At 63.5% G+C, this 110,530-nt stretch carries 110 protein-coding genes and 2 tRNA genes; 57 read left to right on the top strand and 55 right to left on the bottom strand.

Annotation, left to right across the window (positions count from 1 at the left end):
• Positions 1-42: 42 nt before the first annotated feature.
• Positions 43-942 carry a LysR substrate-binding domain-containing protein gene (locus C7440_RS04280; RefSeq protein WP_116517562.1) on the top strand — a complete coding sequence of 300 codons (900 nt, stop codon included), beginning with the start codon at positions 43-45 and terminating at the stop codon, positions 940-942.
• A 136-nt stretch (positions 943-1,078) separates the two neighbouring features.
• Here the strand turns inward: C7440_RS04280 and purU are convergent, their stop codons facing one another.
• From purU to C7440_RS04305, 5 genes are all read right to left on the bottom strand, one after another.
• Entirely contained in the window at positions 1,079-1,927 is an 849-nt protein-coding gene (gene purU / locus C7440_RS04285; protein ID WP_017525194.1) for a formyltetrahydrofolate deformylase, read from the bottom strand.
• A 21-nt stretch (positions 1,928-1,948) separates the two neighbouring features.
• Positions 1,949-3,064: an NAD(P)/FAD-dependent oxidoreductase gene (locus C7440_RS04290; protein WP_116517563.1), complete on the bottom strand. Its 1,116-nt coding sequence runs from the start codon at positions 3,062-3,064 to the stop codon at positions 1,949-1,951.
• 21 nt (positions 3,065-3,085) lie between these two features.
• A complete protein-coding gene (locus C7440_RS04295) occupies positions 3,086-3,610 on the bottom strand; it encodes a flavin reductase family protein (protein ID WP_017525499.1) in 525 nt (174 codons plus the stop codon).
• A 21-nt stretch (positions 3,611-3,631) separates the two neighbouring features.
• Positions 3,632-4,264 carry a pyridoxamine 5'-phosphate oxidase gene (gene pdxH, locus C7440_RS04300; RefSeq protein WP_017525500.1) on the bottom strand — a complete coding sequence of 211 codons (633 nt, stop codon included), beginning with the start codon at positions 4,262-4,264 and terminating at the stop codon, positions 3,632-3,634.
• A gap of 94 nt (positions 4,265-4,358) precedes the next feature.
• Complete coding sequence (locus C7440_RS04305) at positions 4,359-5,009, bottom strand: gamma-glutamylcyclotransferase (protein ID WP_017525501.1); 651 nt, start codon at positions 5,007-5,009, stop codon at positions 4,359-4,361.
• 393 nt (positions 5,010-5,402) lie between these two features.
• On the opposite strand from C7440_RS04305, the gene C7440_RS04310 reads away from it, so the two are divergent.
• Positions 5,403-6,215, top strand: coding sequence for a tRNA threonylcarbamoyladenosine dehydratase (locus C7440_RS04310; protein WP_116517970.1), 813 nt, complete (start codon positions 5,403-5,405; stop codon positions 6,213-6,215).
• A gap of 879 nt (positions 6,216-7,094) precedes the next feature.
• Here C7440_RS04310 and uvrA read toward each other — a convergent pair.
• On the bottom strand, positions 7,095-12,923 hold the full coding sequence (gene uvrA / locus C7440_RS04315) for an excinuclease ABC subunit UvrA (RefSeq protein WP_017525511.1): 5,829 nt from the start codon (positions 12,921-12,923) through the stop codon (positions 7,095-7,097).
• A gap of 133 nt (positions 12,924-13,056) precedes the next feature.
• Between uvrA and C7440_RS20170 the strand changes: the two genes are divergently transcribed.
• Positions 13,057-13,185, top strand: coding sequence for a hypothetical protein (locus C7440_RS20170; RefSeq protein WP_017525512.1), 129 nt, complete (start codon positions 13,057-13,059; stop codon positions 13,183-13,185).
• Positions 13,186-13,388: 203 nt separating this feature from the next.
• On the top strand, positions 13,389-14,360 hold the full coding sequence (locus C7440_RS04320) for a glycosyltransferase family 2 protein (RefSeq protein WP_116517564.1): 972 nt from the start codon (positions 13,389-13,391) through the stop codon (positions 14,358-14,360).
• Positions 14,361-14,402: 42 nt separating this feature from the next.
• Here C7440_RS04320 and C7440_RS04325 read toward each other — a convergent pair whose 3' ends face one another.
• Complete coding sequence (locus C7440_RS04325) at positions 14,403-14,894, bottom strand: hypothetical protein (protein WP_165832441.1); 492 nt, start codon at positions 14,892-14,894, stop codon at positions 14,403-14,405.
• A gap of 270 nt (positions 14,895-15,164) precedes the next feature.
• Here C7440_RS04325 and ettA point away from each other — a divergent pair, with 270 nt between their 5' ends.
• Together ettA and C7440_RS04335 are read left to right on the top strand one after the other, a co-directional pair.
• A complete protein-coding gene (gene ettA, locus C7440_RS04330) occupies positions 15,165-16,838 on the top strand; it encodes an energy-dependent translational throttle protein EttA (RefSeq protein ID WP_116517566.1) in 1,674 nt (557 codons plus the stop codon).
• Between the two features lie 296 nt (positions 16,839-17,134).
• Positions 17,135-17,362, top strand: a complete 228-nt coding sequence (locus C7440_RS04335) for a glycine zipper 2TM domain-containing protein (protein WP_116517567.1) — start codon at positions 17,135-17,137, stop codon at positions 17,360-17,362.
• 202 nt (positions 17,363-17,564) lie between these two features.
• Here the strand turns inward: C7440_RS04335 and minE are convergent, their stop codons facing one another.
• From minE to C7440_RS04355, 4 genes are all read right to left on the bottom strand, one after another.
• Positions 17,565-17,837: a cell division topological specificity factor MinE gene (gene minE / locus C7440_RS04340; RefSeq protein WP_017525841.1), complete on the bottom strand. Its 273-nt coding sequence runs from the start codon at positions 17,835-17,837 to the stop codon at positions 17,565-17,567.
• A 1-nt stretch (position 17,838) separates the two neighbouring features.
• Positions 17,839-18,654: a septum site-determining protein MinD gene (minD, locus tag C7440_RS04345; RefSeq protein WP_017525840.1), complete on the bottom strand. Its 816-nt coding sequence runs from the start codon at positions 18,652-18,654 to the stop codon at positions 17,839-17,841.
• 105 nt (positions 18,655-18,759) lie between these two features.
• Entirely contained in the window at positions 18,760-19,557 is a 798-nt protein-coding gene (gene minC, locus C7440_RS04350) for a septum site-determining protein MinC (protein WP_116517568.1), read from the bottom strand.
• Positions 19,558-19,675: 118 nt separating this feature from the next.
• Positions 19,676-21,430, bottom strand: coding sequence for a glutamine--tRNA ligase/YqeY domain fusion protein (locus C7440_RS04355; RefSeq protein ID WP_116517569.1), 1,755 nt, complete (start codon positions 21,428-21,430; stop codon positions 19,676-19,678).
• A 111-nt stretch (positions 21,431-21,541) separates the two neighbouring features.
• Here C7440_RS04355 and C7440_RS04360 point away from each other — a divergent pair, with 111 nt between their 5' ends.
• Both C7440_RS04360 and C7440_RS04365 read left to right on the top strand, forming a co-directional pair.
• A complete protein-coding gene (locus tag C7440_RS04360; RefSeq protein ID WP_116517570.1) occupies positions 21,542-22,879 on the top strand; it encodes a cytochrome ubiquinol oxidase subunit I in 1,338 nt (445 codons plus the stop codon).
• Entirely contained in the window at positions 22,879-23,937 is a 1,059-nt protein-coding gene (locus C7440_RS04365) for a cytochrome d ubiquinol oxidase subunit II (protein ID WP_165832477.1), read from the top strand. The genes C7440_RS04360 and C7440_RS04365 overlap by 1 nt, the downstream gene beginning before the upstream one ends.
• A gap of 8 nt (positions 23,938-23,945) precedes the next feature.
• Here the strand turns inward: C7440_RS04365 and C7440_RS04370 are convergent, their stop codons facing one another.
• Complete coding sequence (locus C7440_RS04370) at positions 23,946-25,406, bottom strand: sensor histidine kinase (protein WP_116517572.1); 1,461 nt, start codon at positions 25,404-25,406, stop codon at positions 23,946-23,948.
• A gap of 6 nt (positions 25,407-25,412) precedes the next feature.
• Positions 25,413-26,114: a response regulator gene (locus tag C7440_RS04375; protein WP_116517573.1), complete on the bottom strand. Its 702-nt coding sequence runs from the start codon at positions 26,112-26,114 to the stop codon at positions 25,413-25,415.
• Positions 26,115-26,306: 192 nt separating this feature from the next.
• Here C7440_RS04375 and C7440_RS04380 point away from each other — a divergent pair, with 192 nt between their 5' ends.
• The 9 genes from C7440_RS04380 to C7440_RS04420 all read left to right on the top strand — a co-directional run bounded on the left by C7440_RS04380 (position 26,307) and on the right by C7440_RS04420 (position 37,388).
• The gene (locus tag C7440_RS04380) at positions 26,307-28,088 is read left to right on the top strand and encodes a ClcB-like voltage-gated chloride channel protein (RefSeq protein ID WP_165832442.1); all 1,782 of its coding nucleotides are present in this window, start codon (positions 26,307-26,309) and stop codon (positions 28,086-28,088) included.
• Between the two features lie 108 nt (positions 28,089-28,196).
• Entirely contained in the window at positions 28,197-29,342 is a 1,146-nt protein-coding gene (locus C7440_RS04385; protein WP_133244256.1) for a fimbria/pilus outer membrane usher protein, read from the top strand.
• A 116-nt stretch (positions 29,343-29,458) separates the two neighbouring features.
• The gene (recQ, locus tag C7440_RS04390) at positions 29,459-31,300 is read left to right on the top strand and encodes a DNA helicase RecQ (RefSeq protein ID WP_116517576.1); all 1,842 of its coding nucleotides are present in this window, start codon (positions 29,459-29,461) and stop codon (positions 31,298-31,300) included.
• Positions 31,301-31,397: 97 nt separating this feature from the next.
• Entirely contained in the window at positions 31,398-32,324 is a 927-nt protein-coding gene (locus tag C7440_RS04395; protein ID WP_165832443.1) for a LysR family transcriptional regulator, read from the top strand.
• A gap of 107 nt (positions 32,325-32,431) precedes the next feature.
• Positions 32,432-34,033, top strand: a complete 1,602-nt coding sequence (locus C7440_RS04400) for a phytoene desaturase family protein (protein ID WP_165832444.1) — start codon at positions 32,432-32,434, stop codon at positions 34,031-34,033.
• A gap of 2 nt (positions 34,034-34,035) precedes the next feature.
• Positions 34,036-34,806: an SDR family NAD(P)-dependent oxidoreductase gene (locus C7440_RS04405; protein ID WP_165832445.1), complete on the top strand. Its 771-nt coding sequence runs from the start codon at positions 34,036-34,038 to the stop codon at positions 34,804-34,806.
• A 7-nt stretch (positions 34,807-34,813) separates the two neighbouring features.
• Positions 34,814-35,797 carry a substrate-binding domain-containing protein gene (locus tag C7440_RS04410; protein ID WP_116517580.1) on the top strand — a complete coding sequence of 328 codons (984 nt, stop codon included), beginning with the start codon at positions 34,814-34,816 and terminating at the stop codon, positions 35,795-35,797.
• 10 nt (positions 35,798-35,807) lie between these two features.
• A complete protein-coding gene (locus tag C7440_RS04415) occupies positions 35,808-36,104 on the top strand; it encodes an aldehyde dehydrogenase family protein (RefSeq protein WP_116517581.1) in 297 nt (98 codons plus the stop codon).
• Between the two features lie 108 nt (positions 36,105-36,212).
• Positions 36,213-37,388 (top strand): ABC transporter substrate-binding protein, encoded by a 1,176-nt coding sequence (locus tag C7440_RS04420; protein ID WP_116517582.1) that lies wholly within the window; start codon positions 36,213-36,215, stop codon positions 37,386-37,388.
• Positions 37,389-37,441: 53 nt separating this feature from the next.
• On the opposite strand, the gene ruvB is transcribed toward C7440_RS04420, so the two are convergent.
• The 7 genes from ruvB to C7440_RS04455 all read right to left on the bottom strand — a co-directional run bounded on the left by ruvB (position 37,442) and on the right by C7440_RS04455 (position 43,865).
• Positions 37,442-38,509 (bottom strand): Holliday junction branch migration DNA helicase RuvB, encoded by a 1,068-nt coding sequence (gene ruvB, locus C7440_RS04425; protein ID WP_116517583.1) that lies wholly within the window; start codon positions 38,507-38,509, stop codon positions 37,442-37,444.
• A 73-nt stretch (positions 38,510-38,582) separates the two neighbouring features.
• Positions 38,583-39,155: a Holliday junction branch migration protein RuvA gene (gene ruvA / locus C7440_RS04430; RefSeq protein ID WP_116517584.1), complete on the bottom strand. Its 573-nt coding sequence runs from the start codon at positions 39,153-39,155 to the stop codon at positions 38,583-38,585.
• 52 nt (positions 39,156-39,207) lie between these two features.
• Positions 39,208-39,753, bottom strand: coding sequence for a crossover junction endodeoxyribonuclease RuvC (gene ruvC / locus C7440_RS04435; RefSeq protein ID WP_116517585.1), 546 nt, complete (start codon positions 39,751-39,753; stop codon positions 39,208-39,210).
• Positions 39,753-41,345 (bottom strand): bifunctional phosphoribosylaminoimidazolecarboxamide formyltransferase/IMP cyclohydrolase, encoded by a 1,593-nt coding sequence (gene purH / locus C7440_RS04440; RefSeq protein ID WP_116517586.1) that lies wholly within the window; start codon positions 41,343-41,345, stop codon positions 39,753-39,755. The genes ruvC and purH overlap by 1 nt, the downstream gene beginning before the upstream one ends.
• A gap of 28 nt (positions 41,346-41,373) precedes the next feature.
• Positions 41,374-41,613: a helix-turn-helix domain-containing protein gene (locus tag C7440_RS04445; RefSeq protein WP_017525826.1), complete on the bottom strand. Its 240-nt coding sequence runs from the start codon at positions 41,611-41,613 to the stop codon at positions 41,374-41,376.
• Positions 41,614-41,643: 30 nt separating this feature from the next.
• A complete protein-coding gene (gene dusB / locus C7440_RS04450) occupies positions 41,644-42,660 on the bottom strand; it encodes a tRNA dihydrouridine synthase DusB (RefSeq protein WP_116517587.1) in 1,017 nt (338 codons plus the stop codon).
• Between the two features lie 35 nt (positions 42,661-42,695).
• Complete coding sequence (locus tag C7440_RS04455) at positions 42,696-43,865, bottom strand: FAD-dependent monooxygenase (RefSeq protein ID WP_116517588.1); 1,170 nt, start codon at positions 43,863-43,865, stop codon at positions 42,696-42,698.
• An 80-nt stretch (positions 43,866-43,945) separates the two neighbouring features.
• On the opposite strand from C7440_RS04455, the gene C7440_RS04460 reads away from it, so the two are divergent.
• The 4 genes from C7440_RS04460 to C7440_RS04475 all read left to right on the top strand — a co-directional run bounded on the left by C7440_RS04460 (position 43,946) and on the right by C7440_RS04475 (position 47,669).
• Positions 43,946-44,410, top strand: a complete 465-nt coding sequence (locus C7440_RS04460; protein WP_116517589.1) for an NINE protein — start codon at positions 43,946-43,948, stop codon at positions 44,408-44,410.
• 464 nt (positions 44,411-44,874) lie between these two features.
• A complete protein-coding gene (locus C7440_RS04465; RefSeq protein ID WP_017525822.1) occupies positions 44,875-45,210 on the top strand; it encodes a hypothetical protein in 336 nt (111 codons plus the stop codon).
• A gap of 93 nt (positions 45,211-45,303) precedes the next feature.
• The gene (locus C7440_RS04470; RefSeq protein WP_116517590.1) at positions 45,304-46,167 is read left to right on the top strand and encodes a cytochrome c oxidase assembly protein; all 864 of its coding nucleotides are present in this window, start codon (positions 45,304-45,306) and stop codon (positions 46,165-46,167) included.
• On the top strand, positions 46,164-47,669 hold the full coding sequence (locus C7440_RS04475; RefSeq protein ID WP_116517591.1) for a M48 family metalloprotease: 1,506 nt from the start codon (positions 46,164-46,166) through the stop codon (positions 47,667-47,669). The genes C7440_RS04470 and C7440_RS04475 overlap by 4 nt, the downstream gene beginning before the upstream one ends.
• A 63-nt stretch (positions 47,670-47,732) precedes the next feature.
• Here C7440_RS04475 and C7440_RS04480 read toward each other — a convergent pair whose 3' ends face one another.
• The 3 genes from C7440_RS04480 to C7440_RS04490 form a co-directional block, all read right to left on the bottom strand.
• Entirely contained in the window at positions 47,733-48,824 is a 1,092-nt protein-coding gene (locus C7440_RS04480) for a YheT family hydrolase (RefSeq protein ID WP_017525819.1), read from the bottom strand.
• A gap of 32 nt (positions 48,825-48,856) precedes the next feature.
• Positions 48,857-49,054, bottom strand: coding sequence for a zinc-finger domain-containing protein (locus C7440_RS04485; protein ID WP_017525818.1), 198 nt, complete (start codon positions 49,052-49,054; stop codon positions 48,857-48,859).
• A 61-nt stretch (positions 49,055-49,115) separates the two neighbouring features.
• Positions 49,116-50,036 (bottom strand): branched-chain amino acid transaminase, encoded by a 921-nt coding sequence (locus tag C7440_RS04490; RefSeq protein ID WP_116517592.1) that lies wholly within the window; start codon positions 50,034-50,036, stop codon positions 49,116-49,118.
• A gap of 124 nt (positions 50,037-50,160) precedes the next feature.
• On the opposite strand from C7440_RS04490, the gene C7440_RS04495 reads away from it, so the two are divergent.
• The 3 genes from C7440_RS04495 to C7440_RS04505 all read left to right on the top strand — a co-directional run bounded on the left by C7440_RS04495 (position 50,161) and on the right by C7440_RS04505 (position 52,726).
• Positions 50,161-50,898 carry an AzlC family ABC transporter permease gene (locus C7440_RS04495; RefSeq protein ID WP_116517593.1) on the top strand — a complete coding sequence of 246 codons (738 nt, stop codon included), beginning with the start codon at positions 50,161-50,163 and terminating at the stop codon, positions 50,896-50,898.
• The gene (locus C7440_RS04500) at positions 50,895-51,224 is read left to right on the top strand and encodes an AzlD domain-containing protein (RefSeq protein ID WP_116517594.1); all 330 of its coding nucleotides are present in this window, start codon (positions 50,895-50,897) and stop codon (positions 51,222-51,224) included. The genes C7440_RS04495 and C7440_RS04500 overlap by 4 nt, the downstream gene beginning before the upstream one ends.
• Positions 51,225-51,373: 149 nt before the next feature.
• Complete coding sequence (locus C7440_RS04505; protein ID WP_116517595.1) at positions 51,374-52,726, top strand: DEAD/DEAH box helicase; 1,353 nt, start codon at positions 51,374-51,376, stop codon at positions 52,724-52,726.
• 23 nt (positions 52,727-52,749) lie between these two features.
• On the opposite strand, the gene C7440_RS04510 is transcribed toward C7440_RS04505, so the two are convergent.
• Genes C7440_RS04510 through C7440_RS04520 form a run of 3 tightly spaced genes read right to left on the bottom strand, consistent with a single transcriptional unit; the run spans position 52,750 to position 55,162 of the window.
• The gene (locus C7440_RS04510; protein ID WP_116517596.1) at positions 52,750-53,796 is read right to left on the bottom strand and encodes an aromatic ring-hydroxylating oxygenase subunit alpha; all 1,047 of its coding nucleotides are present in this window, start codon (positions 53,794-53,796) and stop codon (positions 52,750-52,752) included.
• A 44-nt stretch (positions 53,797-53,840) separates the two neighbouring features.
• The gene (locus tag C7440_RS04515) at positions 53,841-54,824 is read right to left on the bottom strand and encodes an ABC transporter substrate-binding protein (RefSeq protein ID WP_116517597.1); all 984 of its coding nucleotides are present in this window, start codon (positions 54,822-54,824) and stop codon (positions 53,841-53,843) included.
• Positions 54,825-54,862: 38 nt separating this feature from the next.
• Positions 54,863-55,162 (bottom strand): recombinase-like helix-turn-helix domain-containing protein, encoded by a 300-nt coding sequence (locus tag C7440_RS04520; protein WP_116517598.1) that lies wholly within the window; start codon positions 55,160-55,162, stop codon positions 54,863-54,865.
• A gap of 144 nt (positions 55,163-55,306) precedes the next feature.
• Here C7440_RS04520 and C7440_RS04525 point away from each other — a divergent pair, with 144 nt between their 5' ends.
• Complete coding sequence (locus C7440_RS04525) at positions 55,307-56,080, top strand: TetR/AcrR family transcriptional regulator (protein ID WP_116517599.1); 774 nt, start codon at positions 55,307-55,309, stop codon at positions 56,078-56,080.
• Here C7440_RS04525 and C7440_RS04530 read toward each other — a convergent pair.
• Positions 56,038-56,424: a thioredoxin family protein gene (locus C7440_RS04530; RefSeq protein ID WP_116517600.1), complete on the bottom strand. Its 387-nt coding sequence runs from the start codon at positions 56,422-56,424 to the stop codon at positions 56,038-56,040. The genes C7440_RS04525 and C7440_RS04530 overlap by 43 nt on opposite strands.
• A gap of 63 nt (positions 56,425-56,487) precedes the next feature.
• On the opposite strand from C7440_RS04530, the gene C7440_RS04535 reads away from it, so the two are divergent.
• From C7440_RS04535 to C7440_RS04550, 4 genes are all read left to right on the top strand, one after another.
• Positions 56,488-57,306, top strand: a complete 819-nt coding sequence (locus tag C7440_RS04535; protein WP_116517601.1) for an EI24 domain-containing protein — start codon at positions 56,488-56,490, stop codon at positions 57,304-57,306.
• A complete protein-coding gene (locus C7440_RS04540; protein WP_243410821.1) occupies positions 57,303-58,112 on the top strand; it encodes a competence/damage-inducible protein A in 810 nt (269 codons plus the stop codon). The genes C7440_RS04535 and C7440_RS04540 overlap by 4 nt, the downstream gene beginning before the upstream one ends.
• 93 nt (positions 58,113-58,205) lie before the next feature.
• Positions 58,206-59,036 (top strand): IclR family transcriptional regulator, encoded by an 831-nt coding sequence (locus C7440_RS04545; RefSeq protein WP_116517603.1) that lies wholly within the window; start codon positions 58,206-58,208, stop codon positions 59,034-59,036.
• Positions 59,037-59,179: 143 nt separating this feature from the next.
• Positions 59,180-59,758, top strand: coding sequence for a phasin family protein (locus C7440_RS04550; protein ID WP_116517604.1), 579 nt, complete (start codon positions 59,180-59,182; stop codon positions 59,756-59,758).
• A gap of 244 nt (positions 59,759-60,002) precedes the next feature.
• On the opposite strand, the gene C7440_RS04555 is transcribed toward C7440_RS04550, so the two are convergent.
• The 5 genes from C7440_RS04555 to C7440_RS04575 all read right to left on the bottom strand — a co-directional run bounded on the left by C7440_RS04555 (position 60,003) and on the right by C7440_RS04575 (position 63,972).
• Positions 60,003-61,067 (bottom strand): quinone-dependent dihydroorotate dehydrogenase, encoded by a 1,065-nt coding sequence (locus tag C7440_RS04555; protein WP_116517605.1) that lies wholly within the window; start codon positions 61,065-61,067, stop codon positions 60,003-60,005.
• Positions 61,068-61,071: 4 nt separating this feature from the next.
• Positions 61,072-61,791 carry an arginyltransferase gene (locus C7440_RS04560; RefSeq protein WP_116517606.1) on the bottom strand — a complete coding sequence of 240 codons (720 nt, stop codon included), beginning with the start codon at positions 61,789-61,791 and terminating at the stop codon, positions 61,072-61,074.
• 31 nt (positions 61,792-61,822) lie between these two features.
• Positions 61,823-62,575, bottom strand: coding sequence for a leucyl/phenylalanyl-tRNA--protein transferase (aat, locus tag C7440_RS04565; RefSeq protein ID WP_116517607.1), 753 nt, complete (start codon positions 62,573-62,575; stop codon positions 61,823-61,825).
• A 23-nt stretch (positions 62,576-62,598) separates the two neighbouring features.
• Complete coding sequence (locus tag C7440_RS04570) at positions 62,599-63,186, bottom strand: NUDIX hydrolase (RefSeq protein ID WP_017525801.1); 588 nt, start codon at positions 63,184-63,186, stop codon at positions 62,599-62,601.
• 135 nt (positions 63,187-63,321) lie between these two features.
• On the bottom strand, positions 63,322-63,972 hold the full coding sequence (locus C7440_RS04575) for a DUF2946 family protein (protein ID WP_116517608.1): 651 nt from the start codon (positions 63,970-63,972) through the stop codon (positions 63,322-63,324).
• Positions 63,973-64,143: 171 nt separating this feature from the next.
• Here C7440_RS04575 and C7440_RS19785 point away from each other — a divergent pair, with 171 nt between their 5' ends.
• Positions 64,144-64,287: a hypothetical protein gene (locus C7440_RS19785; RefSeq protein ID WP_017525799.1), complete on the top strand. Its 144-nt coding sequence runs from the start codon at positions 64,144-64,146 to the stop codon at positions 64,285-64,287.
• A gap of 134 nt (positions 64,288-64,421) precedes the next feature.
• Here the strand turns inward: C7440_RS19785 and C7440_RS04580 are convergent, their stop codons facing one another.
• The gene (locus tag C7440_RS04580) at positions 64,422-64,631 is read right to left on the bottom strand and encodes a hypothetical protein (RefSeq protein WP_116517609.1); all 210 of its coding nucleotides are present in this window, start codon (positions 64,629-64,631) and stop codon (positions 64,422-64,424) included.
• A 14-nt stretch (positions 64,632-64,645) separates the two neighbouring features.
• Positions 64,646-65,254, bottom strand: a complete 609-nt coding sequence (locus C7440_RS04585; RefSeq protein ID WP_116517610.1) for a PRC-barrel domain-containing protein — start codon at positions 65,252-65,254, stop codon at positions 64,646-64,648.
• Positions 65,255-65,592: 338 nt separating this feature from the next.
• Here C7440_RS04585 and C7440_RS04590 point away from each other — a divergent pair, with 338 nt between their 5' ends.
• The 3 genes from C7440_RS04590 to C7440_RS04600 are packed head-to-tail and all read left to right on the top strand — an operon-like array spanning position 65,593 to position 67,092.
• Positions 65,593-65,739: a lmo0937 family membrane protein gene (locus C7440_RS04590; protein ID WP_017525796.1), complete on the top strand. Its 147-nt coding sequence runs from the start codon at positions 65,593-65,595 to the stop codon at positions 65,737-65,739.
• A gap of 58 nt (positions 65,740-65,797) precedes the next feature.
• Positions 65,798-66,688: a metallophosphoesterase gene (locus C7440_RS04595; protein ID WP_116517611.1), complete on the top strand. Its 891-nt coding sequence runs from the start codon at positions 65,798-65,800 to the stop codon at positions 66,686-66,688.
• Positions 66,689-66,720: 32 nt separating this feature from the next.
• On the top strand, positions 66,721-67,092 hold the full coding sequence (locus tag C7440_RS04600) for a YgiW/YdeI family stress tolerance OB fold protein (RefSeq protein ID WP_017525794.1): 372 nt from the start codon (positions 66,721-66,723) through the stop codon (positions 67,090-67,092).
• Positions 67,093-67,094: 2 nt separating this feature from the next.
• Here C7440_RS04600 and C7440_RS04605 read toward each other — a convergent pair.
• A tRNA-Cys gene (locus C7440_RS04605) sits at positions 67,095-67,168 on the bottom strand.
• A gap of 158 nt (positions 67,169-67,326) precedes the next feature.
• On the opposite strand from C7440_RS04605, the gene C7440_RS04610 reads away from it, so the two are divergent.
• Positions 67,327-67,818 carry an NADAR family protein gene (locus C7440_RS04610; RefSeq protein WP_116517612.1) on the top strand — a complete coding sequence of 164 codons (492 nt, stop codon included), beginning with the start codon at positions 67,327-67,329 and terminating at the stop codon, positions 67,816-67,818.
• Here the strand turns inward: C7440_RS04610 and thiC are convergent.
• The gene (gene thiC, locus C7440_RS04615; RefSeq protein ID WP_116517613.1) at positions 67,792-69,699 is read right to left on the bottom strand and encodes a phosphomethylpyrimidine synthase ThiC; all 1,908 of its coding nucleotides are present in this window, start codon (positions 69,697-69,699) and stop codon (positions 67,792-67,794) included. The two genes, C7440_RS04610 and thiC, sit on opposite strands and share 27 nt — an antisense overlap.
• 314 nt (positions 69,700-70,013) lie before the next feature.
• Here thiC and nhaA point away from each other — a divergent pair, with 314 nt between their 5' ends.
• The 7 genes from nhaA (at position 70,014) to C7440_RS19705 (ending at position 77,646) form a co-directional block, all read left to right on the top strand.
• Positions 70,014-71,858, top strand: a complete 1,845-nt coding sequence (nhaA, locus tag C7440_RS04620; RefSeq protein ID WP_243410822.1) for a Na+/H+ antiporter NhaA — start codon at positions 70,014-70,016, stop codon at positions 71,856-71,858.
• 85 nt (positions 71,859-71,943) lie between these two features.
• A complete protein-coding gene (locus C7440_RS04625) occupies positions 71,944-72,441 on the top strand; it encodes a DinB family protein (RefSeq protein WP_017525790.1) in 498 nt (165 codons plus the stop codon).
• A gap of 155 nt (positions 72,442-72,596) precedes the next feature.
• Positions 72,597-74,453, top strand: a complete 1,857-nt coding sequence (locus C7440_RS04630; protein ID WP_116517615.1) for an ABC transporter ATP-binding protein — start codon at positions 72,597-72,599, stop codon at positions 74,451-74,453.
• A 129-nt stretch (positions 74,454-74,582) separates the two neighbouring features.
• The gene (locus C7440_RS04635) at positions 74,583-74,999 is read left to right on the top strand and encodes a YybH family protein (RefSeq protein WP_116517616.1); all 417 of its coding nucleotides are present in this window, start codon (positions 74,583-74,585) and stop codon (positions 74,997-74,999) included.
• Positions 75,000-75,037: 38 nt separating this feature from the next.
• A complete protein-coding gene (locus tag C7440_RS04640; protein WP_116517617.1) occupies positions 75,038-75,586 on the top strand; it encodes a YdeI/OmpD-associated family protein in 549 nt (182 codons plus the stop codon).
• A 69-nt stretch (positions 75,587-75,655) separates the two neighbouring features.
• Positions 75,656-76,546 carry a DMT family transporter gene (locus C7440_RS04645; protein WP_116517618.1) on the top strand — a complete coding sequence of 297 codons (891 nt, stop codon included), beginning with the start codon at positions 75,656-75,658 and terminating at the stop codon, positions 76,544-76,546.
• Positions 76,547-76,926: 380 nt separating this feature from the next.
• Complete coding sequence (locus C7440_RS19705; protein WP_133244257.1) at positions 76,927-77,646, top strand: hypothetical protein; 720 nt, start codon at positions 76,927-76,929, stop codon at positions 77,644-77,646.
• A gap of 76 nt (positions 77,647-77,722) precedes the next feature.
• Here the strand turns inward: C7440_RS19705 and C7440_RS04660 are convergent, their stop codons facing one another.
• Positions 77,723-78,151, bottom strand: coding sequence for a putative toxin-antitoxin system toxin component, PIN family (locus C7440_RS04660; protein WP_116517620.1), 429 nt, complete (start codon positions 78,149-78,151; stop codon positions 77,723-77,725).
• Positions 78,141-78,392 (bottom strand): type II toxin-antitoxin system Phd/YefM family antitoxin, encoded by a 252-nt coding sequence (locus C7440_RS04665; protein ID WP_116517971.1) that lies wholly within the window; start codon positions 78,390-78,392, stop codon positions 78,141-78,143. The genes C7440_RS04660 and C7440_RS04665 overlap by 11 nt, the downstream gene beginning before the upstream one ends.
• Between C7440_RS04665 and C7440_RS20285 the strand changes: the two genes are divergently transcribed.
• The gene (locus tag C7440_RS20285) at positions 78,383-78,739 is read left to right on the top strand and encodes a Wadjet anti-phage system protein JetD domain-containing protein (protein ID WP_116517972.1); all 357 of its coding nucleotides are present in this window, start codon (positions 78,383-78,385) and stop codon (positions 78,737-78,739) included. The genes C7440_RS04665 and C7440_RS20285 overlap by 10 nt on opposite strands.
• A 277-nt stretch (positions 78,740-79,016) precedes the next feature.
• Here C7440_RS20285 and C7440_RS04680 read toward each other — a convergent pair.
• A tRNA-Gly gene (locus C7440_RS04680) sits at positions 79,017-79,092 on the bottom strand.
• A 133-nt stretch (positions 79,093-79,225) separates the two neighbouring features.
• Between C7440_RS04680 and murB the strand changes: the two genes are divergently transcribed.
• Positions 79,226-80,320 carry a UDP-N-acetylmuramate dehydrogenase gene (gene murB, locus C7440_RS04685; protein WP_371743451.1) on the top strand — a complete coding sequence of 365 codons (1,095 nt, stop codon included), beginning with the start codon at positions 79,226-79,228 and terminating at the stop codon, positions 80,318-80,320.
• A 41-nt stretch (positions 80,321-80,361) separates the two neighbouring features.
• Here the strand turns inward: murB and dapB are convergent, their stop codons facing one another.
• Together dapB and C7440_RS04695 are read right to left on the bottom strand one after the other, a co-directional pair.
• On the bottom strand, positions 80,362-81,153 hold the full coding sequence (gene dapB / locus C7440_RS04690; RefSeq protein ID WP_116517621.1) for a 4-hydroxy-tetrahydrodipicolinate reductase: 792 nt from the start codon (positions 81,151-81,153) through the stop codon (positions 80,362-80,364).
• Between the two features lie 9 nt (positions 81,154-81,162).
• Positions 81,163-81,705, bottom strand: coding sequence for an outer membrane protein assembly factor BamE (locus C7440_RS04695; protein ID WP_243410823.1), 543 nt, complete (start codon positions 81,703-81,705; stop codon positions 81,163-81,165).
• A gap of 176 nt (positions 81,706-81,881) precedes the next feature.
• On the opposite strand from C7440_RS04695, the gene fur reads away from it, so the two are divergent.
• Entirely contained in the window at positions 81,882-82,310 is a 429-nt protein-coding gene (gene fur / locus C7440_RS04700; protein ID WP_017525914.1) for a ferric iron uptake transcriptional regulator, read from the top strand.
• Positions 82,311-82,482: 172 nt separating this feature from the next.
• On the opposite strand, the gene recN is transcribed toward fur, so the two are convergent.
• Positions 82,483-84,126, bottom strand: a complete 1,644-nt coding sequence (recN, locus tag C7440_RS04705) for a DNA repair protein RecN (RefSeq protein ID WP_116517623.1) — start codon at positions 84,124-84,126, stop codon at positions 82,483-82,485.
• Positions 84,127-84,129: 3 nt separating this feature from the next.
• Positions 84,130-85,029 carry an NAD kinase gene (locus C7440_RS04710; protein ID WP_017525916.1) on the bottom strand — a complete coding sequence of 300 codons (900 nt, stop codon included), beginning with the start codon at positions 85,027-85,029 and terminating at the stop codon, positions 84,130-84,132.
• 187 nt (positions 85,030-85,216) lie between these two features.
• Between C7440_RS04710 and hrcA the strand changes: the two genes are divergently transcribed.
• From hrcA to dnaJ, 5 genes are all read left to right on the top strand, one after another.
• Complete coding sequence (gene hrcA / locus C7440_RS04715; RefSeq protein WP_017525917.1) at positions 85,217-86,227, top strand: heat-inducible transcriptional repressor HrcA; 1,011 nt, start codon at positions 85,217-85,219, stop codon at positions 86,225-86,227.
• Positions 86,228-86,352: 125 nt separating this feature from the next.
• The gene (hemH, locus tag C7440_RS04720; RefSeq protein WP_026068232.1) at positions 86,353-87,423 is read left to right on the top strand and encodes a ferrochelatase; all 1,071 of its coding nucleotides are present in this window, start codon (positions 86,353-86,355) and stop codon (positions 87,421-87,423) included.
• Positions 87,424-87,510: 87 nt separating this feature from the next.
• Positions 87,511-88,080: a nucleotide exchange factor GrpE gene (gene grpE, locus C7440_RS04725; RefSeq protein WP_017525919.1), complete on the top strand. Its 570-nt coding sequence runs from the start codon at positions 87,511-87,513 to the stop codon at positions 88,078-88,080.
• 117 nt (positions 88,081-88,197) lie between these two features.
• Entirely contained in the window at positions 88,198-90,123 is a 1,926-nt protein-coding gene (gene dnaK / locus C7440_RS04730; protein ID WP_017525920.1) for a molecular chaperone DnaK, read from the top strand.
• A gap of 144 nt (positions 90,124-90,267) precedes the next feature.
• The gene (gene dnaJ, locus C7440_RS04735; protein ID WP_017525921.1) at positions 90,268-91,380 is read left to right on the top strand and encodes a molecular chaperone DnaJ; all 1,113 of its coding nucleotides are present in this window, start codon (positions 90,268-90,270) and stop codon (positions 91,378-91,380) included.
• A gap of 95 nt (positions 91,381-91,475) precedes the next feature.
• Here the strand turns inward: dnaJ and C7440_RS04740 are convergent, their stop codons facing one another.
• From C7440_RS04740 to C7440_RS04770, 7 genes are all read right to left on the bottom strand, one after another.
• Complete coding sequence (locus tag C7440_RS04740; protein WP_116517624.1) at positions 91,476-92,498, bottom strand: FecCD family ABC transporter permease; 1,023 nt, start codon at positions 92,496-92,498, stop codon at positions 91,476-91,478.
• Positions 92,495-93,346 (bottom strand): ABC transporter substrate-binding protein, encoded by an 852-nt coding sequence (locus C7440_RS04745; protein ID WP_133244258.1) that lies wholly within the window; start codon positions 93,344-93,346, stop codon positions 92,495-92,497. The genes C7440_RS04740 and C7440_RS04745 overlap by 4 nt, the downstream gene beginning before the upstream one ends.
• Before the next feature lie 181 nt (positions 93,347-93,527).
• The gene (locus tag C7440_RS04750; protein WP_116517626.1) at positions 93,528-94,067 is read right to left on the bottom strand and encodes a DUF2478 domain-containing protein; all 540 of its coding nucleotides are present in this window, start codon (positions 94,065-94,067) and stop codon (positions 93,528-93,530) included.
• A 49-nt stretch (positions 94,068-94,116) separates the two neighbouring features.
• Positions 94,117-96,135: a TonB-dependent receptor plug domain-containing protein gene (locus C7440_RS04755; protein WP_116517627.1), complete on the bottom strand. Its 2,019-nt coding sequence runs from the start codon at positions 96,133-96,135 to the stop codon at positions 94,117-94,119.
• A 373-nt stretch (positions 96,136-96,508) separates the two neighbouring features.
• On the bottom strand, positions 96,509-99,286 hold the full coding sequence (locus C7440_RS04760) for a M16 family metallopeptidase (RefSeq protein WP_116517628.1): 2,778 nt from the start codon (positions 99,284-99,286) through the stop codon (positions 96,509-96,511).
• Between the two features lie 99 nt (positions 99,287-99,385).
• On the bottom strand, positions 99,386-100,558 hold the full coding sequence (locus C7440_RS04765; RefSeq protein ID WP_017525927.1) for a vWA domain-containing protein: 1,173 nt from the start codon (positions 100,556-100,558) through the stop codon (positions 99,386-99,388).
• A gap of 47 nt (positions 100,559-100,605) precedes the next feature.
• A complete protein-coding gene (locus tag C7440_RS04770) occupies positions 100,606-101,466 on the bottom strand; it encodes an AAA family ATPase (protein ID WP_116517629.1) in 861 nt (286 codons plus the stop codon).
• Between the two features lie 154 nt (positions 101,467-101,620).
• Here C7440_RS04770 and C7440_RS04775 point away from each other — a divergent pair, with 154 nt between their 5' ends.
• Together C7440_RS04775 and C7440_RS04780 are read left to right on the top strand one after the other, a co-directional pair.
• Positions 101,621-101,971 carry a c-type cytochrome gene (locus tag C7440_RS04775; RefSeq protein WP_017525929.1) on the top strand — a complete coding sequence of 117 codons (351 nt, stop codon included), beginning with the start codon at positions 101,621-101,623 and terminating at the stop codon, positions 101,969-101,971.
• A gap of 13 nt (positions 101,972-101,984) precedes the next feature.
• Positions 101,985-102,347: a c-type cytochrome gene (locus tag C7440_RS04780; protein WP_116517630.1), complete on the top strand. Its 363-nt coding sequence runs from the start codon at positions 101,985-101,987 to the stop codon at positions 102,345-102,347.
• 266 nt (positions 102,348-102,613) lie between these two features.
• On the opposite strand, the gene C7440_RS04785 is transcribed toward C7440_RS04780, so the two are convergent.
• Positions 102,614-103,042: a DUF1841 family protein gene (locus tag C7440_RS04785; protein ID WP_026068235.1), complete on the bottom strand. Its 429-nt coding sequence runs from the start codon at positions 103,040-103,042 to the stop codon at positions 102,614-102,616.
• A 348-nt stretch (positions 103,043-103,390) separates the two neighbouring features.
• Here C7440_RS04785 and icd point away from each other — a divergent pair, with 348 nt between their 5' ends.
• The 5 genes from icd to C7440_RS04810 all read left to right on the top strand — a co-directional run bounded on the left by icd (position 103,391) and on the right by C7440_RS04810 (position 107,018).
• Entirely contained in the window at positions 103,391-104,647 is a 1,257-nt protein-coding gene (gene icd / locus C7440_RS04790; RefSeq protein ID WP_017525932.1) for an NADP-dependent isocitrate dehydrogenase, read from the top strand.
• A gap of 136 nt (positions 104,648-104,783) precedes the next feature.
• A complete protein-coding gene (locus tag C7440_RS04795) occupies positions 104,784-105,080 on the top strand; it encodes a type II toxin-antitoxin system RelE/ParE family toxin (RefSeq protein ID WP_116517631.1) in 297 nt (98 codons plus the stop codon).
• A gap of 5 nt (positions 105,081-105,085) precedes the next feature.
• Positions 105,086-105,391 (top strand): addiction module antidote protein, encoded by a 306-nt coding sequence (locus tag C7440_RS04800; protein WP_017525934.1) that lies wholly within the window; start codon positions 105,086-105,088, stop codon positions 105,389-105,391.
• A 182-nt stretch (positions 105,392-105,573) separates the two neighbouring features.
• Positions 105,574-106,173, top strand: coding sequence for a PadR family transcriptional regulator (locus C7440_RS04805; RefSeq protein WP_116517632.1), 600 nt, complete (start codon positions 105,574-105,576; stop codon positions 106,171-106,173).
• Positions 106,174-106,208: 35 nt separating this feature from the next.
• Positions 106,209-107,018 (top strand): siderophore-interacting protein, encoded by an 810-nt coding sequence (locus C7440_RS04810; protein WP_116517633.1) that lies wholly within the window; start codon positions 106,209-106,211, stop codon positions 107,016-107,018.
• Between the two features lie 43 nt (positions 107,019-107,061).
• Here C7440_RS04810 and C7440_RS04815 read toward each other — a convergent pair whose 3' ends face one another.
• From C7440_RS04815 to C7440_RS04825, 3 genes are all read right to left on the bottom strand, one after another.
• Positions 107,062-107,406: an SMR family transporter gene (locus C7440_RS04815; protein WP_116517634.1), complete on the bottom strand. Its 345-nt coding sequence runs from the start codon at positions 107,404-107,406 to the stop codon at positions 107,062-107,064.
• A 123-nt stretch (positions 107,407-107,529) separates the two neighbouring features.
• The gene (locus tag C7440_RS04820) at positions 107,530-107,841 is read right to left on the bottom strand and encodes a DUF1488 family protein (RefSeq protein ID WP_017525938.1); all 312 of its coding nucleotides are present in this window, start codon (positions 107,839-107,841) and stop codon (positions 107,530-107,532) included.
• A gap of 84 nt (positions 107,842-107,925) precedes the next feature.
• A complete protein-coding gene (locus C7440_RS04825) occupies positions 107,926-108,528 on the bottom strand; it encodes a DUF502 domain-containing protein (RefSeq protein ID WP_017525939.1) in 603 nt (200 codons plus the stop codon).
• Between the two features lie 374 nt (positions 108,529-108,902).
• Between C7440_RS04825 and C7440_RS04830 the strand changes: the two genes are divergently transcribed.
• Positions 108,903-109,199, top strand: coding sequence for an acylphosphatase (locus C7440_RS04830; protein ID WP_116517635.1), 297 nt, complete (start codon positions 108,903-108,905; stop codon positions 109,197-109,199).
• Positions 109,200-109,311: 112 nt separating this feature from the next.
• On the opposite strand, the gene C7440_RS04835 is transcribed toward C7440_RS04830, so the two are convergent.
• Positions 109,312-110,283 carry an alpha/beta hydrolase gene (locus C7440_RS04835; protein WP_116517636.1) on the bottom strand — a complete coding sequence of 324 codons (972 nt, stop codon included), beginning with the start codon at positions 110,281-110,283 and terminating at the stop codon, positions 109,312-109,314.
• Between the last annotated feature and the right edge of the window lie 247 nt (positions 110,284-110,530).

Genomic DNA, 110,530 nt, shown 5'->3' on the forward strand with positions numbered 1-110,530 from the left:
AACTGCGGGGATTGCCTGACCTGGCACGCGGAGCACTGGAAAATGAGGCATGGAATCCCCAATCTTGGCGCCTTGCAGGCATTCGAGGCTACGGCCCGGCTGGGCTCGTTCTCGCGCGCGGCCGAAGAGCTTTCCCTGACGCACAGCGCGGTCTTCAGGCAGGTGGCCAGCCTTGAAGAGCGCCTTGGCGTGCAATTGTTCACCCGGGTGCGGCGGCGCATCGCCCTGACCGATGCGGGCGCCGAGTACGCGGCGCGCGTGCGGCATCATCTCGATCAGCTCGAGAAAGACACCTTCGGCCTGATCTCGCGCGCCGGCCTGGGGCGCAGCCTGCACATAGCGGTGCTGCCCACCCTGGCCACCACCTGGCTGGTGCCGCGCCTGCCCGGCTTCCGGCGCGGCCACGAAGACGTGTCGGTCAGCCTTTCGGTGCGCACCCGGCCCTTTCAATTCAACGACCATCCCTTCGATGCCGCGGTGTACCACGCCTTGCAGATTTGGCCGGGCACCATAGGCTTCAAGCTGTTCGACGAAAAGGAACTGGTGCCGGTATGCACGCCGGCCGTGCGGCAGGCCATTGCCGACCACCCCGAGGGCATGGGGGGCGTCTCGCATCTGCACATGATGTCGCGTCCGGATGTGTGGCGCCAATGGTACCGCGAGCAGGGGCGCGATTGCCCGCCTTCGGTGGGGACGGGGCCCCGCTATGAACTGTTCACCATGCTGCTGGCTGCCGCCCAGGCGGGCATGGGCGTGGCGCTGGTGCCGGGCTTCCTGGCCAGGCAGGCGCTGGCCGCCGGCGAGCTGACGACCGCCGGCGAGGGCGTGCTGCCGGTGGCCGAGGCTTACTATTTCAGCTACCCCGCGCAGGACCATCCTTCCGAGGCGCTGCAGGCTTTCGAGGCCTGGCTGCGCGCCGAGGCGAGCGGGACGGAGCAGTAGTCCGGACGCTGAAAACACCAACTAAGTATTTGAAACGCCGGTAGATTGGGCCAGAGCTCGAGCTCGGGATCAACGGATTAAAAGTCCGCTGCTCAATCGAATTCTACGCTGAGGCCGATGCGGGATGGCTGGCCGCCTATTTGAAGACGACGGTGCGGCTGCCGTTGAGCAGGATGCGGTGCTCGACGTGGTTGCGTACGGCGCGGGCCAGCACAAGGGATTCCACGTCGCTGCCCACCTGGGTAAGCTGATGGGCGCTCATCGAGTGGTCCACGCGCTCGATGTCCTGTTCGATGATGGGGCCTTCGTCCAGGTCGGACGTTACGTAGTGGGCCGTGGCGCCGATAATCTTGACCCCGCGGGCGTGAGCCTGGTGATAGGGCCGGGCGCCCTTGAAGCTGGGCAGGAAGCTGTGGTGGATGTTGATGGCCCGGCCCGACAGCGCGGCGCACATTTCGGCCGAAAGAATCTGCATGTAGCGCGCCAGCACCACTAGGTCGACCTGGTTATGCTCGACCAGGTCGAGTATCTGCTGCTCTTGCTGGGGCCGGGTCTGGGGCGTAACGGGCAGGTGGTGGAAGGGAATTCCATACGAAGCCGCCATGCCCGAATAGTCGTTGTGATTCGAGGCGATGGCGGCGATCTCGACCGGCAGCTGGCCGCTGTGCGTGCGGAACAGCAGGTCGTTCAGGCAGTGTCCCTGGCGGCTTACCAGAATGAGCAGTCTGGCCTTGCGGTTGGCGTCATGGATGCGGGCGTCCATGCTGAAGCGCTCGGCCACGGGGGCAAAGCTTTCTTGCAGCGATTCGACGTTGGCGGGCAGGGGCAGCTTGAAGTGGACGCGAAGAAAAAAGCGTTCTTCCTCGATGTCGCCGAACTGCTGGGCGTCGACGATGTTGCCATGCAGGCTCAGCAGCCAGCCGGTAACGCTATGCACGATGCCGATGCGGTCGGGACAGGAAAGGGTAAGAATGAAGTCGTTCATGGTTCAGCAGGGTATGGGGCGTCAGGCGCCCGAAGCAAGGGCCTGCCTTGCGGCCCGGGCGATGGCCAGGCTGGCGGTCAGACCAGGGGATTCTATACCGAAGAGGTTGACGAGGCGGGCGACACCGTGCGTGGCTGGGCCGGCAATGATGAAGTCGGCGGCCGGCTGGCCGGCACAGGTGATTTTCGGGCGTATGCCAGTGTAGCCCGGCTGCAGGGCCTTGTCAGGCAGGCGGGGCCAATATTGGCGTATGGCTTGCTCGAAAAGCGGCGCGCGGCCCGGGTCGAACGAGTGGTCGGACCGCTCCACCCATTGCACATCCGGTCCGAAGCGCGCCTGGCCGCCAAGGTCGAGCGTCAGGTGCACGCCCAGGCCCGCGGCATCGGGCAGCGGGTAGATCAGGCGCGAGAAGGGCGCCCGGCCGGCAAGCGTGAAATAGCTGCCCTTGCAATAGTAGGCCCGGGGAATCGCCCCAGCCGGCTGGCCGGCCAGCCGGCGCGCCACATCGGGGGCCGACAGGCCGGTGGCGTTGACGACGCTGCGCGAAGTGATGCGGGCGGGGTCCTTGCCGCCGAACTGCAGCACGAAATGGCCCGCGTCGGAAACATGACCTTCGATGAAGGGCGTGTTGAAAACGAACTGTGCGCCGTGATTCGACGCGTCGGCCTGAAGCGCCTGCATCAGGCCGTGGCTGTCCACGATGCCGGTCGAGGGCGACGCCAGCACCGCCACGCAGCGCAACTCGGGTTCCTGCGCCCGGGCTTGCTCTTGCGTCAGCCAGTGCAAGTCGTGCACGCCGTTGCATTGTCCCTGTCGTTCAATGGCCCGTAGGGCGGGAAGCTGTTCCCCTTGGGTGGCGACTATCCATTTGCCGATGCGACGATGGGCGACGCCGCGCTCGGCGCAATAGTCGTACAGCAGGTTCTTGCCCTGCACGCACAGGCGCGCCTTCAGACTGCCTTCGGGATAGTAGAGGCCGGCGTGGATCACTTCCGAATTGCGCGAGCTGATGCCGGTGCCCGGCATGGCCTCGGCCTCGGCAAGCAAGATGTCCAGCCCGTTCATGGCCAGTTCGCGCGCGCAGGCCAGGCCGATCACGCCGGCGCCCAGCACCACGCAGTCGACGTCCGCGGTCATGATCTGGGTGAGCGTTCCAGCTCAGTCGCCGGACAGCGGTTCATGCGAGGGAGTCAGGTCGAAGTCGCCGGCGTGGTACACCAGCGGCTGGTGAAAGGAGCGCTCGCAGCGCTCGACCTGCCCGATGAAGATAATATGGTCACCGGCTTCATGCCGGCACAGGTTGTAGCACTCGAACCAGGCGGCGCAGTCGGGGTCGCTCAGCATCACTGCGCCGTTGGGCGAACGGCCCACCTCTATGCCTTCGAAGCGCTGTTCTTGCGAGCCGGTGGCGAACCGCCTGGCCAGGTGCAGCTGCTGGGCCGACAGCACGTGTATCACATAGCGCTCGGCTTTCTCGAAATGCGGCAGCGACGCGGCTTTTTTCGACAGCGTCCACGACACCAGCGGCGGCTCGAGCGAGACGGAATTGAACGAGCTGATGGTCAGCCCTATGGGCTGCGGCCCGTCGTGGCTTTGCGTGGTGATCAGGGTGACGCCCGTGGCGAAGCGGCCTAGGGCTGATCGAAAAAAAGCGGCGTCGAAGTCGGGTGCGTTGGCGGTCATGTAAACGATTCGGCGATGGGGTCAGGGAGCCAGGCGCGACACCTGCCAGTGGCCTTGCCCGTCGCGTTCGTAGACGAGCCTGTCGTGCAGGCGCGAGGGCCGGCCCTGCCAGAACTCGACGCGCTCGGGAAGCAGGCGATAGCCGCCCCAATGCGGAGGCCGGGCGGGCTGTTCGCCCAGCGTCTCGGTCAGCTGGCGCGTGCGTGCCTCGAGCTCTTCGCGGGTGATGGGCTGGCTTTGCGGCGAGACCCAGGCGCCGATGCGCGAGCCCAGCGGCCGGCTTTCGTAGTAGCGGTCGGATTCTTGCGGGTCGACCTTCTCGACGCGGCCCTCGATGCGGACCTGGCGCTCGAGCACGGGCCAGAAGAAGAGCAGACTGGCATAGGGCTGTGCGGCCAGCTCGCCGCCCTTGCGCGATTGATAGTTGGTAAAGAAGACCAGGCCTCTTTCATCGATGCCCTTGAGCAGCACGATGCGGGCCGAGGGCCGGCCCTGGGCATCGGCGGTGGCCAACGTCATGGCATTGGGTTCGACCGCGCCGGCCTTGACGGCCTCGTCGAACCAGTTGGAAAACTGCTGCAGCGGGGAGGCTGCCAGCGAAGACTCCAGCAGCACGCTTTTTTCGTATACCTGGCGCAAATCGGCAATGGACATGGATGGCTTGCAGGGCAAATGGCTTGGGCGATGAAACAACCATTCTAACGCTTGCGGCGGGTTTCAACCTGCCAGGCCCGCTCGGCTTGCCCTGCTAGTGCTGCGGGCCGGAGAGTGTCTTGAGTTCACGCACGATGATTTTCAGCTTGTGGTCGTGGATGCCGGCCGTTTCGAGGGCCTGGGCGGTTTCCAGAACGTATTCCGAGCACGGGCCGTAAGAGCCGTGGGCATCGCGCACGATGGCAATGAGCTGTTCGCGCGTAAGGTCGCGGACATAGGCGTCCTTGCTGCGATCCATGACGAAGGCCAGCGCCTGGATCCTGCCGGCGTCGGTGGCGCAGGCCAGCCATTTGGGCAGGTAGGCGCCGCTGGGCATTTCGCGTTTCCAAAGCTCGTTGAAGATGGCGGGCACGTCGGCGGCCGCGATGCGGTACACCATGCCGCGGCAGGAGCCACCGGCATCCAGGCCGAAGACGAGGCCCGGCCGCTCGGGGGTGCCCCGGTTGACGCGCGACCACAGGCATAGGGACCGATGGTAGCCGCGCAGCAGGGCATGCCGGCGCTCGACGAAGTCGAATTCGGGGCGCCATATCAGCGAGCCGTAGCCGTACACCCACAGGTCGTCGCGTTGATTCCAGTGCGCCAGCGCCGTGTCCAGCGAGGCTTGGCGCTGTTCTTCGGTCAGCAGGCGGAAGCTGGCGCCGGATGCGGCAAACAGGGACTCGAGGGAATCGGAAGCGGTCACGGCGAAAACAGGGTCCTGTGGCGGATGGGTAGTGGCCGCGCGGCAAAGAGAGGCTTTGCGGCATGGTCTAATATCCGTTGATTCAACGGGGCATGCTGATTTGGCAGCCCGTGCTGGTTCAACGAGGCAAGCTGGCTCGGCATAGGCTGATTCAATGCCATGCCGCAATTTTATACTTTCGGCGCGGCGCTTTCTTCCTCGCCGGCGCTTGTAACGGCTTTGGATGTGGCCGGCTAGGTGCGGCCGGCTAGGTGTGGCCGGCCAGCGAGGTGCGGCTCGCTAGGTGCGGCCGACGAGGCGCGGTGGCAAGAACTCACACATTGATATATGGATACACCTGAAGACAATGGGGCAGCCGTATCCTTGGCTGAAGGCTGGGCGGATACGGACGAGATGGTCGACGTTGAACGCCGCTTCGGCGGCCTGGAACGCCTGTACGGCCCTGAAACGCTGAAGCGGCTGGTGGGCGCCCATGTGGCGGTTGCCGGCATAGGCGGGGTGGGGTCGTGGTGTGCCGAGGCGCTGGCGCGCTCGGGCGTGGGCCAGCTTACGCTCATCGACATGGACCATGTGGCCGAGTCGAACGTGAACCGGCAACTGCATGCGCTCAGCGAGACGCTGGGGCAATCGAAGGTCAATGCGATGGCGGCGCGCGTGCGGGGCATCAACCCGCACTGCCGGCTGCATCTTGTCGACGACTTCGTGACGCCGGAGAATGTGGCGGAGGTGCTGGCGGGGGATGTCGATGTTCTGGTGGACTGCACGGACCAGGCGACTGCCAAGATTGCGATGATGCTGGAGGCCCGGCGGCGCAAGCTGGCGATTGTCGTCTGCGGCGGTGCGGGTGGCAAGACGAATGTGCTGGCGCTGCGCGCGGGCGATCTTTCGGCGGCGCTGAACGATGCGCTGCTGGCGAAGCTGCGCAATACGTTGCGGCGGCATCATGGCTATCCGAAGGGTTCTGATGCCAACGGCAAGGCGCTGAAGCGGGTTCCCCGCATGGGGGTGCGGGCGCTATGGTTCGACCAGCCGGCGATCCTGCCGGAGCAGTGGCTCGATCCTCAGCCTCGGGAGCTGGGCGGGGTGGGGCTGCAGGGGCTTTCCTGCGCGGGCTATGGTTCGGCGGTGGCGGTGACGGCGTCGATGGGGATGGCGGCGGCGGCTGATGCGATTCACTGGATAGGGAAGGGGAAGTTTGCTGCTTGAGTTGGCTTTCTTTGGATCAAGCCTTTCTTTGAGCCAAGCGGCGGTCTTTGGGTCTTTAAGCCGGCGCGCTGCGGGGTAAGTATTTTGGGCGCCGGAGAGCTTCGGCCCGGCTTTGCCGGGCTGCCCTCCCGTCACCTTGTTTTTGGGGCGCTCGCGAACTCGCGGGCGGCGGACCAGTGGTCCGCCAAGCTTGCCCGCTCAAACATGCGCTCGCTTGCCTCCCCAAAAACAAGGCGCCGCTCGGCTTGCTCAACGTCGCCCAAAATACTTACCCCGCATCACGCCTCATAGAGTCTTGGTTTGGGGCACCCTGGGTTTGTTGGCTTGATGCACCGTATTTTTTCTGCGGTAGGTGGGCGGCATCCTGCTTGCGCGACAGATAGGTGGCATTTCTACGAATACTGGGTGTTCTGCCACAGGCATGCGGCATTACGACCGGGCAGTATTTTTAGCAGCCAAGCCATCACATTCCCCCGGACTCAAGGTTTTCCCCAGCCCGAGCCTCGCAAGAGGGGCGTTTATCTACCCCAATGCAGTTCCTGTGATGTGGGGTGTGGCTGGGCCGGGCGTTGGCGGTCGAGCCAGGCGCCGCAGAACGGAGGGCGAAGGCCCGGAGGATGCGGACAGGCGGGCCCGAAGGGCCGACCGGCTCCGACCGGAACAGACATACCCCGCAGCGCAGGAACGGGTTTAGAACAAACATCGCTACAACCAAGAGACAGCGCAGGAACGGATCAAGAACAAACGCCCCCGCAACCAAGAGACAGTGCAGAAAGGTGCAAGAGCAAACACCGTCGCAGCCCATATGCAACGCAGGAGCGGGGCGAAGAACAAGTGCTCTTGCCGCCACGTACAGCAACCGCCGCAAGAGCAAGAAATTTAGCCGTCAGACACGGCCTCGCTACCGGCTTGCATGAACTCGGCCAGTACCTCTCCTGTATGCGAACGGTCCTTCAGTTCCATCACCTCTTCCGGCGTACCCGCAGCTACCAGGCGGCCACCGCCGGTGCCCCCTTCGGGGCCCATGTCCACGATCCAGTCCGCCTCGGCGATCACGTCCAGATTGTGCTCGATCACCACCACCGTATTGCCTGCCTCGACCAGCCGGTGCAGCACGTGCGTCAACTTTTCCACGTCCGCCATCGACAAGCCCACCGTAGGCTCGTCCAGCACATACAAAGTATGCGGCACTCGGGAGGCGCGGCCTGTGGTTAGCACGCCGTCGGTCAGCCTTGCCTTTGTCAACTCGGTCACCAGCTTGATGCGTTGGGCCTCGCCGCCCGAAAGCGTGGGAGAAGGTTGGCCCAGCGTGAGATAGCCCAGGCCTACGTCCTGCATCAGCCGCAAGGGCCGCAAGATGCGGGAGTGCGCCGCAAAGTATTCGACCGCATCATCCACCTCGAGCTTGAGCACCTCGCCCGCGTTCTTGTCCGCCCACGTTACGCTCAGCGTGTCGCGGTTGAAGCGCTCGCCGTTGCAGGCGTCGCAGGGTACCTTGACGTCGGGCAGGAAGCTCATTTCTATGGTGCGCATGCCCTGGCCTTCGCAGATGGGGCAGCGGCCGTCGCCGGTATTGAAGGAGAAGCGCGCTGCATTCCAGCCGCGCACACGCGCATCACGGGTTTCGGCGAAGAGCTTGCGCACGTCGTCCCAGAAGCCGACGTAGGTGGCGGGGCAGGAGCGGGGCGTCTTGCCTATGGGGGTCTGGTCGACCTCGAGCACCCGGTCTATCTGTTCCCAGCCGTCGATGCCGATGCAGCCCTGCCACGCAGGCGCTGCACGCGCCGAGACGGCGCGGGCCAGGTTGTCGAGCAGCACTTCGCGGGCCAGGGTGGATTTGCCCGAGCCCGAGACGCCGGTGACGACGCTGAGGCGGCCGACCGGAATCTGCACGTCGACGTTGTGCAGATTGTGCAGGTGGGCGCCGCACACCGTCAGCATGGGCGTTTCGCCGTCGACGGCGCGGCGCGGCTGCAGCGGGTGCGACAGCGGGTGGCGCAGGTACTTGCCGGTAAGCGAGTCGCTTGAATCCATGATGTCGTCCACCGTTCCCTGCGCCACTACGCGGCCGCCGCGTATGCCTGCGCCGGGGCCGATGTCGATGACGTGCGAGGCGCGGCGTATGGTGTCTTCATCGTGTTCGACCACGACCAGGGTGTTGCCGTTCTGCTCCAATTGGGCCAGCGCGTTGAGCAAGATGCGGTTGTCGCGCGGATGCAGGCCGATGGTGGGCTCGTCCAGCACATAGCAGACGCCCTGCAGGTTCGAGCCCAGCTGGGCGGCCAGGCGGATGCGCTGGGCCTCGCCGCCCGACAAGGTGGGGGCGGCGCGATCCAGCGCCAGATAGCCCAGGCCGACCTCTTGCATGAAGTCGAGCCGGCCGCGTATTTCGGTAAGGATGTCGCGGGCGATTTCTTCTTCGCGGCCGCGCGCCACCAGGGCCCTGAAGAAAGTGTGCGCCTCGGACACCGACAGCGCTGCAAGCTGGGCGATGGAGCGGTCGCGCCACAGGAAGGCACGGGCCACCCGGTTCAGGCGCTCGCCGTCGCAGCTGGGGCAGGTGGCGGCGGGGCCGTCGTACCCCGCGTTCCAGCTGGATTCCTCGCCCGTCTGTTCCGCATCGAAGCCCTTGAGCTGCAGGCCGGTGCCGAAGCAGCCGGGGCACCAGCCGTGCTTGGAGTTGTACGAGAACAGCCGCGGGTCGGGTTCGGGGAAGCTGGTTCCGCAGCATGGGCAGGCGCGCTTGACCGAAAAGCTCAGGGCCTGGGCGGGGCTTGCAATGCCCGAGGCGCGCCGGGCGTCGAGCGGCGCGCCGTTGTCGGGGGTAAGGGCGGGCAGCACGCCCAGCGTACCGTGGCCGTGCTCGAGCGCTTGCCGTAGGGCCTGGCGCAGTGTCAGCTCGTCGCGCGGGTCGACCACCAGATCGGCCACCGGCAGCTCGATGGTGTGTTCTTTGTAGCGATCCAGGCGCGGCCAGGGCGAAACGGGAATGAACTCGCCGTCGACGCGCAGGTGTGTATGGCCTTTGGAGGCCGCCCATTTCGCCAGGTCGGTGTAATAGCCCTTGCGCGCCGTGACCAGGGGCGCCAGGATGCCGATGTGCTGGCCCCTATAGTCGCGCAGCAGCTGGGCGGCGATCTGTTCGGCCGTCTGCGGCTGTACCGGCACATTGCAGTCCGGGCACATCTGCGTGCCCAGCTTCACGTAGAGCAGGCGCAGGAAATGATGAATCTCGGTCATGGTGGCGACCGTGGATTTACGCCCCCCGCGGCTGGTGCGCTGTTCGATCGCGACGGTGGGCGGAATGCCGTAGATGGCGTCCACGTCGGGCTTGCCCGCCGGCTGGACGATGGCGCGCGCATAGGCGTTGAGCGACTCCAGATAGCGCCGCTGGCCTTCGTTGAACAGAATGTCGAAGGCCAGGGTCGACTTGCCCGAGCCCGAGACCCCGGTGATGACGGTGAAGGTGTCGCGCGGTATGGAAACGTCTATGCCCTTCAGGTTGTGCTCGCGCGCGTTGACGATGTCGATGGCCGGCGCCTTGCCACGACCCCGGCGCAGCACGGACTGCAGGGGCGTGCCGGCGTCGTTCGAATAGACGGGGCCGGGCTCGGCCACGAGGGCCGCGGGGGCGGCATCGAATGCCGCATCGGCTGCTTCCACGCGGCTTGCCGCGCTTGGCGCGCCGATGGCGGCGGCATGCGTGCCCGGCAGGCTGCTTCCCGGCGACAGCACATCTTCGGCATAGTCGCGCAGGGCCCTGCCCGTGTGCGAGGCGGGGTTGTCCATCAATTGGGCGGGCGTTCCCACGCCCACGATTTGGCCGCCCTGGTCTCCGCCCTCGGGGCCCAGGTCGATCAGCCAGTCGGCCGCCCGGATCACGTCCAGGTTGTGCTCGATAACCAGCAGCGAATGGCCCGCGGCCAGCAGCTTGCGGAAGGCGCGCATCAGGCGCGCGATGTCGTCAAAGTGCAGGCCGGTGGTGGGCTCGTCGAACAGGAACAGACTGCCTTTCTTGGCCACCTTTGCGGTCGAGATGCCGCCGCGGGCGGCCGCGGCCAGGTGCCCGGCCAGCTTGAGGCGCTGCGCCTCGCCGCCCGAAAGGGTGGGCACGGGCTGGCCCAGACGCAGGTACTCCAGCCCTACGTCCGCCAGCGGCGCCAGGCCGTATTGCACGTCGCGCAGGCCGCTGAAGAATTCCAGCGCCTCGCTGACCGTCATTTCAAGCACCTGGTCGATGGAGGCGCTGCGCCCCAGGTGCTCGACGCGCACCTCGAGCACTTCGGGCCGGAAGCGCTTGCCGTCGCAGTCGGGGCAGCGCAGGTAGACGTCGGAAAGGAATTGCATCTCGACGTGCTCGAAGCCCGTGCCGCCGCAGGTGGGACAGCGGCCGTCGCCGCTGTTGAAGCTGAAGGTGCCAGGCGTGTAGCCGCGCTCTTTGGCGAGCGGCGCCTGCGAGAACAGCTTGCGTATGGGGTCGAAGGCGCCGACAAAGCTGGCGGGGTTCGAGCGGGCGGTCTTGCCGATGGGGGTCTGGTCCACCATGACCACGTCGGCGATCTGTTCCGCGCCCAGCAGATGGCGGTGCGCGCCCGGCGCCTCGACAGGCTTGCCCTGCAGCTTGAGCAGGGCGGGGTAGAGCACGTCTTGAACCAGCGTGGACTTGCCCGAGCCCGAGACGCCGGTCAGGCAGACTAGCCGGCCCAGGGGGATGGACACCGAGATGTCCTGCAGATTGTTGGCGGTGACGCCCTCGAGCAGCAGGCGCGGCGTGTTGTCGGCCACCGGCATGGGCCGGGGAGCGTCCACAGAGCGCCGCCCGGAAAGATAGTCGCCGGTCAGGGTATGGCTGGTGCGCAGGCCTTCGGGCGTGCCGTCGTACACGATCTGGCCGCCGCGTTCGCCCGGGCCGGGCCCGACGTCCATGACGCGATCGGCCGCCACCATGACTTGCGGATCGTGCTCGACCACGACCAGGGTATTGCCATTGCTGCGCAGCCGGTGCATGACTTCGACGATGCGGTGGATATCGCGCGGATGCAGGCCGATCGAGGGCTCGTCCAGCACGAACAGCGTGTTGACCAGCGAGGTGCCCAGGGCGGTGGTCAGGTTGATGCGCTGCACTTCGCCGCCCGACAGCGTGCGGCTTTGCCGGTCGAGCGACAGATAGCCCAGGCCCACGTCGCACAGGAACTTCAGGCGGGAACGCACTTCGTCCATCAGCAGGCCGATGGCCGCGTCCATTTTCTCGCCGAAGCTCAGCGTGTCGAAGAAGCGGCGCACCCTTTCTATGGGAAGCCGCATCAGGTCGTGTACGCCCAGGCCGGGCAGCTGGTTCAGCTGTTCGGGCGTCCATTGGGCATGAACGGGCATGAAGCGCGGATAGCGCTCATCCAGTTCGACCGGCGCATCGCCCAGCCGCCAAAGTGTGGCGTCGGGCTTCAGCCTGGAACCGCCGCAGGCCGGGCAGGGCGTGTAGCTGCGGTATTTCGAAAGCAGCACACGCACGTGCATCTTATAGGCGCGCGATTCCAGCCAATCGAAGAACCGCTGGGCGCCATACCACTGCGTTTTCCAGGCGCGCGGGCCGCCCTTCCAGTCGGCGGCGCCGCCTATGACCCATTGCCGTTCGTCTTCGGTCAGTTCATGCCAGGGCACGTCCAGCCGCACCCCGGCGGCGGGAGCATATTGCTCCATCTCGGCCTGGCACTCTTTGTAGCTGTTGGTCTGCCAGGGCTTGATGGCGCCCCCGCGCAGCGTTTTCTTCTCGTCGGGCACCACCAGGCCGTAGTCGATGCCCATCACCCGGCCGAAGCCGCGGCAGGCTTCGCATGCCCCCAGCGGCGAATTGAAGGAGAATGTGCTGGGCAAGGCCTGGGCATACTCGATGTCGCAGCGCGCGCAGTGCAGCCGGCTGCTGAAGCGCCAGACGGTTTCCTCTTCGCCTTCGGCCTGCGATGCATGAATGGCGACGTGCCCGCCGCCTTGCTTCAGCGCCGCGTCCAGCGCTTCCATGATGCGTTCGGTCTCGGCCTTGCCGAAGCGGAAGCGGTCCTGTATTACGTGCAGCACGCGCAGGCTCTCGGGCTGGGCGCTTTTGGCCGCCGCCTTGCCGCGCTTGGCGCGGGCGGGGGCCGCAAGCGGAGCGCGCACGCTTTCTTCGTGGTGGATGCGGGTGTAACCCTGCTGGTTCAGATAGCCCACCACCTCGTCTTCGGTGAAGTTGGCGGGTATGGTGACCGGAAAGGTGATGGCCAGGCGGGGATCGGCTTTGCGGGTAAGGTCGGCCAGCCGGGCGTGGATGGACTGCGCGCTGTCGCGCTCGACCCGGCCGCCGCAGCACTGGCAGTACAGCCGGCCCATGCGTGCATACAGCAGCTTCAGATGGTCGTTCAGCTCGGTCATGGTGCCGACGGTGCTGCGCGAATTGCGCACCGGGTTGACCTGGTCGATGGCGATGGCGGGCAAGATGCCTTCGATGCGCTCGACCTGCGGCTTGTCCATGCGGTCGAGAAACTGGCGCGCATAGGGCGAGAAGGTTTCTACGTAGCGCCGCTGGCCTTCGGCGTACAGGGTGTCGAAGGCCAGCGAGCTTTTGCCCGAGCCCGAGACCCCTGTAAGAACAGTGAGTTCGCCTGTATTGATGGAAACATCGAGGTTCTTGAGGTTGTTCTGGCGTGCGCCGAATATGCGGATCTGTGAGCTCATGACAATATGGTAAGCCTTCTGCCCGCGCGCTGCTGTCGGGGCAACGCGCTTGCGGTGTGCGGAGCGTTTTGAGGAAAGCCTGGATTCACGGTAGAATGGGGGGTTTTCAGTCTTTATTTTACGTGGAGCCATCATGGCAGAAATCAAGCGGAACCGCCGCAACACGCTCGAGCGCCGGTGCCTTGGCAAGGCTTTCAAGCGCCTTTTCGTGAATTCGCCCAAGGGCGTCTTCAAGATGCTGGAAAAGGTCAAGCGCGCCTAAACAACAATAGACCCAGCAATAAGCCCAGCAGGCCTTTTGCCGACCAGCGTGGCTGCCTTCGGGCGGCCTCGCCTGTGTCTTCATGTTGCAAAGGCAAAAAACCATGAGTTTTTCACTCATGGTTTTTTTTTGGCCTATGATGGAGTCGAGTGCCTGAAACTGAGCGGGCACGAACGCATGAACGACAAATAACGAAAACAACTATGTCTTATCGGCGCCATCTTTTCACCGTCCTGACCCCTACCTACAACCGTGCCCACACGCTGGCGCGCGTATACGAGTCGCTGGCCGAGCAGACCTTCCAGGATTTCGAGTGGCTGGTGGTCGACGATGGCTCCACCGACAATACCCGCGAGCTCGTCCTGGGCTGGCAGCAGCAGGCCAGTTTTCCCATTCGCTACGAATGGCAGCACAACGCCCATAAAAAAACCGCTTTCAACCGCGGCGTGCGTGAAGCGCGCGGCGAACTCATCGTGGCGCTCGACAGCGACGACCGCCTCGACATGAATGCGCTTTATGTCATGGCCCAGGCATGGAGCGCCATGGACCCTTCCGAACGGTCGGCCTTCGTGGCCATAACGGGGCTGTGCGCGCGCCCCGACGGTCACATCGTGGGCGACATGTTCCCTGCCGACGTCTTTGACACCACGGCCATCGACATGTCGTTCAAGCACCATGTCAAGGGCGAAAAATTCGGCTGTATGCGCACCGACGTGCTGCGGCGCTTTCCCTTTCCCGAAGATGTTCCCGGCTTTGTGCCGGAAAGCCTGGTCTGGCGCGCCATGGCGCGTGCCGGCTACCTGACCCGCTTCGTCAACCAGGTGTTTCGCGTTTATTACGAAAGCGGCGGCGCCAGCGGCGACACGCTCACGCGTCACAGCCGTGAAACAGGCGGGGCGCCCCATGCCCAGGGGCTCTGGCTGCTGGCACGCGACACCGTGGTCGAATGCCTGCCGTGGTTCCGTTACCGGCCGCAAGAATTCTTCGCCGCCGCCGCCCGCTACACGCGTTTTGCATTGCACATGAGGCGCAATGGCCAGGCAGCGCCGCGCGGCCGCAAGCTGAATGGCTTGCGCAGCAAGCTGCTGGTGGCGTTGATGTGGCCCGTGGGGGCGGTCCTTTTCCTGCGAGACATCCGCGCGTCGCGCCCCCGTCCGTTGGGTGCGCACGGCTAAGGCTCAGGGCCGGTGCGGCTGCCCGTTTAGTGTTGACAGGCCCTAATGCAAAGTCGCTGACGGAGGGGCCCCGTTTTCGTCGTCCGGGCCGTCGTCCGGCTCATCGTCGTCGGGGGGCGGCGGTTCGCTGCCCAGGGCGAACGGAAGCAGGCTGCCCAGGTCGTCGCTCCAGGCCACTTCGTCGCCTTCTTCGTCGACCTTGATGAAGCGCACGCCTTCGAGATCAGACAGTTGCACCGCCCACAGGTATTCGCATTCGTAGACTTCGCCCTCGGCGATCTGCAGGCCGCCCTGATGCCCGACGATGCGCGCGCCGGTGCCGCCAACCTGCACGGTGACCAGGTCGCTGGCATCTTCGCCGGATTCGAGGGGAACCGCAAAAAGGGCCCATTCGAACCCGGTCTCGGCCGCGTCGACGATTTCGGCCAGCACGGGCTTGCCCATGTAGGCGGTAAGGGCGTCGGCCGTGCGGCCAAGCATATCGATCTCTTCGGCGGTGAATACGAGCGGCGTGTCTTGATCGGATGTCGGCATGGCGAATATAAAAAGCCCGAAGGGCTGGGCGGGGCAAAGGGGAATGGCGGCGTCGCACGCGGACGCACGAACCATCGCGGACGCACGAACCATTTTAGTCCATGCCGGCCCGGCGCGGTGGTGTACCACCCGCGGCATCGACAGAGCGGCTACGTGCCGGGACCGGTTTGCACGGCCCCACCTCGGCGGCCCCACCTGGGCGGCCCCACTTATTTTCCGCGCTCGGCCTACAATCGGATTTTTCCAAGCATCTCCACTGAAACGGAAGTCATGGCCCAATACGTCTACACAATGAATCGGGTCGGCAAGATCGTGCCCCCCAAGCGGCAGATCCTGCGCGACATCTCCTTGTCCTTTTTTCCCGGCGCCAAGATCGGCGTGCTGGGCCTGAACGGCGCCGGCAAGTCGACCCTGCTGCGCATCATGGCCGGCGTCGACCGCGAGATCGAGGGCGAGGCCATCCCCATGCCCGGGCTCAAGATCGGCTACCTGCAGCAAGAACCCGTGCTCAACCCCGAGCACACCGTGCGCGAATCGGTCGAAGAAGGCCTGGGCGAGCTTTTCTCGGCCCGCAAGCGGCTGGATGAAGTCTATGCCGCCTACGCCGAGCCGGATGCCGATTTCGATGCCCTGGCCGCCGAACAGGCCGAACTCGAAGCCGTCATCGCGGCGGCCGCCTCGAGCGGCTCCGACGACATCGAGCATCAGATGGAAATCGCCGCCGATGCGCTGCGCCTGTCTCCCTGGGACGCCGTGGTCGGCAAGCTTTCCGGCGGCGAGAAGCGCCGGGTGGCGCTATGTCGCCTGCTGCTGTCCAAGCCCGACATGCTGCTGCTTGACGAGCCCACCAACCACCTGGACGCGGAAAGCGTCGAGTGGCTGGAGCTTTTCCTGCGCAAGTTCCCCGGTACGGTCGTTGCTGTTACCCACGATCGCTATTTCCTCGACAACGCCGCCGACTGGATACTGGAGCTGGATCGCGGCCACGGCATCCCCTGGAAGGGCAACTACAGCTCCTGGCTCGAGCAGAAGGACGAGCGCCTCAAGCAGGAAGAGGCGGCCGAGTCCGCGCGCCAGCGCACCATCAAGAAAGAGCTCGAGTGGGTCAGGCAGAACCCCAAGGGCCGGCAGGCCAAGGCCAAGGCCAGGCTGGCCCGTTTCGAAGAGCTGTCCTCGCACGACTACCAGAAGCGCAACGAAACCCAAGAGATCTTCATCCCCGTGGCCGAGCGCCTGGGCAACGAGGTGATCGAGTTCGAGGGCGTGTCCAAGGGCTTTGGCGATCGGCTGCTGATCGACGATCTCAGCTTCAAGGTGCCGGCGGGTGCTATCGTGGGCATCATCGGGGCCAACGGCGCCGGGAAATCCACGCTATTCCGCATGATCGCGGGCAAGGACCAGCCCGATTCCGGCCAGGTAAAAATAGGCCAGACAGTACAGCTGGCCTATGTGGACCAGTCGCGTGAAGCCCTGCCCGATGAAAAAACCGTATTCGAGGCCCTGTCCGACGGCGCCGACCTCATCACCATCGGCAAGTTCGAGATGTCCTCGCGCGCCTACCTGGGGCGCTTCAACTTCAAGGGAAGCGACCAGAACAAGCGGGTGGGCAATCTTTCGGGCGGTGAGCGCGGCCGCTTCCACCTGGCCAAGACCCTGATCTCGGGCGGCAACGTGCTGCTGCTCGACGAACCGTCCAACGATCTCGACGTCGAAACCTTGCGCGCGCTTGAAGACGCCCTGCTCGAGTTCGCCGGCACTGTCCTCGTCATCAGCCACGACCGGTGGTTCCTCGATCGCATCGCCACCCACATCATGGCTTTCGAAGGCGATTCCCAGGTGGTGTTCTTCGATGGCAACTACCAGGAATACGAGGCCGACAAGCGGCAGCGCCTGGGTGAAGAAGCCGCCAAGCCGCGCCGGCTGCGCTACAAGCCGCTGAAATAAAAGTAATCAAGGGGGTCTGTTGGTTTTTTCGGCCACTTTGTTACATTCATTCAGCAAGTTGTAAAAATAGCCCCGCCGTCATTGGCGGGGCTATTTTTTACCGATGCGGCCTATTTTCGATCTCCAGGCCAAGAGCGGGCCTGGCCGCGGTGTTGGGCCGATTACTTGCTTATAGAATCGTGGGGTGCCACAAGCGGCCTCTGATACAGCTTTTTCTCACGTTAACAATTGCCCTTTTCAGGGCCAGGCAAACCGGTTATCGTGAATTCAATACTGTCAAAAGTCGGGAGTACACAATGAAAACGCAACGTCTTGCCAAGTGCTTTGCCATCGCCATGCTTGCCGCCGCCACGGCGGGCTGTTCTTCTTGGGACAACATGAGCGGCCGTCAAAAAAGCGCGGTTACGGGCGCTGGCTTGGGTGGAGTGGCCGGCGCGGTCATTTCAAGCGGCGGTGTGCTGGGTACGGTCGGCGGCGCAGCCATCGGCGGCGTCATTGGCGACCAGGTCGGCAAGAACCGCTGATCGCGTCGCGGGTCTTTCCCGGTGGCTCGCACCGAGCCGCCGGGCTCATGCATGGCCTGCGTGCCGGTCCTTACGGGCCGCCACGCAGGCCTGATTGTTTTTATGTCCCATGGGGCGGCAAGGCTCTTCGAGACCGCTGGTGCCGCCGCCACAATAAAAAGCCAGCCGTCATGGCTGGCCTTGCCCTGCAGCCGGATGAGGCTTAAGGTGCGGTGGCTTCGGCGCCGGGCTGCGGCATCTCGATCTTGACTTCGAGCACCTCGAGCGACTCTTGCCGGTCGAGATTGACCTTGATGTCTTCGGGATTGATCTTGACGTAGCGCGAAATGACCTCGACCAGCTCTTTTTGCAGCTGCGGCAGGTAGTCGGGGCCTGAGCCGGTGCCGCGCTCATTGATCAGGATGAGCTGCAGGCGGTCTTTGGCGACGCTGGCGGAAGTCTTTTTTTGTCCGAGTAGAAATGACAGGAACGACATATCACTTGCCTCCGAAAAGGCGCTTGAACAGGCCGGGTTTTTCGTAATCGACGAAGCGCAGGGCTTTTTCTTCGCCAAGGTAGCGCGCGACCACGTCTTGGTAAGCTGCGGCGACGTCGCTGTCTCGGATGTGGATGGCGGGAACGCCCTGGTTGGACGCCTGCAGCACCGATTCGGATTCGGGAATGACGCCGATGAGCTTGATGCGCAGGATGTCTTCGATATCTTGCAGAGATAGCATCTCGCCGTCGGCCACGCGCTTGGGATGGTAGCGGGTAAGCAAGAGGTATTCCTTGATGGGCTCTTCGCTGTTGACCGCGCGGTGAGATTTGGCCGCCAGTATGCCCAGAATGCGGTCAGAGTCGCGTACCGACGAGACTTCCGGGTTGGTGACGACGATGGCGTCGTCGGCAAAGTACGAGGCCATGAGGGCGCCGGTCTCGATGCCGGCCGGCGAGTCGCACACAATGTACTCGAAGCCCATTTCCTTGAGGTCGTTGAGGGTTTTCTCGACGCCTTCCTTGGTCAGGGCCTCTTTGTCGCGCGTTTGCGAGGCGGGCAGAATATAGAGGTTCTCGAGTTGTTTGTCGCGGATCAGGGCCTGGTTCAGCGTGGCTTCACCCTGGATGACGTTGACGAAATCGTAAACGACCCGGCGCTCGCAACCCATGATCAGGTCGAGGTTACGCAGGCCCACGTCGAAATCGATGACGACGGTCTTGTGGCCACGCATGGCCAGACCGGATGAAAAACTGGCGCTGGTGGTGGTTTTGCCCACGCCGCCTTTGCCGGAAGTCACCACAACGATGCGTGTCATGACGATTGAGTTCCTCTAGATATAAATCACGTAATCGTAAAGCAAAACTTTGCTCGATTGCCGCGACTTGACGTTAATTGAATAAAGGCTTGGCAACAAATGTTGTCATTGCGTTTTTGTGTTCAACGCCGTGATCTGCAATGTTTCGCCGTCGAGCTGCACGATGGCGGCCTGGTTGTGCAGCTCGGTTTCGAGCTTGGTTTCAATGACCCGGTACACGCCGGCGATGGCGACCAGCTCGGGGTCGAGCTGGGTGGCGAAGATGCGGGCGCTGGTGTCGCCGCGCGCACCGGCCATGGCCTTGCCGCGCAAGGGGCCGTAGACATGGATATTGCCGTCGGCGATAACCTCGGCGCCCTGGCTTACGACGCCGATGACGATCAGGTCGGTGTCGCGCGCATAAATGCGCTGGCCCGACCGCAGCTGGCGGTTGATCACCATGGCTGCGGGGGCCACTGCCGGCGTGGCGGGCTCTGGGGCGGCGGGTGCGCCGGGCTCGGCCTGCGGCGCCGCGGCTGCGGGCGCCACCACGGGCACTTCCGCTTCGGGGGCGGGCTTGCTGGCAGGGCGCGCGGGCGGGCTGGACAGGTCGACCTCGGTCAGCCCGCAGGCGCGGGCCGCCTCGAGCAGCGCACCTTGCGCGACGACCCCGATGGGATACAGCCGGTGCTCGCGCAGCGATTGCAGCAACACAGGCCAGTCGACCGGGGTTTCGAGGCCAGACGCGTCGATGACGACCGGCTCGTTCTCGAAGAAAGAGCCCGCGTCATGCATGCGCTGGTCGAGCGCGGCCTGTAGCTGGCTTGCGTCGCTGCTGTGCAGCACGACCCGTACGGCATAGAGCGCCGCGCTTTTGAAATCGAGCGCGGCGGCCCCCTTGTGTTTGGTGGTGGATTTACTCACTGCCCTTGCTTACCCAAAGAAACCATGCCCGACAAAATACCAGAAGTCGGGCCTAAAACCGAGTGTTTTTGTGAACGGGGGCTGCTTGCGCGTGCCCGCGGCCATTGTGTTGGCCCCTTCATATCCACGCGTCGCGCAGCGTGGTGCTGCGGTTGAGCACCGGGCGCTCGGCCGTGGAATCGAAACGGTCGGCCACGAAATAGCCCAGCCTTTCGAACTGCCAGAAGTGTTCGGGGTGCGCCTGGGTGCCGGGCTCGAGCCAGGCCTGGACGGTCTGGAAAGAGTGGGGGTTGAGGGCGTCGAGGTAGTTCTTGTCGCCGCTGTCGGGGTGCGGGTCGGCGAACAGGCGGTCGTACAGCCTGACCTCGGCGGCGACGGCGTGTGCCGCGCTGACCCAGGTGATGTTGCCCTTGACCTTGACCGAGTCGGCGCCCGGCGTGCCGCTTTTGGTTTCGGGCAGGTATTCGGCGTGCACTTCCACCACGCGCCCGGAGTCGTCCTTGACGCAGCCGGTGCAGCGCACGATGTAGCCGTACTTGAGCCGCACTGTATTGCCTGGAAAAAGCCTGAAGTATTTCTTGGGCGGTTCTTCGCGGAAATCGTCGCGCTCGATCCAGAGCTCGCGCGAGAAGGGGAATTCGCGCATGCCGAGTTCGGGTTCGTGCGGGTTGCGCGGCGCGTGGCACAGCTCGCTTTGGCCCTCGGGGTAGTTGGTGATGACCAGCTTGAGCGGGTCGAGCACGGCCACGCGTCGTTCGGCACGCGGGTCGAGGTCGTCGCGCAGGGCCTGCTCGAGCAGGCTGTAGCCGATGCGCGAATCGGCCTTGGAAACGCCCAGGCGCTCACAGAACAGGCGGATGGATTCGGGCGTATAGCCGCGCCGGCGCAGGCCGGCCAATGTGGGCATGCGGGGGTCGTCCCAGCCGGCCACATGGCCGCCGCGCACCAGTTCGAGCAGCTTGCGCTTGCTGGTGACGACGTAGCTGAGGTTCAGGCGGGCGAATTCGATCTGCTGCGGCAGCGGACGCCGCAGGCGGCCCAGGCCGGCCAGTTTTTCAAGTATCCACTCGTAGAAGGGGCGCTGGTCTTCGAATTCGAGGGTGCAGAAGCTGTGCGTGATGCCCTCGAGCGCGTCTTCGACGGGGTGGGCCCAGGTGTACATGGGGTAGATGCACCATTCGCTGCCCGTGCGATGGTGCGGCACATGGCGTATGCGATACAGCACGGGATCGCGCATGTTCATATTGGGCGAGGCCATGTCGATTTTGGCGCGCAGCGCCATGCTGCCGTCGGGGTGCTTGCCGGCGCGCATGGCTTCGAGCAGGGCCAGCGATTCGGCCGCCGGGCGGTTGCGCCAGGGCGAATCGCTGCCTTTTTCGGTAAGCGTACCCCGGGTTTCACGCATCTGCTCTGGCGATTGCTCGTCGACATAGGCGTCGCCCGATTCGATCAGGGCGCGCGCAAATTCGTACATGAAGCCGAAATAGTCGCTGGCGTAATACAGGTTTTCTTCGCCTTGGTGCTTCCAGTCGAAGCCCAGCCACTTGACCGCCTCGATGATGGCCTTGACGTATTCGTCTTCTTCCTTTTCGGGGTTGGTGTCGTCGAACCGCAGGTGACAGGCGCCCTGGTAGTCGCGGGCCAGGCCGAAGTTCAGGCAGATGCTTTTGGCGTGGCCTATGTGCAGGTAGCCGTTGGGTTCGGGCGGGAACCGCGTGCGGATGCGCGCCCTGTCGACCTCGCCGCCCTGTTGCACGTCGGCGGGCCCGGGGCGCCCGGCCCAGAGCTTGTTGTCGTAGCGGCCCTCGGCAAGGTCGCGCTCGATGATCGTGCGAAGAAAATTGGAGGTGGATGGGGTGGAAGCAGCGGTCATTGCGGAAAGCGGAATGGAAAAACATGCGAAGTAAGCATTTTGCCACGTTCACATATATTTGCCCGCGCGTGCGCCCAAAATCCGTGTTCAGGCTCTAAACTAGCGGGCATTATGAATACGACCGTCTGGCTTTCTCAGATCCAGTCTCTCGTCAGCCTGGGGTTCATGTCGCTGTTTCTGCTCATCGAGCTGGGCCTGGCCTGGGTGCTGCTGTTCTTCAGGCTGGCCGACCGGTACTCGCCCGGCAATGCCTGGATGCTTGCCTATCGGTTCTGGGTGCGCGTCTATGCGCTGGCGGCGATTCTGGCCCTGGCGGCCGGCATCCCGGTGCTCATCGAGCTGGGCAGCCTCTGGCCAGGCCTGCTCGATCGCATCGGCGACGTGGCCGGCCCCTTGCTGGCGGCCGCCATCCTGACCACCTTCATCGTCAAGTCGTGCTTCATGAGCGCCATGCTGTTCGGCCAGCGCAGCCTGTCCGACACCGCATACACGGCCGTGGTGTTCATGGTGGCGGCCGGCACCACGCTTTCCGTCCTGTGGGTCCTGGCGCTGGTGGGCTGGATGCAGACTCCGGCGGGCACGGGCTTCTTGAACGGAGAGTATTTCGTCACCGACTGGTATCAGGTGGTCTTCAATCCCTCTGTGGGCTGGCTGTTCCTGCTGCTGGCGGCGGCGTCGGGCATGGCCGTGGCCTTCATGCTGTTGGGCGTGATCGCGGGCCGGGCGTCGTCGCTGCCGGCCGACGACAGCGGCCGCCAGGTCTTCCGTGCCGGCGCAGTCATCGGGCTGGCGGCCGTGCTCTTGTATGGCGTGGCCATCACGGGCTACGGCCGCATGGTTGCCACCTACCAGCCGGCCAAGGCGGCGGCCACGGCGGCCTACTGGCAAAGCGGGCAGCAGCCCGATCTGGTGCTGTTCGGGTGGCCTGACGAGCAGCGCGAGTCCACGCGTGCCGTGCTGGCCTGGCCTCATGCCGGTGGAAAATGGCTGGGTTTCGACGAAGACGGGAGCCTGATCGGGCTCGACCATTTTTCGGGCATGCAGCCGCCCGTGGCGCTTACCTTCTGGTCATTCCGGGTGGCGCTGGCGGTGGCGCTGGCCATGCTCGTCGCCGCCTGCGGAGCATTGTGGTGCATGCGGCGCAAATATATTGAACACGGCGACCTGCCGGCCGGCTGGAGGCGCTTCTTCTCCTGCATGACCTTTCTCGGCTGGCTGGCCGGGCCCGCCCTGCTGTGCCACGTGCTGGCGGGGCAGGCACCCTTCATCATCAGCCAGACCGTCACTTTCATGGAAGTCGCCGGCTCCACCCGGCCCTCCCACCTGGTCATGGGCATTGCAGCCCACCTGGCTGTGTACAGTGCGTTGCTTCTGGGCTTCATCCATTTGCTGCGGCACGGCGTGCAGTACGGCGTGGTGCCGGTGGCCCGCAGAAGGGGTAGGGCGTGATAGTCGATACGCTGGTCGAACTGCTGGGGTTCAGCGCTGAAGATCCGGCGTTCTGGATGCCCCTGGTTTTCATGGGCCTGCTGTTCGCCATCGTGGTGGCGGCCACGCTTCTCGACGGCTTCGACATCGGCGTGGGCTGCCTCGCCCTGGTGGCGCCCCGCGAGCTTCGTCCACGCATGCTGTCCCTGTTGAGTCCATGGCGCGACGCCAACGAGTTCTGGCTGTTCCTGGGGCTGGGCGTATTCGTCGCGGCCTTTCCCAATGCATGGGGCAGCATCATGGGCCAGCTTTACCTGCCGCTTTGCCTGCTGGCGCTGGGCGTGCTGCTTCGGTCGGTTTCATTCGAATTCCGTCTGCGCGCGCCGCTCAATCTGCAGCAGCGCTGGATACTGGGCTTCGGCCTGGGCTCGCTGGCCACCGCCGCGGCCCATGGCTTGTTGCTTGCGCGGCTGGTCGTCGGCTATCGAAGCGGCGGCGGCTACCTGGCCTTCGGCCTGTTCGTGGCGCTGTGCTGCGTGGCGGCCTACTGCCTGCTGGGCGCCGCGTGGCTGATCATGCGCGAGCAGGGGCCGCTGAGGTTGCGCGCGGTATTCTGGGGCCGCCGTGCGGTCAGGTGGGCGGCAGCGGGTGCGGTCGCCGTGTCGGTGGTGCTGGCCTTCGCCAACACAGGCGTGTTCCTCAAATGGAGCGACGGGCCGCAATGGTCGCTGGTGGCCTGCCTGTGGATCGTGCTGCTGGTCTGCTTCGTGGTCATCGAGATCACCCTGCAGCGCATGGTCACCCACAGCGACGGCACGACCATGCTGCCGTTCCTGGCCACGCTGCTGGCCTTCCTGGTGATTCTCGGTGGCCTGTTCTACAGCTTCTTCCCCTATCTGGTGCTCGACAATATCACCATCTGGGACGCCTCGGCCTCGGTAAGCTCGCTGGGGCTGGTGCTGGCCGCCTCCATCGTGGCCCTGCCCGTGGCGCTCATCTTCAACATCTGGGTGTACTGGCGCATGTTCGGCCTGTCGCGCGCCCCGGTGCCGCCGGGCTTGAACAGAACCGGCCGCTGACATTGCCCTTACGTGTCGTGCAGCCCTGTGGCTGGCTCACCGGCTGGCGACGACAAAGGCAGCCGCACCGTTACCTTCAGGCCGCCCGACTTGGCCTCGTCCAGCGACAGGCTGCCGCCGTGGGCCCGTGCGATTGAGTTGCACAGCGCCAGGCCCAGGCCCACCGACCCGGTCAGGGTGCGGGCGTCGTCCAGGCGCGAAAAGGGACGCAGCGCCTCGACGCGCCGCTCTTTTGAAATGCCCGGGCCATGATCGGAAATCGTCATGACGGCATGCGTCGCGGTGGCCGACAGGCCGATGTCGATGGGCGGAGACGCATAGTTCAGCGCGTTGGTGATCAGGTTGTCCAGCAGCCTGCCCAGGGCGAACCCGTCGGCGCGGAGCATGACGCCGCGCGGCAGAGGCTCGAGCAGCTTCACGTCGCTGCCTGCGCTTTTCCAGGTGCCGACGTGCTCTTGCAGCCAGTCGCCCAGGTCAAGCCGGGTGAAGCGGTAATTGGCGGGATCGGTGCCGCGCACGAAGCCGATGAACTGGTCGACCATGCGCTGCATGTCCTGCAGGTCGTGGCGCAGGCCCTCTTTGAGCGCCGCCTCGTCCATCATTTCGATGCGCAGCCACATGCGCGAGAGCGGGCCCTTGAGATCGTGGGGCAGGCCCGCCAGCAGGGTGCGGCGCACCGCATCCGATTCGTTCAGGGCGTCGAGCATTGCATTAAAGCGTTCGCCCAGGGCGCGCGTTTCGCTCGGGCCCGCCGGCACCACCCTTTGGGGCTGGCCCGCGGCAAGCTGGTCGGCCGCCTTGGCCAGGCGGGTAAGGGGGCGGGTAATGTGCCAGGAGAAGGCGGCCGAGATCAGCAGGATGATGCCCATGCCGGCCAGCCATATCGCGACCAGGGGCGTCGCCACCGGCGGCGCCAGCCTGTCCAGCGGGATGACCAGCCATTCACGGGTGGCCATGGCGGTGGCGTCGCCTTCGTCGGGTTGAAGCGAGATGTAGATGCGTGGCGTGGGGCCGCGCGACAGGGCGACGTGCGTGCCGTCGTCCAGGCGCACGTTGAGCGCGTCGACGAGCTTGCGCAGGTCGTGCCTGAGGTCGTCATGCCTGGGAGGAGGCGGCCGGTCGGGCGGATGGCCATGGTCTTCGGAACGCTGGTGGCCGGATGGAGGAGGGCGGCGTGGCCGCCGCTCGAGCTCTGCTTCGGAAGGCAGGCTGCGGGACCACAACCGCCATTCATTGCGTGAGGCCTCGCGCACGAAGCCGGCCCGTTCGTCCGCGGGGATCTCGGCCAGCGCGGCGCGCAGCGTCCGTATCGTGGTCGAGACGATTTCGACCGTGACGGTTTCGGTGAACTGGTTGCGGAAGTAGCTAACCGAGGCCATGGTGCCCGCCTGCACCAGCAGTATGGTGCCCAGGGTCAGCAATATAAGGCGGGCGCGAAGCGACCGCGGAAAGAGGCGCAGCGGCATCATGCGGCCTTAGGGGGAAAAGCGGTAGCCCACGCCCCAGACGGTCTGGATCCAGCGCGGCTGCTTGGGGTCGTCTTCGATGGCGCGGCGCAGGCGCAGGATGGCGATGTCGATGGCCCGGTCGTTGCGCTCGCCCTCTTCGTCGTCGCGCGCCAGCGCCAGCAGGCGATCGCGCGACAGGGGCTTGCCCGGATTGGCCACCAGGGCCTCGAGCAGGTTGACCTCGCCGCCCGTAAGCTTGATTGGGGTTGAACCGCGCGACAACTGGCGTGTGGCCGGGTCGAACACAAAGGGGCCGAACTCGACCGGCTTGCCCTTGATGAAGGCCGACGCGCCTTTCTTGCGCCTTAGCACGGCCTCGATGCGGGCGAGCAGTTCGCGCGGGTCGAAGGGCTTGCCCAGGTAGTCGTCGGCGCCGGCTTCGAGGCCTATGACGCGGTCGACGGTTTCGTCGCGGCCCGTAAGCAGGATGACGGGGATGTCTTCGCCTTGCTGGCGCAGGCGGCGGCACGCTTCGGCGCCGTCGCCATCGGGCATCATGCGGTCGAGCACGATGAGGTCGGGGCAGTAGCGCTCGATACGGGTTTCGAGATCGCTGCCGTCGGGCGCAAGCAAGGTATCATAGCCATGCCGGTTCAGGTAGTCGGCCAGCAGTTGACGCAAGGCGGGGTCGTCGTCGACCACCAGCACTTTGGTGTGGTTTTTTTCCATGATGACGCCAGTGTGCCCACAGAACAGTCCACTGGCAAGTTTCCGAAATCGATTGAAATAACCGATGCGCCCCAGTCACTTCTTTCAACCGCATCCAGCGACCGCAACGCCTCTTTTCCATGCCGCGTGGCGGCCATTTGCGCGCCCGTCCCCGGGGTTGGCCGCCTGCGCTTCTACAGGCGGGCCTTTCGCATGAAGCCGCCCTACATCGATTCGCTTGGCAAGCGCCTGAAGGACTACGCCTGGCTCTCCGACCTGCCGGCCATGCTGTTCTGGGCGGCGCTGGTGGGCGTGCTGGCGGCCCTGTCCACGCTGGGTTTCTACCAGTGCATGCACTTCATTCTCTCGCTGGTGGGCGGCGACAGCGGTTCGGTGGTGCAGACCATGCAGGGGCTGCCGTGGTACGGGCGCCTGCTTCTGCCCGCCGCCGGCGGGGTGGTGGCCGGCTGCCTGCTGCACTGGGCCGAAAAGCGCGGTTCCCACACAAGCTCCGACTACATGGAGGCGGTGGCCATCGGCAACGGGCGCCTTTCCATCGGCCAGGGGCTGCTGCGTTCGGTTTCGTCGCTGTTTACGGTGGTGTCGGGAGGCTCTATCGGCCGCGAGGGGGCCATGGTGCATCTTGGGGCCATGGGCGCGTCCATCGTGGGGCGGGTCGCCCGCCTGGACACCACTCGCCTGCGCCTACTGGTTGCCTGCGGTGCGGCGGCGGGGGTTTCGGCCGCCTATGGGGCGCCCATTGCCGGCGCCCTGTTCGTGGCTGAAATCGTGCTGGGCGCCATGGCCATTCAAAGCGTCGGCCCATTGCTGATTTCGGCCGCGTTCGCCAATCTCACCATGAGGGCCACCGGCCACTACCATATCGTCTATCCCATCGAGGGCCTGGCGCAGGCCGACGGGGTACAGATACTGCCTTTCGTGGTGCTGGGCCTGTTGTCGGGGCTATTGGCCCCGCAGTTCCTGCGTTTTCTGGGCCTGGCGCGCGGCATGTTCCAGGACACCGGCTTTTCCCTGCCGGTGCGCTTGGGCGTCGGCGGCCTGCTCGTGGGCCTGCTCCTCATCTCTTTTCCCTACGTGGCGGGCAACGGCTTCAGCGTCGTCACCTCGATGCTCCATCATTCATGGACCTGGCAGGCGCTGCTGACCATCCTGCTGCTCAAGGTGCTGGCCACCGCCTTCACGGTGGGCTCGGGGGCGGTCGGCGGCGTATTCACCCCCGCCTTGCTGGTGGGGGCGGCATTCGGCGCCTTGTTCGGCAAGCTCGCGCTGTTTGTCTGGCCCGATGTGGGCGTGTCGCTGTACCTGTTCACGCTAGTGGGCATGGGGGCCGTTCTGGGCGCCGCCACCGGGGCTCCTTTGATGGCCATCGTCATGATCTTCGAGATGACGGTCAGCTACCAGCTCGTCCTGCCCCTGATGGTGGCTTGCGTCCTGGCATATTTTGTTTCCAGGGCGGTGGCCCAGGTCGCCATGTACGATGTTACGCTGACACGTGAGCGCGACCTCGTCCTGCGGCGGGGCTTGCGCCATCTGCGCCTGAGCGAACTCGTCCGGCCCGCCGAAACGGTGGTGTCCACAGGCACGCCGGTCAAGGAAGCCCTGCAGATGTTCATGGAATACCCCGTCAAGTACCTTTATGTGGTCGACGAAGACAACGTCTACCAGGGTGTGGTGGCGCAGCGCGACCTGACCAGTTTGCTGATGACGCAAACCGATGTACAGAGCCGCGTGGCCGGGGACGTCGTACGATTCGACTTCCTCAAGCCCTTGCATCCCGACATGGGGCTCGACGAGGCCCAGGCGGTGTTCGTGCAGTTCCAGGGCGAGCGGCTGCCGGTGGTCAGCCGCGATGAGCAGCCCAAGCTGCTGGGGGTCGTCTATAAGTCGGCCCTGCTCGAGAAGTATTCGGCGCTGAAGCGCTCGTTGGATGCCAGCGCCGAGGTGCTGGCCGAGGCCACGCACAGGCGCCGCTAGTGTCCCGTTTGATTAGTTTGTGCACTTATATTCGAATTAGGCAAACGGGACACTAGGCCCCTGCCTGTGCCCGGTCGGGGCGCTGGGCCCTTCAGCGCCAAAAAAGGAATGAAACGGCTTGTCGTGATGTCGAGTGGTGGATGGTTCGTACGTGGTGCATGCTTTGTGCTGCTGGCCTGCGGCCCGGGATTGGGGGCCGCGCCGGCGGCCGATCTGCGCGACCTGGCGCCGGTGCGCCTTTTCCCTGTCGAGATCGAGACGGTCGGTGCGCCCCAGCCGCTGCCCTTGCTGCCGCCCGACGTCGAGCAGGGCGTCGATGCGGGCGAGGGCCTGCGCGCATCGCTGTTTGCCCCGGGCCCCGACGAGCCCGGCGAATTCGGGGCTGACTGGACTTACCAACGCGGTCTCAAGCCCTATGCCGGCTACGGCATCGCCGGCTCGCACGCCGCCCACGCGCCCTTGACGGTGTCCTCGCTGACTTCGCCCGACGCCTGGAAGCTTGGGGCCGAGAACTGGCGCTATACGGGCAGCGACGGCACCGACCTGACTCTGGGAAGCTATTCGCCGCGCAGTTTCGTATGGGGCGGCGGCGCGCGCCTGGGCGGGGTTGCCCTGACGCGCTCTCTTTCCGACGGCGTCGTGGCCGAAGACCGCTGGCAGTACGGCCTGGTGCTGGGCGCGCTCAATTACACCGACGCGGCGGCAAGTTCGGGTGCCCTTGCTTATGGCGCGGGCGCCAGCGATGCCGTGGTGCGTTACGGCGTCAGCCCCGACCTTACCCTGGAAACTCAGGTGCAATGGGCGCCGGACATGGTTACCGCCGGCCTGGGCGGCCTGTATTCGACTTCGTGGGGCGCGTGGAGGGTGGGTGTGGCAAAAGCGACCCGCGACCTGCACGAGGGGTGGCGGTATCGGGTAGGATACGACGTAAGCCTGATCGAGGACATCAAGCTTTCTTGGCTTACCGAGCAGCGCAGCGGCGGCTTTTCCGACCTTGGCAACTACAACGGCTTCGCGGTCGATTCCGGCCAGACGCGCAACGTGGTCTCCACCAGCATCGCCCTGGGGCGTTGGGGCACGGTTCGAGGCAGTTACGAGCAGGTGGATTCCCAGGCGGCGCCTCTCAAGCAGCAGTTCATGGTCAGCCAGCAGTTTTGGTACAGCCCCAATTTGCGTGTATCGCTCAGTGCCCAGCGCGAGCAGATCAGCGGCAACTACGGCCTGGGCCTCGAGTTTTCGCTGCCCATCCAGTAGCGGCGCGGGGCGCTGCCAGCGCAAGGGGCTAAAATGCCTTGTCCGTCCGGCGTGCAAGCCCGTCTTGCGCAGCCGGTGTCGTCTTTCTTTGGCCTTGCAGCGCCGCTTGTCACCGCATGTCTTCCTTTCCTTCCGGCTCCCTCGACGTTCTCCAGCAGGTTTTTGGCTATGACTCGTTCCGTGGAGACCAGCAGGACATCATCGAACACGTCCATCAGGGTGGCGACGCCCTGGTCCTGATGCCCACCGGGGGCGGAAAATCGCTGTGCTACCAGATTCCCGCCCTGATGCGAGGCGGGGTGGGGGTTGTCATTTCGCCCCTCATTGCCCTGATGCAGAATCAGGTGGACGCTTTGCTCGAACTGGGTGTCAAGGCGGCCTTCCTCAACTCTACGCAAGACTGGCGCGAGGCGCGCGACGTCGAGCAGGCCTTTATGGCGGGCGACCTCGACCTGCTGTATGTGGCGCCCGAGCGCCTGCTGACCGATCGTTGCCTGGAGCTGTTGTCGCGGGGCCGTGTAGGCCTGTTCGCCATCGACGAGGCCCATTGCGTTTCGCAATGGGGGCACGACTTCCGGCCCGAGTATCTGCAGCTTTCCATCCTGGCCGAGCGCTGGCCCGACGTGCCGCGCATCGCCCTTACCGCCACGGCCACCACTGAAACCCGCCGGGAAATCGCGCAACGCCTGCGCCTGACCGACGCCCGCCACTTCGTTTCCAGCTTCGACAGGCCCAACATACGGTATCGCATCGTTGAAAAAAACGAGGTGCGGCGCCAGTTGCTGGCCTTCATCCAGGCCGAGCACATGGGTGATTGCGGCATCGTCTATGGCCTGTCGCGCGCGCGGGTCGAGGAAACCGCCGAGTTCCTGTGCAAGAACGGCATCGAGGCCCTGCCTTACCACGCGGGCCTCAGCGCCGCGGTGCGAGCCCAGAACCAGTCGCGTTTCCTGCGCGAAGAGGGCCTGGTCATGGTTGCCACCATCGCCTTCGGCATGGGCATCGACAAGCCCGACGTGCGCTTCGTGGCCCACATCGACCTGCCGAAGTCGGTCGAGGGCTACTACCAGGAAACAGGCCGCGCCGGTCGCGACGGCCAGCCGGCAACCGCGTGGCTGGCCTACGGCCTGCAAGACGTTGTGCAGCAGCGCCGCATGATCGACGAGTCCCCGGGCGAAGACGCTTTCCGGCGCCGCCTGAGCGCGCAGCTGGACGCCATGCTGGGCCTGTGCGAAACCGTGTCGTGCCGCCGCCAGCGCCTGCTGGCCTACTTCGACCAGTCGATACAGCCTTGCGGCAACTGCGACACCTGCCTCGAGCCCCCCGAAGCCTGGGACGGCACGGTGGCGGCACAGAAGATTCTTTCCGCGGTATACCGCCTGTGGCGCGAACGCGGCCAGCGATTCGGCGCCGGCCACCTGATCGATATCCTGCGCGGCAAGCAGACCGACCGCGTCCAGCAATACGATCACCAGAGCCTGTCGGTCTTTGGCGTGGGGGCTGATCTGTCAGAGCAGGCCTGGCGCGGCGTGTTGCGGCAATTGCTGGCGCAAAGCCTGCTGGCGGTCGACCACGAAGGCTATGGCACTCTTGCGCTTACGGACGGCAGCAGGGCGGTCCTGAAGGGCGAGGCGACGCTGATGTTCCGCCGCGAGCCCGAGAAGAAATCGCGTTCTTCCCGTTCCGGCTCCAAGTCGGGTGCGTCGCGCAGCGGCGCTGCGGAAGTCGTGCTGCCGCCCGAGGCACAAGAGCGCTTCGAGGCGCTGCGCACCTGGCGGGCGGAAGTGGCGCGCAGCCACGGGGTGCCGGCCTATGTGATTTTTCACGACTCGACCTTGCGCGAGGTGGCCCTGAACTGTCCCCAAAGCCTGGACGAACTCGGGCAGATAAGCGGCGTGGGGGTACGCAAACGCGAGGCGTACGGCGAGGAATTGCTGCGCTGCGTGCGGATGACCTAGGGCCCGGCCCTCTGGCGCATGCCCTATTTTTGCTAAGCTGATGGAGTTCGCCGCGCTGGTTTCACGCATGGCGCTGTCATTCAATCGGATGGGCTCGATGGAACTGCGTCAAATCAGATACTTCATTGCCATTGCGGACTCGGGAAGCTTTAGCGCGGCTGCCCAGCGTCTGCTAATCGCCCAGCCCTCCCTGAGTGCGCAGATAAAATCGCTGGAGGCCGATTTGGGCGTCAAGCTGCTCGAGCGCAATGCCCGAGGCGTGCGCCCCACTTCGGCGGGTGCCCGCTTCCTTCAGAGGGCCCGTGCGCTCATGGCCGAAGCCGAGGATCTCGCCCGTTCCACCCGATCAATGGCCGAAGAAGTGTTCGGCACCGTGCGGCTGGGACTGACGGTTTCGGCGGCCTACCCCCTGGCGGCACCCATATTGGGGGAAGCCGCGAAAGCGTATCCGCGGATCCGGTTCGTGATCGTGGAAGCGCTGAGCAGCAAGCTCATGGACCTGGTTCGGCGCGAAGAGCTCGATCTTGCGCTGTCGTTCAGCCCGGCCTTCACAGAGGGGGTGCGGGGCGAGACACTGGCAACAGAGCGTTTTTACCTATGCACGGCGCCCGGCCATCCTTTGGCAGGAGAGGGAGCCATCGGGGCCGAAAGCTTTTTGCACCTACCTTTACTGCTACCGCCCGTCAACCACGAACTTTCAGATCGACTGGTGAGTTGCGGCCTGCGCATCGGCCTCAAGCCTGTCTGGCAGCATGTGGTGGAGTCGGTCAGTGTCATCAGCAGCTTAGTGGAAGCGGGGCTGGGCGTGTCCATCCTGCCGTATTCCGCCGTGGCCGGGGCGGTGGAGGCGCGGCGCATGGTCGCCAGGCCCATCTCCGATCCCGAACTCGCCCGCCAGATGTGCCTGATCTACTCGTCGCGGCGCACCCTTACCAAGGCGGAGCTCGAAGTGGCGCGTATCATCAGGCGGATCGTCGCCAGTAGAATCGAAATGGGTGCCACCAACTGGGTCTTGCCCCCATGAAGCTATAGGCAAACGCTATACCTTTTAAAGGTAAAAGGGCATTGCTCCCCCCAAACCCCATTCCTATGATGGACAGAAGCAGACCATCATTCATAAGGGGAGACTGCATGACTTACGATGCAATCGTGATCGGGGCCGGACATCACGGCCTCATACTCGCGACCTATATGGCAAAGGCCGGGCTGAAGACCCTGTTGACCGAGCGGCGCCTGACCTATGGCGGCGGATTGAACACGGTGGAGGCCACCCTGCCGGGGTTCTACCATAACCTTCATTCGATCAATCATTTCCATATAGAGCACACGCCCTGGTATCGCGATCTGCAACTGAGCGAAAAAGTACCCTACATCACTCCTCGGTACGAGCTGGGCCAGGCGCACCGGGACGGCTCCGCCCTGGTGTTCGGGCGCGACCTCGAGGAAACGGTAGCCAACATCGCTCGCTTTTCCAAGAAAGACGCCGCCACGTTCCGCGAATGGAATGCCAAGGCGGAAAGAATCACGACGGAAGTATTCCTTCCCGAGCGCTATGCCGAGCCCTTGCCCGCCGCCGAACGCGAGGCGCTGCTCGGACAGCATGCGCTGGGTCGCGAGTTCCTTGATGTATGCGGCCGCCAGCCGCTGGAGGTGGTCGAAGAGCTGTTCGAGAATGAACATGTGCGCCTGCTGTTCCTGTTCAAGGTCTCGCTGTTCGGCACCTGGCTGACGGACACCTTGAACAAGACTTCGCCCATGGGATCCGTGATCCGCGCCTTCGACCTGAAGACGGGCTATCAATTGTGCAAGGGAGGCAGCTTCAACCTGGCCCGCGGACTCATGGAGCGATACATCGAAGCCGGCGGCACCTATTGGAACCAGTGCGAGATAGAGCGCATCGTGGTCGAGAACGGACGCGCCACGGGCATCGAGTGCGCCGACGGACGCAAGGCCAAGGCGTCGAGCTTCGTCGCGTCGACGGTGGATGTTCACCAGACTTTCGAGAACTTCATCGGCCGTGACCAGTTGCCCGAAGCCATGCGGCGGAAGGTGGAGGACTTCAAGTACACGACTTGGACGCTGTTCGGCCTGCATCTGGCATTGAAGGACATGCCGCGCTTTGCGGCGGAAAGCTTCGATCCCAACATCCGGCTGACCCAGAAATGGAGCATTGGTGCGGACACCATGGAAGAGCTGAACGCCGCGCATGAGGACGTGAAGCTCAACAAGGTGCCCGAAATCATCCAGTTCGGCGCTGGGCCGCTCAGCGTGCTGGACCCCGCGCTGGCCCCCAAGGGCAAGCACGTTACCTACGCCTGGCACGTCATGCCGCACCATCCTGACCTGGGCGGCCAGAATTTCGAGGACTTCAAGCGCGAGTTCGCCGAGAAGATCGTCGACCGGTGGGCCGAGTACTGTCCCAACATGACGCGCGACAATATCCTTGGTCAGTACATTTATACCTCTCACGAGTACGTGCAGGAACTGCCCAATATGCGTGATGGCGACATCTTCATGGGGGCTTTGTCGGGAGACCAGGTCATGGACCGGCATTTCGGCTACAGGACTCCCATCCAGGGCCTTTACATGGCGGGCTCGGCCACCCATCCGGGCGGCGCGATCTCCGGAGGGGCGGGCTATATCGTCGCCGGCCTGGTCGCGGACGAACTGGGAATCAAGAAATGGTGGAGAACCGACGATCTGCGGTCGCGTCTGGCGTCGCTGGGAGGCTGAGCATGGATCATGGACCGATGAGCCTGCGGGACAAGGCGGTGCTGATCACCGGCGGCGGCCAGGGCATAGGCAGCACCCTGGTAGAGGCGTTCGCCCAGGCCGGCGCGCGTGTCGTGGCCGCCGACATACAGGAAGCCGCGGTGAGCACCCTGGCGGACAGTTTGCGCGAGCAGGGCTTGCGCGTGAATGCAGCCGCCCTTGATGTGACCGACGAAGGGCAGATCCGGGCGCTGTCCCGAAGTCTTCGGGACAGCCACGGCGGGGTCGATGTGCTGGTCAATAATGCCGCGCTGTTCTCGACCCTCACCATGCAGCCCTTCGATGAGATCGAGCTGGATGTCTGGGAAAGAGTCCTCAAGGTCAACCTGACCGGCCCGTTCCTGTGCGCCAAGCACTTTACGCCGGTCATGCGCGAGAAGGGCGGCGGAAGAGTCATCAATGTGGCGTCGGGCGCGGTGACGCTCGGCCGCCCCAACTACCTGCATTACATCGCCTCCAAATCGGGCCTGGTCGGCATGAGCCGTTCCATGGCGCGCGAGCTGGGGCCTTACGGCGTGACGGTCAATGCGGTATTGCCGGGTTCGGTAGATACCGGCATCCAACGCGAAACCGTCACGCCCGAGGCCAAGTCGCGGATCGTGGCCATGCAGTGCATACCGCGCGGGCAGGTGCCGCAGGATCTGGTGGGCGTGATGCTGTTCCTTGCCTCCGACTCATCCGCCTTCATTACCGGCCAGTCCATTACGGTGGACGGCGGCGCGACCCATTCATGAGGGAACGATGACGATCGATTTGTCTCTGGCATGCGGCCGCTATGATCGGACCGGCGCACTGCTGGATGGGCGGGTGGGAATCGAGGGATGCCAGGTCACCGCCGTGTCGCTTACCCCCGAGGAAACCTTCTTCCGGGTCTTCACCCAGCATGAATTCGACGTGGCGGAACTGTCATTCTCCACCTATCTGATCCAGACCGCGCGCGGTGAATGCGAATATATCGCTATCCCGGCATTCGTGTCGCGCGCGTTTCGCCATTCGGGCTTCTATGTGCGCACGGATCGCGTTAGCTGCCCCGGAGGCCTGCGCGGAAAGCGCGTGGGGGTGCCCGAATACCAGGTCACGGCGGCGGTGTGGGGAAGGGGGATCCTGCAGCACGAGTATGGCGTCCTGCCTTCCGAGATAAGCTGGGTGGCGGGTGGGGTCGAGGACGTGGGGCGGCGGGAAAAAGTGCATATGGACCCTCCGCCGGGCGTGGAGATCGTGTCGGCGGGCGACATGCCCCTGTCGCGCCAGCTGGCTCTGGGCGAGATCGATGCGATCCTGGCGCCGCGCATGCCGTCCTGCTTCCGGGACGGGAGCGAGCATGTGGGCCGGCTGTTCCCCGATTCTCGGGTGGTCGAGGCCGACTACTTCAAGCGAACGGGTATTTTCCCCATCATGCACGTGGTAGGCATTCGAAAATCCCTGGTCCGGAAGCATCCCTGGCTTGCGGCCAGCACCATGAAAGCATTCCTCCAGGCGCGTGCGGCGGCGCTGCCCAGCCTGGATGATACGACCGCCCTGGCAACCAGCCTGCCCTGGCTGAACCAGGAGGCCGAGTTCACGCGTTCGGTAATGGGCGAAGAGCCGTGGCCGTACGGCGTGGAGAAGAACGCCAGGACGCTGGAGGCCATGTTGTCCTATCACCATGAACAGGGTTTATCGCCACGCAGGCTTGCTCTGGAAGAAGTCTTTCATCCAGGGTCGATGCAGCAATTCAAGATCTAGGAGTAAAGCCATGACCAAGGCCGATTTGCGTGAACGTTACGCCGCCATGTCGCTGGACGATACGTTGCCGAGCCGCCGCCAGCTCTATTACGGCGGCGGATGGCACGAGGGAGAGCAGGGCGAGGCGGCCCACGCAGGTTTTTCGGTTTGGAAAAACGTGCCGCCCTTCGAGCGTGGGCGGACGCTGCGCGAAGCGGCCCGCATCCTGCGTGAAAACGCGCTCGAGCTAGCTATGATCAAGGAAGAGTCACTGGAGGAGTTGTTGGAACATACCCGCCTGAAGAATGTGAACATCAACCTGGCTTGATTACAGGGCGTTGTATGTAAGACGTTGGTGAAGCCGGCATCATGCGGTGACAGTCCCATATCGGGAGCCAGGCCGCCATGCATGCCGTATAAAACATAGGAGACTTATATGCAACACCTGAAGAAACTGGGCGTCGGGATGACCTTGGCGGCCGCCGCGGCGCTGGCGCACGCGCAACAACAGCCAGTCGACATCGGCTTCATCACCACCTTGTCCACGCCCGCCGGCTATATCGGCGAAGACGAGCGCGACGGATTCGGCCTTGCAGTCAAGCAGGAGGGCGGCAAGCTGGGGGGCGTGCCGGTGCGCATGCTAATAGAGGACGACGGCCTGAAGCCGGCAACGGGCAAGCAATCGGCCGAGAAAATGCTGCAGGATGGCGTGCGCCTGTTTACCGGGGTCAATTTTTCCAATGTGCTGATCGCCGTGGTGCCCTCGGTTCTGAAAGAAGACGCCTTCTACGTCAGCCTGAACGCCGGGCCGTCCAATTTCGCGGGCAAGGCCTGCCATCGCAATTTCTTCTCGGTCGCAATGCAGAACGATGCCTTCGGCGACGCCGCCGCTCTGGCCGCCAACGACATGGGGGTCAAAAAGGTGGTGATCCTGGCCCCGGGCTATCAGGCGGGCCGCGATGCCTTGACGGCTTTCAAGCGCTCTTACAAGGGCGAGATTCTGGCCGAGATCTACACCAAGCTCGATCAGTCGGACTTTTCGGTGGAGCTGGCGCGCATCAGGTCTTTGCAGCCGGACGCGATCTTCGAGTTCATGCCGGGCGGTGCGGGCATCAATTTCGCCAAGCAGTTCGCCAACTCGGGGCTGAACAAGAGCATCGAGATGGTAACGACCCTGTACTCCATGGACGACCGCATGCTGGCGGCTACCGGCGATGCCGGCGAAGGATTCTACCTTAGCACCCAGTGGACCGCCGAGCAGGACAACGACGCCAGCCGCGCCTTCGTCAAGGCGTTTGAGGAAGAGTACGGCCGGCGCCCGACGGTATACGCAGCAACCTCGTATGACACGGCGCGCCTGATCGCATCCGCGCTCAAGGCCGTGAACGGTGACATCAAGGGGCAGGCCGACGCCTTCCGCGAGGCCTTGCGCAAGGCCGACTTCGAAAGCGTGCGGGGCAAGTTCAAGTTCAACACCAACCAGTATCCGATCCAGGACTGGTATCTGGTCAAGGTCCAGCGCAATGCCGCCGGCAAGCTGGACTATGCGCCGGTGCGGAAGATAGCCGAAGATCTTACCGATCCCTACCACACCGAGTGCAAAATGGATTGACCCGCTTAGCCGTGCCGCGGGCCGCGGCTTGCCCGAGACCGAACCTTTGTGGTTCAGTCGAATAAGTCGGGCGTGCCGGAGCCCGTGGCTGGGGCGTTCAGACCCAGGTGCCGCCACGTGGTCTGCGTCGCCATGCGTCCCCGCGGTGTGCGCTGCAGATAGCCGTGCTGGATCAGATAGGGCTCGATCACATCCTCGATCGTGTCGCGTTCTTCTCCGATGGCGGCGGCCAGGCTGTCCACGCCCACGGGGCCTCCGTCGAACTTGTGCACGATGGCCTCGAGCAGCTTGCGGTCCATCACATCCAGGCCTTGCGGGTCGACTTCCAGCATGGCAAGCGCCGCGCCGGCGGTCGCCGTGTCGATGCGCCCGTCCGACTTTACTTCTGCGTAGTCGCGCACCCGGCGCAGCAGCCGGTTGGCGATGCGGGGCGTGCCTCGCGAACGGCGCGCGATCTCCATGGCGCCGTCGGGGGTAATGGCGACGTTGAGCAGGTGCGCGCTGCGCGACACGATGCGGGCCAGATCGTCCGAGGTGTAGAACTCCAGCCGAGACACAATGCCGAAGCGGTCGCGCAGGGGATTGGTCAGCATGCCGGCGCGGGTGGTGGCGCCCACCAGCGTGAAGGGCTGAAGGTCGATCTTCACGCTGCGGGCCGCCGGGCCTTCGCCGATCAGGATGTCGATCTGGAAATCTTCGAGCGCCGGGTAGAGGATCTCTTCCACCACCGGTGAAAGACGGTGGATCTCGTCGATGAACAGAACGTCGTTGCGTTCGAGATTGGTCAGCAAGGCGGCCAGGTCGCCAGGCCGCTCGAGCACCGGCCCCGAGGTCTGGCGCAGCTGCACGCCCATTTCGTGGGCGACGATGTGCGCCAGCGTGGTCTTGCCCAGGCCGGGCGGGCCGAACAGCAGCACGTGGTCCAGCGATTCATTACGCTTCTTGGATGCGGCGATGAATATCTCGAGCTGCTCGCGCACCCGCTGCTGGCCCACGTATTCGTCCAGCAGGCGCGGACGCAGTGCGCGCTCTATCGACTCTTCGTTGGGCGAGGCGCTACGTGGCGCGACGATACGTTCGGAAGGAGCCGCGCTGGATAGCGAATCGGAATGAATGGCCATGGCTTGGTACGTAACAGAAGAAGTGCGGGATCAAAGGCAATCGTACACCAGTGCGGTGGCCCGCCGGCGATCGTCAACGTGACAGGGACTTCAATGCCTGCCGTATACCTTCGGCCACCTCGACACCCTCGGGCAGCGCCTTGAGTGCCTTTTGCGATTCGCTGCTGGAATAGCCCAGCGAAAGCAGGGCGTTCAGGATGTCGTCGTGGCCGGATGAGGGCCGGGCGGTATCCACGTCCAGATCGGCGCCCATCTTGCCGCGCAGTTCCAGCAGCAGGCGCTCGGCGGTCTTCTTGCCAATGCCCGGCACGCGGGTGAGCAGGCCGGTCTCTTGCCGGGTAATGGCGCTGGCCAGGTCCTGCACCGACATGCCCGACAACACCGCCAGCGCCGTGCGCGCGCCGATGCCCGTTACCTTGATCAGCGAGCGGAAGGCGGAGCGCTCTTGCGCGGTAAGGAAGCCGAACAGCACGTGGGCGTCCTCGCGCACGGCCAGGTGGGTGTACAGCGACACCCGCGCGCCGTTCTCGGGCAGGTCGTACAGCGTGCTCATGGGCACGTCGATTTCGTAGCCCACGCCGCCGACGTCCACACAGACAGTGGGGGGGGTCTTTTCCAGCAATGTGCCGGTGATGCGTCCTATCATCGATACATCCTTGCAAGGCCGGGCATCCCGGCGGGTACTCGAAAGTGTGAAATCAGCCGGTGAGGCGACCGGCGCGCAGCCTGAGGCCGCGCCTGGAGGGCAGCCCCGCGGCTTGCGTCAGCCTGTCGGCCATGGGGCCGATATGCGCGTGGCAGATGGCGCAGGCCAGCGCGTCGGCCGAATCGGCGGCGGGCAGGCCGTTAAGCTGCAGAAGGTGCTGGACCATGGCCTGCACCTGCTCTTTGGCCGCATGGCCGTTGCCGACCACTGATTTCTTGATCTGAAGCGCCGTGTATTCGTGCACCAGCAGCCCATGGTCGGCCAGCGCGCACATGGCGGCGCCGCGGGCCTGGCCCAGCAGCAGGGTAGACGTGGGATTGGTGTTGACGAACACTTTCTCGAGCGCGGAAACGGTGGGCGAGGTTTCGCGCACGATCTCGCGGACATTGTCCAGTATGACCTTCAGGCGCTGGGCCAGCGGCTCATCGGCGGGGACGACGATGGTGCCGCTGGTAACGTATTGCAGGTGCGACCCTTGGGCATCGATGACGCCGAAGCCCGTGCGCCGCAGGCCGGGGTCGATGCCCAGGATGCGCATCAGTGGCGGAAGTGCCGAACGCCGGTCAGCACCATGGCTATGCCGCGCTCGTTCGCGGCGGCGATGACCTCGTCGTCGCGCACGCTGCCGCCCGGCTGGATGACGCAGGTGGCCCCGGCCTCGGCCACAACGTCCAGGCCGTCGCGGAAGGGGAAGAAGGCGTCTGAAGCCACGGCGGATCCGGCCAGGCTGAGGCCGGCGTTGGCGGCCTTGATGGAGGCGATGCGGGCGGAGTCGATGCGGCTCATCTGGCCCGCGCCGACGCCCACCGTCATGCCTTGCGACGTGAACACGATGGCGTTGGACTTGACGTACTTGGCCACATGCCAGGCGAACATCAGGTCTTGCATCTGCTGCTCGGTGGGCGCCTTGGCGGTAACGACCTTCAGGCCGGCCGGCGTGAGCTGGTGATCGTCGGGCGTTTGCACCAGCCAGCCGCCGCCCACGCGTTTGACGTCGAAGGCGTTGCCGCCCTGGCCCGTCGGAATCTGCAGCACGCGCACGTTCTTCTTGGCGGCAAAGACTTCGAGCGCCTCGGCGTCGTAGGCCGGCGCCAGCAGCACCTCGACGAACTGTTGCGAGGTAATGGCCTGGGCCGTGGCGACGTCGACCGCGCGGTTGAAGGCGATGATGCCGCCGAAGGCCGAGGTGGGGTCGGTTTTATACGCCTTTTGATAGGCTTGCTCGGGCGTTTCGGCCACTGCCACGCCGCAGGGGTTGGCATGCTTGACGATGACGCAGCCGCATTCCTGCAGCGTGCGCACGCACTCCCAGGCGGCGTCGGCGTCGGCGATGTTGTTGTAGGAAAGCTCTTTGCCCTGCAGCTGGCGCATGCTGCCCAGCAGGCCGGCCTGCACGGGCTGGTCGACATAGAAGGCGGCGGACTGGTGCGGGTTTTCTCCGTAGCGCAGCGCCTGCTCTTGCCGCAGTTGCAGGGTAAGCGTGCCCGGCCATTCGTTGCGCGCCGGCGCGGCCTGCTGCGTAGGCTCGGCCTCGGCCAGGCTGCTGAGGTAGGCGGCGATGGCTCCGTCGTAGGCGGCCGTGTGGGCATAGACCTTGGCGGCCAGTTCAAGGCGCAGGCCGTAAGAGGGCACGCCCGGGTCGTCGATGTCGGCCAGCACCCGCTGGTAATCGGCGGGGTCGATGACCACCGTTACGCCGCCTTCGGCCGTGCCGTGGTTTTTTGCGGCCGCACGCAGCATGGCGGGCCCGCCGATGTCGATGTTCTCGACCGCATCGGCAAAGCTGCAATCAGGCTTGGCGATGGTTTCGCGGAAGGGGTACAGATTGACCACCAGCAGGTCGATGCGGTCAATGTCGTGTTCTTCCATGGTCTTCAAGTGCTCGGCGCTGTCGCGCCGGCCCAGCAGGCCGCCGTGGATCTTGGGATGCAGGGTCTTGACGCGCCCGTCGAGGATTTCGGGAGAGCCGGTGTGCTCGGCCACCTCGGTAACAGCCAGCCCCGACTGCAGCAGCAGCTTGGCCGTGCCTCCGGTGGAGAGCAGGCGCACGCCGCGTTGGGCGAGCGCCTGGGCGAATTCGACGATACCGGTTTTATCTGAAACCGAAAGCAGGGCGGTCTGGATGTTCATGAAAAAGCTGAAGAATGAGAAAAGGGATTCAGGGTTGGAGATCGTGGGCCTGGAGCTTCTTGCGCAGGGTGCTTCGGGTGATGCCCAGCATTTCGGCCGCGCGCGACTGGTTGCCGTGGGCTTTTTCGAGGGCTACCTGCAGCACGGGGCGTTCGACGCAGCGCATGACCATGGCCAGCATGTCATGGGGTTCGGAATCGCCCAGGTCGGAGAAATAGCGCTCGAGGCTGTCGCGCACGCATTGCTCTATGGGGTTGATGATGCTCATAGTGGATAGTGAAGGTTTTTTGTATTTGGCTCAGGCGGCCAGGGCCGCCGGCGTGGTGCAAATCGGCTCGTTGGGTGGGTACTGGTCAAACCATTGTTCGAGCGCGCGGACCTGGTCGGCGGTATGTTCCGCCTGGTTGATGCAGGTTATCAGACTTTGGACGCCCGGCATATCGGCGAGGTACCAGCCGATATGCTTGCGGGCCGAACGTACGCCGGTGAACTCGCCGTAAAATCGATAGTGGTCTTCGAGGTGCTCGAGCAGGCATGCACGCAATTCGCCGAAGACGGGCGGGGGAAGATGGGTTCCCGTTGCCAGAAAATGTGCGATTTCGCGGAAGATCCAGGGGCGGCCCTGTGCGGCCCGGCCGACCATTACCGCGTCGGCCCCCGTATACTGTAATACGTATCGGGCTTTTTCGGGAGTGTCGATATCGCCGTTGGCCACCACGGGTATCTCCAGCGCCTGCTTTACCCGCCTGATGGTGTCGTATTCGGCCTGGCCCTGGTACATGTCGGCGCGTGTGCGCCCATGCAGGGTCAGTGCGGCAATGCCAAGGTCTTGCGCCAGCAGCGCGATGCGCAGCGCATTGCGCGAGGCGGCGTCCCAGCCGGTGCGGGTCTTCAGGGTAACAGGCACGCCATGGGGCTTGCAGGCCCGCACCACGCTTTCAAGTATGCGCGCCACCAGGGCCTCGTCGCGCAGCAGAGCCGAGCCCGACGCCACATTGCACACTTTTTTCACGGGGCAGCCCATGTTGATGTCGATGATGCGCGCGCCCTTGCCGATATTGAACAGGGCCGCCTCGGCCATCATGTCGGGGTCGGAGCCGGCGATCTGCACGGCGACGGGCTCGGTCTCGCCCTGATGGTCCAGGCGCCTGGACGACTTGACGCTGTTCCATAGCCGAGGATTGCTGGCCGCCATTTCGGATACGGCATAACCCGCTCCCAATCGCTTGCAAAGCTGGCGGTAGGGACGATCGGTCACCCCCGCCATGGGGGCGACGAACACGGGATTGGGAAGTTGCCATGGGCCGATGCGCATGAAGCGATTTTACCCTACCGGTTTGCGTGGCTCGGCTAGGTGCGCAGGCCTTCGAGCAGATGCCGGGCCAGGGGGGTGCGCAACACGCGGCTGGCGTCCATGGCCATCAGGCTGAGACCGCAGGCATGTTCGACCAGGGGGATGCGGGTGGCGAAAACGCGGGGCAGAAAATCGGTGACGGCCGAGGTGACCCAGCGATCGGGCCGGCGCTTTCGGGCAAATGCCTGCAGCAAGGCCGCGGGGTCTTGGGCGGGCCGGTGCAGCCAGCCACCCAGCGACTGCACCAGTTGGGCCGCGTCGCGCAGGCCCAGGTTCAGGCCCTGGCCGGCCACCGGGTGCAGGGTCTGGGCGGCATTGCCTATTGCCAGCGTGCGGGCGTCGATCAGCAAGGGCCCGGCATTGAGCGCCAGCGGAAACACATGGCGGGAGCCGGCCAGGCCAAGCTCGCCCAGGCGGTCGCCGAACGCTTGTTGCAATGCTTGCGCAAAGCGGGTTTCGTCCATTTGCCCAAGCTGTTGCGCGCGCTCGGGCGCGTTGCACCACACCAGCGAGTAGCGGCCCTGGCCCGCCGGGTGCGGCAGCATGGCCAGTGGACCCTGGTTGGTGAAGCGCTCGTAGGCCCAGCCAGGCTTGGGCCGCTGCGCATGGATGGTGGCCAACACTGCATGCTGGTCATAGCTGCGCCGCAGGCCGCCCGGAGGCGAGCCGTCTGAGCGCACGCGCAGCCGACCGGCCAGGGCGTGGCCGTCGGCGGCCAGCCACTGCGTGGGGCGGGCGCCCAGCTTATCGTCTTGCGTTGCGGCCTCGAACATCGATACGCCGCTTTGGCGAAGCGCTTCGAGCAGGGATTGCTGCAGGTCGGGGTAGGCAACGACGCTGCCCAGCCTGGGTACGCCCAGTTCTTCGTGGGTGATCAAGGTGCGGCCCAGCCGGCCGCGCTGCGAGACGTGGACGGTGGTGATGCTGGCCGACCGGGCCGGCCAGGCCCCCAAGGGCTCGAGCAGGGCGCGGCTGCCGTGGTTCATGGCCAGCATGCGCGGATCGACGTCGGCGGCATGCGGGTCGGAGAGAGCGCCGGAGGAAAGGCCGCGTCCCAGTAGGGCGATGCGCCGCGGGTCGGGGGCGGCTCGCGCCAGCAGCAGCGCCAGGGCGGACCCCACAGGGCCCGCGCCGGAGATGACAATATCGAATTCGGGCGTTTCCATGATGCCGGGCCTGGGTTTACTACAATGCAGGCCATTGTACGTTTTCGGGCCGCGGGCCTTTGACGGGATAGAGTAGGAATATGGACATGGAGCAGAATCGCTCTGCGGCGGCCGGCCGTACGGAACCGGCCTGGCATCGCAGCAAGGTCATTGTAGCGCTGCTGGCCGCGATGCTGGGGGTCTTTGGCGCCCACTGGTGGTACCTCGGGCGTCCCCGGGCCTGGATGGTCACGCTCGCTTCCTGCGTCTTGATCGTGCTGGCGCAGTTCTATCCGGTGTGGTGGGACAACCCGCCCTTTCTGTTGCTGATCGTGCCTGTCACGGCGGGCTTCATCGAGGCGCTGGTCTTCTCGCTCAAGCCCGACGCATGGTTCGATGCCCGCTACAACGCCGGTTCGGGCAAGACCACCCGCACAGGCTGGGGTCCGGTATTGATCGCCATCTTCACCACGCTTCTGGGCAGTTCGGTCATGCTGTTCGGCATCGCCCTGATCGTCATGCACGTATACAAGGCTCTGGGGTGGCTGGACGGATACGTCTTGTAAAAGTGGCGCAGGGGCAAGCCGCTGGCATTGTTGCGGCAGACACACGCCGCCTCTTTGATGGAGGCATGCACACCCTTGCGGACTTGTTATACATGGGTGGAAAAAGCTAGAATATAAGTCTCTTGCATTTTATGGAGCTAGAAGCGGTGAATTCCGATTCAGGCGATGGCAATTGTCGATCTTGCATCGACCAGGCCACTGACTGAAACCGGGCGCGGATCAAGCCGATCTTCGGATTTCAAAACCCGAATCAAGGCTTAAGCGGGCTGGGTAAACCCCGTTCTGGCTTTTGTCCACGTCCTGGTGTTCAGTTCAACGATACCAATGGGCGTGGGCGGCATACATTTGGCAGGGTTCTTCTGCCGGTCTCCCACATATTTCGAATAACAGGCTTGCCAAGCGGCGCGGCCTGTTCGTGCTGCTGCGCTTCAGGCGCGGCGGCCCTGTTTCAACGGGAGGTCTCCATGCGGCTTTTCAACCTCTTCCTGCGTCGCGCCGGTGTGCGTCAGGCGTCCGTACCCGCGCCGAAATCGCTTTCGCGCCTTACCATCATGTGTCCCCGGGCCGACCTTGGCCGTTTGCGCAAGCAAATCTATGCCGACTTCGGGGCGGCCGGCCTTACAGTGGCGGGCATGCAGATCGACCACGGCAGCCACCCCGACATCGCCACGGCCTGTGTCACGGTCAATTGCCCTCCCGAACTGCGCACCGTGCTGATGGACCGCGCCCGGCATCTGCGTTCCAATCCCTCGGTGCGGGGCCTGCAATGGGGTGACCATCGGCATATTGCTTTAAACTAGGGCCTGTTGCCCTGAAGGGCAGGGGCTTGCCGGCCGGTCGTGCCAACCGGCGTCTCGCGCAGGCCCGCCCACTGGTTTGAATCTGGATCGTCCATGGATCTCGGCTGGCTTGTGCCCTGGGAATTCTCCCCAGCCCTCATTATTGCTTTCATTGCCTCTGGCGCGCTGTTCATACGCGGCACCCGGGTCCACCGGGTAGGCGCCGCGCGCCAGCTTCTTTTCTGGTGCGGCTTCGTCCTGCTGTACCTGTCGCTGCATACCCGCGTCGACTACTACGCCGAGCGTCTTTTCTTCGCGCACCGCCTGCAGCACCTGATCCTGCACCACCTTGGGCCCCTGCTTATCATGGGGGCCTACGCCGGGCAGGTAATGCGGGCGGGGCTGCCCATGCGCGCGCGCTTCTGGCTGCGCGATTTCCGGCGCACGCCGGCCGGCCGCGCCGTCAAGGCCGTTCTTACCAACAAGTACTGGGTGCCTTTCGTATTCGTGTTCCTGGTGGTGGTGTGGCTGATACCCATCGTGCAGTTCTATTCCATGCTCGACTGGCGCCTGTACCGGTTCATGAACTGGTCGGTGGTGATCAGCGGCTTCATGTACTGGAACCTCATTCTTGATCGCCGGCCCAGCCCGCCGGCCATCATGTCGCCGGGCATGCGTATCCTGTCTCCCGTCATCACCATGGTGCCGCAGATGGTCGTCGGCGCGGTCATTACCTTCACCGAATACGACCTGTACCCCGTCTTCGACCTGTGCGGACGCGCCATTCCGGGCATGTCCGCGGTTACGGACCAGGCCATAGGCGGCCTTACGATGTGGGTGCTGGCCGGCTTCATCGAGGTGTTCGGCCTGCTGTTCGCCCTGGCGACACTCATGCGCTTGTCGGGCAAGCACCGCCTGCCCGACAAGCGCAAGCGCGATGCGGGGGGCCGGCAGCGGCCGGCCGCGCTCGGGGCATGATGGCGGGGGCTCGCCCGGCCTCGCGCTTCAGGCCGCGCGCCGCATGGCGCCTGGGCGCGGTGCTGGTCGCCGCCGCCATTGGCGCCGGGGCGCAGGCCCAGCCGTCCGGCCTGCCCAGCATGGGCTCGGCCTCGGCAGCCGAGCTTTCGCCCATGCTCGAGCAGACGCTGGGCGATGCCATTATGGAGCAGGGCCGCCGCGATCCCACCTACATCCACGATCCCGATGTCAGCCAGTATCTGTCCCGCCTGGGCAAGCAGCTCGTCGCGGGCTCGTCCAACCCCAGTCAGCCCATACACGTGTTCGCGATACGTGACCCTCAGATCAACGCCTTTGCATTGCCGGGCGGCTACGTGGGCATACACAGCGGCCTGGTGGTGTCGTCCGAGAACGAGTCGCAGCTGGCTTCGGTGGTGGCGCACGAAATCGGCCACGTGCTGCAGCGCCACGTGGCGCGCGGCATGACTCAGCAGGCGCAGTCCAGCCATCTGATGATGGCTTCGGTGGCGGCGGCGCTGCTGGCAGCCTTGGCCGGCAGCGGCGACCTGGCCATGGGCGTGGCCGCGTTCGGCCAGGCGGCGGCCGTCGACCAGCAACTGGGCTTTTCGCGCCAGGCCGAGCAAGAGGCCGACCGTATCGGCCTCGACATGCTGCGCAAGGGCGGCTACGACCCCAACGGCATGGCGCAGATGTTCGGCCAGCTTACCAATGCCTCTCGCCTGAACGAGGGCACCGGGGGCGGTACATACGCCAGCACCCACCCGCTTTCCATCCAGCGCATGTCCGACATACAGAATCGCATCCGCGAAGCGCCCGCCGCCCAGCATCACGACAGCGATACCTACTGGTATGTGCGGGCCAAGCTGCGAACCCTGCAAGAGCGCAGCACCGGCCAGCGCAGCGCCGAGGCCGCCTTGCGGCGCGAAACCGAGGCCTTCCAGGGGGTGCCCCGGTCGGCCGCCTGGTATGGCCTGGCCTATTCCGCCTGGCGCCAGGGTGATCTCGTCGCCACCCGGCAGGCGCTCGACAAGGCCAGAGAGGGCGGCATGAATTCGCCCGAGATCGCGGGCTTGTCCATTGCCCTGGCCATTAAGCAAAAGCGGCATGACGAGGCCCTTGCGCAGGCCGAAGCCGCCTGGTCGCGCTGGCCCCAAAGCCTGGGCGTGGCGTTGGCCTTGGTCGACGCCTTGCAAAAATCCGGCCAGGATCAGCGCGCGGTCCAGTTCCTGGACGAGCGCATCCGGCAATGGCCCGATGAGGCCGGCCTGTACCAGTTGCGCGCCCAAAGCTACGAGCGCCTGGGCAACGGCGTCGAGGCCCGGCGTTCGATGGCGGTCTATTACGAGAAAGTGGGCGCCCTGCCCACGGCGGTAGAACAGCTGCAGCAGGCCCGGGCCATGTCCAGCGATTTCTACGTACAGTCGCAGATGGACGTCGAAATACGCAGGCTTCGGGAAAAAGTACGCTCTGACCGCGCCCTGCTCGAGCGCTTCAGGAAATAAGCCGGCGTCTTTGCGCGGCAGGCCGGGGGCCGCGAGGCCCGAGGCCGGCGCCCCGAAATCGCCTTAAAGCCGGGTTTCGAAATACCTGGCGATGCGTTGGGGCAGCCAGTTAAGGTGCCCCGGAAATGTTCCGGTGACAAAACCCATATGCCCTCCCTCGGCGGGCTGGTGCAGCAGCACCGTGTCCGAGCATTCGTGCGAATCGGGCAGCGAAGGCGCCGGAACGAAAGGGTCGTTGCGGGCATTCAGCACCAGGGTGGGCAGGGTAAGCCGGCTCAGCCACGGCTTGCTTGAAGCGCGGGTCCAGTAGTCGAGGGCATTCTTGAAACCGTGCATGGGCGCCGTGTACATGTCGTCGAACTCGCGCAGCGTGCGCGATTGTGCAAAGCGCAGCACGTCGATGTTGCCCGGAAACTTCTTGGCCTTGTCGAGTACCTTGCGCTTCATGGTGCGCAAGAAATACCGGCCATACAGCCGTCGCCCCGCGAAGCTGTCGGACAGCGCGGCGCCGCAGGCGACCAGGTCGAGCGGCACCGACACGGCCGCGGCCGCTGCGAGGCGCTCGGCGGTTTCGGGACGTTCGCCCAGGCACTTGAGCATGGCGTTGCCGCCCAGCGAGACACCCACGGCATGCCAGCTGGCATGGGGCAGGCGGGCAAGGACGGTATCGAACATGAACTGCACGTCGTCGGAGTCGCCCGAATAATAGGCGCGTGCCATGCGGTTGGCGAAGCCCGAGCAGCCGCGCAGGTGAGCGATGACCACGACCCAGCCCCTTGCGCGAAAGTGCTGCGAAATTGCCTGGGCGTAGTGGCTGGTGCTGCTGCCTTCGAGGCCGTGGAACAGCACCAGCGCGGGGGTGCCGGGCGTGGAGGGCAGCGAGGACCAGTCGTCTTCCTGCATCCAGCGGCGTGCCGCGGTGGCGGCCAGCCGCGGATCGGCCTTGACCCGCTGGTTGTCGGCCGATTTATTGGGAAACAGCCCCGGGCCCACCCAGTCGAAGTCGACGAAATCGCCGTCGGGCGTATCGACGCGGTCGCGCACGAAGGCGATGCGGTGATAGCGCGCCGCCAGCGCGCCATGGATGGTCTGCAGGTGGCCGCCGGGCAGCCAGAAGGGTTGCGGGCAGGGAGAGGAGTCGATCCGTGCGGTCACAGGGTGCTGGGGCCTTTTAGTGTTAACAGGCCTTAATGCGAGTGTTGTTCGTCTTGAAGCTGGTAAGTGGCGCCGCAGTAGGGGCAGGACGCCGTGCCCGACTTGGCCAGCTCGATGTAGACGCGGGGATGCATGGACCACAGCGGGGCCTTGGGGCCGGGGCAGTAGACCGGCAGGTCTTCGGCCTTGACGAGTACGGGTTGCGTGGAGGCGGTCGGTTCTGCGCTCATGGCGTTTCCTGGAGGGGGATGCAAAGGCTAGGGGTGGTGCTGGACATGGCGGGCGAAGGCCTCAGACTTTGGCCAGCCAGTGCAGGTATTTGGGATTGCGGCCATTGACGACGTCGAAAAAGGCTTTTTGCAGCTTCTCGGTGACGGGGCCGCGGCTGCCCTGGCCGATGCGGCGGTTGTCGATTTCGCGTATGGGCGTGACCTCGGCCGCGGTGCCGGTAAAGAAGGCTTCGTCTGCGATGTAGAGGTCGTCGCGGGTGAGGCGGCGGGTATGCACCTGCAGGCCCAGGTCGGCGGCGATGGCATGCACCGAGTCGCGCGTGATGCCGGTAAGCGCCGAAGCGATCTCGGGTTCGTAGAGCACGCCGTTCTTGACGATGAAGATGTTCTCGCCCGAGCCTTCGGCCACGAAGCCGTCGGTGTCGAGCAGGATGGCCTCGTCGTAGCCGTGTTCGATGGCTTCGGTGTTGGCCAGAATGGAGTTGGCATAGGTGCTGGCCACTTTCGCGCGCGGCATGGTGACATTGACGTGCTGGCGCGCGTACGAAGAGATCTTGACGCGGATGCCTTGTGCCAATGCTTCTTCGCCCAGATAGGCGCCCCAGGGCCAGGCGGCGATGGCCACGTGGACCGTGGCGCCCTTGGGCGACACGCCCATTTTCTCGGAGCCGTAGAAAAGCAGGGGACGTATGTAGCAGGATTCGAGCTGGTTGCGGCGCACGACTTCAAGCGTGGCTTCCATGATGGTTTCGCGATCGTACGGAACCTGCATCTGGTAGATGTGGGCCGAGTTGAACAGCCGTTCGGTGTGCTCGCGCAGGCGAAACACGGCGGTGCCGATGTCGGTGTTGTAGGCGCGCTCGCCTTCGAAGACGGCCAGGCCATAATGCAGAGAATGAGTCAGGACGTGCGTGGTGGCATCGCGCCATGGCACAATTTTCCCGTCATACCAGATGAAGCCGTCACGATCGGACATCGACATAATGCTCTCCATTAAAAGAGGCGTCATTGTACCAAGCGGCGGCCCCGTTTTCGTATATGATCGCCGATTGGCCCGCGCATGGTTGCAGGCGGGGCATTGGGTTTTCTGAATAAAAGGTTTTCCGGTGGCGCATTCCAGAAGCAGCATATCGTGGCCGGATGCGCGAGCGCGCCGCAGTTTTGCGGCCGGCTTGGGCCATGCGGCTTCCGCCATAGTCGCGTTATGCATCTGGGCCTTCGTAACAGGCTTTGCCATGGTCAGCTACGGCCTGTCCGAGGGCATGGCCGTCTTGATGTCCGTCCTGGTCTATGCGGGCTCGGCCCAGCTTACCGCCTTGCCGCTCATGATGGCGGGCGCCCCGTTGTGGCTGATCTTCGCCGCCGGCTTCGTGGTGAACATCCGCTTCATCATCTTCGGCGCGGCCCTGCAGCCCTATTTCCGCAAGTACTCCTGGCTCAAGAGGCTGGGCCTGGGCTATTGGTCCAGCGACCTGGTGTTCGTCTTCTTCATGACACGCTATGGCGATGCGCGGCGCAAGGGCACGCGGGGCCAGCTGTGGTACTACCTGGGCGTGATCGTGCCGGGCTGGTTCGCGTGGCAGTTTTTCTCTTTGCTGGGCATCTACACCGGGGCCTTCGTGCCGCCCGAGTGGTCGCTCGAGTTCGCGGCCACCCTGGCGCTGATGGGGGTGGCGATTCCGCTGGTCAAGGCCATGCCCATGGCAGTCTCCGTGCTGGTAACGGCCGTCGTCGCATGGCTGGGCCAGCCCCTGCCGCTGCGGCTGGGACTGGCCGTGGCCATTGTCGCAGGGGTGGCCGCGGGCGTGCTGGCCGAAATGCACAAGTCAAGGAGGGCGCCATGAGCGGCGAAGCAGACAGCTATGTGTTGGGGGCCATCGCCTTGCTGACCCTCTGCAGCTTGCTGACGCGGGCCGGGTATTTTCTGTTTGGCGACCACCTGCCCCTGACGGATCCGGTGCGGCGCGCCCTGCGCTATGCGCCGGTGGCCGCCCTGACAGCCATCATCGTGCCTGACCTGCTGCCCTGGGAGGCCGGCGCCTCGGCCATTTTCGACGTAAAGATGCTGGCCGCCGCAGTGGCCGTGCTGATCTACTGGCGCACGCGCAGCACCATAGGCCTGATGGTGGGCGGAATGTGCGCCTATTGGGCCATAGCCTGGCTGCTTTAGCGGCCCATGCCGGCGTAAACCGTTGACATTTCACGACACTTATGGCGACTGACGGCAAGTTTGGGCGCGCCGGGGCGGGCGCTGCGCTAAAATAGCCGGGTTACCAAAGCCGGACTGGGCATTCGCCCGGACCGGCATTTACCATTTCAATGACAGATACCACTTCTACCGATACACCCACATTCTCCGACTTTGGCCTGCATCCAAGCATCTTGCAGGCAGTTGCGGCAACCGGGTACACCACCCCGACTCCGATCCAGAGCCAGGCCATTCCCGTTGTCATAGACGGGCGTGACGTCATGGGCGCCGCCCAGACGGGCACCGGCAAAACCGCGGCCTTCACGCTGCCCATACTGCACCGCCTGATGGCGTCTGCCAACACCAGCGCCTCGCCGGCCCGCCACCCTGTGCGGGCCCTTATTCTTACGCCCACCCGCGAACTGGCCGACCAGGTCGCCGACAACGTCGCCAAGTATCGCCAGGGAACGCCCCTGCGCTCCGCTGTGGTCTTCGGCGGCGTCGACATCGGTCCGCAGCGCGACGCCCTGCGGCGCGGCTGCGAAGTGCTTATCGCCACGCCGGGCCGTCTGCTCGATCACGTCGAGCAGCGCAACGTCAACCTGGGACAAGTAGGCATACTGGTGCTGGACGAGGCCGACCGCATGCTCGACATGGGCTTTTTGCCCGACCTCGAGCGCATCGTGCGCCTGCTTCCGGCCAAGCGGCAGACGCTGCTTTTTTCGGCTACCTTCAGCAGTGAAATCCGCAAGCTGGCGCGCGCCAGCCTGAACACGCCGGTCGAGATCGAAGTGGCGGCGCGCAATGCCACGGCCGATACCGTCAGCCAGATCGCCTATCCGCTGTCGGGCGACGACAAGCGCGCGGCAGTCGTGCATCTGGTCAAGTCGCGCGGCCTGAACCAGGTCATCGTGTTCTCGAACACCAAAATCGGCACCAGCCGGCTTGCGCGCCAGCTCGAGCGCGACGGCGTCAAGGCAGAGTCGATCCATGGCGACAAAAGCCAGCTCGACCGCATGAAGGCGCTCGAGGCCTTCAAGGCGGGCGAACTCGAGGTATTGGTCGCCACCGACGTGGCGGCACGCGGCCTGGACGTGGCCGGGGTGCCGTGCGTCATCAATTACGATCTTCCGTACAACGCCGAAGATTACGTGCACCGCATCGGGCGCACGGGCCGGGCCGGCGCCAAGGGCGAGGCCATTGCCCTGTTTGCGCCCGACGAAGAGCGTTTCCTGCTCGACATCGAAAAGCTCATCAAGGCCAAGATTCCACGCGGCAGCCTGAGCCTGCCGCCGCGCTCGCGCTTCAGCGACCGTACGCGCGGTTCCATGCCGTCTTCGCGCAAGCCGGTCGACGATTTCTTCTATCGCCCCTATGTGCCCTCGGCAAGCGCCAGCCAGAAGGGCGGCGAGCCCTCGGGCAAGGCTGCCTCTTCGGCAACGGGCAAGAGGTCGGTCGGCGTGCTGCTGGGCGGCGGCCGCTGACCGCGCCCTTCTCTAAACTGCGTTTACTGCAAGGTTACGGCGGGCTGCGTTTTGGGTGGGGCGGCTGACCTGCCGGCCTGCTCGGACGCGATTCGTTCCATGATGCGCCTGACGCGGACCAGTCCGACATCGTGCTGGTAAAGGTTCTCTTTTGAGCGCGCATCGGCTGTCATGGTTTCGAGCACAAGCCGGTCTTGCTCCAGGACGTCCCAATGCAGTCCTTCAAGGCGATTGCGATACAGGAACCGCCATATGTCGCGGTCAAGGCCCGAGGCCTTTTTGATTCGCCAGAAGTAGACCTGGCAGTGATGCTCGTCCACGGGTGTTACGAAGCCCACGATAATGAACTCGCCGCCGCCATGCTTTTTTTGATAGGGCACGGCCAGGCGCAGCCAGATGGCCGAGGTCATGCCGAACTCTACCCAGTCGAAGTTTACGCCGCGTTGATTCTTCTTCTCGAACATCAGCCCGGTTTCCGTCAGCCTGATTTCCATTTCGGCGCGTTTGTCGCCTTCGGCCATGGAATGCGACGAGGCATGCAGGTAGCGGCCGTGCATCAGGTCCATGACGTTGTCGATGGCATAGCGGTGATTGCACTTCCAGTTCTGCATGCACAGGAAGCCGGAGTATTCGTCGCTGATCATTTCTTCGGGAAGGTCGAGCGGAACCGCGGGCGTTCCGTCGCCATCGCCGAACCACAGGAAGATGGCGCCATTCGCCTCGACCGCGGGGAAAGACTTGAGGCAGGCTCTTCCTTTGAGGGCGCAGGAGTTCACCGCGGGCACATCGGCGACCACGCCGTGGCCGTCGACTTCTACGCCGTGGTACCAGCACGCCACGCGATCGTTCAGGTTCCAGCCGAGCGAAAGCCGCGCGCCGCGATGCGGACATCGGTCTTCGATGGCATGCACTTTGCCGTCCCGGGCGCGCCAAAGCACGATTTCTTCTGAAAGCCGGGTAATGCCGATGGGCGTGGCGCCCAGCATATAGCTGGGTACCACGGGGTACCAGAAGTTCCTCAGCCCCGTTTCGACCAGCTCGGCCGATCGGCGGGAGATGTCGTTGTTCATGAGTTCGTGCCTTGTCGTGATGGTTTGCGGGTGGAAGCCGCGGCTCATTGCCTGGGAATGAATGCGTTGGTGTACAGCTCGTCGAGCGGAATCGCCTTGCCGACGATGCCTTCCTTGACATAGAAGTCTTGCAGGGCGCCCAGGCGGTCGGGGTCGATTTCACCGGGGTGCTTCTGCCCCGCGTACACCAGTTCGTTGTACAGCTTGAACACGCGCCCGACGTAGTCTTCTTTGCCCTGGTAGGCAGGCACGGCCTTGATGTAGTCTTTTGCCGCCGAGGCAGGGTCGTTGATGATGTCCGTCAGGCCCTTGACCGTGGCCCGCACGAAGCCGCGAACCAGCTCGGGATCTTTCTGGATGATTTCGTCGGACGCCAGAATGGCCTGCGCCATGCTCTTGAAATATTTGTCGGCGGGAATGATGTCCACTTTGACGCCGGCCAGTTCGGCGTTGACGCTCCATTCTGGAATAGAGGCGAGGGCGGGGATTTTTCTGTCGGCGAACAGCTTCCACACCGCCGGTCCCGATGCCTGTATGTCGACGTCGTCTTTGTTCAGGCCGTTCGCCTTGAGCATGCCCAGCAGGGCAAAGTAGGTCGTGTCCGAATAGGACATCGCGCCTACTGTCTTGCCTTTCAGTTGTTCCACCGAATTTATGCCCGCCTCTTTATCGATGGCCAGGTGCATGAACGACGAGCCCCCCAGCACGGCCACCGCCTTGATCGGGATACCGTTGGCGCGCACGATGATGGGGGTGTCGCCTACCCCGCCGCCCAAGGGGGCGTTGCCCGCGCCCACCTGCTTTGCCACGTCGGCCCCGCCCTTGGCGGTGATGAAGTTCACGTCCAGGCCTTCTTGCGCATAGTAGCCGCGCTGCTGCGCGACCATCCAGGGCGCGAAGGCCGGCAAAGCGGGCGGAGCCGGCAGAAGATAGGTGACGCTGCGCAGGTCTTGTGCATTGGATGCGGCTGCCAGCACGCTTAGTGACAGGCCTGCTATCGCCAGCGCCATGCCTTGGGTTCGGTTCATGAGATGTCTCCTTGTTTGTTTTATGAGAGGAAAAGTGTTCATCGGCCCAGCGCGGACATTTCCGATGCCAGATTGGCTACGGTCCAACGCTCTCCGGATGCACTTTTGAAGTTCCGGCGGTTCAGGGTTTCGACAATTTCGTCGGCGGTAGTGTCGCCGGATGCGTACGCTTGCTCAAGGGCGTTGGCCAATGCGTTCTCGTACTCGGTGGGCGCTGCGCTGCGGGTCTGCCAGCGCAGGTTTTCAGCTTTGCCGGGAACCTCGATATAGCCCTTGCCACCGACGTGGACCGAAGGGGGCGGCGAGGACCGCAGATAGGGATTGAATTCGGGTTCCATGCATGACTCCATGAGCTGTGAACGGTAGTTGCGGACGGGCGGGGGCTGCTGTTTTTTCAATTCCCACATCCGGGAATTAAGCAAGTATAATAAGGTCGAATTTCTGATGTCAACAAAATTTATTCAGCAGGTGTCCCTACGCTTATGACCCGTTCACGCGCACAAACACAGGGCGTTTCCCGCCCGCGGCGGCAGGCGGGACGGCCCTCCGAAAATGATTCGGTGGGCCGCGACGCCATCCTGCAATCGGCGATTGTCTTGCTGCGGCAGAAGTCGGCGGCGCAGCTCACATTAAGCGACGTGGCTGCCGCCGCAAAGGTGGATCGGGCCCTGATCCGCTACTATTTTCGAGACAAGGCCGGTCTTTTGAAGGCGGTTGCGGCCCAGGTGCTGAACGAGCTGCAGGGCAGAAGCCAGGACATGTATTGTCAACAAGGCAGCCTGGAAGAAAAAATCCGCATGCGTCTCGAGCTGCTGATAGACGTCATGCATGAAATGCCCCAGTTTTCCGAGCTGGTATTCAAAGAGATATACGTCGCCGAAGACGGCGGGGAGCCTGGTTCGAACGGTGCCGAGGGCATCGCCCAAGGCGTGGTGGACAGGGGGCTGGCCCTGACACGCGTGCTGATCGACTCGGCAGAGGTCGATGCCACCGGCCGGGAAACCGACCCCAGGTTCTTGCACCTCATGATGCTCGGGGCCTGTGTGTTCTTCGCCAACTCGGGGCCGCTGCTGCACCGCATGTTCGGCGAGAAGTCCAGCGACCGGAAGCTTACCGAAGACTACATTTCATTCGTGACGCGAATGCTGATGCGTGGCCTTGGCGCGCCCTTGCCGCGGCAAAAAGCTCCGGCAATATCGAATGCGCCGGCCGGTCAGGCCGGGCGCAAAAGGGGGCGCAGCAGCGGGGGACAGTGATCGAAGCCGATGGACGCCAGTTCGCCGGCCTTTTCCAGCAGGCGCTCGAGATGGCTGATATAAGGCAGTTGCGTGCCGAAGAACAGATTGCGGTCGGAAGCCTGAAGCAGAATGGTGGGAAAGTTCTCGACGTCTTCGTCGCCCAGCAGTTCGGGCTGTTCTTCGATGTCGATCCAAACGAACACATGGGCCGGATGCCGCTCGGCAAGTGCGCTGAAGTCGCTGCGGTATTGGGTGCAGGTATCGCACCAGGCGGCGCAATAGCACACGACGAGCAGGTCGTCGTTGCCCGCCAGGCGGTCGTTCAGGGCTGCAAGGTCGTGTTGCGGATCGTAAATTGGCATAAAGACAAAGCGAAGGGTGTTTGTTTATGATAGCCGGGTGTTCATTTCAAAGCATCGCCCATAATGGATTATGACATTGCGGTACGGTCTTCCTCGGCAACGGGGCTTGCGGCGGTAGGGGTGGCGTTCAAGCGGGCGCTCGTCACGCAGTGCCATCCCAAGATGCTGCTGACGCTGCTTCTGCCGTTTTTCATCGCGCTGGTGGGCGCCGTGGTGCTGGTCTGGGCCTTCTGGACGCCGCTTACCAACTGGCTGGACGCCTATGCGCTCAATTGGTCCTACCTGAACGAATTCGACCAGTGGATGCTGGCCATCGGCCTGTTCTCGATCAAGCTGTACCTGGTTCCCTTGCTGGCCGTGGCCATTCTGCTGCCCTTGTCGGGCATCCTGGGCCTGGTCATCGCCGCCATTTTCGTCATGCCCATCGTGCTGCGCCATCTCGAAAGGCGCGAATACTTCGGCGTGGTGCGCCACGGCCAGTTTTCCACCTCATACGGCATATGGAATGCCATATGGGTGGGCGTGCTGTTTTCGCTCGGATGGCTGCTGACCATGCCGCTGTGGCTGATTCCGCCGCTGCCGGTCGTGCTGCCCATAGTGTGGTGGGCCTTTGCCTTCACGCGCATGCTGCGGGTCGATTCCATCATCGAGCACGCCAATGCGCACGAACGCAAGCTGATCTGGCGACGCCACAACCGCCAGTACTGGCTGATGGGCTTCCTGCTTGCGCTGATCAACCTTTTTCCTCCGGCCTGGCTCGTGCTGCCGGTGTTTTCCTCGCTGGTGTTCGCCCACTTCAGCCTCGAGGCCCTGCGCCAGCAGCGGCAGCAGGCGGCGTTGCAGGCGGCCGCTGCCCACGACCGAAAGGTGCAATCGCCATGACTTCCCCTGTTTCCGGGCCTATGCAGCAAGTTCGCCTCATCATCGTCGGAGACGAGATTCTGTCGGGGCGCCGTCAAGACAAGCACATGCCCAAGCTCATCGAGCTGCTGTCCCAACGAGGCATGCAACTGGCGGGCGCGGAGTTCATCTCGGACGATCGCGACGTCATCGCGTCCACGCTGGCGCGCAGTTTTGCGGGGCCGGACGCGGTGTTCTGCTGTGGCGGCATCGGCGCGACGCCCGACGACCAGACGCGTCAGGCGGCGGCGCAGGCCCTGGGCGTGCCCCTGCGCCTTCATCCCGAGGCAGAGCGCCTTATTGCCGAGCGCACCGCCGATACGGCGCGCCGGTCCGGCGGCAGCGCCGACATGTCGACGCCCGAGAACCAGCAGCGGCTGCAGATGGGGGTGTTTCCAGAGGGCGCCGAGATCGTACCGAACCCCTACAACAAGATTCCCGGGTTCTATATCAGCAACCATACTTTTATGCCGGGCTTTCCCGTCATTGCCTGGCCCATGATGGAATGGACGCTCGACACCCGCTACAAGCACCTGCATCATCTTACGACCCGGGTCGAACACTCATTCCTGGCCTTCAATGTGCCCGAATCGCGCATTACGCCGGCGCTCGAGCACCTGGAACAGCAATGGCCGGGGGTCAAGGCCTTCAGCCTGCCCAGCATGGGCAGCGGCCGGCCCCATATCGACCTGGGCGTCAAGGGCGAGCCCGAGGCCGCCGCCCAGGCCCTGGCCTATCTTCGAGCCGAGGTCGAGCGCGTGGGTGGCAGTCTGACCCCGCCCGAATAGCGGGCGCAAGCTTCGGCCCAGAAAAAGTGCTTGCCAAGTGCGTCGGTTTTTTCATAATATGGGATTGTTGCGTCGCGTCAAAATTCTTCGGCTATGCCCCAATCCACCTTTGCTTCCGACATCCCTACAGCGGGCGCTCCCGAGCGGGGCGCCGGGGGTTCGCAGATCGCCATCCAGGTGCTCGAGCGAGCCATGTTGCTGCTCGACGTGCTGGCTCGCCAGTCAGAACCGGTGGCACTCAAGAACCTGGCCGCGGCAACAGGCCTTCATGCCTCCACCGCTCACCGCATTCTCAACGACCTGGTCGTAGGGCGCTATGTCGAGCGCGTGGACAGCGGCCTGTACCAGCTGGGCATGCGTCTTCTTGAGCTGGGATCGCTCGTCAAGGGCCGCCTGAACGTGCGCGAGGTCGCCATCGAGTACATGCGCGAATTGCACACCATTACGGGCCAGACCATCAATTTGTCGGTGCAGCAGGGCGACGAAATCGTCTACATAGAGCGCGCCTGGAGCGAACGTTCGGGCATGCAGGTGGTGCGCGCCATAGGCGGGCGGGCCCCCTTGCACCTCACCTCTACCGGCAAACTGTTCCTGTCCGTCAGTGAACCGCGCCAGGTCAAGGCCTACATCATGCGCACCGGCCTGGCCGGCACCACGCGCAACAGCCTGACCAAGGCCGATCAGCTCGAGCGGGATCTGGCGCTGGTGCGCCGCCATGGCTATTCGCGCGACAACGAAGAGCTGGAACTGGGCGTGCGGTGCATTGCCGCGGGGGTGTACGACGACACGGGCAAGCTGCAGGCCGGGCTCTCGATCTCGGCGCCGGCCGACCGCATGCGCGACGAATGGATCGGTCTGCTGCAAGACACCGCGGGCCGAATTTCCGAAGCGCTGGGCTATGAGCGCAAGGTCACGGGCGCCTGAATTTCCCGCCCCCCTCTCCTGTATCGTGAATTATTTGTTGCATCGCAACAAAAAAGCTTGACGGCCGCGTCTAAATCCGTAAAATGACACTTGTGCAGTGCAGCAAATGCCCAACCGTCTTTAGCCCACTACGAGGAACCGTCATGAGTGCTATCCCCCAACAAGTTTTCGCCACGCAGAAGGCCTCGCTGGACAATCTGCTGGCCGTTCAAGGCGCGTTTTTCGATGGTTTCGAAAAACTCGTCGACCTTAACCTGAAAGTCATGAAGGCCACCCTGGACGAAGCCGCGCAAAAGTCCCAGGAAGCCATCGAAGTCAAGGATGCCCAGGAAGCCGTCGCGTTCACTTCCGCGCTGGTGCAGCCCAGCGCCGAGAAGACCCTGGCTTACGGCAAGCATGTGTACGACATCGTATCGTCGGTGCAGGGCAGCCTCAGCCGCCTGACCGAAGAACAAGTCGCCCAGGCGCAGCAGCAGATCGCCGACGCCGTCGAGCAGTTCGCCAAGACCGCTCCCACCGGCTCGGAAAGCGCCGTTGCCCTGTTGAAGTCCTCGCTGGCTTCGGTCAACAACGCCTATGAGTCGGTCAGCAAGGCCGCCAAGCAGGCTTCGCAAACGGCCGAGTCCAACCTGACCGCCGCCGCCAACGCCACGCTGCAGGCTGCCAATTCGGCCGCCGAAGCCGCCACCAAGCCCGCGCGCGCCCGTCGTACCGCAGCCTGATTCCATTCGTCCGGGGGGCTCCACAAGAGCCGACCCGGCGCTAAGCACCGGCCATAAGCCAGGCTGTTGGCCTTCGCATCGTGAAGGCGCGACCGAACAGGGCCATGGCCTGAAGAAGCTCAGCTTCCGCTCCAGGCCAGCGGCATGCGTAAGAATCCCGGTAAAGTTTTTGACTTTGCCGGGATTTTTTGTGCGTTTCGGCGAAGGAAGTGGGGACGGAAAGGGGCGGGGCGCCCCTTTAGGCTTATCGGGCCGGTGCCGGCGCGGCGGCGCGCGCAAGCGCGTTGACGCAATCCTTGACGAGCGCAGGGCCGCGATAGATCAGGCCTGTGTACAGCTGTACGGCATCGGCGCCCGCCGCCATTTTTTCCTGGGCATGCTTGCCATCGTGTATGCCGCCCACGCCGATAATGGCCATTTCAGGCCCCAGGCGCTGGCGTAGCCGCTGGATGACGGCCAGCGACAATGCGTGCACGGGCGGGCCCGACAGCCCGCCCGCTTGGCCGGCGTGCGGGTGGCCCTCTACGGCGTTGCGCGTGATGGTGGTGTTGGTGGCGATGATGCCGTCCACACCGTATTGCGGCAGCGTGTCGGCGATGACGTCGATCTGTTCCGCGGCCAGATCGGGGGCGATCTTTACCGCCAGCGGCACTTGGCGCTGATGCTTGTCGGCCAGTTCCTTGCGTTTTTCCCGCAGGGCCTTCAGAAGCTCGGGCAGTTCGCTGCCTTCTTGCAGGCTGCGCAGGTTCTGGGTGTTGGGCGAGGAAATATTCACGGTCACGTAGTCGGCATGGGGGTAGACGCCTTCCAGGCCGATGAGGTAGTCGTCCACGGCGCGCTCGATGGGCGTGTCGGCGTTCTTGCCGATGTTAAGGCCCAGGATGCCGCCGCCGTTGCGCCACTCGCTTTGGCGCACGTTGTCGATGAACTTCTTCAGACCGTCATTGTTGAACCCCATTCGGTTGATTAGGCAATGCGCTTCGGGAAGCCGGTACATGCGGGGCTTGGGGTTGCCAGGCTGGGGGCGGGGCGTGACGGTGCCCACTTCGATGAAGCCGAAGCCCAGTTGCCCCAGCGCGTCGATGTGGGCCCCGTTCTTGTCCAGGCCGGCCGCCAGCCCAACGGGGTTGCGCAAGGAAAGGCCCATCAGCCGGGCGGGCAATTGCGGCCGGCTGGCCAGCAGATGCCTGGTCAGGCGGCAGTCATAAGCCTTCTGCAACGAAGAGAGGGTGAGCTCATGGGCGGTTTCTGCGTCCAGGGAGAAGAGCGCCGGACGCGCCAGCGGATAGGAATTGAATAGCAGGGACATCGATTTACAGGGGAGACCAGTGGCCGCCGCGCAGGATTTCGCAGGGCCTGTATTGTGTTTTGTACGCCATTTTACGGCTTTCGCGGATCCAGTACCCAAGATACAGCCAGGGCAGGCCCATGGCGCGGCACCGGTCGATCTGCCACAGCACGCCGTAGGTGCCCAGGCTGCCCGGCGCATGCGGATCGAAAAATGTATATACGGCCGAAAGGCCCGTGTCCAGGATGTCGATGATGGACACCATCTGCAGTACGCCGCTTTCGTCGCGAAACTCTATCAGGGTGGTGTCGACCCGGGTGGTCAGCAGAAACTGCGTGTATTGCGATTGGTCGTTGTCGTCCATGCCCGCGCCGGCATGCCGGGTGGAGACATAGCGCCGATAAAGCTCGAAGTGTTCCGGCTCGAATTCCAGTGGGGCGTTGCGCGCCCGCAGGTGCTGGTGCCGGCGCCATAGCTTTTTCTGGGTGCGGCTGGGCTGGAAGCGTTCGACGTCTACACGGATGGGCTGGCATGCCTGGCAGGCGTCGCAGTGCGGACGATAGGTGAACAGCCCGCTGCGCCGGAAGCCCTTTTCAACAAGGTGCGAATAGGTGGCGGCGTCGATGAGGTGGGTGGGGGCGGCCACCTGCGAGCGTGCCTCGCGCCCTTCGATATAGCTGCATGGGTACGATGCCGTCGAATAGAACTGCAGGGTCTTGAGGGTCAGCTCGGTGGGATGGCTCATGGCAGCGCTTTGCAGGGCGGGGCAGATTTCATTATGGCGTCAAGGCCGGCAGCGGGGCAAGATGCCCGTCGGCCATCAGGCGGCCCTTCGGCCATTGCGGTGTCGCATGCGTTCGGGCTTCAGCCAGCAGAAGCAGAAAGTCTTCGCGGTCCATGGGCCGGGCCCCCAGGCTGGCCAAGTGCGAAGTCTGTTGCTGGCAATCGATATGCCTGATGCCCTGCCGTTGCAGGAAGCGCACCAGGTACGCCAATGCCAGCTTGGATGCGTCGCTGACGCGCGCGAACATCGACTCTCCGAAGAAAAAGCGTCCCAGGCTTACCCCATACAGGCCTCCCGCAAGTTCGCCATTGATCCAGGTTTCGATGCTATGGACATGGCCTGCCCGGTGCCAGGCATGATAAGCGGCCTGGATCTGCGGAGAGATCCAGGTGCCGGCCAGGCTGCCGCGCGGCTCGGCGCAGGCCCGGATGACGCGCACGAACGCCGTGTTGATGCGGATCTGGACGGAAGCCTGCGCGTCATGGTCGCCGCGGGCGATCTGCCGCAGCTTCTTGTCCAGCGAATGCGACACGCGAAAGTCGTTGCAGGCAAGCACCATGCGCGGGTCGGGGCTCCACCACAGTATGGGATCGCCCTCGTTGAACCAGGGGAATATTCCCTGGGAGTAGGCATCGGTAAGCCGTTCGATAGAGAGGTCGCCCCCCACGGCCAGCAGGCCTTCCGGCAGCGCCTTGCTGGGGTGCGGAAAAGGAGTGTCGTCGTCGATCCAGGCCAGGGGGTTCACGGCAGATGCGCCTTAGTGTCAACCTAATCAGGCACCGGCAGGGGAATGTCGTAGTGGTGCATGGGAAACTGCGCGCCCTTGCGGTCTTCGACATAGTGTTCCAGCGTGGTGATGACGGTGCGGAAGGCCAGTTCGGACCAAGGTATCTGGTCCAGCGGGAAGAAGCGCGCTTCGAGGCTTTCGGGGCCGGGGAAAAGGTCTTCGGACAAGGCGCGGGCAAGGTAGAAGAAATGTACCTGCTCGGCATGGGGCACGTCGATGACGGTATACAGTGGGCCCAGCTCGATCTGGGCGCCGGCTTCTTCCTGGGTTTCGCGCATGGCGCCCTGGGCGGTGGTTTCGCCAAGCTCCATGAAGCCCGCCGGCAGCGTCCATTTGTCGTAGCGGGGCTCGATGGCCCGCCTGCACAGCAAGACTTTGTCTTGCCAGACAGCCAGTACGCCCACGACATTGCGCGGGTTCTGGTAGTGGATGGCCCCGCAGTTTTCGCAGACGGCGCGCATGCGATTGTCGTCGGGCGGCACGCGCAGGGTGATGGCGGCGCTGCATTGGCTGCAGAACCTCTGTGTGCGGGGCGCGGGAAAATAGAACGAAGGGGCGGGGGTCGTCATGGCCCTATTCTATATTTATTTGCTCGCGCTGCGTGGCGCTGCGGACAGGCGCCGCGGCGTCTGATCGCTTGCGTGTGCGGCGGCGGCTGCATACGGTCTGCCGCATTGCCGGGTGCGCGGAGGCGGGTGCCCGATTCAGGGCGCGGGGCAGGGAACGAAACCCAGTTGCCGGGGCAGCCCGGACGCGGGACAGAAGCGCAGCGGGGCCGTTGCCCTAGCGCCGCCCGGCATTGTTGGGGACGTTGCCAGGCACAGCAGCAGGTCTGGCCGGGCGGGCAAATCTGCTGGTTCGAGCGATTCCAGCAACGTCAGCAGGGGCTCGCCCGCCGAGGTATGCAGGGCGTCGAACACCGCCGGGGCATCGCGCCCCGATATCAGACCGGCACCATGCTCGGTTTCGGCATACAGCCGGCCCTGGTCATCGAGCCACCAGCCGTTGATGTGTTCGGCCTTGAGGCCATTGTGTGTGTGCAGCGTGGACGCGTCGCTGCCCGTGAGCAGGATATAGGGCGCGGCGTCAAGGCGTATGAAGACGCGCTGGGGGCCGTTCTGAAAATACCAGCGCCCCGACGCGTCGCAGCCATAGTTGCGGTTGATGAACTGCCGGATTTGCGCGCTTTCAATGGGTTCGCCGGAAGGCAAGGGCTGCAGGCACGGCTGGCCGGGCCGCCAGGCGTCGCCGCCGGGGTGCAGGCGCCATTGGCCCTGTTCCGAAAGCGACAGCCAGCCGTAGATATCCGGCACGTCGGGCCACCGCGCCATTGACGCAACTACGCTGTCGTCCATGCTTTTTCCAGCCGAAATCATTCAAATCTTATTCAAATATTACTGCACAATAACGTAAAAAGCCGTCAAGATGGATGAGAATACTGGCATTAGTTGACATAATATGCTATACTGCCAAACGTTGCCCGTCGCATGTGCGACCGGCCGGTGCATGCAAGGAGAGTTCAATTTATGTCGAAAAAGCCGACGCAGAAAAAAACCCCTTTTGTGATCGAGCCCCTTAACTGGGTCGCTCCGGATGCCAAGCGCGCCAAGAATGAAAGCAGCCGCGACGACGAGCGGCAAACCCCCGCCAAGCGCGACGACAAAGACTAAGCCAGCAAATCCGCTTGCCGCCCGCCAGTGGCAAGGCAAGTGCAAGCGGGCCGTCATCCCGGCCGCAAGCGGCCAGGCGCAAAAAACCCCTCGAATTCCCACCCCGCCGGGGCGGAGGGTTCGAGGGGTTTTCTTTAGCTGGACTTCTTCTTGGGTTTTTCCGTGCCGATCGACACTGGATCGCTGGCGGGAAACGTTTCATCCAGCCCCTGGTCCAGCAGTTCTTCCTCAGACTTCTTTTTATCCTTGCCCTCGGAAGGCGTGGCAACGCTGGGCGAGGCCGGATGGTCGTCCTTGGTTGGAAAGGGCGTGTCTTTGTCCGGCTTGTTGTCTGAGTCGTTCATGGCCGTAAACCCCTTTAGCGCGTAGCGCCCATGGGCGCGGTCGGTGAAGAAGCGGGCGCGGGCGCCGGCGCTTCCTTCGGATACTCATAAGCGGGCATTTCCTTCAACTGATCCTTGGTGTAGCCCTGCAGGGTCAGCTTGTCGCCGCTTTCCTTGATTTCATTGATGGGAATGGCCACCGGGTGCTCACCCACGCCGACGAAGCCGCCTACGCCGAGAATGACGTGCGTGACCTTGTTGTCGGAAGACATGACCAGGTCTTTGATGTCGCCTACTTTTTCGTCGTTCTCGTTATAGACCGACTTGCCTTGCAGCTTGGCCTTGAAGCTGTCGCCCGCGGAGGCGTCCGGTGTCGATTCCGCGGCCGAGCTATCCGAAGCGCTGCTGCCTGTCGACGCGCCATTGCTCGAGGGGGCGGTGGTAGAGCCCGAAGCGCCGGTGTCTGAAGAGCCACTGCCGCTCGTGCCGGTATTCGGGGCGCCGTCCGTGCCCATGTCGGTTTGGCTACCCGACTGGGGAGAGGTGGTCCCTTCAGTGGCGCCGCCTGTTTGCGCATAGGCAACGGGCGCAATGGCAAAAGGCATGCTGCAAAGGACGATCGCCAGCTTTTTCTTCATAGTCATAGCATTCTCCTGTTTGACAGACCGAAGAAGGTCGGTAAAGCTACAGCAAATACCATGCCGTCCGACGAATGGCCGCAAGAGAGAAAAAGAAGCATTGCGCAGGCACGAAACTTGCGCAAAACCCGGTGATTTTTAGGCAACAGGGAGGAAAGCAGCACACAGGTCCGCAACGCTAATTTCCCCGCGTTTTGACCTTACGCAGCACCCGCGGGGCAGTACTTGACTATGGGGGGAAGGGCTTTCGAGCCTTGAACACAGTACAAACCGGGTAAAAATTACCGATTTCCCGGGGCGAATGATCCCCGCTCATTTCCATAACGCAAATAAAGGAAGATGCCATGCTTTACACCATTGCAGTCATTCTCTTGATTCTCTGGCTACTGGGGTTGGTAACCTCGTACACCATAGGCGGCTTCATTCACATTCTGATCGTGGTCGCCATCGTGATGGTGCTGATCCGTCTGATCAGCGGCCGCGCGCCCTAGCGGCGGCGCATACGCCCGTCCTGCCTGCAGCGCTTTCGCTGCCGGGGGCGGACGCAGCATGCCGCGTCCGCCCCCGGCCTGCCTTCAGGCAGGGCAATATGTATCACAAGAGACCAAGAAAATGGAAAGCGGCGTGCGCTTGCCTGCCGGCCCGGACGGCAGCGTATTGTTCGTACAGCTTACCGACCTGCACCTTCCCGAAGAGGCCGGTGCTTTGGTTGCGGGCGTCGATACCGACCACAGCCTGCACAAGGTCCTGCGCTCTGTAGCCGACGACCTTCCCAGAAAACCCGACTTCATCCTGGCCACCGGCGATATCGCCGACACGGGTGCCGCATCCGCCTACAGGCGCTTCCGGCAATCCATAAGCGCGATCGAGGCGCCGGCGTTCGGCCTGCCGGGCAATCACGACCTGCCCGCCGTACTGTTCGATGAATGGCGCGGCCATGTGCCCGAATGGATAGACACGCCGGCCTGGCGCATTGTCTTGCTCGACACGACCTTGCCCGGCGAAGACGGTGGACGCCTGGGCCCGCAGCGGCTTGCGGGCTTGCACCGGGCGCTGGATGGCGCGCCGGACCATGCTCTGGTGGTCTTGCATCACCACCCGGTGCCGGTGCATAGCCAATGGCTGGACGAGTACATGCTGCAAGACGCCGAAGCCCTGTTCGAATGCATCGCCAACCGCGATCAGGTGCGGGCGCTGCTTTGCGGACACGTGCACCAGGAGCAGGACGGATGGTATCGCAGCACGAGTGTGGGCCCGTGGGCGCCGGACGCGACGATACGCGTGCTGGCATCGCCTTCGACCGCCTTCCAGTTCATGCCTCGCACGCGCGAGTATCAGCTGGACGCCGCCGGCCCGGCTTACCGATGGTTGCTTTTGCATCCCGATGGTGGTCTGGACACGGGGGTAGAATACTTGGCAGCCGGCTCCGGCAGCTCATGATTCGCCGCCTTTCATCGATACCAGGAGACTCCATGCACGCATCATTGAAATCCCGTCTGTTCATTGGTGGCGCCATCGTGGCGGCGGCTCTGGCCGCGCCCGCCTACGCCCAATATACCGGCCCTTCCGAAGCCGGGCGCGCGCAAAATACGGTGGAAGCCATTCTGGCCAACCCCACCGACGATCAGTTGGTGACGCTGCAAGGGCAGCTTCTGCGCAAGATCGGCAAAGAAAAATACATTTTCACCGACGGCACCGCCGAGATCGTGGCCGAGATCGACGACGACGACTTCCCGCGCGAGCCTGTCGACGAGAAAACCAAGGTGGAAATACACGGGGAAGTGGACACCGGCCTTCGCCGGCCGCCCGAGATCGAGGTGGATTCGATACGGGTCGTGAAATAAACTGGAGGCGCCACTCGGAATCGAACCGGGGTACACGGATTTGCAATCCGCTGCATAACCACTCTGCCATGGCGCCCTGTGGCCCAACCCTTGATGTCGAGCGGCTTTTTGCCGCTTGCATTGTCAACGACTGCGCGTCAACCCGTTAAGCCAAGTCCGCCATTATACACAACGGGCGATACCGGAACGAACGGTACAATCGGGGCTTTGTCCCAGGCGCAAGGAGGGCGGGCGATGAGCCAGGCCGAAACCACACTCAACGTATCCAGCACCTCATCCGACTGGAGGGGCGTGGCCCTGTCCAATTTCATGCTTTCCCCCTTCAGCCTCGACGGAGCGCTGTTCGCTTCCATCGAGGGCTTCATCCAGGGCATCAAGTTTCCCGAAGGCGATGCGCGGCGCGAACAGGCCTTCGTCTCCAGCGGCTGGGACGCCAAGCACCTGGGCGATACGGCCGACCGCAGCGGCGCCTACTGGAAAGGGCAGCGCCTGCCTTATGGTTCGGCCGAACACCATCGCCTCATCGAGCGGGCCATTCGAGCCCGCATTGCGCAAAACTCGGGCCTGGCGCAGGTGCTGGCGTCGACCGCCGGCGCCACCCTCGTCCACAGCACGGGAAGCGAGCCCGAGTCGCCCACGACCTCGCTTCCCGCCACGGTGTTCTGCCGCATACTCAACGAGATGCGCGACGAACTGCTGTCAGATGGGAAGGTCCGCCCGGTCTGATGCCTTCTTCAAGCTGACCACCGAGACCGCCGTCTCGGTGCGCTCGCCCGGCGAGCCGGCGCCTTCGCTCGCTGCCGGCTCGGGGCGGCCGCCCTCGGGCGCCTGTTCATCCGGCTGATACAGGTCCTGCGACAGCTTCATGCTGCAGAACTGCGGCCCGCACATGGAGCAGAACTGGGCGGATTTCATGGCGTCCTTGGGCAGGGTCTGGTCATGGAACTCGCGGGCGGTTTCAGGGTCCAGCCCCAGGTTGAACTGGTCCTCCCAGCGGAACTCGAATCGCGCCTTGGACAAGGCGTTGTCCCGTATCGCGGCGCCGGGCGTACCCTTGGCCAGGTCGGCGGCATGGGCGGCGATCTTGTAGGTGATGATGCCGTCCTTCACATCCTGCTTGTCGGGCAGGCCCAGGTGTTCTTTGGGCGTTACATAGCACAGCATGGCGGTGCCGTGCCAGGCGATCAGCGCCGCGCCTATGCCCGAGGTGATGTGGTCGTATCCCGGCGCAATGTCGGTGGTGAGCGGGCCCAGGGTGTAGAAGGGCGCCTCGTGGCAGTGCTGCAATTGCAAGTCCATGTTCTCTTTAATGAGGTGCATGGGCACGTGTCCCGGCCCTTCGATCATCGTCTGGACCTCATGCCGCCAAGCGATTTGGGTCAGCTCGCCCAGGGTGCGCAGCTCGGCGAACTGGGCCTCGTCATTGGCGTCGTGGCCCGAGCCGGGGCGCAGGCCGTCGCCCAGCGAAAAGCTTACGTCGTAAGCCTTCATGATCTCGCAGATTTCTTCGAAGCGCTCGTACAGAAAGCTTTCGCGCCGGTGGGCATGGCACCATTTGGCCATGATGGAGCCGCCGCGCGAGACGATGCCTGTCAGGCGTCCGGCCGTCAGCGGGATGAAGTCGCGCCGCACGCCCGCGTGGATGGTGAAGTAGTCGACGCCTTGCTCGGCCTGCTCCACCAGTGTGTCCCGGAACAGTTCCCAGGTTAGCGCCTCGGCGCGGCCATCGACTTTCTCCAGCGCCTGGTAGATGGGGACTGTGCCGATGGGCACGGGCGAATTGCGCAGTATCCACTCGCGTGTCTCGTGGATGTTTTTGCCGGTCGACAGGTCCATGACCGTGTCGGCGCCCCAGCGCGTGGCCCAGGTCATTTTCTCGACTTCGTCGCGGATGCTGGAGCCCAGGGCCGAATTGCCGATGTTGGCATTGACCTTGACGAGGAAGTTGCGGCCGATGATCATCGGCTCGGATTCCGGGTGGTTTACGTTGGCCGGAATGATGGCGCGGCCGCGGGCCACTTCCTCGCGCACGAATTCAGGCGTTACGCTGGGCGGGATGGCGGCGCCGAGGGCCTGGCCGGCATGCTGACGCAGCAGTTGCCGCGCGGCGCGTTCTCCGTTGGGGCCGCTGCCGGCCAGCGCCTCGATGTACTGCTCGCGCCGCAGGTTCTCGCGCAGGGCCACGAACTCCATCTCGGGCGTGACGATGCCGCGGCGCGCATAGTGCATCTGTGTCACGCTTTGGCCGGGCAATGCCTTGCGCGGCGGGCGCGTCCGGCTGAAGCGTATGGCGTCCAGGCGCGCGTCGGTTTCTCGGGCACGCCCATAGGCGCTGCTGATGCCCGTCAATGCCTCGGTGTCGCCGCGTTCGGCTATCCACGCCTCGCGCAGGGCGGGCAGGCCCTTGTGCAAGTCCATGGCCGCGTCCGGGTCGGTATAGGGGCCGCTGGTGTCGTAGATGGTAAGGGGAGGATTGGCGCCGCCGCCCAGCGCGGCGGGCGTATCGTCCTGTTCGATTTCCCGAAAGGGAACGCGCAGGTCGGGCCGCGAGCCGGTCTGGTAAACCTTGCGGGAACGGGGCAGTTGCGTGACGGCGGCGGTGTCCATGGCCGGGTCACGGTGGGGAAGGTCGAAGTGGGGTTTCAAGATGTGCTCCAAAAAAGAAACTAATGGAGCCGATAGGGATTTATCTCGTAGCGATTGAACGACGCGAAGTCGATTGAAGAAACGAGCACGCTCCCAGCATCGGCGTTATCCGTACTGGTACGAAGGGACTCTCTCAACCCGCCGGCGCAAGCCGGCAAGTACCCCTGCGTGCTGGCTAGTATACTCAAATCGACTTGGAGCAAGGCGGAAGCCCGGCCACAGCCTTTCGCGAGTACCTTGCTGCAGCCCACCGTCATGGCAACCGGAGACTACATGTGTCGCACCAAGCAGCAAGCTCCAGGCTCGATCGCCCCGTGGACCAAACCCGCGACCACATGCTCGGCCCGGCCGATGCACCGATCACGGTAGTCGAATACGGCAGCTACGACTGTCCATACTGCCGGGCGGTGAACGAACATATCGTCCAGCTTAGGCACGAGTTCGGCGACCGCCTGCGCTATGTGTTTCGTCATTTCCCCTTGCCGGGCAGCGATATCGCATTGCGCGCGGCCTGCCTGGCCGAGCGGGCCCCCAGCGAGGAAGGATTCTGGCGGGCCCATATCACCTTGATGACGCGTTCGCACACGCTCAGCGAGGACGACCTTGTCCAGGCGCAGCGCGACCTGGGCCTGCCGGCTTCCACCCAGCCGTCCGTTCCGGCGGACGACGCCCGCAGCAACCCCCGGGTCGAGGAAGACATTCGCAGCGCCCGCGCCAGCGGAGTGGTGGTTACGCCCACTTTCTTCATCAACGGACGGCGCTACGACGGCCCCTGGGATGAAAGCTCGTTCACCGACGCCATGCTGCGCACGCCCGGGCATCGCATCCGCAGCGCGGCCGAGGATTTCGCCGGCTGGGCGCCCGCGGCCGGGCTGCTGTTGCTGCTGGGCGCGATACTGGCGGTGCTGCTCAGCAACTCCAGCCTGGGGCCCGCCGTTGCGCAATGGTGGGAGCTTCCGCTGGGGCTCTCGTTCGGCGAGTCGGCGTTCAGCATGTCGCTGCTGCATTGGATCAACGATGGCTTGTTGACCTTCTTCTTTCTCGTCGTCGGCCTGGAGATCAAACGGGAATTCACGGTGGGGCATCTGGCCGACCTGCGCGCCGCGGCCCTGCCTGTTGCCGCGGCGCTCGGCGGCATGGCGGCTCCTGCCCTGGTTTACTCGCTGATCGTGCCGGCCGGGCCCTGGGCGCATGGCTGGGGCGTGCCCATCGCCACCGACACCGCGTTTGCCGTCGCCCTGATCGCCATGATGGGGAACAAGGTTCCGACTTCGCTGCGGGTGTTCCTCACCGCGGCCGCCATCGTGGACGACATCGGCTCCATCGTGGTCGTGGCCGCTTTCTATTCCGATGCACTCAGCCTGCAATACATGGCGGGAGCCCTGGTGCTTGTCGGCGTGCTGGCTTTGCTCAATCATGCCCACATCTATCGGGTGGCTCCCTATGCCGCGGTGGGCATCCTGCTGTGGGCTTGCATCCACGCCAGCGGCGTGCATGCCACGCTGGCCGGCGTGTTGCTGGCCCTGTTCATTCCCACCCGGCCTCCCGCCAACATGATGGCGCTTACCGCCCAGGCCGATGCCCTGCTTGCCGCCGAGGCGCGCCGCAGTGGCGAGGTGCTGCGTAGCGGCCCGTCGCAACCGGCCTTAAGGGCTTTCGATGCCCTGCACGACAGGCTGGAGTCTCCCGCCGCCCGGGTGCTGCGTACCATGGGCGCCCGCTCCAGCTATGTGGTGCTGCCCTTGTTCGCACTGGCCAATGCGGGCATTGCCATCGGTCCGGGCATTCTGCACGGGCACGGGCCGCTGGTTCTGGCCATCATGGCGGGGCTGGTCGTGGGCAAGCCGCTGGGGCTGGTTGCGGCCTCGTGGGTAGCGGTAAGGCTGGGCATGGCGAAGAAGCCGTCGGACTACTCATGGACCCAGCTGGTCGGTGCGGCGGCGCTTGCCGGCATAGGCTTCACGATGTCGCTGTTCATCGCCGGCCAGGCGTTTCCCGGCGAGAGCGATTTCGCCGCCGCCAAGGTGGCGATCTTCATTGGCTCCATCATTGCTTCGGTGGTCGGCGTTGCCATCCTCTGGAAAGCCGGGAGCGGGGCCGACCCCGAGCAAACGCTCTGATGCTGCCGGACATGCGCCCGACGCGCGGCGGGCAACACGGCGCCTGCCGCCACGGGCGCCAAGCAATACCCAGGAGGTATCCGTCATGATGACGAACGACACGGCCGTTATGCTGGCCTGCTACAGCGACTGGGCCGACCAGATACTGTTCAAGGCCCTGGAGGGTCTGCCCGAAGGCGCTGCGTACCGGCAGGGTCCCACGCTGTTCGGCTCGATGCTGGGCACCCTGAACCACAACTACCAGGTAGACTTGATCTGGCGCGCTCATTTGCTGGGCGAGCAGCATGGGTTTTCTTCCCGGCGCGACGTGTTGCACCCCGATCTTCGCGACCTGATCGCGGAGCAGTCCAGGGTCAACCAGTGGTATGTCGATTGGGCGCGGGCGCAAGATGCCGAGAGCCTGGGCCAGCGCCTGAAGTTCAACTTCGTATCGGGCGAGCCGGGTGAAATGACCCGCGGCGGCATGCTGCTGCATGTCGTCAATCACAAGACGTACCACCGGGGCTGGGTCAGCCAGATGTTTTTCGATTTCGGCATGAAGCCGCCCGAGACCGACCTTTCCGTCTATCTGTGCCAGGTCTGAAATACATTTCACGTACGCTGGCCGTCATCGACAACGCATCGCTTGCGGCTTGATTCAGGGCTCGCATCGGCGAGCCAGGGCAAGCCCGGCCCGCCGCAAACAAGGTGCCCCGCTTGATGCGAAAATATCGCGATCCATTGTTTCCGGAGGCGACCTTGCTCCGCTGGTTTGAAAGCTTTCTCAATCCCTTTCCGCCCGACGAGGCGCCGCATCCGCCCAAGGGGCTGCTTCCCTTCCTGTGGGCGTGTACGCACGGTTCGCGGCGCTACCTGGCGCTGCTGGCCGTGTTCAGCGCCAGCGTGTCGATCTACGAGGCCTGGCTGTTTGCGTTTCTTGGCCAGGTGGTCGACCTGCTTTCGGCATGGCAGACAGGTCAGCAGGCCGCCGTGCAGGAGCAGCGCGCGCTATGGACGATAGGCCTGGTGCTGGTGGCCAGCGTCGTGCTGGTGGCGGTGCGCACCATGATCCAGCACCAGGTGCTGGCCATCAACCTGCCTTTACGGCTGCGCTGGGATTTCCACCGCCTGATGCTGCGGCAAAGCCTGGCCTTCTTCTCCGATGAATTCGCCGGGCGCGTCACCACCAAGGTCATGCAGACGGCGCTGGCCGTGCGCGAGGTGCTGCTCACCTTCGTGGAAATCGTGCTGGGAATCGGCGTTTACTTCGTGACCATCATCGCCCTGGCAGGCGGGTTCGATGCGCGGTTGATGCTGCCTTTCCTGGGCTGGATCGTGTTGTACGGACTGGCCATGAGGTATTTCGTGCCTCGCCTGGGCAAGGTCGGACAAGAGCAGGCCCACGCCCGCTCGTCCATGACCGGCCGCATTACCGATGCCTATTCCAACATCACCACGGTGAAGCTTTTCTCGCACACCCGGCGCGAGGCCCAGTTCGCCCGCGCGGCCATGGAAGACTTCAAAGAAACCGGCTTTCGCCAGATGCGCCTGGTCAGCCAGTTTGAGGTCGTCAACCAGGCGCTGGTCGTGGGGCTGATCATCGCCTCGGGCGGCTATGCCCTGTGGCTATGGCACGCAGACCAGATAGGCGTTGGCGCCGTGGCGGCGGTTACGGCCATGTCGCTGCGTGTCAATGGCATGTCGCACTGGATTATGTGGCAAATGGCGACTCTGTTCGAGAACATAGGTACGGTGCAGGACGGCATCGCCACGCTTTCGCGTGTCGCCAAGGTGCAAGACGCGCCGGAAGCGTCTGTGCTGCAGGTAACCCATGGCAAGGTCGAGTTCGACGGAGTTTCCTTCAATTACAACGGCGAACGCCAGGTTTTCGATGGCCTGAGCCTTACGGTGCGCCCGGGCGAGAAGATCGGTCTGGTGGGCCGTTCGGGCGCCGGCAAGTCGACGCTGATCAACCTGCTGCTGCGCTTCTACGACCTGGACAGCGGACAGATACGCATAGACGGCCAGGACATTGCCCTGGTCACGCAGGACAGCCTGCGGGGCGCCATCGGCATGGTTACCCAGGACACCTCGCTGCTGCATCGGTCCATCCGCGACAATATCGCATATGGCCGCCCCGACGCCGGCGAGGCCGAGATCCGCGCCGCCGCCGTCCATGCGCAGGCCGACGACTTCATCCGCGAACTAAGCGATCCACAGGGCCGCAGCGGCTACGACACCCAGGTCGGCGAGCGCGGCGTCAAGCTCTCGGGCGGCCAGCGCCAGCGCATCGCCATTGCGCGCGTCATGCTCAAGAACGCCCCCATTCTCCTGCTTGACGAGGCCACCAGCGCCCTCGATTCCGAGGTCGAAGTGGCCATACAGGAAAGCCTCGACGAAATGATGCAGGGCAAGACGGTGATCGCCATCGCCCACCGACTGTCCACTATTGCGGCCATGGACCGGCTTATCGTATTGGACCAGGGACGCGTCATCGAAGAGGGCAGCCATGCCGAACTGCTTAAGCTGAACGGCGTGTACGCGCGCTTGTGGAGCCATCAGAGCGGCGGTTTCCTGGGGCAAGAGGGCGAGATGGAGCCGGAGACCACGCAGTAAACCAGAGAAGCTGCCCGGGCGGGGTTTCGCCCGGTGCGGTGCCGGGGAATGGTGCAGGTCGCGAAAAGCAGGCGGCAAGCCGGCAGTTCCAGGATGTTAAAGTGCGGCGATGGAAGAGGAGCAGCTTAAATGAAGCAGCCACAAGATGCGCCGCTGGCGTTTCAAGAGGCCTGGAACAGCCATGACATGCGGTCACTCGGGGCGCTGTTCCATGAGGACGCGACATTCGTGAACCGGTTCGGCCACTATGTGCGCGGCATTGATGAAATCATCGAGCTGCACGCGCCCATCCACGCAACCATCTATAGCGACTCCACGCTGGATAACGAGTTGATCGACGCGGTCCCGGTCGGCGACGACGTGGCCGTAATCCATTTCTGGAGCCGTCTTTCGGCGGGAGCAGCCCATCCGGCGGGTCCGCACGCTGTCGATACGCTGATCCTCGCCGTATTGGCGCGCCAGGCCGAAGAATGGCGGATCAAGGCGCTCGAGAACGTCACCTTGACAAACCCCCGCAGCGGCGAGCCTGTGTTGAGGGGCGACTGAGTTGTCGTCCGAATCCAGCTGCTTGAAGGAATACTGACATGGCAAAAACTGAAGCGCTCGCATTCACGGCAAAACTGCTTCGTCCGGCGAAGCCCGGCGAAGGCAGCGAATGGGGATTCCTGGTCTTGCCCAGGGCCGTCAGCGAAAAACTGCCCAGGCGCGGCAGGACGTCGGTAGAAGGTGCGCTCGAAGGGCATGCTTTTCAGGCTACGCTCGAGCCCGATGGTCGACTCAGCCATTGGCTCAAGGTGAGCAAAGAGCTTCAAGACGCCGCCGGCGTGTCGCCTGGAAACATGGTTGAGATCCAGCTTGTTCCGGCCGCCACGGAACCCGAGCCGCCGTTGCCCGATGACCTGCGAAAAGCACTTGCCTCTTCGCCGGCAGCCAAGGCCACCTGGGAAGACACGACGACCATCGCACGCCTTGACTGGATCCATTGGGTCGAATCCGCAAAGCAGGCCAAGACCCGGCAGCGCCGGGTCGAGAACGCCTGCGACATGCTCGCCGCGGGCGAGAGGCGCGTGTGCTGCTTTGATTCGTCGGGCTACTACAGCAAGAGTCTTTCGGCCCCCAAGGCCGAAGAGTAGCGGCATGCATCGTACCGGAATGCTACATTAGCGGTCGTTCGCCCAAACCAAACCTCGCAAGGAAACGCCATCTATAAAGCCTACCTTCTTCTGGCGCTGACCACACTTTTCTGGGCCGGCAACTCCATCGCCGGCAAATGGGCGGTGGGCCATGCCTCGCCCATGGTCCTGGTAAGCGTCCGCTGGATGACCCTGCTGGTGCTGCTGTACGTGTTCAAGCGCGATCAGATCGCGGCCGACTGGGTCGTGATTCGGCCCCGCCTGGCCTACCTGCTTATGCTGGGGGTGCTCGGGTTTACCGTGTTCAGCGCGGCGCTGTACTACGCGCTGGTCTTCACCACCGCCATCAACTCAAGCATCCTGCAGGGAAGCATGCCTCTATTCGTGTTCGCGGCAAGCTTCGTGCTCTTTTCCAGTCGCATCAGCCAAGCGCAGGCGCTGGGTTTTGCCTGTTCCTTCATAGGTGTGATCGTCATCGCGGTGCGCGGCGAGTTGGGCAACCTGATCTCGCTCAACATCAACTTCGGCGATGCCCTGATGTTCGTTGCCGTGCTGGGTTATGGCATATACACCGCCGCTTTGCGCAACAAGCCAAAGATGCACTGGACCAGCCTGATGTTCATCCTGTGCCTGGGGGCCACCTTGTCGTCCCTGCCTTTGCTGGCCTTCGAGGCGGCCCAGGGAAAGTTCATCTTTCCCGACATGCAGGGATGGGCGGTCATCACCTATATCGTCATTTTTCCGTCGCTTATCGGCCAGGTTTTCTATATACGGGCCGTGGAGCTTATCGGCGGCAACCGGGCCGGCCTGTTCATCAACCTGCTGCCTGTCTGGGGCGCGCTGCTGGCGGTCACCCTGATAGGGGAAGAGTTCCATCTTTACCACGCCATCGCCCTGGCGATGATTCTGTCTGGAATCGGTTTTGCGGAGTATGGCGGCAGGAATCGTAGGCCACAATAGCTGGCCTGCACGGCAGGATACCGGACATTAGCTGATGCGTGGGGGCCGCGCGTGGCCGCCTGGGCGGCGCGCGGCTTCAGCCTTTCTATGGGCGGGCAATAACGCAGCACCGCGGCCTCGGCTTCCTATTTGTGCATGACTTCGACTGAGCTGTGTTAGCCCGCTATTACCGAGACCTGCTGAACTTCCGCATGCGCAAGGTGCGAGACCGCGATATGGCGGCCGACCTGGCTCAGGAAAGTTATGCGCGCGCGCCTTAGGACAGCGATGTGTCGCCCAGGACGGTGATCCAAGGCTTGTTGCGTGTCGTCTTGTTTCATCAAATTGCCATCACCTCATAAGATACTTGGAGCCTTCCTTCCCTGACAGGATGGCTCCGCATGAATGACGATCGGCTTGCCGAGTTTATGCAGTTTTCAAGAAAGTATCGGCATAAATTCAGGCGGATTGCCAAAGCGACCCGCAACGAGTGTGATCACGATGATGTGCAAAGCGAAGCCTGGATATTGGCCGAGTGCTGGGAACAGGCCGGGTCTCCGATAGATTTTGACAACCCGGAAGACATCGACAGGCTTTTCTCGTTTCTTTACAACAAGCTGGTAAAGCATGTAGAGAAGAACGTACGCCACGCTGTGCGTCTGGATCATTACTCGTACGGTGATGGCTCTGAAAGTGAAGCCCACCCGTTGATGAACAAGCTGGCGGCATCGGAAACCTTTCAGCCGCTGCAACGATTGTTGATGCTGGAGTCTGTCTCTGATCAACCGCGGGAGCCCGAGCCGCATGAATCAAGAGCCGGTGCATACCTGGCTCTTTTGCAACATCACCGCAACAAGATGCGGCCTGTCGCAGATCAACTGCTTATTTCACTTTCTTATTGCTACTATCGTTTCAATGAAGCACTGGAGATGGCGCGTAGCCAGTGTGATCTGCCCGATACCATCGGAAAATTAAACCCCGCCTTTTCGCCAGGTCCCTGGCGATCCTTTCGTCTACCTCGAAGAGGGCAGCCGCCTTGCTTGACCGCGTCGGGAACCCAAATAGAACTCTCGCTACCGCCCGTAAGCAGCCACCCAAGTAGTGGCGGCACCTTGTCATAGACCAAAATCGTCTTTAAGGCGGTCGATCTGGTGCATTTGTTCAATAGTTGTTCGATTGGTGATTTTTTCAAGGAATTCATTTTTGATGCCATTTCTCTAGAGCCTGTGCTGGCGACAGGATTTCAAATCCCCAATCAGCGGGTGAAAGCTCCAGCAAATCCTTGTCGCCGCTGATCAGCCATTCGGCCTTGCTTTGTAGGGCAGTGTAGAGAAACACATCGTCATCAGGATCGCGACTGTACGCTGGTCTGGGCGGCGCAGGCAAATCGGTCCATTGAGCCGCGGCAGCGAAGTCATGCAACAGCAGGCGCCGGCGCTCCATGTCCAGATAGCGATCAAATTTGGGAAGCCAGAGCCTGGTTTCGAGTTCTTCGAAGGTTTCTCGTGAGAATACCAACGTAGCGTGTTGCAGAAGGCAATCCACGATCTGCGCCGGGGCAGATCGTGGCGATAGCGCGGCACTGATCAGGACGTTGGTGTCGACGACGGCACGTTCAATTCTCATCGGCCAGGAGCTGTTCCAGCTTCTCGTCGGTCAAGCCCTTGGCGGCGGCTTCTTGGGCACTTTGCTTCAGGGTGTGCCGCAAACGGTCTGCATAGAACTCACGCATCGCTTGATAGTCCTCCGCTGACACCATGACGCCGACGACGCGGTTGCGTCGCGTGACCTGGATCGGTTCACGCTGTACCCGGTCGATCAGTTCACCGAATCGAGTTTTTGCCTCATTGGCGGTAAATGTTTGCATTTCGGACTCCTCGTACATATCTAGATCCCATCTTAATTGAATCGTTCGATTCGTTCAATTGGTGCAGATTGGCCGATTGTTGTCAAAAATGGCCTGCGAGGTATGCGGTGAGTGCCCTGAAGGCACTGCCATGGTTGCGGACGGCAGAGGTTCTGTACTGGGGCGATATTGATACTCACGGTTCTGCAATTCTAGACCGCGCGCGCAAGACCGTTCCACAAATCCGGTCTGTGCTTATGGATGAAGCAACGCTTCTAGCGCATCAGTCGCTCTGGGTGCAGGAGCCCTTGCTGTGCTCTAATGCAGAAACCGCCAAGGTTAGGCCGTCCGAATCGCCAAGTGTATAGGGGTGTCCAGTGGCTTTTGCCTGCCGTGTCGCAGAATTCGTAAGGCTCATGATGTCTCCAGAAAAAGGCCTGGCTTGAAACATATATGCGGACAAGCTGACTGAAACACAAGTCCATCTTGCCGCGAGCGCAACTCAAAAAATGGACTTGAAAATAGACCGAAATCGCGTGGTTGGAACGGTGTGATCAACCGTGTCTAGTGAGTGCCCATTCCATTGCTTATGGGATAGAGCCGAAAAAAAAGCCCAAACCGAAGTTTGAGCTTTTTTTAAATTCTTGGAGCGGGAAACGAGTCTCGAACTCGCGACCTCAACCTTGGCAAGGTTGCGCTCTACCAACTGAGCTATTCCCGCATTTGGTAAGCAAGAGATTATATCCTGCTTTTTTAACTGCTGCAAATCAACGCTGTTGAATCTGCTGCCGTTTTTTCTCGTTCCCGAGAAAGATCGAGATCATATCACATTTTTTCTGAAAGCATTAAAGAGGATGTTTTTGCGCGCGCTCGTCGCCCGCGTCCGTCGTTTATCATCGTGCTTTCACTTTGCGCAATCGAATCCAATCGTGCTTTCCCTGACCACCGACGAGGATCTTTCCTCTTTCAACACCATGGGCCTGCCCAGCCGGGCGACGGTGCTTGCCCGGTATGGCGATGCCGCGCAGTTGCCGGAGCTGTCCGAGCTTGCGCAACGCTACGGCAAGGTGTTTGTCCTGGGCGGGGGCAGCAATGTCATTCTCGAGCCGCATCTGTCGGGCCTGGTGGTCAAGGTACAGGCCCAGGGTGTGCGCTTGCTGTCGGAAAGCGACGAAGAGCTCGTGGTCGAGGCGCAGGGCGGAGAAAACTGGCACGGTTTTGTCTCGCAATGCGTCGACCAGGGCTGGCATGGGCTGGAAAACCTGGCCCTGATTCCGGGCACGGTGGGGGCGGCGCCGGTGCAAAACATCGGCGCCTACGGGGTGGAGCTGGACCAGCGTTTCCATAGCCTGCTGGCCTGGAACCTGCGGCAAGGGCGCCTGGTGGAGATGGGGGCGGCCGACTGCGGCTTTGCCTATCGCGACAGCGTGTTCAAGCGCGCCCCGGCCGGAACCTGGCTGATCGTGGCCTTGCGCCTGAAATTGTCGCGGCGGTGGCTGCCGGTGCTGGATTATCCGGCGTTGGCGGGGCATGCATCGTTCAAGCAGTCGCCCGCGCCCACAGCCCGGCAGGTGTTCGAAGCCGTATGCGACATACGCCGGAGCAAGCTGCCCGACCCCGCGGTGCTGGGCAATGCGGGCAGTTTCTTCAAGAACCCCATTGTCGATGCTTTGGCCTATGAGTGCATTCGCTCGGCCCATCCCGATGTGGTTGCCTATGCGCAAGGAAACGGGGCCTACAAGCTGGCGGCGGGGTGGCTGATAGACCGCGCCGGATGGAAGGGCCGGCGCCTGGGCCCGGCTGGGGTGCACGACAGGCAGGCGCTGGTGCTAGTCAACCATGGCGGCGCCACGGCACAAGACATCCGGCGCCTGGCCGATGCGGTGCGCGAAGATGTGCAGAGGCGTTTCGGGGTGACGCTGGAGCAGGAGCCAGTTTCGGTGGCCTGACGCCGCATGCATAGAGGCGGTGCGCGATGTGGGAACGGTGTTCAGGTGGACAGCACGTCTTGCATGTCGAACAGGCCGAACTCTTTGCGGGCCAGGTAGCGCGCGGCGCGCAGGCTGCCTTGCGCGTAGGTGGCCCGGCTGCCCGAGCGGTGGGTGATCTCGATGCGCTCGCCTTCGCCACAGAAATACACGGTGTGGTCGCCCACGATGTCGCCGCCGCGCACCACCGAGAAGCCGATGCGCCCGTTCTGGCGGGCGCCGGTATGGCCGTGGCGCGCCCAGTCGGCGATGTCGTCGAGCTTGTGTCCCCATGCGTTGGCCACGGTCTCGCCCATGGCCAGAGCGGTGCCCGACGGGGCGTCGACCTTGTTGCGATGATGGGCCTCGAACACTTCGACATCGTAGCCGCTGTTGAGCAGCTTGGCCGCCACGTCGAGCAACTTGAGGGCCGCATTGACGCCGACGCTCATGTTGGGTGCGAAGACGATGGCGATTTTCTGGCTGGCGGCATGAATGGCCTGCTTGCCGGCTTCGTCGAAGCCGGTGGTGCCGATGACGCACTTGACGCCCAGGCCCACGCAGACCTGCAGGTGGTTCAGCGTGCCCTCGGGGCGGGTGAAGTCGATGAGGCAGTCGGCGTCTTTGAGCGCTTCGAGGTTGTCGGTGATGAGAACCCCGGTTTCACGGCCCAGGAAAGTGCCGGCGTCCTGGCCGAGGCTGGGCGAACCGGCGCGATCCAGCGCCACGGTAAGGGTCAGGTCATCGGTGCCGAGCACGGCTTCGATCAGCATGCGGCCCATGCGGCCATCGGCGCCTGCTATTGCTATGCGCATGGTGGATCCTTAGCGTAACGGTTGGGGGCCAGGTTCGTTGGGCGTGGCGCCCGGCTGCAGCACGGACGGCGTGTCGAGCCCTATGGGCACGGCCTGGTCTTGCTGCGGCATCTGGGCGTCTTGTCCTTCGGTGCCTTGAGTGCCTTCGGCGCCCGGGGCGGCCAGCGGCTGGGCTTCGACCCCCTGCCTGGCGGGTGCATCGGGGTCGGGAACCTGGAAGGGCTGGTAGTCGGGCTGGTCGTCGCCTTCCCAGCGCACGAGCTGGTCGTTTTCGAACCAGACCGTGAAGCGGCGCTCTTCGGCGTTGCCGTAGCCAGGTTTGTTATAGTAGGGATAGTCCCAGCGGTTGGCGTGGAAGATGTCTTTCAGGGTGGGCGTACCCAGCACGTAGCGCACTTGTTCGCGCGTCATGCCTTGCTCAAGGCGAGCCACCTGTTCAGCCGTAACCCAGTTGCCCTGCTGGATATCCGCGCGATACGGAAAACCCCATTTGGTACCGCCGCAGGCAGACAGGGCTACCGCAAGAATGCAAACAGCCAAGCTGTTGCGCAAGTTTGAAGCCAATGGTTTTGCAGTCGTCAGCACGAAGCGCCCCTGTTATTCCAAGTCGGATAAAACCGTTATCATAAAGGCATAACAACAAACGCGTCATCGCGTCCGTCCACGCCAGGCGCCCTCGCGGGCCAAGGCCTGGTCAACCTTCATTTCCTGCCAGAGCTATTTTATCTATGAACGACCAGAATGAATTGAAGAATATGGGCTTGAAGGCGACCTTCCCACGCCTGAAGATCCTTGATATTTTTCGTAAAGCCGATCACCGGCACCAAAGCGCGGAAGACGTTTACCGCGCCCTCATCAACGAAGACGTCGATATCGGGCTGGCCACCGTGTATCGCGTACTTACCCAGTTCGAACAGGCCGGAATCCTGGTGCGCAGCCAGTTCGACGGGGGCAAGGCCGTATTCGAACTGAACGACGGCGACCACCACGACCACCTCATATGCACCAATTGCGGCAAGGTGGTTGAATTCTCTGATCACGACATCGAAAAGCGCCAGCACAAAATCGCCAAAGACCAGGGTTTTGTACTTGAAAGCCACACCATGCTGCTTTACGGCATCTGCCCCGATTGCAGTCCCAAGGGCAAGGCCGCTTAAGAAGCCGGTAGTTTTAAAAAGGCTGGGCCGCAACAGCGGCCTTCACCTGCCCAAGACACAAAAGCCGCCCAACCGGGCGGCTTTTGTGTCTTGGGGATATCTGAAGCAGGTGCCTCGGTCGTGTTTTTCCGGGTTACCCGGCCCCGCGGCAGTGGCCGTGACGCAGGCTGGCCTATGGGGCAAGCATTTCGCGGGCGTGCTTGCGGGTGGTGTCGGTGATTTTGAGCCCGCCCAGCATGCGGGCGATTTCGTCGACGCGGCCATTGGCGCCCAGAAGCTGTATTTGCGACAGGGTGGCCCCTTGCTGGGTGGTCTTGCTGACCTCGTAGTGGTGGTCGCCGCAGGCGGCCACCTGGGGCAGGTGGGTGACGCACAGCACTTGATGGCGCGCGCCTAGCTGGCGCAGCAGGCGCCCCACCACTTCAGCCACAGCGCCGCCCACGCCGGTGTCGACCTCGTCGAAAATGAGGGTGGGCACGCGGGCCGCCTGGCTGGCAATGACCGATAGCGCCAATGAAAGCCGTGCCAGCTCGCCACCGGACGCCACTTTGGCCAGGGGGCGGGGCGTCACCCCGCCATGGCCCGCCACCAGGAATTCAATGGTTTCGAGGCCATGGGCCGATGGCGGCGCGGCCTGGAGCGCGACCTCGAAGCGGCCGCCTTGCATGGCCAGGGTCTGCATGGCTTCGCTGACCTGGACCGAAAGTTTTTTTGCGGCTTTTTTCCGGGCTGCGCCCAACTGCCTGGCAAGTTCGTTGTAGCGGGCCTGGGCCTGCCGCACCTGCTCGGCCAGGGCGTCGAGATCGCCGGCCACGTCGGTTTCGGCCAGCTGGGCCTGGAGCGTTTGCAGCAGTTCGGGCAGGGCTTCGGGCTCGACCTTGAACTGGCGCGCGGCCTCGAACAGCGCAGAGAGCCTGCGTTCGGCCTGGGCGAGGGCGTCGGGGTCGAGCTCGAGGCGGTCGAGATAGCTGTTGAGATCGGAAGCGGCTTCGCCGGCGGCGATGCGCGCCGATTCGAGCGCTTCGCAGATGCCCTGCAAATGGGTGTCATGGCGCAGCAGGGGTTGAAGCTGATGCAGGGCGGCGCCCAGAAAATGCTGTACCGAGGCCTCGTCGTTGTCGAGTGCGGCCAGCGCCTGGGTGGCGCCCTGCAGCAGCGCCTGCGCATGGGCCAGCCGGTTGTGGCTGGCGCTTAGGGCTTCCCATTCGTCTTTGCCCGGATCGAGGCGCTGGAGTTCGCCGATCTGCCACTCGAGCCGCTCGCGTTCTTGCTGCAGGGCCTCGTGGTTGTCGCGGGCCTTGTGCAGGAGTTTTTCTGACTGCTGCCATTGCTGCCAGGCTTGCTGGGTGTCGCGGGCGAGCTGTTGATGCCCGCCCTGGGCGTCGAGCATGTCGCGCTGGCTGGCCGGCCTGGCCAGGCTTTGGTGGGCGTGCTGGCCATGGATGTCGACCAGGGCCTCGCCCAGCTGCTTCAGTTGCGCCAGGGTGGCGGGAACCCCGTTGATATAGGCGCGGCTGCGGCCCTGGCCATCGATGACGCGGCGCAGCACCAGGGCGTCGTCGGGGTCGAAGGACTGCTCGGCCAGTGCCTGGCGCAATTCTGTAGGGGCGTCGAAGACGGCGCTGATGTCGGTGCGGCTTGCGCCTTCGCGGATGGCGGCGGCGTCGCCGCGCGCGCCCAGGGCAAGGGAAAGGGCATCGATGAGTATGGATTTGCCCGCCCCGGTTTCACCGGAAAAAACCGTGAAACCCGATTCGAACTGGATTTCGGCCTTGTCGACGATGACGAAGTCGTGGATGTGAAGGCTGCGCAGCATGGTTTACTCGATTTCGTCGGTGAGCTGGGGCATGCGGTTCCAGTGCAGCTTGCGGCGCAACGTGGAGAAGAAGTTATAGCCCGCGGGGTGGACGAACCGCAGCGTGTCGCTGGCGCGGCGCACGTCGATGCGGTCGCCGGGCTGGCAGTCGGACCAGCTTTGCATGTCGAAGTGCACGCTGGCGCCGGATTCGACCCTGCCCAGGGCGGTGATGGTCATGCTGAGCAGCCCGCTGTCGGGTATGACGATGGGGCGGTTGGACAGGGTCTGGGGCGCCACGGGGACCAGCACGATCGACTTGAGCTGGGGATGCAGGATCGGACCGTTGGCCGACAGGGCATAGGCCGTGGAGCCGGTGGGGGTGGAAATAATGAGGCCGTCGGCCCGCTGGCTGTACATGAAGCCGCCGTCGAGCTCGATGCGCAGCTCGATCATGCCGCCGCGGCCGGCGCGGTTGATGACCACGTCGTTCAGGGCCAGGCCCGAGAACATGATTTCTTCGCCCCGCACGACGCGGCCTTCGAGGAGAATGCGCTCTTCGATGTCGAAGTTGCCCTGGATGACGCTGGTGAGCGCGCTGGTGGCATCTTGCAGGGGGATGTCGGTAATGAAGCCCAGCCGGCCGTGGTTGATGCCTATGAGCGGCACGTTGTAGGGGGCCAGCAGGCGGCCCGCGCCCAGCATGGTGCCGTCGCCGCCCATGACGACGGCGAGGTCGGCCGTTGCGCCGATTTGATCGTAGTTGGCGATGGGCTGGTCGGTAACACCGGTATTGTGCGCGGTTTCGGCTTCGATCAGCACATTACAGCCCGAGGCGCGCAAAGTGCTGCTGAGTTCGCGCAAAGGCCCGTCCAGCCCGCTGTCCTGGTACCTGCCTATGAGTGCAACGGTTTTAAAATGCATGGGCGAAGTCTTGTTGTGTGGGTTTTGGCATTGATATTGGAATTATGCCGAAAGTGGGTGGCAACTGTTAGGATTAAGATAGAGCCTTTCTATTGAACCCCCGAGATAGATCGATTATAAGTTCCCGATGTGGCGTCGGCAGCGTGTGGAAAACACGTAAGCACTGAAGCGCATACTATTTATGTCTATGGATGATCGAGCCAAAGCGCTGTTGAAGGCACTGATTGAACGTTATATAGCCGACGGGCAGCCGGTGGGTTCGCGCACCCTGTCGAAAATGTTCGACCTGTCGCCGGCCACCATTCGAAACGTCATGGCCGACCTCGAAGAGCTTGGCCTCATACACAGCCCGCACACGTCGGCGGGGCGGGTGCCCACGCCCCGCGGCTATCGCATGTTCGTCGACCGGCTGCTGGCGGTGCGGCGCTTTGAAGTGCTGCAGCCCAGTCAGATACTCGAAATGCTGCCGGCCGCCGAGCCCAGCCGCGCCGTCAACGCGGCGGCGGCCCTGCTGTCCAACCTTAGCCAGTTTGCCGGCGTGGTGCTGGCGCCCAAACGGGCGCAGGTGTTTCGCCAGATCGAATTCATCCGGCTGTCCGAGAAAAGGGTGTTGCTCATTATCGTCACCCCCGACGGCGACGTGCAGAACCGCATCCTGTTCGTCCAGCGCGACTATCTCGAGCAAGAGCTTCTCGAGGCCAGCAATTTCTTCAACCAGCACTTTGCCGGCATGTCCTTCGGCGAGGTGCGCGTGGCCATCGCCGACGAGCTCTCCTCCCTGCAGGCCGACATCTCCCGCCTCATGCAGGCGGCGGTCGAGGCCGGCACCGCCAAAGAAGACTCCGACGACTCCGTGGTCATTTCGGGCGAGAGCAAGCTGCTCGAGGTCTCCGAGCTGGCCTCCGACATGGACCGCCTGCGCCGCATGTTCGCCCTGTTCGAGAAAAAAACCGATCTGCTTCAGCTGCTTGACGTCTCCAGCCGCGCGCAGGGCGTCCAGATCTACATCGGCGGCGATTCGCAGCTGGTGCCCATGGAAGACGTCTCGGTCATCACGGCGCCCTACGGGGTCGACGGCAAGATCGTGGGCACGCTGGGGGTCATCGGGCCCACCCGCATGGCTTACGAACGTGTCATTCCCATCGTCGACATCACCTCCCGCCTGTTGTCCAACGCGCTCAGCCACAATCAGTCCTAGGGCCTGTCGACAGGCCCCAGGGCCTTCCAGTGCCGGCCGGCCCCGGCGCGGGCCGCCGCAAAGAGGCTATGCTTCGGGTGCCGCCCGATCCCGGCGCTTTCGTTTCCTTTTTTTCATGGCTGTCTATGTCCGTCCTCCTGCCGCCCCGCTATTTGCCCGAGCCCGCCGATGGCCAGGCATTCTCCGATCATCCCGAGCCGCGTGCGCCGGGGCCCGTAGGCGTCCTGCTGATCAACCTGGGCACGCCCGATGCGCCCGAGGCGGGCGCCATCAGGCGGTACCTGGCCGAATTTCTCTCTGATCAGCGCGTCATCGAGCTGCCGCAGCTGCTGTGGCAGCCCATACTTCGAGGGGCGATTCTGCCGCTGCGCCCGCGCAAGCTGGCCCCGCGCTATCGCGAGATCTGGCACGAGGGCGGCTCGCCCTTGCTGGTCTGGAGCCTGGCGCAGGGCAAAGGCGTCGACCAGGCCCTGAAGTCCCTGGGCATTCAGGCACATGTCGAGGTGGGCATGCGCTATGGCCGCCCGGCGCTTGACGGCGCGCTGGAAAATCTGCGTCGCCAGGGCTGCGAGCGCATCCTGGTCGTGCCCATGTATCCGCAATATGCGGCGTCCACCACGGCGACCGCCGTCGATGCCGTCGCCCGCTACGCCGCCCGCCTGCGCAACCAGCCCGAATTGCGCTTCATCAAGCGTTTTCATACCGAGCCCGAGTACATCGACGCCCTGGCCGGGCAGGTCGAGCGGCACTGGGCCCAGAACGGCGAACCCCAGAAGCTGCTGCTCAGCTTCCACGGCCTTCCGCGCGCCGTGGTCGAGAAGGGCGATCCGTATCGTCGCGACTGCATGGAAACCGCCGATCTGCTGGCTGCGCGGCTGGGAGACCGGGGCAAGCTGGTCAGCGTGGCCTTCCAGAGCCGCTTCGGGGCGCAAAAGTGGCTGGAACCCTATACAGAACCCACCTTGCGCGCTTGGGCGCGCCAGGGTGTTACGCAAGTGGATGTCATGTGCCCCGGCTTCCTGGCCGACTGCATCGAGACCCTGGAAGAGATCCAGATGCAGTGCCGCGACGCGTTTTTGTCCGAAGGAGGCCAGCGATTCGGCTTCATCCCCTGCCTGAACGACGACCCGCAGTGGGCTCGGGGCTTCGCCGCCATCGTGGGGCGGCACCTGCAGGGCTGGGTCAAGACAGCCTAGAGCCTGTTAACAGGCCCCGGGGTCTTGAAATGGGGGCATTGGCCCCCACTTTCATGTGATCGCCACACAGCAACTGGAGAACCGTATATGTCGGCACCGAATCAACCCCTTGATCCCAATGAAGAAAATCAATCCGTTGATGCGTCCGGTCAGCCCGAAGACAGCACGGGCCAGCAACAACCCGTCCCCGAAGAAGACCTGGCCGCGATGCTCGAGCAGGCCCAGGCTCAGGTCGCGCAATACTACGACGAGCTGTTGAGGGCCAAGGCCGAGGTCGAGAATGTGCGCCGCCGCGCCCAGGAAGACGTGGCCAAGGCGCGCAAGTTCGGCACTGAATCGTTCGCCGAAAGCCTGGTGCCCGTGCGCGACAGCCTCGAGGCGGCCCTGTCGGCCACCGACCAGACGCCCGAATCGTGGAAGGAAGGCGTCGAAGTGACGCTGCGCCAGCTTACGGCGGCGTTCGAGCGCAACCTGCTCAAAGAAGTCTCGCCCGAGCCCGGCGAAAAGTTCGATCCCAATGTCCACCAGGCCATCTCCACGGTGCCCTCCGAGTTCTCCGAGGGCTGCGTGGTCCAGCGGCTGCAAAAGGGCTACACCATCGCCGACCGGGTGCTGCGCCCCGCGCTGGTTACCGTGTCTTCGGGCCAGGCGGCCTGATCGAGGGCATGGCGCCGGGCGGTGTCGTGCCTGCGGCTTGAAAACCGGGCAGGCCGCCCCAATATTGAAAGCATCCCAAGTTTCAACATCCAAATTCAATTTTCAGGGTTATAGATTATGAGCAAAATCATTGGCATCGACCTTGGCACAACCAATAGTTGTGTCGCCGTGCTCGACGGCGGCAAGGTCCGCATCATCGAGAACGCCGAGGGCACGCGCACCACGCCCTCCATCGTGGCCTACCTGCAAGACGGCGAAGTCCTCGTCGGCGCGGCGGCCAAGCGCCAGGCCGTCACCAACCCGGCCAATACGCTGTACGCCGTCAAGCGCCTGATCGGACGCAAATTCGACGAAAAGGCCGTGCAGAAAGACATCGACCTGATGCCCTACAAAATCATCAAGGCCGAGAACGGCGACGCCTGGGTCGAGGCCCAGGGCAAGAAGCTGGCCCCCCCCCAGGTGTCGGCCGACGTGCTGCGCAAGATGAAAAAGACCGCCGAAGACTACCTGGGCGAAGAAGTGACCGAGGCCGTCATTACCGTGCCCGCCTACTTCAACGACAGCCAGCGCCAGGCCACCAAAGATGCCGGCCGCATCGCGGGCCTGGACGTCAAGCGCATCATCAACGAGCCCACCGCTGCTGCGCTGGCCTTCGGCATGGACAAGGCCGAGAAGGGCGACCGCAAGATCGCCGTCTATGACCTGGGCGGCGGCACGTTCGACATCTCCATCATCGAAATCGCCGACGTCGACGGCGAGAAGCAGTTCGAAGTGCTGTCCACCAACGGCGACACCTTCCTGGGCGGCGAAGACTTCGACCAGCGCATCATCGACTACATCATCAGCGAGTTCCAGAAGGAAAGCGGCGTCGACCTGTCCAAAGACGTGCTGGCCCTGCAGCGCCTGAAAGAATCCGCCGAAAAGGCCAAGATCGAACTGTCGTCGGCCCAACAGACCGAGATCAACCTGCCCTACATCACGGCGGACGCCTCGGGCCCCAAGCACCTCAACCTGAAGATCACCCGCGCCAAGCTCGAGGCCCTGGTCGAAGAGCTCATCGAACGCACCATCGAGCCCTGCCGCACGGCCATCAAAGACGCCGGCATCAAAGCGGGCGAGATCGATGACGTCATCCTGGTGGGCGGCATGACACGCATGCCCAAGGTGCAGGAAAAGGTCAAAGAGTTCTTCGGCAAAGAGCCGCGCAAAGACGTCAACCCCGACGAAGCCGTGGCTGCCGGCGCCGCCATCCAGGGTTCCGTGCTGTCCGGCGATCGCAAGGACGTGCTGCTGCTCGACGTCACGCCCCTGTCGCTGGGCATTGAAACCCTGGGCGGCGTCATGACCAAGATGATCCAGAAGAACACCACCATTCCCACCCGCTTCTCGCAGGTGTTCTCCACGGCCGACGACAACCAGCCCGCGGTCACCATCAAGGTGTTCCAGGGCGAGCGTGAAATCGCCGCCGGCAACAAGGCGCTTGGCGAGTTCAACCTCGAGGGCATCCCGCCCGCCGCGCGCGGCCTGCCGCAGATCGAAGTCACCTTCGACATCGACGCCAACGGCATCCTGCACGTGTCCGCCAAAGACAAGGGCACGGGCAAGGAAAACAAGATCACCATCAAGGCGAACTCCGGCCTGACCGATGAAGAGATCGAGCGCATGGTCAAGGACGCCGAGGCCAATGCCGAGGACGACCACCGTGTCGCCGAGCTGGCCCAGGCCCGCAACCAGGGCGACGCACTGGTGCACTCCACGCGCAAGTCGCTTGAAGAGTACGGCGACAAGCTCGAGGCGGCCGAGAAAGAGGCCATCGAGAACGCCGTCAAAGAGCTCGAAGAGACGCTCAAAGAGGGCGACAAGGCGGCCATCGACGCCAAGGTCGAGGCGCTTGCCGCGGCGTCCCAGAAGCTGGGCGAGAAGATGTACGCCGACATGCAGTCCCAGGCCCAGGCGCAGCCTGGCGCCGAGGGCGCCGAAGCCAAGCCTGCCGAAGAGGACGTGGTCGATGCCGACTTCAAAGAAGTCAAGCGCGATCAGTAATCGGCTGTCCTAGCGGTTCAAGGCCCGGTCCTCCGGTGCCGGAGCCTGTCGATGCCAAAGGGTTTTCTCATTGGCGTCGGCGGTTCCGGCCGGAGACCGGGCATTGTTGTTGTTCGATGAAGGGCGTCGCGAACGCCACGGAATATGTCAAAACGCGATTATTACGAAGTGCTGGGCGTTGGAAAAAATGCCTCCGACGACGAGCTCAAGAAAGCCTACCGCAAGCTCGCGATGAAATATCATCCCGACCGGAACCCGGGCAATAAAGAGGCGGAAGAGCATTTCAAGGAAGCCAAAGAGGCCTACGAGATTCTCGGCGACCAGGAGAAGCGCGCCGCCTACGACCGTTTCGGCCACGCGGGCGTCGACCCCAACGCCGCGGGCGGCATGGGCGGGGCGGGCTTTGCCGATGCCTTCGGCGACATCTTTGGCGAGATCTTCGGCGGCGGCCGCCGCGGAGGCGGGCCGCAGGTGTATCGCGGCGCCGACCTGAAATATGCGCTCGACATCACCCTCGAGCAGGCTGCGGCGGGCTTCGACACCGAGATCCGCGTGCCCAGCTGGGAAAACTGTGAAACCTGCCATGGCTCGGGCGCCAAGCCGGGCACCCAGCCCCAGACCTGCCACACCTGCGGCGGCAGTGGCGCGGTGCGCATGCAGCAGGGTTTCTTCAGCGTGCAGCAGACCTGCCCCACCTGCCATGGCTCGGGCAAGGAAATCACCGACCCCTGCGTGGCATGCGACGGCGTGGGCCGCATTCGCAAGAACAAGACCCTGCAGGTGAAGATTCCCGCGGGCATCGACGACGGCATGCGCATCCGCTCGTCGGGCAATGGCGAGCCTGGTGTCAACGGCGGGCCGCCGGGCGACCTGTATGTCGAGATCCACATCAAGCAGCATGCCATCTTCCAGCGCGACGGCGAAGACCTGCATTGCGAGCTCACCATTCCGTTTACCAAGGCGGCCCTGGGCGGCGACATCGAGGTCCCCACGCTGAACGGCAAGGGTGAGATCACCATTCCCGAAGGCACGCAAACGGGCAAGACCTTCCGCCTGCGCGGCAAGGGAGTGCGCGGCGTACGCTCCAGCTATCCGGGCGACCTGTATTGCCACATCGCGGTCGAAACGCCCGTTCGCCTTACCGAAGACCAGAAGAAGCTGCTGCGCCAGTTCGAGGCGTCGCTGTCCCAGGGCGGCGAGAAGCATTCGCCCAAGAGCGAATCCTGGACCGACAGGGTCAAAAACTTCTTCAGCTGATGTAAAAAGGGGCAGCGGTGCTGCCCCTTTTTAATTGATGGTCCAGGGCAGTTTCCTAGCTGGTCGCGTGCGTCAGGGCCACGCGCCTGCCGGCTCTACTCGCGGCTTCCGCGCGCCAGCAGCATCAGGAAGAAGGGCGCGCCGACCAGCGCGGTCAGTACGCCCAGGGGCAGCTCGATGCTGACCAGGGTGCGCGCCAGGGTGTCGGTAAAGACCAGGAAGGCCGCGCCCAGCAGGGCCGAGGCCGGCAGCAGGCGCGAGAAATCGGGCCCCACCAGTATGCGCGCCACGTGGGGAATGACGAGGCCCACCCAGCCGATGATGCCGGTAAAGGCGACCGACCCCGATGTCATCAGCGTGGCCGCCGCGATGAACACGATGCGCGTGCGCAGGGTGTTCACGCCCAAGGACTGCGACTCGTCGTCGCTGAGGCTCAGCAGGTTCACCCGCCAGCGCATCAGCACCATGGGAACCAGGCCGATGGCCAGGCAGGGAAGGATGAGCGGAATGTCCGACCCCGTGATGGTGTTCAGTCCGCCCAGCAGCCAGAAGGTGATGGACGGCAGCTGCGTATAGGGGTCGGCCAGTATCTTCAGCAGCGATATGCCGGCTCCCAGCAGGGTGCCCACGGCCACGCCCGCCAGCACCAGGACCAGGGTGGCGTCATGGCGCCGTACCGAAAGCGAAATGAAATAGACGCAGGCCACGGCCGCCAGGCCGCCGGCAAAGGCTAGGGCCTGCACAAGAATCATGGAAAGGCCCATGAATATGGCCGCGGCGGCGCCAAGCCCGGCGCCCGCCGAGACGCCCAGGATGTCGGGGGAAACAAGCGGGTTGCGGAACATGCCCTGGTAGGTGGCGCCCGCTGCCGCCAAAGAGGCGCCCACCAGGGCGCCGGCCACCGTGCGCGGGACGCGCAGGTTCCAGATGACGGCATCCAGCGTTGCGGCATTGTCCACCGCCTTGTCCGACAGGCCCAGGCCGCGCAGCAGCGTCCACATGACGTCGGACAAGGCCATGGGGTATTGTCCGGCCATGACGCCGGTGGCCGCCGCGGCAAGCAGCAGGACGAGCAGGGGCGTCCACACGATGCGCAGACGCAGCGAATGCAGCATCATGGGCTGTGTTGTGCGTTGCGGGCGCTGGCCAGCAGCTCGGCGGGGGCGTCGATACGGTAGAACACGCGAAAGAAATCCACGATGAAGTCGTCGGTTTGCGCCGAAGGCCGGCCGGTGTTGAAAATGTCGATCAGCCAGTGTAACCCCAGTAGGCGGTTGATGCCCGGCGGGGCGTCGACCCAGCCGAATGGCAGCATCGGGGTCAGGACGAGGCGCTTTTCCTTGACGGCGCGCAACTGCATCCATAGCGGCGACTGCCGCGTATGCTGGACGAAAGCGGGGTTTTGCGTAAAGACATAGTCGGGGTCCCAGGCCAGAAGCTGTTCCATCGATACCCGGCCCACGCCCGACGATGCCGGCGTATGGGCCACGTTTCGCGCACCCGCCATGCTGAAGGCCTGTCCGTGTATGGACCCCGCCAGGCCGGTTTCAAGCCCGTCGGACGAGCGCGCCAGGTACACGCTGGGCGACGACGCGCGCGCAAATCGGCTGCGTGCCTGGGCGGCTTCGTCCAGGATGGACCGCGCATATGAGGCCAGCAGTTCGGCCCGGGGCTGGGCGTCCAGCATTTCGCCGGCCGCCCGCAGCTGTTCCGGCGAGTCGTTCAGGTCGCCCGCCATGAGAATGTAGCGTATGCCGGTTTGCGCGGCGACCTGTACGGCGGCGCTTGTATAGTTGTCGTTGACCGTGCCTACGTCCAGGATGAGGTCGGGGCGCAGGGCCAGCAAGCGCTCCTGGCTAAGGGTGCTGCCGCGTCCCGACAACCGGCCCACCATGGGAAGGCCGCCTTGGGCGGGGGGCAGCATGGCCAGGGCGGCGGAACTCAACTCGTATGGCCAGCCCAGCATTTTGTCAGGCGCCAGGCAATAGACCAGCACCGACGCGGGAGGGCCGGCCGCATAGACTCTTTGAATCGCGCCATGGGCGGGGCCAGGGCCGAAAGCCCTCCACAGCTGGCCGCCGGAGGCCAGCGCCCTGGCCGACCAGGCAAGGGGGGCAGTGCCAGCGATTGCAGCAGCCGCCTGCGGTTCATCGGCGACCGGCCGCAACGGCGCTGTGCTTGTCGAACCACCTCAGGATTTCGTCGACATCGGGAGGCAGCTCTATAGCCAGGCCCCCGGTGAACTCGCGCCACGCATCCAGGTATGGAGGCGACACCACCGTAAGTACCGGGTAGCCCCGGGTCATCAGCTCGAGCATCTCGGCGCTGAAGCCCTCGCCGTCGGCCTCGAGTATGCCGAAACGGTTCACGATGATCAGATCGGCTCCAGTCTCGATGGCTCGGCGCAACACGACACCCGCCTTGAGCAGTGCGCCGGGATCGAGGCAGCAGGCCTTCGACTCTTTGCCCAGGCTCTGGCCGATGGGATAGACGGTGCCGTCTTCCAGATCTTGAACCGTGCGCGTGGCGCAATCGTGCGGGTCGCTTTGCGGGCCCGGCACCAGCCCGCGCACCACACGGCCGCGCGATTGCAGGCGCTGCACGAACTCGAGCAAGGGGCCGTCGGCGCTGCCTTTGCCCTCGTGCACAATGGCTGCAACGGCGATGGTTTCTTCGGTGGGATTCATGATGCCCTCCAGGTTTGGGAAAGGCGGCGCGGCCGCCTTCGGGTCGAGATCAGAAACGATACATGGCGTTGGCGAACCAGACGCGTCCGGGCATGGGATAGCCGTCGGCCAGTTCATAATTGCGATCGGTCAGGTTGCGCACGCCGGCTTCCAGGGATATGTCTTTGCGGGGTGTCCAGATGCCCTTCAGCCCCAGAATGCCGAATCCCGCCAGGCGTGTGTAGGGCTCGCTGCTACTGTAGCTTACATAGCGGCCCGATTCGGCTTCCAGCGTGCCAAGCACCTCCCATTGGGCGCTGGGCTTCCAGCTGACGTGGGCGAAGAGCCTGTGCCGGGGCGTGTCGGTCAGGCGCACCGAGGGGTCGCTGCGGTTCTTGCGGTCGAGGTAGCTGTAGGCCAGGCCGGCGCTCCACTGGCGGGTAATCTCCTGCTGCAGGCTGATTTCCAGGCCGCGATGCCGGGCCTTGCCGATGTTCTGGGCCTGGTTGCACAGCTCGTCGTTGTTGTCGCCGCATTGGGCTTCCGAAAGCGGCAGCACCGCATTCTGGATCAGGTTGCGGATATTGCTCTGGAACAGGGCCACCTCGAAGTTTCCGCCCGACCAGGGCACGCCCCGATAGCCCACTTCCATGTGCTGGGCCCTTTCGGGCTGCAGGTCGGGGTTGGGCTGGGCGCTGCCGAAGCGGGCCGAATAGCGGTCCTTGATCGTGGGAAAGCGGGTCTTGTACGCCAGGCTTGCATACACCTGCGAGACGGGCGACAGGTCATACATGACCTCGGCCAGGCAGTTGGTGGCGTCGGTTTTGCCGGTGGGCCAGAAATACACTTCGCGCGCCTCGCGCTGCTCGTAGCTGGCGCCCAGGCGCATGTGCCAGGCGCCCGGAAGGTCGATCAGGTCTTCGAAGGCGATCGATTTGGTGATGTCGCGATACTTTTGGGTGGGGTTGTTGCTGCCTTCTTCGCTTTCATGGTGGCGATCGTCCTTGTAGTGCAGGGCCAGGTGCAGTTCATGATTCTTGAAGGCCCTGCTGATCAGCTCCATCGAGGCGCCATAGGTCTCATCGTTGTAGATGCTGGGCAGGTTGCGCGCGTGGGGCGTGATGTAGGTGCTGTCGCTGAAGAACTCCAGGCGGTTCTTGTACTTGTCGTGATAGATGCGGAACTTGAGCGTGTGGTCCTGGCCGATGTCGGTGCTGCTTATGAAATACAGGCTTTCCTTGTCCCAGTAGGGCCACTGCCAGAAGCGGCTGTTGTTCAGCCGGCCGGTGTAGGCAGGGTTGCCTTTCTCGCCTTGTTGATTGACATAGCCGATGGCGTATTCGTCGGTGGCGTTGGGCGTCAGGCCTATCTTCACCGAAAACTTCTTGTCCGTGCGGTAGGCATTTTCGCGGTACTTGCCCGTATCGGTGGGAACAGGCTGGCGGAAATCATGAAAGCCGCGTCCCAGCGGAAAGCTGTCGGCGTCCAGCCACGAGGCGCCCGCCTGCAAATACCACAAGCCTTGATTGGTGCCGACATTGACTGCCGCCTTGCGCTCATTGCCCGTGGCGTAGCCGATGCGCACGTCGCCCTCGAACTCCCTCGTCGGCTTGCGCGTGACCAGGTTGATGGAGCCGCCCATGATGTTGGGGCCGTACAGCAGCGAGGCCGCGCCCTTGGCCACCCTGATCTGCGACAGGTCGAAGGTGGTGAAGCGGCCGAAATCCACATAGCCGTCATAAGGAACGTACAGGGGAATGCCGTCCAGAAAAACCGGGACCTGGCGTGCATCGAAACCGCGCAGGTAGACCATTTCCTCGTTGCGGCTGTTGCGCGACACGCTGACGCCGGGCAGCACTTTCACGGCTTCGCCCACCGTGTTCAGATCGTAGCGCTCGATCTCGGCGCTGGCCATGACCTGCTCATTATTCAGCGTGCCCGACTGCTGTCCCTTGACGACGACGCTGCCCAACTGGAACACGTTGTCGGCCGCCAGCGCCGGCGCGGCGGCCAGCACGGACGAAGGCAGGGCCATCAGCGCGGCCGCAAGCATCGATGCCGGACAGGCCAGCTTGTTCTTCTGGTTCATGGTTTTTTCTCAACCGTTATGTTTATTGAAATATAGCGTTGGATAAAAAAATGGGGCCGATGAGGTTCGTCCCGCATGCCGCTTTGGGTGTGTCCCCGTATGACGCAGGTTTCCCGGTGGGCCGGTGCGCAACATCGTAACAGAAAATCGTTACGCTGTATTTATTTGTATATAGCCAGAGCAACGGCACGGAGCCGGAAGAGGCCAGGCGGAGAGCAGGGGATAGGGGGCAGGGAAGCAGGCAGGTAACTAGGCAGGAAGGCAGGAAGGCAGGAAGGCAGGAAGGCAGGAAGGCAGGAAGGCAGGAAGACGAAGAGGCGAAGAGGTCTGATGGGGCGGGTCGCAGGGCGGGTGGGGCCCGCCCTGCGACCGTTTACTTGCCGCCGGCCTTCTCCTGTTTCTGCTTGTCGGCGTCGGCCGCCAGCGCGGTGCTGAAGCCGTCGGGCTTCAGCACAGACTTGAGCGCCTGGTTGACCTGGTCGGCCGTGAGCGCCGCCAGCGCGTCATCCATCTGCTGGGACCATGCGAAAGTACGGTCGAGCTGCAGATAGTTGATCCAGGCCGAGGCCAGGACACTGTCGCGGGTGCGGGCCAGCCGGCGCAGCTTGAGCAGGGCGTCGACGCCGTCCTTGACCTCTTGCTCGGTAAAGCCCTGTTCAATCGCTTTGCCCAGTTCGTCCTGAATGGCCGAGCGCAGGCGGGCGCTGTTTTCGGGCGCGAAGATCGCGTAGATCTGCCAGCTGCCCGAGGGTTCGAACGACGAGGCATCGAACTGGCTGCGTACGTTGTACGAGAGGCCGTCTTGTACGCGCACGCGATTCCACAGGCGCGAGGTCTCGGACGAGCCCAGCAGGTAGTTGGCCAGGTACAGCGCGGGGAAGCGGTCGTCGGTATCTTGCAGCTTGAGGGGCTGGAACGCAAGATAGAAGGCGTTGGCCTTGTCCGGCGTGTCGATGTTGAAATCTTCGGGGGGGACGGCATGGAAGGGATCGTCGACGCGCGTATAGGGGGGCGCCTTGCGCCAGCCGCTCAGGCCCTTGGCCAGCGCGTCGCGTACCGCGTCGGGCTCGAACGCGCCCACCGCCGAGAAGCGGATCGTGCCGGCCCCGTAGAACTGCTCATGAAAACGCAGCAGGTCGGGGCGGCTGATGGCGGCGATGTCTTCCAGGCTTTCTTCGAACGTGGGCGCATAGCGCACGTCGTCGCGTGGCCAGGGGTTGCTGTGCCGGGAGATGGCCTGCGATGCCAGCGACATGGGGTCGTCCATGCTGCTTTGTATCGACGCCGAAGCCTGGCGCTGGTATTCGGCCAACTGGTCGGCTGGGAAGCTCGCGTGGCGCACGACGTCGAGCACCGCCTGGACCAGCGCGGGCAGGTTTTCACCGACGGTGGACATCTGCACGGACAGGTTGCCGGCGCTGCCGTCGAAGGACACGTCGGCCTGCAGAGCGTCGAAGCGGTCTTCGATCTGCTGGCGCGACAGTTCGTCGGTGCCGCGCTGGAGCATGTCGGCGGTAACCTGCGCGATGGTGCGCTTGCCCTTGAGCTGTTCGGCATTGGCAAACTGCACCAGCAGGGTGGCCTGGACGCGGTCGCCGCGGGTCGCCTTGGGCAGCAGCGCCAGCTGAACGGTGCCATTGGGCAGGTCCAGCGGTTCGCGCAGCGTGGCGGCGTCTATTGAAGCGGGAGACGGGTCGAAGGCTTCGATCGATGAGCCGGCGGCGCCGTTGCCGGTGTAATCATGCAGCAGCGCATCGAGATCGACGGGCGGGGGCAGCGGCGCCCTGACGGGCTTTGCCGTGGGCAGGAACATGCCGTCGGTGCGGTTGCTGGGGACCAGATATTTTTCTGTGGCGGCCTGCACGGCGTCGAGTGTGGCCTCTTCGACCTGGTCGCGCCGCAGGAAGAACAGGCGCCAATCGCCGGCGCCGGCGGCGTCGGACAAGGCGTCGGTGAGGCTGACGGGGTCGGCGTAGATCTGGTTCCAGCCGGTCATCCATTTGTTCTTGATGCGCTTGAGCTGTTCTTCTTCGAAAGGCTTTTTGCCCACGGTGCCAAGCGAGTCGGTCAGGGCGTCGAGCGCCTTGCGGGTGTCCATGCCGGGTTCGAGCTGGACGCCGAACAGCGCATAGCCGGGCTGGGCCATGGGGCGGGCAAAGCCGAAGACGCTGGCGCCGAGCTTCTGGGGAACCAGGGCCTGGTAAAGGCGGCCGGAGGGTGTGTCGCTGAGCATGTCGGCGCCCAGGTCGAGCAGGGTGAAGCTGGGGTCTCCTACAGCGGGAATGTGGAACATGGAGGCCACGAAGGGGCTGCCGCCCTGGCGGCGCAGCGTGACGAGGCGCTCGCCGTCTTGCACGGGTTCAACCGTGTATTCGCGCGGCAGCGTGCGCTTGGGGCGGGGAATGTCCTTGAATGCATCGACGATAACATTCAGTACCGCGTTGGTTTCAAATTGCCCCGAAATGATGAGCACCGCATTGTCGGGCTGATAGTGCAGCCTGTAGAACTGGCGCAGTTGCTCGATGTCGACCTGCTCGATGTCGGAGCGCGCACCGATGGTGCTTTTGCCATAGCTGTGCCATTGGAAGGCGGCCGCCTGCATCTTTTGCATCAATATCTGGAAGGGGTTGTTTTCGCCGCTTTCCATCTCGTTGCGCACCACCGTCATCTCGGCGTCGAGGTCTTCTTGCGAGATGGTGGCGTTGACCATGGCGTCGGCCTGCCAGCGGATGAACCACTCGAGGGTTTCCGGGTCGGCCGCGAAGCTTGCGTAATAGTTGGTGCGGTCGGTGCTGGTCGAGCCGTTGGCGCGCAGGCCGCGGCGCGAGAACTCGGCCAGGGCGTTGGGCAGCGAGGGCGTGCCGCGGAACAGCATGTGCTCCAGCAGGTGTGCCATGCCCGTCTGGCCGTAGTTCTCGTGGCGCGAGCCTACCAGATAGGTCATATTGACCGTGACGTTGGGCTTGGACGGGTCGGGTGTAAGCACCACGCGCAGCCCGTTCGGCAGAACATATTCAGTGGTGCCTTCGACGGAAGGCCCCCGCGTGACGCCAGCCGGCAGCGTGTCGGGGGCCTGGGCCGCCATGGCCGGCACGAAACCGCCCACCAGCAGCAGGCAAAAGATGAAGAACCGGGAAAAATAATGGCCCATTGTTTTTTTCTCGCTTGGTGAAACGAAGTATTGTCGGTTATCGCCGTGGCGCCGAAGCAGCCCCGGATTGAGTCTTTGAGCCCATTCGGGCCAGCAAGTTCATTTGGACAGTTGCCGCATGGCCTGTTCCAGGCCGCTGACGGTGACACTGTACATGCGATCTTGCATGATGTTCTTGATGATGGCGATGGATTGCCGGTAGGGCCAGTAGCCTTCGGGTTCGGGGTTGAGCCAGGCCGCGCGCGGCCAGTTTTCAAGCAGGCGCTGCAGCCAGGCCGCGCCGGTTTCGGCATTGTGGTGCTCGACCGAACCCCCCGGATGCAGGATTTCGTAGGGGCTCATGGTGGCGTCGCCCACGATGATCAGGCGCCAGTCGTCGTTGTAGGTGCGCAATACGTCCCAGGTGTCGAAGCGTTCGGCCTGGCGCCGTTGGTTGTTGCGCCAAAGCGATTCATAAGGGCAGTTGTGAAAGTAATACACCTCGAGGTGGCGGAATTCGCTGCGCGCCGCCGAGAACAGCTCTTCGATGCGTGCGATATGGTCGTCCATGCTGCCTCCCACATCGAGCAGCATCAGCACCTTGACGGTGTTGTGGCGCTCGGGAACCATCTGCAGGTCGAGAAACCCCGCATTGCGCGCGGTGCTGCGTATGGTGTCGTCCAGGTCGAGTTCCAGCTCGGCGCCTTCGCGGGCAAAGCGGCGCAGGCGCCGCAACGCCATCTTGAAGTTGCGCGTGCCCAGTTCCTGCTGGTCGTCGTAGTCGCGGAACTCGCGTTTTTCCCACACCTTGACCGCGGTGCGGTGGCCGGCCGAAGGCCCGCCGACGCGTATGCCCTCGGGATGATAGCCGCCATGGCCGAAGGCCGATGTGCCTCCGGTGCCTATCCATTTGTTGCCGCCCGAATGGCGCTCTTGCTGCTCTTCGAGCCTTTGCTTGAAGAGTTCCATTAGCTTGTCCCAGCCGTGCTTCTGGATGGCGGCCTTTTCTTCGGGCGTGAGATGGCGCTGGAAGTCTTTGAGCAGCCAGTCGAGGGGAATCTCTTTGTCGGCGGGCAGGGCCGCCTCGAGCTGGCGATAGAAGGCGCCGAAAGCCTGGTCGTAGCGGTCGAACAGGGTTTCGTCCTTGACCAGCGTCATGCGGGCGACGTGATAGAAATCGTCGAGGGTGGGGGGCATGACGCCCGACCGCAGGGTCTCGAGCAGGGTCAGGTATTCCTGCACCGAGACGGGCAGCTTGTGGGCCCGCAGATGATAGAAGAAGTCGGTCAGCATGGCGCCGCTACCTTTGATGTACCTTGGCAGGCATGGATGACGCCCGCTTAGCGGCGGCTGGCGCGGCTGATGGCGGCAAGGCGCTGCAGCAGGGTCAGGTCTTGCTCGTTCTTGAGCAGGGCGCCGGCCATGACAGGCAGGTCTTGCGGGCTGGCTATTTGCGCCGCGGGTATCGACTCGTTCATCAGCAGGCGAAGCCAGTCGAGGAACTCGGAGGTAGAGGGCTTTTTCTTCAGGCCGGGCGCGTCGCGCAAGGCAAAGAAGGTGTCTAGCGCCGCCGAAAGGACCTCTTGCTTGATGTCGGGGAAGTGCACCGACACGATGTCGCGCATGGTGTCGGGGTCGGGGAAGCTGATATAGTGAAAGAAGCAGCGGCGCAGGAAGGCGTCGGGCAGGTCTTTCTCGTTGTTCGAGGTAATGATGATCAGCGGCCGGTGCCGGGCCTGTATGGTCTGGCGGGTTTCATACACATGGAACTCCATGCGGTCCAGTTCGCGCAGCAGATCGTTCGGAAACTCGATGTCGGCCTTGTCGATTTCATCGATCAGCACCACGACCGGATCGGGCGATTCAAAGGCATGCCACAGCACGCCCTTCACAATGTAGTTGCCGATGTCGCGCACTTTTTCGTCGCCCAGCTGCGAATCGCGCAGACGCGACACCGCATCGTATTCGTACAGGCCCTGGTTGGCCTTGGTGGTCGACTTTATATGCCATTGCAGCAGCGGGCGGCCCAGCGCCGCGGCCACTTCTTCGGCCAGCATGGTCTTGCCCGTGCCGGGCTCGCCCTTGACCAGCAGAGGCCGTTGCAGCGACAGGGCGGCGTTTACGGCCAGCTTCAGGTCGTCGGTGGCGACATAGCGCTCGGTTCCTTCGAAACGTTCGGTGGCTGAGGGTTTGGATGTCATGTTGCTTCCGTTTTTCCGGCGCGGCGCACACGGCCGCGGCGTGAGGTTGGGTAGGGTACGTGGCGGGCTTGGCTTCAATTATCGTACAATCCTACGGGTTCGTCGGTCGCGAGCAGGTAAGGGCCGGCTTTTATCTACTGCTAAAAGAGCTAATATGAAGTTGCGAACAAATCTGAAGCGCACAGTATTTGCGCTGGCCGTGACGGCTTTCTGTGGAATCGCGGGCCCGGCGCTGGCTGCCGATGCGCTCGTGGGCGATGCAAAGGCCGCAGTCGGTAAAGTGTCGATGTGCATCGGCTGCCACGGCATCGAAGGATACAAGGCCAGCTTCCCCGAGGTTTACCACGTTCCCATGATCGCCGGCCAACACGCCGAATACATCGTGACCGCCCTGCAAGAGTATGCCAGCGGCGACCGCACGTTCCCCACCATGGAAGCCATCGCCCAGACCCTCAGCCCGCAGGACATGGCCGATATCGCCGCCTATTATTCCAGCCTCAAGTAAACCGGGAGCCGACATGAATAAACTGACTCTCGCCGTAGCGGCTTCCCTGTTCGCCATTGCTGGCGCGTCCGCGCACGCCGCCGACCTGGCCGCCGGCCAGGAAGCGTTCCAGAAGTACACCTGCGCCACCTGTCACGGTGCCGATGGCAAAACGTCCACCTTGCCCACCTATCCCATACTGGCCGGCCAGCACGCCGACTATCTCGTCCACGCGCTCAAGACCTACAAGCGCGGCCAGGCCGGCGCGCCCGCAACCGCCAACGTGCGCAAGAACGCCGTCATGGGCGCCATGGTGCAGCAGCTCAGCAACGCCGACATCGAGAACATCGCTGCCTGGCTCGCCTCGCTGCCTTCGCCGCTGTCCATCAGCAAGTAGGGGGCTGTCGCGGCTCGGGCCGCCAATGGCCCTCGAGCCGCTTTAATGAAAAAACCGCCTCTCGCAGGCGGTTTTTTCATGGGTGGAAAAGAAGGCGGCGACATACTCTGTGTAAAGCACTCGCTCCCGAGTTCCTGCGCCGGGCGAGAATGAATGTGCGGCTTGCAGTTTTCACCATGCGGTGCCTCGGGCGCCCCGAATTTTCTTGTTCGGCGGGGCGGCGGGCGGGCCGCCAGGAGAGGGCAGCTTGGCGGCGCGGAGCAGTGCTAGTTGCGTGTAATGCGGCGCCGGATGAGATCGAGATAGCCCTCGTTGCTGAAGGGCGTGCCCAGGCGCTGCGCCTCCCACACCACTTCGCCCAGGCATTCCATGATTTCGTGCGCCGCGGCGTGCGGGTCGCGGCTTGCCAGCAACTGCTCGTGAGCGGCCTTGATGCCGGGCGGCTGGTCGATGGAAAGCTGCTCGCTGATGGCAAGGTGCATGGACAGATGCAAAAAGGGGTTGGTCTGGCCGGCCTCGACCGGAAAGTCGGCCTCGACCGCATCGGGGTCTTCCAGCGCCGCGTGGTATTCAGGATGCCGCAGCATCCAGTCGACCGCCATGCTTTCCAGCGGCGTCAGCACACCCGATTGCCGGTGCTTGGCCCAGGCCTGGGTGAAAAAAAGGCGAACTTGCTCGCGGGAAGGGTTGAACATGGAAGACGCTGCGCACCAAAAATTGAATACGCCCATTTTAACCGCCGCTTCCCATACGCTCCTGCCCATGCGGCCCGGGGCTGGCTTTTTATCCTTTGCCTGCATAGCCTTCGCAGGCCGCCTTGCGCAATCTGGCTCGCTTGATGCCAGGGTGGTCGCGCCGTTTGAGCACGTCTGGACGGCCGATCGTCGGGCGAAGTTCATTCGGCAGAATGTAAGATAGTCGTTAAAATGAGCCATTCCTGACGAAACCGGCGCCATTTCCTTTGCTCTAGTCTTATATAAGACTTGGTTTATAATGTTGCGGTTTCACTGAATCTTCCATTTTATGGAGCAACTGGAGCGTCCATGTCTTATCAGCACATCAAGGTCCCGGCTTCGGGCCAAAAAATCACCGTAAACGCCGATTTCTCGCTCACCGTTCCGGACGAGCCCGTCATTCCCTATATTGAAGGCGATGGTACTGGTGCCGATATCACTCCGGTCATGCTCAAGGTCGTCGACGCCGCAGTCGAAAAGGCCTACGGCGGCAAGCGCAAGATCCACTGGATGGAAGTCTACGCCGGCGAAAAATCCACCAAGATCTACGGTCCCGACGTCTGGCTGCCCGAAGAAACCCTCGAAGCCGTCAAAGACTACGTCGTGTCCATCAAGGGCCCCCTGACCACGCCCGTGGGCGGCGGCATCCGCTCGCTCAATGTGGCGCTGCGCCAGCAGCTCGACCTGTACGTCTGCCTGCGCCCCGTGCAGTATTTCAAGGGCGTGCCCTCGCCGGTCAAAGAGCCCGAAAAAACCAATATGGTCATCTTCCGCGAAAACTCGGAAGACATCTACGCCGGCATCGAATTCTCGGCTGAAAGCGCCGATGCCAAGAAGCTCATCAGCTTCCTGCAGAACGAAATGGGCGTCGATAAAATCCGCTTCCCCGAAACCTCGGGCATCGGTGTCAAGCCCGTGTCGCGCGAAGGCACGCAGCGCCTGGTGCGCAAGGCCATCCAGTACGCCATCGACAACGACAAGCCGTCGGTCACCCTGGTGCACAAGGGCAACATCATGAAGTTCACCGAAGGTGGCTTCCGCGACTGGGGCTACGAACTGGCCCAGAAAGAATTCGGCGCCCAGCTTATCGACGGCGGCCCGTGGTGCAAGTTCAAGAACCCCAAGACGGGTCGCGAGATCACCGTCAAAGACTCCATCGCCGACGCCTTCCTGCAGCAGATCCTGCTGCGCCCGGCCGAGTACGACGTCATTGCAACGCTCAACCTCAACGGCGACTACATCTCTGACGCACTGGCCGCGCAGGTCGGCGGCATCGGCATCGCTCCGGGCGCCAACCTGTCCGATTCGGTCGCCATGTTCGAGGCCACCCACGGCACCGCGCCCAAGTACGCCGGCAAAGACTACGTCAATCCCGGTTCCGAGATCCTGTCGGCCGAAATGATGCTGCGTCACATGGGCTGGACCGAAGCCGCCGACCTCATCATCAGCAGCATGGAAAAATCCATCCTGTCCAAGAAGGTCACCTACGACTTCGCCCGCTTGATGGAAGGCGCCACGCAAGTGTCGTGCTCGGGCTTTGGCCAGGTCATGATCGACAATATGTAAGCCTGTCTACCTTCGTATCAGGTAGTACACGAAACCCGCATTCCACATTGGAATGCGGGTTTTTCTTTTGTAGCTGGGGCGCTGCAGTTGGCCGATGAAAGTTGACGTGGTGTGAATAAGTGATTACATTCATTCCATGTTCACAATCAAGCAAACGCCCGAGTTTGAGCAGTGGATCAGCGGCCTGAAGGACGGCATGACTCGCATCCGTCTGGCAAAGCGGTTGGATAAGGCGCAGCGTGGCAACCTAGGCGATGTGGAATCGGTAGGCGAGGGGGTTAGCGAAATGCGTGAACACTTTGGCCCTGGTTGGCGAATGTACTACGCTCAACGGGGCGGCGTGTTGATTGTCATGCTGGGTGGCGGCGACAAGTCCACCCAGAGAGCCGATATCAAGCAGGCTATCGTGCTGGCGAAGACACTGCAGGAGTAACGCACATGACCAAGACAAACAAGATTTCCGAACTGCCAGAGTTCGACATGGCTGAAATCCTCAAGACGGACGAGGACATTGCCAATTATCTGACGGCCGTCCTGGAAGAAAACGATCCCGCCGAGCTTGCCCATGCGTTGGGTGTCATTGCGCGTGCGCGCGGCATGACTGAGGTGGCGCGAGCCAGCGGCCTGACGCGCGAGGCGCTTTATAAAGCATTGCGCCCTGGTTCGCATCCGCGCTTCGATACCATTGCTCGTGTGTGCGCCGCGCTGGGCGTGCAACTGACTGCCCGGCCTGTGCATTCATAGCTTCGACCTGCTCACGTGGCGGGGTAGCCGGCCTACAGCCCATCGGCTTTTTCGCTTCCGTCGATTCTTCGGTAGCTATTAACGGCTTGCGGTCGGACGTTTGCCTTGATTCGATCAAGGCGCGCTGCGGGCTGAAAAACTGCTTGATTAAATCGTAAGATATATCGTAAGATACATTGAATATGAAAAATGACCGGCCCGACGATATGCCCGCAGAAGGGCACGCCTCCCTGATGCGTGGACGCAAGTTCACTGCGCAAGAGCTGGCTTTGATGGTGCTGGCGCTGCTGCAGCAAGGGCCGCGCCATGGCTACGAAATCATCAAAGAGCTCAAGTCTGCGTCGTTGGGCTTCTACAGCCCCAGCCCCGGCGCCTTGTATCCGGTACTGGGGCAAATGGTGCAGCAGGGGCATGCCCTGGTCGAGGCCGAGGGCAAGCGCAAGTGCTACCGGCTTTCAGATTCAGGCCGCCGGTATCTGGAAAGTCAGGCCCAGGCCGTGCAGCTGATTTTCACGCGGTTGCGCCATGCGGCCAAGAAAATGCTGTGGATCTCCCAGAACATGGACCCTGAAGCGGCCACCCAGGCCACAGGCTGGCTGCCCGAGTTCGTCGAGGCGCGGCGGGCCATGCGTTCGGCCTTGTTCGTGCGCAGCGAAGCCGACCAGCACGAGCAGCGCCGCCTGGTCGACATTCTTAACAGGGCCGTGGCCGAAATCGAGCAGGGTGCGCCCGCCCCCGGCCCTGCCGTGCCCGCGGCGGCAAAACGCCGCGATGCCTGTTGACTCCCAATCTTTCAACATACACAAGCAAATACTCTATGACACAAGCAGATCTGACCGTACAAAAACTAAGGCACACCACCAAGCTGCGCATGCTGAAGGTAGGCCGAATCACCGAACTGACACCCTCGATGCGCCGCATCACATTGGTGGGCGCCGATCTCGAGGGCTTTCATTCGGCCTCGTTCGACGATCACGTCAAGCTCTTCTTTCCGGCCGAACCCGGCGCCGAGCTGGCAATGCCCACCATGGGCCCCAATGGCCTGCAGTTTCCCGAAGACGCGCCGCGTCCCATCGCGCGCGACTACACCCCGCGCCGCTACGATCCCGCGGCGCAAGAGCTCGATATCGATTTCGTCCTGCATCACAGCGGCCCCGCCACCGATTGGGCCATGGGGGCCAGCGTGGGCGATGCGCTGGGCGTGGGCGGCCCGCGAGGTTCGTTCGTCATACCCACGGGGTTTGACTGGCACTTGCTGGTTGGCGATGAAACCGCCTTGCCCGCCATGGGGCGGCGCCTCGAGGAACTGCCGCAGGGCGCCCAGGCCATCGTCATCGCCAAGACGCGTGACGCGGCGTCGCGCATGGATTTCCAGGCCCGTTGCAATGTGCGCATCCAGTGGCTGACCGACAGCGATGCCGGGGCGGGCGACGGCGCCCTGGAGCAGGCGGTGCGCGAACTGGCCTTGCCCGAGGGCGAGGGCTACGTCTGGGCCGCGGGCGAATACACGTCCATCCAGAGGGTGCGAGAGCACCTCGTCAAAGAGCGCGGCCTCGACAAGGGGCGCATCCGTGCCTCGAGCTACTGGCGCAGAGAAGCCGCCGCCTCCCACGTAAACTTCGAATAATACCTCCGCGGCCGCGGTCTGCTCCGGACCCGGTGCGAGGCCGTCAGTGGCCGACCGACTTCGAAAACAGGTTCACGATCACCACGCCGGCGATGATGAAGCCCAGCCCTATCATGGCGGCCAGGTCCAGCTTCTGGCCGAACATCACGTAGCCGATGATGGAGATCAGCACGATGCCCAGGCCGCTCCAGATGGCATAGGCCAGGCCCACGGGCATGGTTCTGAGCACGATCGACAGAAAATAAAAGGCGCTCAGGTAGCACACGGCCATGGCCAGGGTGGGAAACAGGCGCGTGAACTGTTCCGACTTCTGCAGCATGGTCGTGCCTATCACCTCGAGCACGATGGCCACGCCCAGCGCGCCATACGCGGCAATGATGGGTTTCATGGGTATCCAGGGAAACTTGCGACGAGGCAATTATGCCCTGGTTTTCAAGGGCCGGTCAGGGCGGCAAGCCGGCCGCCTGCGGCGCGGCAGCGGGCGCTTTCGCGCTTCTGCCGGGGAAAGGGTTCAGCCCGTCCCGGATGATTCGCCCGGCGAGATGCCGCCGCGGTCGTTTCTGGGTTCGAAGTCGCCGCTGCCCAGCTCGATGACGCCATCGGTGGGTGTGTTGCGAGCCTCTTCCGCCGCGCTGATGATGTGTTCCCGGCCGCGCTCGAATGCGTCCAGCAACTTGTTGCCGCTACCGTCTTCGGCGTCGAACGCCTGCAGCAGCGCGTCTCCCGAGATCTCGTACTCGCGCTTGTTGCCGCCTTCACCCCAAGAGAACCGGACATAGCCGTCCTGGTACTTGGCGCCGGTCATTTTGGCGAATTCACCCATTGCAGCCTCCTTGCGTGGCAGTTGGCAGACTCTTCATGGTAGTGCCTTCCGCCCGCCGCGTGCATGAGGGCTTGAAAGAGGGTGTTACGGCTTGCTGGGCGGCGTGGCGCGCGACATCCATGCAATCAGTGAGGAGCGCATGGCTTCCTCTACCGACATCTCTATGGGCTGGACCCATTCGCCGGGAACAAAAAGCGTGTAGCCGCCGATCATGTAGCCCATGGGCAGATAGACGGCCACCCGGTTTCCCTTGGTGAAGCCCTCAGGCAGGTCGTCTACCCCGTGGCGGGTAACGAGCCCAACGAGTTCGACGGGCTGGCCGGGCAGGCGCAGCAGGACGACTTGCTGCGTGCCCTGGGAGCCGCCCCCGGGCGAAAAATAGTCGGCGAAGCTCTTGACCGACGAGTAAATGCTTTTTACGACCGGAATATTGTTGAAGGGCAGCTCGAAGATGCTGACCATGCGGCGTATGCGCCGCAGCGACAGCAGATAGCCCACCGTGATGATGAGAAGCACTGCAATAGCCAGCCCCATGCCCGGTATGTAGATGTCGCCGATGATGGCGCCCAGCAGCGTGTAGGCCAGGGTTTCGCTCCAGGCCAGGAAGACATACAGCAGGTACAGGGTAAGGGCGACGGGCAGAATTGCGATCAGCCCGCGTATGAAGTACTTGGACAGGTTTTTCATGGGCGAGGCTCCTGGCGCGGGCGCTCCGGCTGATGCTGGCCGGAAGGTAGAGCGATTTTATCCTACTCGGCCCAGTGGGGAGGGCCGGCGGGCGGGCGAGGCGCTGGAACCTGGCGTTCTTGTGCCCCAGGAAGGGGCAGGCAGGTATTTTTTATTGCCGAGTGGCGGCGAAGGGCAAAAAAAACGGGCCTTGCGGCCCGCGAAGGTACTACCAGAGCATATGAAAGGGCTTGCCTGGCCGCCGTTTTGCCGACCAGGCACATCCACTATAGCGGCATGAAAAAACCATTTTCTTGCGTTCCGTCAAGAAAAAAGGCAATTTTTCCCTCCAGACCGTGGGTCAACCAGTAATGGGGATTCGTTAAACTGCCGGTATGAAGATCTTGGACTCGAATCTCGGCATCGAAACTCTTGACGTACGCGTGACCGGCCGCGTGCAGGGCGTGGGCTTTCGCGCCGCCACAGTGCGCCAGGCGCACCTGTTGAAGGTTACCGGCTGGGTGCGCAATGCAGCCGACGGCTCGGTCGAGGCCCTGATCCAGGGCAGTCCCGAACAAGTCGACCGCATGCTGTCATGGTTGCATAGGGGGCCGGCTTCGGCCCGGGTGGCCGAAGTCACTCACAGTGAAAACCACACCGAGCGCCACTTCGACAATTTCCAGCAGATATAGTCCGCCCGCAATCCGCAATCCGCAAGCGGGAACCTGAAGCCCCGGGCCCACGGCCCGGGCCATGGCTGGACCGCGAACTGATCGGCCAACGGCCCGATGGGCCAGGGCCGGCTTACAGCTTCATTTGCTTCAGCGCGGCGAAGCCCGCTATGCCGAAGGGGTTGGCCAGGGTTTCGGCGATCTCGAAGTGGTTGTAGCCCTTGCCTTCGATCAATTGCACCGATTTGCCGGCCTTTTGGGCCGCTGCGGCAAAGTCTTTTGACTGGCGCATGAATTCGGGGGTTTCCTGGTCGCCATACACCAGCACCACCGGCGTATTGAGCTTGTCGAGATGGCGCTGTGAGCTGAGCGCCTGCTCGATTTCATCGGTAAAGGCCACGTAGTTGCCGCGCGAGGACAAGCGCACGGGCTTCAGGTCGAACATGCCGCTGATCAGCACGGCGCCCTTGATGACGTCGGCCGGCACGCCATAGTCTTTGTCCCAGTCGGTGGTCACCGCCACGCCGCCCAGATGGCCGCCTGAAGAATGCCCCGACAGGTAGATGCGGTTCTTGTCGCCGCCGAACGATTCTGCGTTCTGGTACACCCAGGCAATGCAGCGGCGCACCTGCTCGGTCATGGGCATGAGGTTGCCGTCGTTCTCGAGCACATTGGTAAAGTCGGGAATTACCATATGGGCGCCGCGCGCCACAAAGGGGTCGGCCAGGAAGCCGTAGCTTTGCGCCGATCCGGCGCGCCAGGCGCCGCCATGGATGAAGATGTGAATGGGCGCGTTCTGGCTTTCGGTGGGGTAGAGATCAAGCGCCTCGACCTTCGACTCGCCATAGGCCAGCCGCTTCGGTTCCCCCAGGCGCGCACGGGTAATGTCGCTGTTGGTGGCGTAGCGGCCCAGCACGACCTTGATATTGGGGGCGTAATTGACCTGGTCGTAAACCTTGTCCAGCGTCGCCTGGTCGTAATCGAGCCAAACCTTGTTGTCGGCGGCCGACACCGAGCCGGCTACCGCAAGGGCGGTGGTGGCCAGGCCGGTGCCGATCAGGTGACGGCGTCCCTGGTCTACAGAGGGGTCGAAAGAAAACGGCATTGTGGTCTCCTCCTGTGTTGTGAGCGCGTTTTATGCGACTATAAGTGCTTTGCCTGGGCCATACCGTAATAGATTTTTTCAATCGAAGGTTTTTGCCCAATATAGGTGCATTCCCTAAGTGTGTCATGTAAGAGAATGGTGCAAAATGCTGTCCATGCAGGTGAGGAGACAAAGCCCTGCATGGGCACGCCGGGTTTACGGCACACAATAATGCACCTAGGCAGCACCCATAAAAAATAGAAACCTC

Source organism: Pusillimonas noertemannii, from assembly GCF_003096595.1.
Taxonomy (GTDB): domain Bacteria; phylum Pseudomonadota; class Gammaproteobacteria; order Burkholderiales; family Burkholderiaceae_B; genus Pusillimonas; species Pusillimonas noertemannii.

Coding starts and splice junctions, on each gene's coding strand:
- C7440_RS20170 (WP_017525512.1), top strand. CDS start 13,057: ATGGCAGAAATCAAGCGGAACCGCCGCAACACGCTCGAGCGCCGGTGC.
- recN (WP_116517623.1), bottom strand. CDS start 84,126: ATGCTGCGCAGCCTTCACATCCACGACTTCGTCATCGTCGACAAGGCC.
- C7440_RS04280 (WP_116517562.1), top strand. CDS start 43: ATGAGGCATGGAATCCCCAATCTTGGCGCCTTGCAGGCATTCGAGGCT.
- C7440_RS04455 (WP_116517588.1), bottom strand. CDS start 43,865: ATGGAAACGCCCGAATTCGATATTGTCATCTCCGGCGCGGGCCCTGTG.
- C7440_RS04785 (WP_026068235.1), bottom strand. CDS start 103,042: ATGTTCAACCCTTCCCGCGAGCAAGTTCGCCTTTTTTTCACCCAGGCC.
- C7440_RS04830 (WP_116517635.1), top strand. CDS start 108,903: ATGAAGATCTTGGACTCGAATCTCGGCATCGAAACTCTTGACGTACGC.
- pdxH (WP_017525500.1), bottom strand. CDS start 4,264: ATGTCCATTGCCGATTTGCGCCAGGTATACGAAAAAAGCGTGCTGCTG.
- C7440_RS04395 (WP_165832443.1), top strand. CDS start 31,398: ATGGAACTGCGTCAAATCAGATACTTCATTGCCATTGCGGACTCGGGA.
- C7440_RS04625 (WP_017525790.1), top strand. CDS start 71,944: ATGATGACGAACGACACGGCCGTTATGCTGGCCTGCTACAGCGACTGG.
- ruvB (WP_116517583.1), bottom strand. CDS start 38,509: ATGGCCATTCATTCCGATTCGCTATCCAGCGCGGCTCCTTCCGAACGT.
- C7440_RS04590 (WP_017525796.1), top strand. CDS start 65,593: ATGCTTTACACCATTGCAGTCATTCTCTTGATTCTCTGGCTACTGGGG.
- C7440_RS04475 (WP_116517591.1), top strand. CDS start 46,164: ATGATGGCGGGGGCTCGCCCGGCCTCGCGCTTCAGGCCGCGCGCCGCA.
- C7440_RS04835 (WP_116517636.1), bottom strand. CDS start 110,283: ATGCCGTTTTCTTTCGACCCCTCTGTAGACCAGGGACGCCGTCACCTG.
- grpE (WP_017525919.1), top strand. CDS start 87,511: ATGTCGGCACCGAATCAACCCCTTGATCCCAATGAAGAAAATCAATCC.
- uvrA (WP_017525511.1), bottom strand. CDS start 12,923: ATGAGCTCACAGATCCGCATATTCGGCGCACGCCAGAACAACCTCAAG.
- murB (WP_371743451.1), top strand. CDS start 79,226: ATGTTTTTGCGCGCGCTCGTCGCCCGCGTCCGTCGTTTATCATCGTGC.
- C7440_RS04295 (WP_017525499.1), bottom strand. CDS start 3,610: ATGACCGCCAACGCACCCGACTTCGACGCCGCTTTTTTTCGATCAGCC.
- C7440_RS04380 (WP_165832442.1), top strand. CDS start 26,307: ATGAAGCCGCCCTACATCGATTCGCTTGGCAAGCGCCTGAAGGACTAC.
- C7440_RS04755 (WP_116517627.1), bottom strand. CDS start 96,135: ATGAACCAGAAGAACAAGCTGGCCTGTCCGGCATCGATGCTTGCGGCC.
- dusB (WP_116517587.1), bottom strand. CDS start 42,660: ATGCGCATCGGCCCATGGCAACTTCCCAATCCCGTGTTCGTCGCCCCC.
- minE (WP_017525841.1), bottom strand. CDS start 17,837: ATGTCGTTCCTGTCATTTCTACTCGGACAAAAAAAGACTTCCGCCAGC.
- C7440_RS04740 (WP_116517624.1), bottom strand. CDS start 92,498: ATGATGCTGCATTCGCTGCGTCTGCGCATCGTGTGGACGCCCCTGCTC.
- C7440_RS04490 (WP_116517592.1), bottom strand. CDS start 50,036: ATGTCGATGTCCGATCGTGACGGCTTCATCTGGTATGACGGGAAAATT.
- C7440_RS04335 (WP_116517567.1), top strand. CDS start 17,135: ATGAAAACGCAACGTCTTGCCAAGTGCTTTGCCATCGCCATGCTTGCC.
- C7440_RS04640 (WP_116517617.1), top strand. CDS start 75,038: ATGGCAAAAACTGAAGCGCTCGCATTCACGGCAAAACTGCTTCGTCCG.
- ruvC (WP_116517585.1), bottom strand. CDS start 39,753: ATGCGCATCCTGGGCATCGACCCCGGCCTGCGGCGCACGGGCTTCGGC.
- C7440_RS04745 (WP_133244258.1), bottom strand. CDS start 93,346: ATGCTGGGCTGGCCATACGAGTTGAGTTCCGCCGCCCTGGCCATGCTG.
- C7440_RS04585 (WP_116517610.1), bottom strand. CDS start 65,254: ATGACTATGAAGAAAAAGCTGGCGATCGTCCTTTGCAGCATGCCTTTT.
- C7440_RS04595 (WP_116517611.1), top strand. CDS start 65,798: ATGCCGCGTCCGCCCCCGGCCTGCCTTCAGGCAGGGCAATATGTATCA.
- C7440_RS04750 (WP_116517626.1), bottom strand. CDS start 94,067: ATGAATCCCACCGAAGAAACCATCGCCGTTGCAGCCATTGTGCACGAG.
- C7440_RS04660 (WP_116517620.1), bottom strand. CDS start 78,151: ATGAGAATTGAACGTGCCGTCGTCGACACCAACGTCCTGATCAGTGCC.
- C7440_RS04580 (WP_116517609.1), bottom strand. CDS start 64,631: ATGAACGACTCAGACAACAAGCCGGACAAAGACACGCCCTTTCCAACC.
- C7440_RS20285 (WP_116517972.1), top strand. CDS start 78,383: ATGTTTGCATTTCGGACTCCTCGTACATATCTAGATCCCATCTTAATT.
- C7440_RS04800 (WP_017525934.1), top strand. CDS start 105,086: ATGACCAAGACAAACAAGATTTCCGAACTGCCAGAGTTCGACATGGCT.
- dnaJ (WP_017525921.1), top strand. CDS start 90,268: ATGTCAAAACGCGATTATTACGAAGTGCTGGGCGTTGGAAAAAATGCC.
- recQ (WP_116517576.1), top strand. CDS start 29,459: ATGTCTTCCTTTCCTTCCGGCTCCCTCGACGTTCTCCAGCAGGTTTTT.
- C7440_RS04795 (WP_116517631.1), top strand. CDS start 104,784: ATGTTCACAATCAAGCAAACGCCCGAGTTTGAGCAGTGGATCAGCGGC.
- C7440_RS19785 (WP_017525799.1), top strand. CDS start 64,144: ATGTCGAAAAAGCCGACGCAGAAAAAAACCCCTTTTGTGATCGAGCCC.
- C7440_RS04500 (WP_116517594.1), top strand. CDS start 50,895: ATGAGCGGCGAAGCAGACAGCTATGTGTTGGGGGCCATCGCCTTGCTG.
- C7440_RS04320 (WP_116517564.1), top strand. CDS start 13,389: ATGTCTTATCGGCGCCATCTTTTCACCGTCCTGACCCCTACCTACAAC.
- C7440_RS04610 (WP_116517612.1), top strand. CDS start 67,327: ATGAGCCAGGCCGAAACCACACTCAACGTATCCAGCACCTCATCCGAC.
- C7440_RS04665 (WP_116517971.1), bottom strand. CDS start 78,392: ATGCAAACATTTACCGCCAATGAGGCAAAAACTCGATTCGGTGAACTG.
- hemH (WP_026068232.1), top strand. CDS start 86,353: ATGTCCGTCCTCCTGCCGCCCCGCTATTTGCCCGAGCCCGCCGATGGC.
- ruvA (WP_116517584.1), bottom strand. CDS start 39,155: ATGATAGGACGCATCACCGGCACATTGCTGGAAAAGACCCCCCCCACT.
- C7440_RS04535 (WP_116517601.1), top strand. CDS start 56,488: ATGGATTATGACATTGCGGTACGGTCTTCCTCGGCAACGGGGCTTGCG.
- C7440_RS04310 (WP_116517970.1), top strand. CDS start 5,403: ATGGTCGACGTTGAACGCCGCTTCGGCGGCCTGGAACGCCTGTACGGC.
- C7440_RS04375 (WP_116517573.1), bottom strand. CDS start 26,114: ATGGAAAAAAACCACACCAAAGTGCTGGTGGTCGACGACGACCCCGCC.
- C7440_RS04445 (WP_017525826.1), bottom strand. CDS start 41,613: ATGAGCATCATCAACCCCATAGAGCAATGCGTGCGCGACAGCCTCGAG.
- C7440_RS04415 (WP_116517581.1), top strand. CDS start 35,808: ATGACCAAGGCCGATTTGCGTGAACGTTACGCCGCCATGTCGCTGGAC.
- C7440_RS04775 (WP_017525929.1), top strand. CDS start 101,621: ATGAAGTTGCGAACAAATCTGAAGCGCACAGTATTTGCGCTGGCCGTG.
- dapB (WP_116517621.1), bottom strand. CDS start 81,153: ATGCGCATAGCAATAGCAGGCGCCGATGGCCGCATGGGCCGCATGCTG.
- C7440_RS04400 (WP_165832444.1), top strand. CDS start 32,432: ATGACTTACGATGCAATCGTGATCGGGGCCGGACATCACGGCCTCATA.
- C7440_RS04370 (WP_116517572.1), bottom strand. CDS start 25,406: ATGATGCCGCTGCGCCTCTTTCCGCGGTCGCTTCGCGCCCGCCTTATA.
- C7440_RS04815 (WP_116517634.1), bottom strand. CDS start 107,406: ATGAAACCCATCATTGCCGCGTATGGCGCGCTGGGCGTGGCCATCGTG.
- C7440_RS04470 (WP_116517590.1), top strand. CDS start 45,304: ATGGATCTCGGCTGGCTTGTGCCCTGGGAATTCTCCCCAGCCCTCATT.
- hrcA (WP_017525917.1), top strand. CDS start 85,217: ATGGATGATCGAGCCAAAGCGCTGTTGAAGGCACTGATTGAACGTTAT.
- C7440_RS04820 (WP_017525938.1), bottom strand. CDS start 107,841: ATGGGTGAATTCGCCAAAATGACCGGCGCCAAGTACCAGGACGGCTAT.
- C7440_RS04560 (WP_116517606.1), bottom strand. CDS start 61,791: ATGAGCCATCCCACCGAGCTGACCCTCAAGACCCTGCAGTTCTATTCG.
- C7440_RS04505 (WP_116517595.1), top strand. CDS start 51,374: ATGACAGATACCACTTCTACCGATACACCCACATTCTCCGACTTTGGC.
- C7440_RS04525 (WP_116517599.1), top strand. CDS start 55,307: ATGACCCGTTCACGCGCACAAACACAGGGCGTTTCCCGCCCGCGGCGG.
- C7440_RS04410 (WP_116517580.1), top strand. CDS start 34,814: ATGACGATCGATTTGTCTCTGGCATGCGGCCGCTATGATCGGACCGGC.
- C7440_RS04810 (WP_116517633.1), top strand. CDS start 106,209: ATGACACAAGCAGATCTGACCGTACAAAAACTAAGGCACACCACCAAG.
- C7440_RS04600 (WP_017525794.1), top strand. CDS start 66,721: ATGCACGCATCATTGAAATCCCGTCTGTTCATTGGTGGCGCCATCGTG.
- purH (WP_116517586.1), bottom strand. CDS start 41,345: ATGAACATCCAGACCGCCCTGCTTTCGGTTTCAGATAAAACCGGTATC.
- C7440_RS04575 (WP_116517608.1), bottom strand. CDS start 63,972: ATGGACGACAGCGTAGTTGCGTCAATGGCGCGGTGGCCCGACGTGCCG.
- thiC (WP_116517613.1), bottom strand. CDS start 69,699: ATGGACACCGCCGCCGTCACGCAACTGCCCCGTTCCCGCAAGGTTTAC.
- C7440_RS04325 (WP_165832441.1), bottom strand. CDS start 14,894: ATGCCGACATCCGATCAAGACACGCCGCTCGTATTCACCGCCGAAGAG.
- C7440_RS04760 (WP_116517628.1), bottom strand. CDS start 99,286: ATGGGCCATTATTTTTCCCGGTTCTTCATCTTTTGCCTGCTGCTGGTG.
- C7440_RS04355 (WP_116517569.1), bottom strand. CDS start 21,430: ATGACCGCTGCTTCCACCCCATCCACCTCCAATTTTCTTCGCACGATC.
- purU (WP_017525194.1), bottom strand. CDS start 1,927: ATGAACGACTTCATTCTTACCCTTTCCTGTCCCGACCGCATCGGCATC.
- C7440_RS04570 (WP_017525801.1), bottom strand. CDS start 63,186: ATGACGACCCCCGCCCCTTCGTTCTATTTTCCCGCGCCCCGCACACAG.
- C7440_RS04520 (WP_116517598.1), bottom strand. CDS start 55,162: ATGGAACCCGAATTCAATCCCTATCTGCGGTCCTCGCCGCCCCCTTCG.
- C7440_RS04780 (WP_116517630.1), top strand. CDS start 101,985: ATGAATAAACTGACTCTCGCCGTAGCGGCTTCCCTGTTCGCCATTGCT.
- C7440_RS04460 (WP_116517589.1), top strand. CDS start 43,946: ATGGACATGGAGCAGAATCGCTCTGCGGCGGCCGGCCGTACGGAACCG.
- C7440_RS04805 (WP_116517632.1), top strand. CDS start 105,574: ATGAAAAATGACCGGCCCGACGATATGCCCGCAGAAGGGCACGCCTCC.
- C7440_RS04385 (WP_133244256.1), top strand. CDS start 28,197: ATGAAACGGCTTGTCGTGATGTCGAGTGGTGGATGGTTCGTACGTGGT.
- C7440_RS04290 (WP_116517563.1), bottom strand. CDS start 3,064: ATGACCGCGGACGTCGACTGCGTGGTGCTGGGCGCCGGCGTGATCGGC.
- C7440_RS04635 (WP_116517616.1), top strand. CDS start 74,583: ATGAAGCAGCCACAAGATGCGCCGCTGGCGTTTCAAGAGGCCTGGAAC.
- C7440_RS04485 (WP_017525818.1), bottom strand. CDS start 49,054: ATGAGCGCAGAACCGACCGCCTCCACGCAACCCGTACTCGTCAAGGCC.
- C7440_RS04405 (WP_165832445.1), top strand. CDS start 34,036: ATGGATCATGGACCGATGAGCCTGCGGGACAAGGCGGTGCTGATCACC.
- C7440_RS04710 (WP_017525916.1), bottom strand. CDS start 85,029: ATGCATTTTAAAACCGTTGCACTCATAGGCAGGTACCAGGACAGCGGG.
- C7440_RS04765 (WP_017525927.1), bottom strand. CDS start 100,558: ATGCTGACCGACTTCTTCTATCATCTGCGGGCCCACAAGCTGCCCGTC.
- dnaK (WP_017525920.1), top strand. CDS start 88,198: ATGAGCAAAATCATTGGCATCGACCTTGGCACAACCAATAGTTGTGTC.
- C7440_RS04360 (WP_116517570.1), top strand. CDS start 21,542: ATGAATACGACCGTCTGGCTTTCTCAGATCCAGTCTCTCGTCAGCCTG.
- icd (WP_017525932.1), top strand. CDS start 103,391: ATGTCTTATCAGCACATCAAGGTCCCGGCTTCGGGCCAAAAAATCACC.
- C7440_RS04515 (WP_116517597.1), bottom strand. CDS start 54,824: ATGAACCGAACCCAAGGCATGGCGCTGGCGATAGCAGGCCTGTCACTA.
- C7440_RS19705 (WP_133244257.1), top strand. CDS start 76,927: ATGAATGACGATCGGCTTGCCGAGTTTATGCAGTTTTCAAGAAAGTAT.
- C7440_RS04465 (WP_017525822.1), top strand. CDS start 44,875: ATGCGGCTTTTCAACCTCTTCCTGCGTCGCGCCGGTGTGCGTCAGGCG.
- C7440_RS04550 (WP_116517604.1), top strand. CDS start 59,180: ATGAGTGCTATCCCCCAACAAGTTTTCGCCACGCAGAAGGCCTCGCTG.
- C7440_RS04540 (WP_243410821.1), top strand. CDS start 57,303: ATGACTTCCCCTGTTTCCGGGCCTATGCAGCAAGTTCGCCTCATCATC.
- C7440_RS04770 (WP_116517629.1), bottom strand. CDS start 101,466: ATGACATCCAAACCCTCAGCCACCGAACGTTTCGAAGGAACCGAGCGC.
- C7440_RS04530 (WP_116517600.1), bottom strand. CDS start 56,424: ATGCCAATTTACGATCCGCAACACGACCTTGCAGCCCTGAACGACCGC.
- C7440_RS04420 (WP_116517582.1), top strand. CDS start 36,213: ATGCAACACCTGAAGAAACTGGGCGTCGGGATGACCTTGGCGGCCGCC.
- C7440_RS04510 (WP_116517596.1), bottom strand. CDS start 53,796: ATGAACAACGACATCTCCCGCCGATCGGCCGAGCTGGTCGAAACGGGG.
- C7440_RS04555 (WP_116517605.1), bottom strand. CDS start 61,067: ATGTCCCTGCTATTCAATTCCTATCCGCTGGCGCGTCCGGCGCTCTTC.
- fur (WP_017525914.1), top strand. CDS start 81,882: ATGAACGACCAGAATGAATTGAAGAATATGGGCTTGAAGGCGACCTTC.
- C7440_RS04825 (WP_017525939.1), bottom strand. CDS start 108,528: ATGAAAAACCTGTCCAAGTACTTCATACGCGGGCTGATCGCAATTCTG.
- minD (WP_017525840.1), bottom strand. CDS start 18,654: ATGACACGCATCGTTGTGGTGACTTCCGGCAAAGGCGGCGTGGGCAAA.
- ettA (WP_116517566.1), top strand. CDS start 15,165: ATGGCCCAATACGTCTACACAATGAATCGGGTCGGCAAGATCGTGCCC.
- C7440_RS04545 (WP_116517603.1), top strand. CDS start 58,206: ATGCCCCAATCCACCTTTGCTTCCGACATCCCTACAGCGGGCGCTCCC.